At 67.1% G+C, this 115,343-nt stretch carries 91 protein-coding genes and 1 pseudogene (2 of these 92 only partly in view); 53 read left to right on the forward strand and 39 right to left on the reverse strand.

Going from position 1 to position 115,343, the window contains the following annotated elements; genetic code table 11:
- Nucleotides 1-1,433: the 5' portion of a kinesin gene (locus tag KY501_RS11190; protein WP_224362846.1), read on the reverse strand. It extends 844 nt beyond the left edge of the window; 1,433 of the gene's 2,277 nt are visible here — the first part of the coding sequence; the start codon lies at nt 1,431-1,433; its stop codon lies beyond the left edge, outside the window.
- Between the two features lie 172 nt (nt 1,434-1,605).
- Here KY501_RS11190 and KY501_RS11195 point away from each other — a divergent pair, with 172 nt between their 5' ends.
- From KY501_RS11195 to KY501_RS11220, 6 genes are all read left to right on the forward strand, one after another.
- Nucleotides 1,606-2,838, forward strand: a complete 1,233-nt coding sequence (locus tag KY501_RS11195) for an AAA family ATPase (RefSeq protein ID WP_224362847.1) — start codon at nt 1,606-1,608, stop codon at nt 2,836-2,838.
- Complete coding sequence (locus KY501_RS11200; protein WP_224362848.1) at nt 2,835-3,431, forward strand: DUF4276 family protein; 597 nt, start codon at nt 2,835-2,837, stop codon at nt 3,429-3,431. Before KY501_RS11195 ends, KY501_RS11200 begins: the two co-directional genes overlap by 4 nt.
- Before the next feature lie 96 nt (nt 3,432-3,527).
- Nucleotides 3,528-5,636 carry an ATP-binding domain-containing protein gene (locus tag KY501_RS11205; RefSeq protein WP_224362849.1) on the forward strand — a complete coding sequence of 703 codons (2,109 nt, stop codon included), beginning with the start codon at nt 3,528-3,530 and terminating at the stop codon, nt 5,634-5,636.
- 146 nt (nt 5,637-5,782) lie between these two features.
- On the forward strand, nt 5,783-6,196 hold the full coding sequence (locus tag KY501_RS11210) for a hypothetical protein (protein ID WP_224362850.1): 414 nt from the start codon (nt 5,783-5,785) through the stop codon (nt 6,194-6,196).
- Nucleotides 6,197-6,413: 217 nt separating this feature from the next.
- Nucleotides 6,414-7,511: an alpha/beta hydrolase gene (locus KY501_RS11215; protein ID WP_224362851.1), complete on the forward strand. Its 1,098-nt coding sequence runs from the start codon at nt 6,414-6,416 to the stop codon at nt 7,509-7,511.
- Between the two features lie 197 nt (nt 7,512-7,708).
- The gene (locus KY501_RS11220; protein ID WP_224362852.1) at nt 7,709-9,388 is read left to right on the forward strand and encodes an AgmX/PglI C-terminal domain-containing protein; all 1,680 of its coding nucleotides are present in this window, start codon (nt 7,709-7,711) and stop codon (nt 9,386-9,388) included.
- Between the two features lie 43 nt (nt 9,389-9,431).
- On the opposite strand, the gene KY501_RS11225 is transcribed toward KY501_RS11220, so the two are convergent.
- The gene (locus tag KY501_RS11225) at nt 9,432-10,622 is read right to left on the reverse strand and encodes a cytochrome P450 (protein ID WP_224362853.1); all 1,191 of its coding nucleotides are present in this window, start codon (nt 10,620-10,622) and stop codon (nt 9,432-9,434) included.
- A 103-nt stretch (nt 10,623-10,725) separates the two neighbouring features.
- Here KY501_RS11225 and KY501_RS11230 point away from each other — a divergent pair, with 103 nt between their 5' ends.
- On the forward strand, nt 10,726-11,832 hold the full coding sequence (locus KY501_RS11230) for a GNAT family N-acetyltransferase (protein ID WP_224362854.1): 1,107 nt from the start codon (nt 10,726-10,728) through the stop codon (nt 11,830-11,832).
- A gap of 26 nt (nt 11,833-11,858) precedes the next feature.
- On the opposite strand, the gene KY501_RS11235 is transcribed toward KY501_RS11230, so the two are convergent.
- From KY501_RS11235 to KY501_RS11245, 3 genes are read right to left on the reverse strand one after another with little or no spacing between them, the layout of a single operon-like run.
- On the reverse strand, nt 11,859-13,310 hold the full coding sequence (locus KY501_RS11235; protein ID WP_224362855.1) for an MATE family efflux transporter: 1,452 nt from the start codon (nt 13,308-13,310) through the stop codon (nt 11,859-11,861).
- Nucleotides 13,311-13,321: 11 nt separating this feature from the next.
- Complete coding sequence (sitI6, locus tag KY501_RS11240; protein WP_224362856.1) at nt 13,322-13,666, reverse strand: SitI6 family double-CXXCG motif immunity protein; 345 nt, start codon at nt 13,664-13,666, stop codon at nt 13,322-13,324.
- A 27-nt stretch (nt 13,667-13,693) separates the two neighbouring features.
- Nucleotides 13,694-16,408, reverse strand: a complete 2,715-nt coding sequence (locus KY501_RS11245) for a DUF3427 domain-containing protein (RefSeq protein WP_224362857.1) — start codon at nt 16,406-16,408, stop codon at nt 13,694-13,696.
- A gap of 60 nt (nt 16,409-16,468) precedes the next feature.
- Here KY501_RS11245 and KY501_RS11250 point away from each other — a divergent pair, with 60 nt between their 5' ends.
- The 3 genes from KY501_RS11250 (at nt 16,469) to KY501_RS11260 (ending at nt 21,225) form a co-directional block, all read left to right on the forward strand.
- Nucleotides 16,469-16,675 carry a hypothetical protein gene (locus tag KY501_RS11250; RefSeq protein ID WP_224362858.1) on the forward strand — a complete coding sequence of 69 codons (207 nt, stop codon included), beginning with the start codon at nt 16,469-16,471 and terminating at the stop codon, nt 16,673-16,675.
- A gap of 248 nt (nt 16,676-16,923) precedes the next feature.
- Nucleotides 16,924-20,799, forward strand: a complete 3,876-nt coding sequence (locus KY501_RS11255; RefSeq protein ID WP_224362859.1) for a DEAD/DEAH box helicase — start codon at nt 16,924-16,926, stop codon at nt 20,797-20,799.
- 39 nt (nt 20,800-20,838) lie between these two features.
- Nucleotides 20,839-21,225, forward strand: coding sequence for a hypothetical protein (locus tag KY501_RS11260; protein ID WP_224362860.1), 387 nt, complete (start codon nt 20,839-20,841; stop codon nt 21,223-21,225).
- A gap of 69 nt (nt 21,226-21,294) precedes the next feature.
- On the opposite strand, the gene KY501_RS11265 is transcribed toward KY501_RS11260, so the two are convergent.
- Genes KY501_RS11265 through KY501_RS11280 form a run of 4 tightly spaced genes read right to left on the reverse strand, consistent with a single transcriptional unit; the run spans nt 21,295 to nt 24,624 of the window.
- Nucleotides 21,295-21,813, reverse strand: coding sequence for a BTAD domain-containing putative transcriptional regulator (locus KY501_RS11265; protein ID WP_224362861.1), 519 nt, complete (start codon nt 21,811-21,813; stop codon nt 21,295-21,297).
- A 20-nt stretch (nt 21,814-21,833) separates the two neighbouring features.
- Complete coding sequence (locus KY501_RS11270; RefSeq protein WP_224362862.1) at nt 21,834-22,058, reverse strand: hypothetical protein; 225 nt, start codon at nt 22,056-22,058, stop codon at nt 21,834-21,836.
- The gene (locus KY501_RS11275; protein WP_224362863.1) at nt 22,058-22,993 is read right to left on the reverse strand and encodes a DUF1521 domain-containing protein; all 936 of its coding nucleotides are present in this window, start codon (nt 22,991-22,993) and stop codon (nt 22,058-22,060) included. The genes KY501_RS11270 and KY501_RS11275 overlap by 1 nt, the downstream gene beginning before the upstream one ends.
- Nucleotides 22,990-24,624 (reverse strand): hypothetical protein, encoded by a 1,635-nt coding sequence (locus tag KY501_RS11280; protein ID WP_224362864.1) that lies wholly within the window; start codon nt 24,622-24,624, stop codon nt 22,990-22,992. Before KY501_RS11280 ends, KY501_RS11275 begins: the two co-directional genes overlap by 4 nt.
- Before the next feature lie 230 nt (nt 24,625-24,854).
- On the opposite strand from KY501_RS11280, the gene KY501_RS11285 reads away from it, so the two are divergent.
- Nucleotides 24,855-26,978: a serine/threonine protein kinase gene (locus KY501_RS11285; RefSeq protein WP_224362865.1), complete on the forward strand. Its 2,124-nt coding sequence runs from the start codon at nt 24,855-24,857 to the stop codon at nt 26,976-26,978.
- 11 nt (nt 26,979-26,989) lie between these two features.
- On the opposite strand, the gene KY501_RS11290 is transcribed toward KY501_RS11285, so the two are convergent.
- Genes KY501_RS11290 through KY501_RS11305 form a run of 4 tightly spaced genes read right to left on the reverse strand, consistent with a single transcriptional unit; the run spans nt 26,990 to nt 33,521 of the window.
- A complete protein-coding gene (locus tag KY501_RS11290) occupies nt 26,990-28,171 on the reverse strand; it encodes a Rieske 2Fe-2S domain-containing protein (RefSeq protein WP_224362866.1) in 1,182 nt (393 codons plus the stop codon).
- Nucleotides 28,168-29,838 (reverse strand): GH3 family acyl-acid amido synthetase, encoded by a 1,671-nt coding sequence (locus KY501_RS11295; protein ID WP_224362867.1) that lies wholly within the window; start codon nt 29,836-29,838, stop codon nt 28,168-28,170. The genes KY501_RS11290 and KY501_RS11295 overlap by 4 nt, the downstream gene beginning before the upstream one ends.
- Nucleotides 29,835-30,608, reverse strand: coding sequence for a hypothetical protein (locus KY501_RS11300; protein WP_224362868.1), 774 nt, complete (start codon nt 30,606-30,608; stop codon nt 29,835-29,837). Before KY501_RS11300 ends, KY501_RS11295 begins: the two co-directional genes overlap by 4 nt.
- A 3-nt stretch (nt 30,609-30,611) precedes the next feature.
- Nucleotides 30,612-33,521, reverse strand: a complete 2,910-nt coding sequence (locus tag KY501_RS11305; RefSeq protein ID WP_304608607.1) for an FG-GAP-like repeat-containing protein — start codon at nt 33,519-33,521, stop codon at nt 30,612-30,614.
- On the opposite strand from KY501_RS11305, the gene KY501_RS11310 reads away from it, so the two are divergent.
- Nucleotides 33,520-34,455: a fatty acid desaturase family protein gene (locus KY501_RS11310; protein WP_224362869.1), complete on the forward strand. Its 936-nt coding sequence runs from the start codon at nt 33,520-33,522 to the stop codon at nt 34,453-34,455. The two genes, KY501_RS11305 and KY501_RS11310, sit on opposite strands and share 2 nt — an antisense overlap.
- Nucleotides 34,456-35,088 (forward strand): hypothetical protein, encoded by a 633-nt coding sequence (locus tag KY501_RS11315; RefSeq protein ID WP_224362870.1) that lies wholly within the window; start codon nt 34,456-34,458, stop codon nt 35,086-35,088.
- Nucleotides 35,089-35,119: 31 nt separating this feature from the next.
- On the opposite strand, the gene KY501_RS11320 is transcribed toward KY501_RS11315, so the two are convergent.
- The 3 genes from KY501_RS11320 to KY501_RS11330 form a co-directional block, all read right to left on the reverse strand.
- The gene (locus KY501_RS11320; protein WP_224362871.1) at nt 35,120-35,515 is read right to left on the reverse strand and encodes an STAS/SEC14 domain-containing protein; all 396 of its coding nucleotides are present in this window, start codon (nt 35,513-35,515) and stop codon (nt 35,120-35,122) included.
- Between the two features lie 97 nt (nt 35,516-35,612).
- Entirely contained in the window at nt 35,613-36,110 is a 498-nt protein-coding gene (locus tag KY501_RS11325; RefSeq protein WP_224362872.1) for a CinA family protein, read from the reverse strand.
- Entirely contained in the window at nt 36,107-37,207 is a 1,101-nt protein-coding gene (locus KY501_RS11330; protein WP_224362873.1) for a GRAS family protein, read from the reverse strand. Before KY501_RS11330 ends, KY501_RS11325 begins: the two co-directional genes overlap by 4 nt.
- Before the next feature lie 316 nt (nt 37,208-37,523).
- On the opposite strand from KY501_RS11330, the gene KY501_RS11335 reads away from it, so the two are divergent.
- From KY501_RS11335 to KY501_RS11355, 5 genes are all read left to right on the forward strand, one after another.
- Nucleotides 37,524-37,991, forward strand: a complete 468-nt coding sequence (locus tag KY501_RS11335; protein ID WP_224362874.1) for an FKBP-type peptidyl-prolyl cis-trans isomerase — start codon at nt 37,524-37,526, stop codon at nt 37,989-37,991.
- Between the two features lie 108 nt (nt 37,992-38,099).
- Nucleotides 38,100-39,794, forward strand: a complete 1,695-nt coding sequence (locus tag KY501_RS11340; protein ID WP_224362875.1) for a hybrid sensor histidine kinase/response regulator — start codon at nt 38,100-38,102, stop codon at nt 39,792-39,794.
- 287 nt (nt 39,795-40,081) lie between these two features.
- A complete protein-coding gene (locus KY501_RS11345) occupies nt 40,082-40,591 on the forward strand; it encodes a hypothetical protein (RefSeq protein ID WP_224362876.1) in 510 nt (169 codons plus the stop codon).
- Nucleotides 40,592-40,700: 109 nt separating this feature from the next.
- Entirely contained in the window at nt 40,701-41,351 is a 651-nt protein-coding gene (locus tag KY501_RS11350) for a DUF2378 family protein (RefSeq protein WP_224362942.1), read from the forward strand.
- Between the two features lie 52 nt (nt 41,352-41,403).
- Nucleotides 41,404-42,951 (forward strand): class I adenylate-forming enzyme family protein, encoded by a 1,548-nt coding sequence (locus KY501_RS11355; protein WP_224362877.1) that lies wholly within the window; start codon nt 41,404-41,406, stop codon nt 42,949-42,951.
- Nucleotides 42,952-42,975: 24 nt separating this feature from the next.
- Here KY501_RS11355 and orn read toward each other — a convergent pair whose 3' ends face one another.
- A complete protein-coding gene (gene orn / locus KY501_RS11360; RefSeq protein ID WP_224362878.1) occupies nt 42,976-43,524 on the reverse strand; it encodes an oligoribonuclease in 549 nt (182 codons plus the stop codon).
- 39 nt (nt 43,525-43,563) lie between these two features.
- Complete coding sequence (locus KY501_RS11365) at nt 43,564-44,253, reverse strand: phosphoribosyltransferase (RefSeq protein WP_224362879.1); 690 nt, start codon at nt 44,251-44,253, stop codon at nt 43,564-43,566.
- A gap of 251 nt (nt 44,254-44,504) precedes the next feature.
- Here KY501_RS11365 and KY501_RS11370 point away from each other — a divergent pair, with 251 nt between their 5' ends.
- The gene (locus KY501_RS11370; RefSeq protein ID WP_224362880.1) at nt 44,505-45,782 is read left to right on the forward strand and encodes a cupin domain-containing protein; all 1,278 of its coding nucleotides are present in this window, start codon (nt 44,505-44,507) and stop codon (nt 45,780-45,782) included.
- 42 nt (nt 45,783-45,824) lie between these two features.
- Entirely contained in the window at nt 45,825-46,577 is a 753-nt protein-coding gene (locus KY501_RS11375; RefSeq protein ID WP_224362881.1) for an enoyl-CoA hydratase, read from the forward strand.
- 17 nt (nt 46,578-46,594) lie between these two features.
- Here KY501_RS11375 and KY501_RS11380 read toward each other — a convergent pair whose 3' ends face one another.
- Together KY501_RS11380 and KY501_RS11385 are read right to left on the reverse strand one after the other, a co-directional pair.
- Complete coding sequence (locus tag KY501_RS11380) at nt 46,595-46,876, reverse strand: toll/interleukin-1 receptor domain-containing protein (protein ID WP_224362882.1); 282 nt, start codon at nt 46,874-46,876, stop codon at nt 46,595-46,597.
- Nucleotides 46,877-47,032: 156 nt separating this feature from the next.
- Nucleotides 47,033-49,486 carry a WD40 repeat domain-containing protein gene (locus KY501_RS11385; protein WP_224362883.1) on the reverse strand — a complete coding sequence of 818 codons (2,454 nt, stop codon included), beginning with the start codon at nt 49,484-49,486 and terminating at the stop codon, nt 47,033-47,035.
- Nucleotides 49,487-49,500: 14 nt separating this feature from the next.
- On the opposite strand from KY501_RS11385, the gene KY501_RS11390 reads away from it, so the two are divergent.
- The 6 genes from KY501_RS11390 (at nt 49,501) to leuB (ending at nt 55,091) form a co-directional block, all read left to right on the forward strand.
- Nucleotides 49,501-50,079 carry a 2'-5' RNA ligase family protein gene (locus KY501_RS11390; RefSeq protein ID WP_224362884.1) on the forward strand — a complete coding sequence of 193 codons (579 nt, stop codon included), beginning with the start codon at nt 49,501-49,503 and terminating at the stop codon, nt 50,077-50,079.
- A 63-nt stretch (nt 50,080-50,142) separates the two neighbouring features.
- Nucleotides 50,143-50,304 (forward strand): hypothetical protein, encoded by a 162-nt coding sequence (locus KY501_RS11395; protein ID WP_224362885.1) that lies wholly within the window; start codon nt 50,143-50,145, stop codon nt 50,302-50,304.
- Nucleotides 50,305-50,434: 130 nt separating this feature from the next.
- Entirely contained in the window at nt 50,435-52,015 is a 1,581-nt protein-coding gene (locus KY501_RS11400; protein ID WP_224362886.1) for a 2-isopropylmalate synthase, read from the forward strand.
- Nucleotide 52,016: 1 nt separating this feature from the next.
- Nucleotides 52,017-53,447: a 3-isopropylmalate dehydratase large subunit gene (leuC, locus tag KY501_RS11405; protein ID WP_224362887.1), complete on the forward strand. Its 1,431-nt coding sequence runs from the start codon at nt 52,017-52,019 to the stop codon at nt 53,445-53,447.
- Between the two features lie 4 nt (nt 53,448-53,451).
- The gene (gene leuD, locus KY501_RS11410; RefSeq protein WP_224362888.1) at nt 53,452-54,027 is read left to right on the forward strand and encodes a 3-isopropylmalate dehydratase small subunit; all 576 of its coding nucleotides are present in this window, start codon (nt 53,452-53,454) and stop codon (nt 54,025-54,027) included.
- On the forward strand, nt 54,024-55,091 hold the full coding sequence (gene leuB / locus KY501_RS11415) for a 3-isopropylmalate dehydrogenase (protein ID WP_224362889.1): 1,068 nt from the start codon (nt 54,024-54,026) through the stop codon (nt 55,089-55,091). The genes leuD and leuB overlap by 4 nt, the downstream gene beginning before the upstream one ends.
- Before the next feature lie 40 nt (nt 55,092-55,131).
- On the opposite strand, the gene KY501_RS11420 is transcribed toward leuB, so the two are convergent.
- A complete protein-coding gene (locus tag KY501_RS11420; protein WP_224362890.1) occupies nt 55,132-55,926 on the reverse strand; it encodes a hypothetical protein in 795 nt (264 codons plus the stop codon).
- A gap of 108 nt (nt 55,927-56,034) precedes the next feature.
- Here KY501_RS11420 and KY501_RS11425 point away from each other — a divergent pair, with 108 nt between their 5' ends.
- The 3 genes from KY501_RS11425 (at nt 56,035) to KY501_RS11435 (ending at nt 59,261) form a co-directional block, all read left to right on the forward strand.
- A complete protein-coding gene (locus KY501_RS11425) occupies nt 56,035-56,973 on the forward strand; it encodes an aminoglycoside phosphotransferase family protein (protein WP_224362891.1) in 939 nt (312 codons plus the stop codon).
- An 86-nt stretch (nt 56,974-57,059) separates the two neighbouring features.
- Nucleotides 57,060-57,698 (forward strand): glutathione S-transferase family protein, encoded by a 639-nt coding sequence (locus KY501_RS11430; protein WP_224362892.1) that lies wholly within the window; start codon nt 57,060-57,062, stop codon nt 57,696-57,698.
- 105 nt (nt 57,699-57,803) lie between these two features.
- On the forward strand, nt 57,804-59,261 hold the full coding sequence (locus KY501_RS11435) for a serine/threonine-protein kinase (RefSeq protein WP_224362893.1): 1,458 nt from the start codon (nt 57,804-57,806) through the stop codon (nt 59,259-59,261).
- Between the two features lie 129 nt (nt 59,262-59,390).
- Here the strand turns inward: KY501_RS11435 and KY501_RS11440 are convergent, their stop codons facing one another.
- Complete coding sequence (locus KY501_RS11440) at nt 59,391-60,062, reverse strand: hypothetical protein (RefSeq protein WP_224362894.1); 672 nt, start codon at nt 60,060-60,062, stop codon at nt 59,391-59,393.
- Between the two features lie 363 nt (nt 60,063-60,425).
- On the opposite strand from KY501_RS11440, the gene KY501_RS11445 reads away from it, so the two are divergent.
- Nucleotides 60,426-65,018, forward strand: a complete 4,593-nt coding sequence (locus KY501_RS11445; RefSeq protein ID WP_224362895.1) for a phosphorylase family protein — start codon at nt 60,426-60,428, stop codon at nt 65,016-65,018.
- Nucleotides 65,019-65,180: 162 nt separating this feature from the next.
- On the opposite strand, the gene KY501_RS11450 is transcribed toward KY501_RS11445, so the two are convergent.
- The 3 genes from KY501_RS11450 to KY501_RS11460 all read right to left on the reverse strand — a co-directional run bounded on the left by KY501_RS11450 (nt 65,181) and on the right by KY501_RS11460 (nt 67,190).
- The gene (locus tag KY501_RS11450; protein WP_224362896.1) at nt 65,181-65,492 is read right to left on the reverse strand and encodes an immunity 26/phosphotriesterase HocA family protein; all 312 of its coding nucleotides are present in this window, start codon (nt 65,490-65,492) and stop codon (nt 65,181-65,183) included.
- Nucleotides 65,493-65,563: 71 nt separating this feature from the next.
- Nucleotides 65,564-66,040, reverse strand: coding sequence for an acyl-CoA thioesterase (locus KY501_RS11455; protein WP_224362897.1), 477 nt, complete (start codon nt 66,038-66,040; stop codon nt 65,564-65,566).
- 175 nt (nt 66,041-66,215) lie between these two features.
- Nucleotides 66,216-67,190, reverse strand: coding sequence for a LysR family transcriptional regulator (locus KY501_RS11460; protein ID WP_224362898.1), 975 nt, complete (start codon nt 67,188-67,190; stop codon nt 66,216-66,218).
- A 139-nt stretch (nt 67,191-67,329) separates the two neighbouring features.
- Here KY501_RS11460 and KY501_RS11465 point away from each other — a divergent pair, with 139 nt between their 5' ends.
- Nucleotides 67,330-67,986 carry a hydrolase gene (locus tag KY501_RS11465; protein WP_224362899.1) on the forward strand — a complete coding sequence of 219 codons (657 nt, stop codon included), beginning with the start codon at nt 67,330-67,332 and terminating at the stop codon, nt 67,984-67,986.
- A 46-nt stretch (nt 67,987-68,032) separates the two neighbouring features.
- Here the strand turns inward: KY501_RS11465 and KY501_RS11470 are convergent, their stop codons facing one another.
- Both KY501_RS11470 and KY501_RS11475 read right to left on the reverse strand, forming a co-directional pair.
- Nucleotides 68,033-69,028 (reverse strand): carbohydrate binding domain-containing protein, encoded by a 996-nt coding sequence (locus tag KY501_RS11470; RefSeq protein ID WP_224362900.1) that lies wholly within the window; start codon nt 69,026-69,028, stop codon nt 68,033-68,035.
- A 675-nt stretch (nt 69,029-69,703) separates the two neighbouring features.
- The gene (locus tag KY501_RS11475; protein ID WP_224362901.1) at nt 69,704-70,177 is read right to left on the reverse strand and encodes an iron chaperone; all 474 of its coding nucleotides are present in this window, start codon (nt 70,175-70,177) and stop codon (nt 69,704-69,706) included.
- Nucleotides 70,178-70,306: 129 nt separating this feature from the next.
- Here KY501_RS11475 and KY501_RS11480 point away from each other — a divergent pair, with 129 nt between their 5' ends.
- The gene (locus KY501_RS11480) at nt 70,307-70,690 is read left to right on the forward strand and encodes a hypothetical protein (protein WP_224362902.1); all 384 of its coding nucleotides are present in this window, start codon (nt 70,307-70,309) and stop codon (nt 70,688-70,690) included.
- A gap of 15 nt (nt 70,691-70,705) precedes the next feature.
- Here KY501_RS11480 and KY501_RS11485 read toward each other — a convergent pair whose 3' ends face one another.
- On the reverse strand, nt 70,706-71,758 hold the full coding sequence (locus KY501_RS11485) for an NAD(P)-dependent alcohol dehydrogenase (RefSeq protein WP_224362903.1): 1,053 nt from the start codon (nt 71,756-71,758) through the stop codon (nt 70,706-70,708).
- Nucleotides 71,755-72,696 (reverse strand): AraC family transcriptional regulator, encoded by a 942-nt coding sequence (locus KY501_RS11490; protein WP_224362904.1) that lies wholly within the window; start codon nt 72,694-72,696, stop codon nt 71,755-71,757. Before KY501_RS11490 ends, KY501_RS11485 begins: the two co-directional genes overlap by 4 nt.
- Nucleotides 72,697-73,029: 333 nt before the next feature.
- Here KY501_RS11490 and KY501_RS11495 point away from each other — a divergent pair, with 333 nt between their 5' ends.
- The 5 genes from KY501_RS11495 (at nt 73,030) to KY501_RS11515 (ending at nt 81,131) form a co-directional block, all read left to right on the forward strand.
- Entirely contained in the window at nt 73,030-76,824 is a 3,795-nt protein-coding gene (locus KY501_RS11495; RefSeq protein ID WP_224362905.1) for a TIM-barrel domain-containing protein, read from the forward strand.
- Nucleotides 76,825-76,929: 105 nt separating this feature from the next.
- A complete protein-coding gene (locus KY501_RS11500) occupies nt 76,930-78,312 on the forward strand; it encodes a hypothetical protein (RefSeq protein ID WP_224362906.1) in 1,383 nt (460 codons plus the stop codon).
- Nucleotides 78,313-78,324: 12 nt separating this feature from the next.
- Nucleotides 78,325-78,933, forward strand: a complete 609-nt coding sequence (locus tag KY501_RS11505) for a glutathione S-transferase family protein (RefSeq protein ID WP_224362907.1) — start codon at nt 78,325-78,327, stop codon at nt 78,931-78,933.
- 583 nt (nt 78,934-79,516) lie between these two features.
- On the forward strand, nt 79,517-80,536 hold the full coding sequence (locus tag KY501_RS11510) for a methyltransferase (RefSeq protein WP_224362908.1): 1,020 nt from the start codon (nt 79,517-79,519) through the stop codon (nt 80,534-80,536).
- Between the two features lie 64 nt (nt 80,537-80,600).
- The gene (locus KY501_RS11515; protein ID WP_224362909.1) at nt 80,601-81,131 is read left to right on the forward strand and encodes a UCP032817 domain-containing protein; all 531 of its coding nucleotides are present in this window, start codon (nt 80,601-80,603) and stop codon (nt 81,129-81,131) included.
- A 14-nt stretch (nt 81,132-81,145) separates the two neighbouring features.
- Here the strand turns inward: KY501_RS11515 and KY501_RS11520 are convergent, their stop codons facing one another.
- On the reverse strand, nt 81,146-82,363 hold the full coding sequence (locus KY501_RS11520; RefSeq protein ID WP_224362910.1) for a hypothetical protein: 1,218 nt from the start codon (nt 82,361-82,363) through the stop codon (nt 81,146-81,148).
- Nucleotides 82,364-82,417: 54 nt separating this feature from the next.
- Here KY501_RS11520 and KY501_RS11525 point away from each other — a divergent pair, with 54 nt between their 5' ends.
- Nucleotides 82,418-82,921 carry an aldo/keto reductase gene (locus KY501_RS11525; protein ID WP_224362911.1) on the forward strand — a complete coding sequence of 168 codons (504 nt, stop codon included), beginning with the start codon at nt 82,418-82,420 and terminating at the stop codon, nt 82,919-82,921.
- A gap of 365 nt (nt 82,922-83,286) precedes the next feature.
- A complete protein-coding gene (locus KY501_RS11530) occupies nt 83,287-84,180 on the forward strand; it encodes a DUF5011 domain-containing protein (protein ID WP_224362912.1) in 894 nt (297 codons plus the stop codon).
- Nucleotides 84,181-84,346: 166 nt separating this feature from the next.
- Here KY501_RS11530 and KY501_RS11535 read toward each other — a convergent pair whose 3' ends face one another.
- Entirely contained in the window at nt 84,347-85,198 is an 852-nt protein-coding gene (locus KY501_RS11535) for a GTP cyclohydrolase, FolE2/MptA family (RefSeq protein ID WP_224362913.1), read from the reverse strand.
- Nucleotides 85,199-85,390: 192 nt separating this feature from the next.
- Between KY501_RS11535 and KY501_RS11540 the strand changes: the two genes are divergently transcribed.
- Complete coding sequence (locus tag KY501_RS11540) at nt 85,391-86,152, forward strand: SDR family oxidoreductase (RefSeq protein ID WP_224362914.1); 762 nt, start codon at nt 85,391-85,393, stop codon at nt 86,150-86,152.
- A 6-nt stretch (nt 86,153-86,158) separates the two neighbouring features.
- Here the strand turns inward: KY501_RS11540 and KY501_RS11545 are convergent, their stop codons facing one another.
- The 3 genes from KY501_RS11545 to KY501_RS11555 form a co-directional block, all read right to left on the reverse strand.
- Nucleotides 86,159-89,371 (reverse strand): carbohydrate binding domain-containing protein, encoded by a 3,213-nt coding sequence (locus KY501_RS11545; RefSeq protein ID WP_224362915.1) that lies wholly within the window; start codon nt 89,369-89,371, stop codon nt 86,159-86,161.
- Nucleotides 89,372-89,391: 20 nt separating this feature from the next.
- Nucleotides 89,392-89,601, reverse strand: a complete 210-nt coding sequence (locus KY501_RS11550; RefSeq protein WP_224362916.1) for a hypothetical protein — start codon at nt 89,599-89,601, stop codon at nt 89,392-89,394.
- A 169-nt stretch (nt 89,602-89,770) separates the two neighbouring features.
- On the reverse strand, nt 89,771-90,685 hold the full coding sequence (locus tag KY501_RS11555) for a LysR family transcriptional regulator (RefSeq protein ID WP_224362917.1): 915 nt from the start codon (nt 90,683-90,685) through the stop codon (nt 89,771-89,773).
- Nucleotides 90,686-90,784: 99 nt separating this feature from the next.
- Here KY501_RS11555 and KY501_RS11560 point away from each other — a divergent pair, with 99 nt between their 5' ends.
- The 3 genes from KY501_RS11560 (at nt 90,785) to KY501_RS11570 (ending at nt 93,815) form a co-directional block, all read left to right on the forward strand.
- Nucleotides 90,785-91,570: an NAD(P)H-dependent oxidoreductase gene (locus KY501_RS11560; RefSeq protein ID WP_224362918.1), complete on the forward strand. Its 786-nt coding sequence runs from the start codon at nt 90,785-90,787 to the stop codon at nt 91,568-91,570.
- A gap of 87 nt (nt 91,571-91,657) precedes the next feature.
- Nucleotides 91,658-92,491: a hypothetical protein gene (locus KY501_RS11565; protein WP_224362919.1), complete on the forward strand. Its 834-nt coding sequence runs from the start codon at nt 91,658-91,660 to the stop codon at nt 92,489-92,491.
- Between the two features lie 301 nt (nt 92,492-92,792).
- Nucleotides 92,793-93,815 carry a Vgb family protein gene (locus KY501_RS11570; RefSeq protein WP_224362920.1) on the forward strand — a complete coding sequence of 341 codons (1,023 nt, stop codon included), beginning with the start codon at nt 92,793-92,795 and terminating at the stop codon, nt 93,813-93,815.
- Nucleotides 93,816-93,860: 45 nt separating this feature from the next.
- Here KY501_RS11570 and KY501_RS11575 read toward each other — a convergent pair whose 3' ends face one another.
- Nucleotides 93,861-97,016: a discoidin domain-containing protein gene (locus KY501_RS11575; protein ID WP_224362921.1), complete on the reverse strand. Its 3,156-nt coding sequence runs from the start codon at nt 97,014-97,016 to the stop codon at nt 93,861-93,863.
- A 126-nt stretch (nt 97,017-97,142) separates the two neighbouring features.
- Between KY501_RS11575 and KY501_RS11580 the strand changes: the two genes are divergently transcribed.
- Genes KY501_RS11580 through KY501_RS11610 form a run of 7 tightly spaced genes read left to right on the forward strand, consistent with a single transcriptional unit; the run spans nt 97,143 to nt 107,029 of the window.
- Complete coding sequence (locus KY501_RS11580) at nt 97,143-98,225, forward strand: LacI family DNA-binding transcriptional regulator (RefSeq protein ID WP_224362922.1); 1,083 nt, start codon at nt 97,143-97,145, stop codon at nt 98,223-98,225.
- Nucleotides 98,222-101,134, forward strand: a complete 2,913-nt coding sequence (locus KY501_RS11585; protein ID WP_224362923.1) for a TonB-dependent receptor — start codon at nt 98,222-98,224, stop codon at nt 101,132-101,134. Before KY501_RS11580 ends, KY501_RS11585 begins: the two co-directional genes overlap by 4 nt.
- A gap of 14 nt (nt 101,135-101,148) precedes the next feature.
- The gene (locus KY501_RS11590) at nt 101,149-102,621 is read left to right on the forward strand and encodes a glucoamylase family protein (protein WP_224362924.1); all 1,473 of its coding nucleotides are present in this window, start codon (nt 101,149-101,151) and stop codon (nt 102,619-102,621) included.
- Nucleotides 102,618-103,916 (forward strand): sugar ABC transporter substrate-binding protein, encoded by a 1,299-nt coding sequence (locus tag KY501_RS11595; protein ID WP_224362925.1) that lies wholly within the window; start codon nt 102,618-102,620, stop codon nt 103,914-103,916. Before KY501_RS11590 ends, KY501_RS11595 begins: the two co-directional genes overlap by 4 nt.
- The gene (locus KY501_RS11600; protein WP_224362926.1) at nt 103,913-104,791 is read left to right on the forward strand and encodes a carbohydrate ABC transporter permease; all 879 of its coding nucleotides are present in this window, start codon (nt 103,913-103,915) and stop codon (nt 104,789-104,791) included. Before KY501_RS11595 ends, KY501_RS11600 begins: the two co-directional genes overlap by 4 nt.
- Nucleotides 104,788-105,609 carry a carbohydrate ABC transporter permease gene (locus KY501_RS11605; RefSeq protein WP_224362927.1) on the forward strand — a complete coding sequence of 274 codons (822 nt, stop codon included), beginning with the start codon at nt 104,788-104,790 and terminating at the stop codon, nt 105,607-105,609. The genes KY501_RS11600 and KY501_RS11605 overlap by 4 nt, the downstream gene beginning before the upstream one ends.
- A 55-nt stretch (nt 105,610-105,664) precedes the next feature.
- Nucleotides 105,665-107,029 (forward strand): GH1 family beta-glucosidase, encoded by a 1,365-nt coding sequence (locus KY501_RS11610; protein ID WP_224362928.1) that lies wholly within the window; start codon nt 105,665-105,667, stop codon nt 107,027-107,029.
- A 1-nt stretch (nt 107,030) separates the two neighbouring features.
- Here KY501_RS11610 and KY501_RS11615 read toward each other — a convergent pair whose 3' ends face one another.
- Nucleotides 107,031-107,693 (reverse strand): DNA-binding protein, encoded by a 663-nt coding sequence (locus KY501_RS11615; RefSeq protein ID WP_224362929.1) that lies wholly within the window; start codon nt 107,691-107,693, stop codon nt 107,031-107,033.
- A gap of 124 nt (nt 107,694-107,817) precedes the next feature.
- Between KY501_RS11615 and KY501_RS11620 the strand changes: the two genes are divergently transcribed.
- A complete protein-coding gene (locus KY501_RS11620) occupies nt 107,818-108,888 on the forward strand; it encodes a hypothetical protein (RefSeq protein WP_224362930.1) in 1,071 nt (356 codons plus the stop codon).
- A gap of 69 nt (nt 108,889-108,957) precedes the next feature.
- Here KY501_RS11620 and KY501_RS11625 read toward each other — a convergent pair whose 3' ends face one another.
- The gene (locus KY501_RS11625) at nt 108,958-111,543 is read right to left on the reverse strand and encodes a helix-turn-helix domain-containing protein (RefSeq protein WP_224362931.1); all 2,586 of its coding nucleotides are present in this window, start codon (nt 111,541-111,543) and stop codon (nt 108,958-108,960) included.
- Between the two features lie 113 nt (nt 111,544-111,656).
- Here KY501_RS11625 and KY501_RS11630 point away from each other — a divergent pair, with 113 nt between their 5' ends.
- The gene (locus KY501_RS11630; RefSeq protein WP_224362932.1) at nt 111,657-112,256 is read left to right on the forward strand and encodes a 2OG-Fe(II) oxygenase; all 600 of its coding nucleotides are present in this window, start codon (nt 111,657-111,659) and stop codon (nt 112,254-112,256) included.
- A 459-nt stretch (nt 112,257-112,715) separates the two neighbouring features.
- Here the strand turns inward: KY501_RS11630 and KY501_RS11635 are convergent, their stop codons facing one another.
- Together KY501_RS11635 and KY501_RS54265 are read right to left on the reverse strand one after the other, a co-directional pair.
- Complete coding sequence (locus tag KY501_RS11635) at nt 112,716-113,735, reverse strand: hypothetical protein (protein WP_224362945.1); 1,020 nt, start codon at nt 113,733-113,735, stop codon at nt 112,716-112,718.
- Nucleotides 113,736-114,344: 609 nt separating this feature from the next.
- Nucleotides 114,345-114,539: pseudogene (locus tag KY501_RS54265) on the reverse strand (transposase); the annotation flags it as partial.
- Nucleotides 114,540-114,760: 221 nt separating this feature from the next.
- Between KY501_RS54265 and KY501_RS11645 the strand changes: the two are divergent.
- Nucleotides 114,761-115,343 carry the 5' portion of a hypothetical protein gene (locus KY501_RS11645; protein WP_224362933.1) on the forward strand. 305 nt of this gene lie beyond the right edge of the window, so only the first 583 of its 888 coding nucleotides appear in the window; it begins with the start codon at nt 114,761-114,763; the stop codon falls past the right edge of the window.

Raw genomic sequence — 115,343 nt, forward strand, 5'->3', positions numbered from 1 at the left:
ATGCCGCGCTTGCCCACCTCGAGGAGGTTGCTGCGCCCGCGGGTGACGGGGACGGCCACCTCATAGCCGGGGCCTCCATCCCTGGGCGTCACCTGGACATAGAGGATGCAGGTGGTGCCCTTGCTGGTGAGGGCCGAGTGCGCGGCGCGGGGATGGGCCAGCACCGCCAGCGTGTACTTGCGGCCTCCAAGGATGAGCGTTCCCTTCTCGAAGAGGGCGCGCTTCTGGGAGTGGTAGAGGTCCGGCATGCTGATGAAGTTGTTGGCGAACGTCAGCAGCCAGCGCTGATAGAGGATGAGGCGCTCCAACTCGGTGATGGCGTCCAGTTCCTCCTTGAGCGCGAGGTCCGCCTGGCTGGCAGTCTCGATGCGAGCCAGGTCCGCGTCGGCGATGGAGGACAGCTCGGCCACCATGCCGCGCACGGGGTTGGCGTCGAAGGCGGTCTGCCAGGCCAGCACGGCGTCGGCCTTGGCGGACATCTCCTTCCAGGCGGCATCGCTCAGCGTGTTCGCGTCTCCGGTGACGGGCGTGGCCACATCCTTGTGGAAGGCCTCCAGCGCCTCGAAGGCCGGTCCACGATAGAGCCGGGCCCAGGTGAGCACGCCCGAGGGCTCCAGCGGAGCGATGGGGAGCACTGACGCGGCCTTCTCCAACGCGGGGGTGTCTCCGAGCGCGCCCTCGACCCGGCCGGCGGGGAGCTTGAGGCTGGCAGCGGCCTCGGGCTGGGCGGCGACCAGACGGCACTGGAGGAAGTACGCGTCCAGCAGCGGCTTCACGGCGGCAATGCGCCGGGCCCGATCCAGGCTGGCTTCGCCCCAAACATGGGTGGAGGGCTTCTGGGCCATGTGGGTCAGCAGCGAGGCGCGCGCGTCCCGGAAGCGCTGGAGCATGGACGGATCGATGCCGGCCTGCCCCGCGCGGTTCTTCACCTCGGGGAACGCGGCCATGATGCGCGTGGCCAGCGCGCGCACGGGCTCCGGGAGGAACGGGAGCGCGACGATTCCATCGCCATTGAGGCCTGCGTCGCGGAGCACCTTCTCGCTGGCCCGCACCTGCTCCAGCGAGATGCGGGCGGTGTCTGTGGCCTTCAGTGCCTCGAGGATGCGCCGGGCGGCGGCGCGGATCTTCGCGGCCTCGGGCGAGAGCGTGTCGAGTTCGAGCACATCGCTCCGAGCGTCCGCTCCTTTATAGGACTGGAGGCGCTTCGCCGTGTACCTCACGGCATCACGGACCTCGGCGACGCGGATGCGCCCGTTGCTGTCGGCATCCATGAAGGACAGGAAGCGCGGATCGCACTGGAGCCCATCGAGCGGACAGGCGGTAGCGATCCACTGGGTCTCGGGGATGTCGATGGCCTCGACGAGCGCCGCGAAGTGGGGAATGTCGACCTGGAGGGAGCCGCCATAGCGGCGATAGACGAGTGGGGCAGGCATGCGCGCGCGCAAGCAAGCACAACTCTTGCCAATCTTCACGCGTCGTGTGCGCCGTCCCTGGAAGGCGCTCTCCACATGGAGCCTGTGCCGCTGGTCATCTCATGGCACGATGCGCCGCGACGCTGCTTTCGGGCGAATCACGGCTCGGAGCGCCTCCCATGGAGAAGTCCTGATGCCATCGTCTGAGAGCCCCAGACAGACGAACCTCAGCTTGAAGAGCCGCCTTCCCTTTCTGACGCGGGTGGCGCTTCGCAACTACCGCAGCATCGGAGTTTGTGATGTTCAACTGGGGCCACTCACGTTTCTCGTGGGCCCGAATGGCTCGGGAAAGAGCAACTTCCTGGATGCACTGAGGCTCACGACGGATGCGCTGCGAACCACCCTCGATCATGCCCTGAGAGATCGTGGAGGAGTCCACGAGGTACGGCGCAGGTCCAGCGGTCATCCGACGAACTTCGCCATCCGGATCGACTTCCAGTTGCAGGACACCACGCGGGGCTACTTCTCGTTTGAAGTCGGCGCCCGCTCCCATGGGGACTACGCGGTCCAGCGCGAAGAGTGTGCGGTGGGTGACTCTCGCTACCTCGTGAAGGAAGGCGAGGTCGTCATCAAACCTGCGGAGGTCGTGCCCCCTGGCTCAGCGGACCGCCTGTACCTCGTCAACGCCGCGGGCCTGCCCCAGTTCCGCCCCGTGTTCGACGTTCTCTCGAACATGGGGTTCTACAATCTCGCTCCGGACAAGATCAAAGCGCTGCAATCCCCCGACAAGGGAGAGTTGCTCGCACGCGATGGGTCCAACCTGTCGAGCGTGCTCGAGCGTCTCGAGACGCTCGATACAGGTGCCACCAAGCAGCGGATCGAAGAGTACCTCAGCAAGATCGTCCCAGGGCTCAAGGGGGTGGACTCCAAGCGTGTTGGGCACATGGAGACCCTCGAGTTCCGCCAGCAGGTGGAGGGCGCGAAGGATCCCTGGCGCTTCCCCGCCATCAACATGTCCGATGGGACCCTGCGTGCGCTCGGCGTGCTGGTGGCGCTCCTGCAAGCACGGGTCGAAGAGCGGATCCGCGTCGTCGGCATCGAGGAGCCAGAGGTGGCGCTGCACCCGGCAGCAGCGGGCATCCTCCGTGACGCGCTCCGCGATGGCTCTCGGTATGCCCAGGTCATCGTCACGAGCCACAGTCCGGAACTGCTCGATACCTATGACGTCCGCGCGGAGGAGATCGTCTCCGTGGTGGACGATCAAGGCAGGACCCTCATCACCCCACTGGATGAGGCCACTCGTTCCACGCTGAAGGACCGGCTCTACACCGCGGGGGAGTTGCTCAAGGCAAACCAGCTCACCGCCGATCGCGATGCCGCGCCGGACCCCAAGCAACTCCATCTCTTCGGCACGGAGGCCGAATGAAGGTCGGGCTCATCGTCGAAGGGCATGGAGAGGAACGGTCCGTTCCCCTCCTCCTCAGGCGGGTGCTGCAGGAACTGGAGCCCGCTCTGCATCCGGACCTGCTCCCGGCCTACCGGGTGTCCCAAGGGAAGCTCGTCAAGCGGGAGGAGTTCGAGCGCGCCCTTGAACTCATGGCCCGGAGGGTCGGCAGTGACGGGCGCATTCTCGTCCTGCTCGATGCGGACGACGATCTCCCTTGCGTGCTCGGCCCCAGACTCCTCGATTGGGCACGCAGCTACCGGCCTGATCGCGATACCTCCGTCGTCGTCGCGAAGCATGAGTACGAAGCATGGTTTCTGACGGCTGCTGCCTCTCTGCGTGGAAAGCGGGGGCTGCCTGAGGATCTCGATCCTCCCGCTACCCCTGAGAGCATTCGCGACGCCAAGGGTTGGTTGCATCATCGAATGCAGGACGGTTACAGCGAGACGCTGGACCAACCAGCCCTGACCGGTGTCTTCGACCTGAGGGCCGCGCGACTATCGGATTCCTTCGACAAGTTCTTCCGAGAAGTCGGGCGCTTGTTCGGCGTCTCCGTTCCTCCTCGCGGACCCTGAACTCCAGGCATTATCCAAACTAGCAAATCCCCAAGGAAATTCAAGGGGTTGACCAATCCGTCGCCAGAGTTCACCTTGCGCCTCGGCGAGGACTCCATGAGCGAGCCGAAGGAAGAACTCAGCGCACAGGCGCGAGCTGTCATCGCGGAGGAAGAGGCACTGCTGGGGCGCGTGCACTCGGCGCTCCAAGCGGCACGCATCCGGGCCAGCCGAGGCACGGACCGCAGCGCGCTGCTCGCGCGGCTCACCGAATTGCGTGACGAGGCCAGCACTGCCGTCGAGAGCGACCTGCCCTCCCTGTTCCAGCAGTTGGACAACACGCGCACGCTCTTCGAGCGGGACGACGTGGCGAAGCTGCCCGAACCCCACACGCCCTACTTCGCGCACTTGCGTCTGCGGCGGCATGAGGCGGACACCGCGCAGGAGTACCTGCTGGGGCGCACCACCTTCACGGACGCCGAGGCGGGCGTGCGCATCATCGACTGGCGCTTCGCCCCCGTGGCCCGCGTCTTCTATGGCTACGAGGAGGGTGACGACTACGAGGAGTATTTCGGCGATCGGCTCGCCGAGGGCGTCGTCGAGGCCCGGCGGCTGGTAGTCATCGAGCGCGGCGTACTGACCCGCATCCGCGCCGGAGCGCTCCATCTGGAACGGACTCCCGACGGAACCTGGCACGAGGCCGGCAGCATCACCTCCGTGCTCTCGGGCGGAGCGGGGACGGCCGTGCGCGCCGGCAGCCTCGGTGTGGGCATGGGCGAGGCCGGCCGGGCTGCCCGGTTCGATGTCACCGCCCAGCTCGATGCCGAACAGTTCCAGGCCCTCCAGGTCGCGGCGGATCAACCGCTGCTCGTACTGGGCAGCGCCGGCAGCGGAAAGACGACCGTGGCCCTGCACCGGCTGGCGAAGATCACCTTCGATCTGCGTGCGGCCTCGGCGCCCTCGAAGATGAAGGTCATCGTCCCCGAGGAGGGTCTGGCACGGCTGTCCAAGCGGCTGCTCGCACCGCTGGAGCTGCGCAACGTGTCCGTGGAGACGCTCGATGCGTGGGCCTATGCCACGGCGTGCACGGCGTTCGGGGTGAAGTCCATCGCACTGTCCGCGGACAAGCCGGCGCTCACCTCACGGCTCAAGCGGCACCCGGCGCTGCGGCCCGTGCTGGAGCGCCAACTGGGCAAGCGCAAACTGTCGGATCCAACGCTGAAGCGCCTGCGCAAGCGGCTCGCGGAGGTCCTCACCGACCGGACGCTGTTGGCCGAGGTGGTGGCCGCATCGCAGGGAGACCTGCCCACCACGGCCATCGACGACACGGTGCGCCACACCATGCTCCAGCTCGCCACTCCGCTGCCGCAGGAGTTCGAAGGCTACGATCCAGAAGCCCTGGTCACAGTGGATGGGCTCGCCGTGGAGCAGTCCACGCCGGACGAGCTGGCGGGCACCGTGGACGTAGAGGACCTGCCGCTGCTGCTCTTCCTCAAGATGCGGCACGGGCACCTGGGCACGGATCCGCTGGCGCACGCCGTGCTCGACGAAGCGGAGGACTTCTCCCTCTTCGAGCTGGCCGTGGTGAGCCAGCAACTGGGCAAGACGAAGAGCTGTACGCTCGCGGGCGACGAGATGCAGCAGACGACGACGAGCTTCGCCGGCTGGCCCGCGGCCCTGGCGGAGCTGGGCGTCAAGGACGCGGCGACGGTGCGGCTCTCGGTGTCCTACCGCTGCCCCCGGCCCGTCATCGAGCTGGCGCGGCACGTCCTGGGGACCCTGGCACCCGAGTCTCCTCCCAAGAACGCGCGCGACGGCGTGCCGGTGGGCTTCCACCACTTCCCCGAGGAGGCGCAGGCCTGGCTCTTCGTCCGGGACGCACTGAAGGACCTGCTCGACCGCGAGCCGCGCGCCTCGGTGGCCGTCATCGCCAGCAGCCCCGAGGCCGCGCGCGCCTTCCACAAGGTGGTGGACGACATGGGCTCCGTGCGCCTGGTGCTCACGGGAGACTTCTCCTTCGAGCCGGGCGTGGATGTCACGGACGTGGAGAGCATCAAGGGCCTCGAGTTCGACTACGTCATCCTCCCGGATGCCACCGCGCGCGCCTGGCCGCAGAACGACGAGGCTCGCCGCAAGCTGCACGTGGCCATCACCCGCGCCTCGCACCAGCTCTGGGTCATCTCCTCGGGTGTCCGCTCGCGACTGTTGCCTGCGCCCCAGGCCTGATTGCAGCCTCGGAAGCGCCAGGATTCGGACGAATCCCCGGCGTCCTTCGCGAGACATTCGTCGGGTGGAGATCACTCCCACGCCGCGCGGCTTGGGCGTCTCGGGCCTGTGGTTACCCTGAGCACATCCTCAAAGGAGGAACCTGCATGTCGAACGAGGTCCGGACACCTCCCGATGTGAGCGCTGAGACTCCCGAAACTCCCCCCGCAGCGCAGGCCCCCGCGCCACAACCCTCACCGAGCGTCAGTGACACCGGCGCGGTGAGTGCGCGCAAACGAGGCAAGGCAGGCCCGAGTGCTCGGAAGCGCACCACGGCCGCACGCCGCAAGCCGGAGAAGAAGGTGCCTCCGTCCCAGAAGAAGACGGCGAAGAAGGCAGCGGGCACCAAGGGCCGGCTCAAGTCCTCGACCGAGGCCTCGGGGCGCAGGAAATCCCCCGCGAAGCGCACTGCGGGCAGCAAGCCGACCGCCGCACGGAGGAAGACGCCCAAGAAGTCCAACGCCCGGAAGGCGGCTCCGGCTCGGAAGGCGGCTCGGGCAAAGCGAAGCGCAGGGCGCTAGCGGTCCCCCGCTGAACGTGCAGCCCGCGGGCGGCGGACATGAACCGAACTTGTATGCCTAGCATACAGGTTGGCTCGAACCGCGCCCGGAGGGGACCTCCTTCACGCTGGTGGGTGAGCCCTCGAGCCGAGGATGCGGTCAGCAGGCTCCCGGGTGGCGGCTTTCTCCTTCAGGGACTCGCCTGAAGGAGATTAGATGCCTCGCCAGGAGCCATCCGATGACCAGCGCGAACCTCCTGCCGGGAATCTCGTCCTCGAAGCTCACCACCCGCCGCCTCGGGACGCACCTGCTGTCGAGCGGTGCTCCCAATGGCGAGCCCATCATCCTCATCCACGGCAACGTCTCCTCGGCCCGCTTCTATGAGGAGCTCATGCTCGCGATGCCTCCGCGCTACCGGTGCCTCGCTCCGGACCTGCGAGGCTATGGCGACTCGGATCGCGCGCCCATCGACGCGACGCGCGGCATGCGCGACTTCTCCGATGACCTGTTCGAGTTCCTGAGCCATACGCAAGTGCTCGCCTCAGGCCGGAAGGTGCACCTGCTCGGCTGGTCCGCGGGTGGAGGCGTGGCGATGCAGTTCACCATCGACCACCCGGAGCTCGTGGCCTCCTTGGTCCTCATGGCGCCGGTATCTCCCCATGGCTTCGGCGGAACCAAGGGCCTGGACGGAACACCGTGCTGGCCGGACTTCGCCGGGTCCGGAGCCGGCGGAGCCAACCCGGAGTTCGTCAAGCGCATCGCCAGCCAGGACGCCTCCGAAGAGAGCCCCTTCTGCCCGCGCAACGTGATGAACCAGTTCTATTTCAAACCGCCCTTCCGGGTGCCTCGCACGCGAGAGGACGTGCTCGTCGGCGAGATGCTCAAGATGGCCATCGGCGACGGCACCTATCCCGGCAACATGGAGCCCTCGACGCACTGGCCGGGTGTGGCGCCGGGCACGCGAGGCATGAACAACGCCCTGTCCGGCCGCTACTGCAACCTCACCGCGCTGGTGGACGTCTCGCCGCGCCCACCGGTGCTCTGGATCCGAGGGGATTCGGATCAGATCGTCTCGGACAGCTCGCTCTTCGACTTCGGACAGCTCGGCAAGTTAGGCCTGGTGCCCGGCTGGCCGGGTGACTCCGTGTTCCCCGCCCAACCCATGGTGGCCCAGACACGCGCGGTGCTCGACCAGTACCGCGCTCGCGGCGGCACCGTGCGCGAAGAGGTGCTCGCGGGCGTGGGCCACTCGCCGCACCTCGAAGCACCCGACGCGTTTCTCTCGTTGCTCGTGTCCTTCCTGGAAACAGTGCCGCCGCACGAAAACACCATGTGAGGCTTGCCTCCATCCGAGGCATCTATCCGCCGAGGTACGCCAGGGGGAGAGACCCGCGGCAGATCCTGTCGCCGCGCGGCATTTTTCCGCTGCGGATCCGCGAAGAGTGCGGCGCGCGTTCACCTCCGCGCAGACACTCCCCGTTGACGTTTCCGAGCAGCGAGCGCTCCATAGGGAGGATCAGAAAGGGGTGACTCATGGGCTCGAAGGAGGACGGCAGTCACAGCCTGACGCTCTTGCGAGAAGAGGCCTCGAGAGGCCCCGACGGCGCACGCACTCCGGTGCTGGACGGCATGTCGGAAGCAGAGCTCGATGCCATCGTCAGCATGCTGCGCACGGACAAGAACCTCACCGTCGCGCCAGCCCTCACGACTTCCGGGCGCTGGGGCGCGCTGAGCGAGCGGCTGCTGCTGAGCAACCCGGGCGCGCTCGATCCGCGCGAGGCTCGCGACGAGGCCGCGCGACAGGCCTGGTTCATCGGTCTGGACGAGAAAGTCGTGGGGCCGCTCGAGTTCTCGGCGCTGCGGACCTATTGGGAGCGCGGAGAGCTGGGGCCTGATTCGCTGTGCTGGCGCAAGGGCTTCGAGGACTGGCAGCCGGTGTGCCGGGTGCGCGGACTGGCGGAGCTGCTCGCGCCGCGTGCGACGATCGATCCCTCGACGCCCGAGGATCTGGTGCCCAACCGCCGCGCCAGTGCGCTGGACTTCCCCCTGAGGGGCGCCGAGGCCCTGCGCATCCTGGCGACCGAGGACACGCCGCCACCGCTCCCGATCCTGGCCCCTTCGCTTCCGCCTCCCGTGCTGGAGCATGAGCCCGTGACGGCTCCCGCGCTCGAGGCCGAGCCCGACACCGTGCCGGATGCGCCTCGGGCCCAGGACTTCGCCGGAGCCCATGAGATTCTCGCCGCGCGCCCGCCGACCCAGGTGGAAGTGCGTGTGCGCGGAGGCGCCTGGCTCGCGCTGGGTGGAGGCCTCGTGGGCGGCATGCTCGTGAGCTGCGCCGTGTGGCTGCTCGGGCTGTCGGCCGGCTCGGGCGTGTCCCTCCACGCGCGCGATACGCAGGGCCGTGCCTCCACGGCTTCGCCCGCTCCCGTGAATCCGGGCCTGCCTCCGGCCGCTGTGGCTTCCAAGCCTGACGCCACGGCGGCCCCCGTGGCCTCCAAGCCGGATGCCACAGCGGTCCCGGCGGCTTCCAAGCCGGCCACCGCGGGGCTCGTACCCGCCCTCGGCGGGGGCTCGGGTCTCGGCAGTGCCGCCGTCTCCCAGAAGATGCCTCCCCCTGCTCCGACGCCGATCGCCCGGTCGGCTCCAGCGGGGACCGACACCGTGGAGGTGAAGCGCCCCGCCGCTGTCGTGCGCCCGGCACTGCCGGATCCGTCCTTGCGCAAGCCGACGAAGCCAGAGCTGGCGGCACAGCCGGAGTCCTCGGCCCCGGAGCGCGTGGCCGCTCGTGCGACCGAGAAGGAGGACGAGATCGATCCAGACCTCGCCCTGGACGCGGAGTTCGCACGCGAGCTCTTCGATCCCGCGAAGCGGGCCAAGCCCGTGCAGCGCACGGTGTGGATCCCTCCCGAGCCTACCCCGATGCAGCCTCCCGCCTCGCTCTCCGAGTCGGATGTCTTCTCGGTGGTGGTCGCCAACAAAGCGGACGTTGCCTCGTGCGTCAGCGGGCAGAAGCTCGCGTCGGAGGAGGGAAGCCGAAAGGTAGTGCTGCGCTGGACCATCCTGCCGAGCGGCCGTGTCACGGACGTGGAGACCGAGACCACCCGGCTCCGAGGCACGCCGCTGGCCCTCTGCCTCGAGGACAAGATCCAGGCCTGGACCTTCCCGAAGCATCGCGAGCAGGGCGGTCCGGTCCGCTTCCCGTTCGTGTTCTGAGGCTCCCGGCCTCTCGTGCCATGCGAGAGGCCGGCGTCTCCCCTCACCCTGGGAGGAGCTCCACGGGGAGCTCCCGCGGCCCGCGCACCGAGAGCGAGAGGTTCCACGTCACGGGCCCACGCGAGGCGATGGCGCTGAAGCGCGACAGGAGTGACTCGAGGCCCAAGCGGGCCTCCAGCCGAGCCAGCGGTGCCCCCAGACAGAAGTGGATGCCGTGCCCGAAGGGCAGATTCTGCGGGCCGGGACGATCAATCCGGAACTGATCCGCATCGGGGAAGCGAGACTCGTCCCGGTTGGCCGAACCCAGGAGCACCAGCACCCACGCCCCCGCGGGCAACCGCGCTCCACCCAGCTCCGTCTCGGCTGTGGTAACGCGCATGATGGCGTGGACGGGCGGCTCGAAGCGAAGCACCTCCTCCACCAGCTTCGGCACCAGCGAGAGGTCCGCGCGCACGCGCTCCGCTACCTGGGGATGCTCGATCAACATCCGCACGGAATGGTTGAGCAGGTGGGTGGTCGTCTCCAGTCCGGCGATGAGCAACATGAAGAAGAAGCTCAGAAGCTCCGCCTCCGTGAGCGCATCTCCCTCCACGCGCGTGGCGATCAAGTCGCTCACCATGTCATTGCCCGGGCGGCGGCGGCGCTGCGCGAGCACCTCGGACAGGAACCCTCGCGCCTCTCGGACGGTGGTGCGGATCTGCTCCATGCGCCGGGTGTCTCCCGGTTGGACGGAGGAGGTGCTCGTCAGGTCATCGGCCCAGCGCGCGAAGCGGGGCTGGAGCGAGACATCCAATCCCAGCAGCTCGCCCATCACTCCCGCGGGCAGCGGCCGGGAGAAGGCGTCGATGAAATCAATGGGCTGTCCCGCGGGCAGCTGCGCGGCGAAGGACTCGGCGAGGTTGCGCACCCAGGGCTCCATCCGGCTCAGCGCGGTGGGGCCGAAGGCTCGGCCCACGAGCGCCCGGAGCCGCCCGTGCACGGGGGGATCCTGGACGACCATCGAGTGGGCGAACGGCGGATCCTCGAGCCAGGAGGGACAAGTGGCGCGGCGCATTCCCTCGGAGGAGAAGAGCTGGGGGTTCTTCAGGACGGCGGTGACATCATCGAAGCGCGTCACCGCCCAGAGCCCTCCCGGATCCACCTGACACACGGGCGATGAGCGCCGGAGTTCGGCGTAGTGCGGGTACGGGTTGGCGCGCACCCCGGGAGCCAACAGGTTCAACCGTGGGCTCATGGCATCCTTCTTCTTTTGAGAGGGAATCGCAGGCTAACGCACTGGCCGCGAAATGCAGACAAAAGGTGGAGGGAGCAGGCCCCTGTTAGGCTGGAGCGCGCCGATGAGCCCCATGCGCCGTGCCACCTCGGAGGACAACGCCGCCCTGCTGGAGCTGTTCGGAGCGGTGCCCATGCAGGGAGAGCTGGTGCTTTCCACACAGCGAGCCCCGGACTACTTCGCCCTCCTCGCGCTGCAGCGAGGCACGCATGAAGTGTGGGTCCACGACGAGGGCAGGCAGCTGGACGGCATGGGAGCCATCCACGTTCGCGAGGGGTGGTTGGAGGGCCAACCGTGCCGCGTGGGCTACTTGGGAGATCTCCGCGCCCGCTTCTCCGCGCGCCGCAGCCGGGGGCTTTCGCGCTTCTATGGACCCATCCTGGAGGAGGCCGCCGAGCGCCACGGCGTGAGCGCATTCCTCACCGCGGTGATGGCCACCAACGCCGGAGCGCTCCAGGCGTTGGTGAGACGAAAGGCATCACGGCTGGCACAGCCGCACTATGCGCTGCTGCGCCGCTTCTCGGCCGTGTCCGTCCAGTTCGCGCTGCGTCGCAGGCCGCGCTCGAGCACATACACCGTGCGCCGAGCCACGGCTGGAGATGTGCCTGCCATGGCCGCGCTGCTGGATGCGGACCACCGGACGCGCCCTTTCGGTTACCGGTATGACCTGGGCGAGCTGGAGCATCGCTTGGCGCACTGGCCGGGGCTGACGGTGGAGCGCTGCTACCTGGCCTTCAATCGAGACGGACGGCTGGTGGGATGCACATCCGTGTGGGATGCGGCGGCGGTAAAGCGCTACCGGGTGCTGGCGTATCGGGGAGGCATGCGGTGGATCCGGATGGGCTTCAACGCGCTGGCCACGGTGGTGGGTGCGCCGAGGCTGCCCTCACCCGGCGAGGATTTCCGCTACTTCTACCTGTGCAACACGAGCATCGCGAGAGAGGACCCGGCCATCTTCCGCGCATTGCTGGAGCAGGTGTACGCGGATCACCACGGGCAGGGCTTCCACTTCTTCACGCTGTACCTGGGCGAGAGGGATCCTCTCGCACCCGCGCTGAAGGGCTTCCTCCTGCGCAAGTTGGACTTCCACCTCTACGCCGTGACGCCGGCCAGCCGCCCGAGGGATGAGTTCCCTCCAGGGCGCACCGGGTTCGAGATCGCCCTGCCCTGAGCACGGTCCTCGTCGCGCGGGGCGAGTTACAGTTCGCGAAGCTTCCAGCGGCCTCTGCGGAAGAGCCATGCGCTCACCACGGCGAGGAGACAGTAGCTGACGGTGATGGAGAGGAACGCGCCCAGGGGGCCGAGCTGCACCGGGTTCGCGAGCACCCAGGCCAGCGGAAGCTCCAACACCCAGAAGCAGCCGATGTTGATGAGCGTGGGGGTGATGGTGTCTCCCGCGCCGTTGAAGGCCTGCTCGAGCACGATGCCGAAGGCATAGAAGAGGAAGCCGCTGCTGACGATGCGCAGGCACGTCACTCCATATGCCGCAGCGGCGGGGTCGTCCGTGAAGGCGCCGACGATGGGCCCGGCCGCGAGGATGAAGAGGAGCCCCAGGGTGCCCAGGAAGACCATGGCGTAGCGAGCGGCGGTCCACACGGCCTGCTCGCCGCGTTCGGGCTTCCTGGCTCCGAGGCTCTGGCCCACGAGCGTGCCGGCCGCGTTGCCGAGCCCCCACGAGGGCAGCAACGCGAACATGATGATGCGCAGGGCGATGGTGTAGCCCGCGACGGCCGTGCTGCCGAAGGCGGAGACGATGCGAGCCAGAATCAACCAGCTCGACGTGCTCACGAAGGCCTGGAACATGCCGGTGCCGGATAGGAAGAGCAGGGACAGCATGGTCCGTGGCTCCAGCCGCAGGTGGACGAAGCGGATCCGGAAGTGTCCGGTGCCTCGGGCGAGCCAGTAGAGCTGATACATCACCCCCATGCTGCGACCGAGCGTGGTGGCCACGGCGGCACCCACCACTCCCATTTCCGGGAAGGGCCCCCAGCCGAAGATGAAACAGGGAGCCAGGAGGATGTTGAGCGCATTGGCCAGCCACAGCACGCGCATGGCGATGGCGGCATCACCCGCGCCTCGGAAGATGGCATTGATGAGGAACAGGAGGACGACATTGCCCATGCTTCCCAACATGACCTTCGTGTAGCGCACGCCATGTTCGAGCACCCAGGGTGAGCCTCCCATGAGCGCCAGGAGCGGCCGGGCGAACAGGAAGCCCGCGAGACACAGGGGCACGCTGAGCAGCACCCCGAGGCCGATGATCTGGACGGCGCTGCGAGCGGCCTGATCGGCATCCTTCTCACCGATCCGCCGGGAGACGGTGGCGGAGGCACCGATGCTGAGTCCGATGGCCACGGCATAGATGATGGTGAACATGGCCTCGGTGAGGCCGACGGTGGCGACGGCATCGGGCCCGAGCCGGCCAACGAGGAAGACGTCCACCACGGCGAAGACGGACTCGAGGACGGTCTCCAGCACCATGGGGACGGAGAGCAGGAAGATGGCGCGCCGGAGAGAGCCCTCGGTGAAATCGGCGTGAGAACCGCGGAGGGCCTCCTTGAGGGAGGCCCAGAGGCTCTGGGATTCGGGAGGGGGAGGCCCACCTGACTCCGGAGGGGGAGTTGTTTCCGAGCGAGGTGTCTCCGACATGTCCGCGCCTCTTATCGCACGGACACCTCGCGGAAGACGATGTCCTGCTCGGAGCCCAGGCGTCGTGCTGTCTCCACGAAGCGCTCCGAGGCGATGATGGCCGCCAAGAAGTCTTCCAGGCGAAAGGCATCGACCCCCTGGGGCAGGGACGATGCCTTCAAGATGAGTTCCTCCGAACGCGCCCATAGCTTACGGCCACACTTCGTGCAGGGCTCGGGCCGGTACTCTGGCAGGCACTCGGGATGCGCCTGGCTCTGAGGCAGCAACTCCAGTTCGAGCAACTCCAGTGGGCTCTTCTGCCGGAAGCGCAGTTGTGCGCGGCACCCCCTGAGTCCCTGGACTCTCTCCGCCTCCAATCTGCTCGAGGAACTACATCAACCATCTCAGCCAGCTACGAGCTTTGCGCGCTCAAGCAACTCCACAGGAAGTTCGTACTCCAGCTTCCAGACAATCGCCATCGGCCGTGAACCCTCGTGCTTCATATAGTTTGCAGGACCCGCGTAGACATAGGGAGATGCTCCCAGGAGGCCCTCCTTCGCCTCTCGAATGAAGAGGTGCACAGAGGAGCCTCGCGCTACATGCGTGACGTACCGCTGCCCCGTCTCCGAATTCTCACTCGTCAGGTTCTGCGACTCCCAGTGGAACAGGAGTGACGAGATGGCGTAGTCCCGGTAGCGCGTCGTCGGCGAGTAGTGCCGCTCCGTCTTCTGCAGCGTCACGAATAGCAAGTCCGCCCGCTCCGACTCCACCCACTTCACGCCCTGGCGCACCGAGTTCGGCTTCTCCACGCCGAAGGCCGCAAGTGCCTCATCTCTGCTGTACCGCGCATGCACCCTCAGCGGCACCTGTTCCAACAAGTCCAGTGCGGGTGTCACCCGCTCCAGGCGATCGGCCAGCAACGCCAGGACTTCAAGCAACTCCTGCCGACGCGCCGGCTCAGCCCATAACCTCTCGAACCCCTCGTCCAAGCGTTCCAGCGGCTCGTTTGAGCCCCAGAGCGAGAAGTGCAGCATCCAGCGCAGTCTCAACTCGCGGCGGGACACTCCCTCCGTACGCGGAGGCATAGGCCGATCGAGTAACGCGCGGTAGGTCGCCAACCTCTCCGGGTCATCCAGGTGCAGCATCCGACCGATTGCTCCCGCCAGCTTCGCGTCTTCCGGTCCAGCTGGCTCCACCGCGAGGCCCGCCTCACGCCGGAGTTCTGCCCACCCTCGCTTGCTGCCCCTGTACAGCGCCTCTGGCTCGATACCCGTCTCCTCCAAGAAACGGGCGAGCCCCACATCTCCCAAGCTGCGCAATTCCGCCACCAGCCCACGCCAGCCAATGTTCAGCGCTCGGCGCACGTTCTCCAGCACCAGCCCCGTCGCCACCCGATCCAGAGAGAGGTGACAGCCCGCAGGCAGGTACGGGAAGCCCTGCTCCACCTGCCGCTCCAGTTCCCTCCGCGAGGTCCCCGTCAGAGCACGAAGCCGAATGTCAAAGCGAAAGCGTGCGTTCTGCCGTCCGATGAAATCCAGCACGCTCAGGCAAGCCTTGTCGTCGCTGTGACGAAGCCCACGACCGAGTTGCTGGAGAAACACCGTCGCGCTCTCCGTGGGTCGCAAGAAGAGCACTGTGTCCACCTCGGGCACATCCAGGCCCTCATTGAACAGGTCCACGGCGAAGAGCGCGTTTACGCGCCGGTCCTTCAATGCACGAAGCGCTGCGGCTCTCTCCTCCAGCGCCGTCCGCGAAGATACCGCCACTGCGGAGATGCCGTGCTCGCGGAACCTGCGAGCCATGTACTCCGCGTGCTCGATGCTCACGCAGAAGCCCAGTGCGCGCATCCGTCCCACATCCCCTACCCGCCGTCGAACCTCCTCAATGACCTTCTGAGCCCGTGCGTCGTTACCCGTATAGACACGGCTCAGCGCTCCGAGCTCGTATCCGCCCTGCTTCCAGGCGACCCCCGACACGTCCACGTCATCGTGCACACCGAAATACTGGAAAGGCACCAGCAGGCCCCTATCGAGCGCCTCCCACAGCCGCAGTTCCACAGCGATGCGGCCATCGAACCACTGTTTCACGTCCTGCCCGTCCATCCGCTCGGGCGTCGCCGTCAGTCCCACCAGCACGCGAGGAGACAGGTGCTTCAGCAATCGGACATAGGTATCCGCCATGGCATGGTGGAACTCGTCCACCACCACCATGTCGAAATGCTCAGGAGAGAGCCGCGACAGGTCCACCTGTGCCAGGGATTGCACCGAAGCGAACACGTGACGCCAGTCCTCTGGCCGTTCACCGCTGACATAGAGCTCACCGAACGAACCCTCGCGCAGTACGCTCCGGAAGGTGTGGAGACTCTGGCGGAGGATGGTATCTCGGTGCGCCACGAAGAGCATCGAGTCCACGCGTCCCCGCTTGCGCAGCCGCGCGTAGTCCAGTGCCGCGAGCACCGTCTTGCCCGTGCCCGTCGCGGCCACGACCAGATTCTTCCACCGACCGTGAATCGTGCGCTCAGCCTCGAGCCGCTCCAGCATCACACGCTGGTGCTCGAAAGGCCGCACCTCGAGGCCAACAAAGGAAGGCTCGGTTCCTGCTCCCCGCTCGATGGCAATGGCGCTGTCGAAGCGCGCGGCGTCGCGAGCCGGATCATACAGCTCGAAAGCAGTGTCCTCCCAATAGGCCTCGAAGGTAGCGCGGAAGGTGTCCACGATATGGGGCTGCTCGGCCGCAGCAACGCGGACGTTCCACTCCAGCCCATCCAACAGCGCCGAGCGCGACAGATTGGACGAGCCGATGTACGCGGTGGAGAAGCCGGTTTTCCGATGGAAGAGCCAAGCTTTGGCGTGGAGCCGCGTAGTGCGAGTCTCGTAGGAGACACGAATCTCTGCCCCCAAGGCCGCGAGCGCATCGAGGGCACGCCTGTCGGTGGCGCCCATATACGTGGTGGTCAGCACGCGCAGGCGGCAACCTCTCTCACGGAGGACGCGCAATTCCGCCTCCAGCACGCGAAAGCCCTGCCACTTCACGAAAGCGCAGAGCAGATCCACTGCATCGGCGGATTCCAGTTCACGCCGCAGCTCGGTACCAATGCGCGGCTGCGTCGGGCCGTTCACCAGGAGAGCACTTGCGCTGAGAGGGACTTCGGGGCGTGCCAAGAGCCGTGGAGGCCCCGGATGCGAGGGACGCTCCAGAAGCGCGAGAAGCACCTCGTGGGCCTCAGCAACCGGCTCGATAGTCTCCAGGCCAGCCTCTCGGCCCAGCTGAGCGATGAGACCATTCACGAGCGCAACTTGCCGGGCAAGTGCCTCGCTTCCCTCGGCACCTCCTGTCACTACACGGAGAGCATGGCGTACCTGGGACTGAACGTGCCGAGCGAGTAGCACGTCAGCATCCTCCACTTCGAGACTCTCGCGCTGAACAAGCTCAGGAGGAGTCCCCTGGAGCTGCCGGGCCAGAGGAACAGTAACGAGCTGCTCATAGAGCCCGGGGACCAGCTTGACGGACATGGCCGCAGTGTATCTCGGCCCCTGGCTCATCCGGAGAGAAGTCCTCAGCAGGCGAGCAGGCAGCGCCCCAGAGCGCAGAACGGCCTGCCGGGAGCCCGCGACGCGGGTAGAGTCTGCGCCCCATGTCGCTGCCCGCGCTCCTCACCGCCGACAACCTTCGCGCCATCGCGGGAACTGCCTTCGCGCGCGGCGAGGCGTACTGGCGTGAAGGGCGGGTCCTCTCTTGCGCCTTCGAGAATGACTCCCTCGACGGTGTCGTCGTCGGTACGGAGCGGTACCGCGTTCGAATCACGGCTCCCAGGGAAGTGCTCGTCGCCCAATGCACCTGCCCGGTGCGCGACGCGCTCTGCAAACACGCTGTCGCGCTCAGCCTCTCCTTCCTCGCCCAGCGCGGAACTCCTCCCGAAACGCCTGCCCCCCGCGCCACGCCCAGTCCTTCCGAAGGCCCGTTCTCGACTCGAAGCGAACTCGAGCACTGGGCCGAAGACCATCACGTCCGCCACGCACTTACGGTCTCCGCCGAAGTGCTCATCCCCGACCTGCCTCTCAATGAGGCTCAGCGCACCGGGCTCCGGTACGCGCTGAACGGACTCGCCCTCCGGGATGTCGGCTCGCGAGAAGGCGCCCTCCGCCACGGTGGCTCTCGCGGAAGAGGTCTGGAGACCGCTCTCGCCGAAGCAACCTGGGCCTACCTTCAACAAGAAGCTCACTCGGTGCAGCACGCCCTCTCCGAGGAGACCGCGCGCCGGGAGTCACATCCGGACACCACGCTCGCGTCCCTGTGGACACGCCTGCTCGACGTGCGCCGCACATTCCGGCCTCACACCGTTCCCCGCTCTCGCGAACAACGCGCCTTGGCCACCTGGAGCTTCGATGCGGCCACGTGCTCGCTCACGTGGAAGGAGCGCGACCGCGTCGTCCGTGCAGGCCCCGACTATGGCACCGTCGGCGTCCTCGCCCGCCTCACCTTCCCCGGTGGATCCGAGGGCCGCGTCGAGTGCAATTGCGCCACCCGCCAGCGTGCCTGTGTTCATGCTCTCGCGCTGATCGACACCACCCTCGATCTCCTCGATGACAGCAATCGCCTCACCGAGGCCCGACGAATCGCGGAGGAACTCCTCCAGCCAGGTTGGGCCCGCGCGCTGAAGGAGCTCGAGCTGTTCGAAGCGGAGGTGGCGAAGCCCCGTCCCTCCATCGAAGTGTGGTGGTGCATCGAGCACGAACTCGGAACACTCACCGTGTCTCCCCTCGTGAAGAAGCAGAACCGCCGAGGCACCTGGAGCCCTGGTGCTCGCGTGTCCGCCACCCGCCTGCTCGAGGAACACCGCGAACTGCTCTCCGCGGTGGACCTCCAGATTGCCGAGCAGCTCGCCTCGTGGGCTCCCGCCTCCCGCGCCGCAGGCTCATACCCCTCACGGGCCTTCCTCGCGCTCGCTGGACATCCACGGGCCGTGCTCGGTCTTCGTCCCGAAGAGCCGATCCCCGTGAAGCGCGTGCCGCTGGGCTTCACCGCGCTCGCCGCTGACAATCACATCCGCCTGGAGCCCTCCATCGAAGGCGAGCGCTTCAGCCCCAAGCTCCTCGCCCCGCTGCTGCGCTCGTTCGCTCCGGGAGAGCCCCTCTTCACCATCGAGGAGCATCGCAACCGCTGCCTGCTCATCGACGTGAGCGACGAGGCTCGCCGCATCTGGACCGTGCTCGAGAAGCATGGCGACCAGTTCCCTCCCGAGAGCCACGAGCAATTGCTCGAACGGCTGTCTCGCCTTGAAGCCCGCCTCCCGCTCGTCGTCCCGCCCACCCTCAAGGGCCGCGAACTCCAGACGGACATGACGCCCGTCGTTCGCCTGCGTCTGCTCCCCGATGTGTCCCTCGAGCTCGAACTGCTCGTGCGCCCGGGCCCAGGGGCTCCCCTGTTCCTTCCCGGTGTCGGCCCCCGCGACGTGCTCATCTCCCGCAACGGTGAGCGTGGCTACGTGCGCCGCAAGCTGCTCACCGAGGAGGAACGTGCACGCGCGGCGATCGCCTCGCTCCCCCTCGCCTCTGCCGAGGAAGGCCCCACGTTCTGCTTCCGGATCGGCGACACCGATGCGGCGCTGGAGCTCGTCGCCACGCTTCGGAATCCTCCCAACGGACTCGAGGTCGAGTGGCTCGACCAGAAGCCCTTCATCGCCTCCTCCGTCGGCCCCGAGTCCCTGAACGTCCAGATCGAGCGCAAGCGCGACTGGTTCGGCATCGACGGCCAGCTCAAGGTCGAGACAGGAAGGCTCGAACTCGCCCTCCTCCTGGACGCCGCCCGGCGGCAGAAGCGCTTCGTGCGCGTCGATGACAATCGCTGGGTCGAGCTCAGCGACAAGCTGCGGCAGCGCCTGCTCGCGGTGGCCGATCACACCTTCATCGGGAAGAACCGCGTGGAGCTCTCTCCCGGAGCGGTCCCCGCCATCTCCGCGCTCATCGACGCCGGAGCCGAGATCGAAGCAGCACCCGCCTGGCAGCTGCTGACGGAGCGCCTCGCCTCATCGCTCTCGCTCAAACCCAAGCCTCCCGCCGCGCTCGGAACCACGCTCCGCGACTACCAGGTGGAGGGCCACGCCTGGCTCAGCCGTGTCGCCGCCTGGGGCGCCGGCGCCTGCCTCGCGGATGACATGGGGCTCGGCAAGACGGTCCAGGCCATCGCCGTGCTCATGGATCGCTCGCAGCTTGGCCCCGCCCTCGTGCTCGCGCCGACCTCGGTGGCCTTCAACTGGGTCCAGGAACTCCAGCGGTTCGCCCCGAGCCTCCGCCCCGTGCTCTACGCGGAGCAGACCGACCGGGTGAAGTGCCTCGCGAAGCTCAAGAAGAACGATGTGCTCATCGTCAGCTACGGCCTGCTCGTGCGCGATGCGGCCAACCTGGCTACCATCTCGTTCTCCACTCTCGTCATCGACGAGGCGCAGGCGCTCAAGAATCCAAACACCCGGCGCGCACGTGCCGCCCGGCACCTCAACGCAGGCTTCCGCATCGCGCTCTCAGGAACGCCTCTCGAGAACCGCCTCAGCGAGCTGTGGAGCATCTTCACGATCATCTTCCCGGGCCTGCTCGGAAGCTGGGACCAGTTCCGCGAGCGCTTCGCCGCTCCCATCGAGCGCGGCAAGGATCCCGATGCGAACGGCGCTCTCTCCCGAGTCATCCGCCCCTTCCTCCTGCGCCGTACCAAGCAGGAGGTCGCGCGCGAACTGCCTCCTCGAACGGAGATCCAGGTCCCGGTCGCGCTCTCCGAGGAGGAGTGGAACCTGTACGAGGATGCACGGCTCGCGGCCGTCGCGGAGCTCAGCACCCAGGGCAAGAGCGTGCGCAGCGAGCAACAGCGCTTCCAGGTCCTCGCGGCCCTCACACGGCTGCGACTGCTCGCGTCCCACCCTCGGCTCTACGATGGGCAGTCCGCCGTCGCCTCCTCCAAGATGCGGCGTCTCCTCGAACTCCTGGAGGAGCTGCGCAGCGAGGGCCACCGGGCGCTCTTGTTCAGCCAGTTCACCTCGCACCTCGATCTCGTTCGCGAGGAGCTGGATCGCGCCGGCTTCACCTACCAGTACCTCGATGGCTCGACGCCCGCGGCCGTGCGCGCCAAGCGCATCCAGGCCTTCCAGGACGGTGAGAGCGAGCTGTTCCTCATCTCGCTCAAGGCCGGTGGCACGGGCATCAACCTCACCGCCGCCGACTACGTCATCCACTTGGATCCGTGGTGGAACCCCGCCGTCGAGGATCAGGCCACGGACCGGGCCCACCGCATCGGACAAACGCGTCCAGTCACCGTGTACCGGTTGATCGCTCGCGGCACGATCGAGGAGCGGATCCTCTCGCTCCACTCGGACAAACGCGCGCTCGTGGCAGGCGTGCTCGAAGGAACGAACATCGCAGCGCGGCTGACGACGAAGGACCTGCTCGACCTGCTGGCAGGTGGAGACACTCCTCGCGCGCGGCTGGACGATGGAGATGAGCCGCACACCCGCACCGTGCACTGATCCGAGGGTATATGCTCCTGTCCGGAAGGAGCGCCGTGCATGCCTCAAAGTGAAGGACCCTTTCGGCGGCTCCTCACCGCCGCACACCACGCGATGGGTGTGGCCTCGGGGAGCGTCTGGCTGCTGGCCACCCTGCTCCGCTCCACCCGGGCCGGACGCGAGCGGGCCCAGAAGAACGCCGAGCAGATCGTCGCCGCGTGCCGCGCCTTCGAGCGCAAACACGGCCGGCTCCCCACGACGCTGGAGGAGCTCGTCCCGGAGTTCCTCCCTGCGCTCCCCAAGGCCCTGTATGACGGGCCCCACTTCGGCTTCGTCTACGATGTGACGCCCGAGCCACCACGACACGTGCTGGGCTGGACGGACCGGATTCCCTTCGGGCGCCCCTACTACGTCTTCGAGGAAGACCGCTGGGGCTACCTGGATTGAGCTGGACGCGAGCGTCCTCCGCCAGAGCGCAGCCGGCCTCTGGCGGGGACACTCGACAGGCCCTGCGGCTCAGGGCTTGCGTGGCTCGGAGGACCCCACTTCGTCGGCCATCCGCTTGAGCACCAGCAGATTGGTGCGCGCCCGCTGGGTCGTCTCCCGCCGGGCCTCGGGGTCCAGCTTCAGCGCCGCCTGGATGTCGACCAGGGCCTCGGCGACCTTGCCCTCGCGCAGGTACAGCTCACTGCGTCCCGCCAGCGCATCCACGTTCCCGATGTTGAGCTGGAGCGCCTGCGTGTACTCTTGCATCCCCTCGGCGTAGCGTTGGGACGCGACGTACGCGGCGGCCAGGTGGCAGTGGAAGACGCTGTCGTATGGCGACGACGCCACCAACCCCTTGAAGAGGGTCAGCGCCTGCTGCGTGCGCCCATCCACCAGCATCCGGTGGCCCACCGCGGCGATCTCGTACAGCCGCTCCTCGGACAGGCCCAGGAACTGCGCCGGAGTGATGTCTCCGCTGATCAGCCGCTGGGCCAGCTCGGTCTCGCTCGGAGGCGTGGCGGCCTTCGGCGGTTGCGAGGTCTCGGTCATGAGAGGTTCCGTCATTCCCATCAGGCGTAGAAACCGAAGCGGTTCGCCTGGACGTCACGGTTCATCGAGTTCATCTGGAAGAACGAGTTCATCATCATCCCGATGTCGTTGAAGCCATTGCTCAGGTGCTGCTGGCGGCGGTCCATCCAGTTCCCCTGCATACCCGGCGCACTGAACGAATCGTTGCCGAAGTTCCGCTGCGACAGCAGGTTGCCGAACGGCAGCATGTTCTGGAACTGCTGCATCAGGCTCTGGAGGAGCGTCTGCAGCTGATTCTCGAACTGGTTGCCCCGAGCCCCCTGGTTGGGCTGCGCCCCCGGGGCAGGCTCACCGGGCAGGATGCCAGGCAGCGCGCCTCCGGCTCCGCCCTTCTGCGGCCCCCCACGTGGCCAGCTCCGCCGTGCGGCCAGCTCGGCCGCGGAGTCTGCGCTCCCGCGGGCAGCGCATTGCCCACATTGAACGTCTCACCACCGTTGTTGCTGCCGACGATCTCCCGGCCTCCGAGGGACCAGTCGTCCGTCTCACGACCCATGACGAACACGTCGTTGTTGCCGAAGCTGTTCGCGTGAGCGAAGCCATCGTGCGTCACCGGCGACGTCTGGCCCTTCGGCTGGTCGAAGCCCGTCATCTTCACGCGGTCGTTGCCGGAGATGATCTCCAGGTTGTCGGTCATCGTCATGCCATTGCCAGCGGGCTTGGTGCCGACGTTGATGCGCGTACCGTCACCGAGCACGAAGGTGCTGTTGCGCTTGAAGTCCCACTTGCCGCCGTCACCCTCCTCCACGTGCGGGTCACCCCAGACACGCGTGTTCTTGCCGTCCGGGCCGGTGATCGTCCAATCGTGTGCAGCGTTTTGCTTGATCGTGTAGCCGCCGGGCGTGGTGACCGTGCCGTTCGGGTCGGCCTTCAAGCTCCCCTGTGGGTGGCAACTATCCGGGCGCGAAGGGAACTGGGGGAAGCACGGACGCGGGTTGCAACCACAGACGTCGCCGACGTTCCTGGGCGGGTGGAAGCCATCTCCCTGCACGTTGATGTTCACGTTGATGGTGGCCTGAATGACGGCCTGGACCATCTGCGCCTCGAACGAGTTCATGCACCTGTTCGGCCCCGTGGGCGCACCGCCGTGACCCGTGCCAGGAGTTCCATACCTGTTTGCGTTCCAGTTCTGGGTCAGCTTCATGGGACTGTCCTTTCTACTGCGAACTGTGAGTTGCTGATCTCACACAGAGCCCGGGCGTCAGGTCGCTCCAGGCTCTCTGCTTGTTCACAGAGTACGGACCGCTGTAGAGGCGATCTGTACCACTCACGGCGTAACGGATCTCGCAGCCGATCCAGCGTGAAGTACAGCCGGGCCCCTCGTGCTTGCGGCTGGATCAGCGTGCTGATCTCCACGGGGCCGCGCCGCGCTCGGAGCGATATCGTGCCCGCGAACCGCCTGGCTGGCTGCTCGAGGCTCCAGCCATGCGTACGGAACACCTGCTGGTAGAAGTCCACCAGCGCCTCGGCCTGGGTGCGCGGTGCCTCCGCCAGTCCCGAGAGGCGCTCGTGCCCCTCCTCCTGGAAGCGCATCACCACCCGCGGCTGGAGACGCTCCAGCACGGGCAACTCCGGGGGCAACGGGCCTGGCAGAGCTCCCGCGATCGTGTCCGCGGAAGCGTGGGAGACCAGCACCACGGTCTCCGTCCCCTGCGCGAGCACCGAGACAAGGTGCAGTTCCTGCGTCTTCGGATCCCGGTAGCCCACATAGCCCGCGTTCGCGTGGTAGCGGTGGAAGAGCACGGGCAGTCCGGTCCGGCCGAGCACCTCCCGGTAGAAGCCCAGCACCTCCTCGGGTGTATCGCGCGTCATGAGCCAGCCCACCGCGATACTCGAGCCGACCCCCACGTAATCACTCGCGAGAGCACGCGGCATCACGGCCTTGTACGCAGGCATCCCTTGCGTGGCACGCCGCACCACCTCGAACCGAGCCTCCCAACCATCCTCCTCGGAGCGCCCGTGTCTCCACTCCAGGACTTCGAGCATGCGTGAGCCCAGAATGGAGCCCTCCGGAAGTGTGGCCTGCCAGGAGGGCTCGAAAAGGCCATGAGGATCACGCGCATCCTCCGGCGGGAGGTGCCCGACTCGAGCCATGAAGAGCGTGGACTTCTCATCCCTCGCTCCTGTGAGCTGGCTGCCCGCCAGGTAGCTGTAGACGTGTGTCCGACTGGAGCCCGAGTCTGAATCCCGCGCAGTCCGGAACTTCATGAAGCAGCCATCCCGGCTCGCGCACCCCGCCTCCGTGCCCTCGCGCTGCTCGCCCGCCGGGAGCCCAAGGGGGGCTTCCGCCGGCCCGAGCAAGCGATCCAACGTACCGCACGGAGTGCCCTCCACGGCCCGCGCGAACTCCGCGGCGTTGAGCATCCCCACGGTGCGCTCCGTGTCTCGCTCCCCGATCAACCGCACCGCGTCGAGCGTGGCGACAAAGCCGGCACACTGGGAGGAGTGAACCGCACCCATCATCTGACCCAGCAACTCCACGGATTGGCTGGCGTGAAGAGCGGCAGGGCTGGCGGCATGCGCGTGGTTCATCGCCACATAGGCAGCAGCCACCGTCCGGTTCGTCATGGCGAACCCATTGAGCGTGCGAGCCTCCAGCTCCGCGAGCGTCAGGGCTTGGCGCTCGCCCTCCTGCTGGTGGCGGACCATGGCATGCAGCGTGAGCACGATGTCCATGCAGCCAAGCACCACCCCCGTCGCCAGCACTCCCAGACCGGCCAGGGCCATGGGCTGCAACCCCGGTACTCGCCTCCATGACATGAGCAGGGAAACCATGCGCTCTCGTTCCTCGGCCAGCCGCCGCCGTTGCGAGCGCAAAGCCATACGTGGGCGATCCCGTGCCCGGCTGTACCTCTTGCGTCGTACAGAGGCTCAATCCCAGACAACGCGCCCGGCCACACCTCGAGTCCATACGCCTCGGGTGGCAGGGGGCAGACCCGGATCCGACATGAGCGGCTGTGTACGATGCCTCACCAGCCTGCGCTCCTCCTGTCTCGGAGTCCCGTTTGCAGCTCAGTAAATCCTATCAGTTGATCAAGAAGCTGGCTTCGGGCGGCATGGCGGAGGTGTTCCTCGCGCGCACCGAGGGGCCTCTCGGATTCTCCAAGACACTGGTCCTCAAGCGCATCCTTCCCCATCTCGCGGACGACGAGCAGTTCATCCAGATGTTCCTGGAAGAGGCCCGGCTCGTGGCCCAGCTCAGCCACCCCAACGTCGTCCACATCTTCGACTTCGGCGAGTTCGAGGGCTCCTACTGCATCGCGATGGAGTACATCGACGGGCCCAACCTCCGAGTCCTCTCGCGCCAGGCTCGCAACGTGGGCGTGGAGCTATCTCCCGTGCTGTGCGCGAAGATGATCTCCTATGCCTGCGAGGGATTGGCCTATGCGCACGACCTCGCCGATCCGCGCACGGGCAAGCCGCTGGGGCTCGTCCACCGGGATGTCAGCTCCGACAACATCCTCATCTCCCGCACCGGCACCGTGAAGGTCGTGGACTTTGGAGTCGCCAAGGTCATCGGGCAGAACCATCGGACCAAGGCCGGCATCATCAAGGGCAAGCTGCCCTACATGCCGCCCGAGCAGATCCGCGGCAGACCGCTGGATCGCCGGGTGGATGTCTATGCCCTGGGCGTCGTGCTCTACGAACTGCTGGCGCACAAGCGGCCCTACGACGCCACGGGCGAGGTGGCAATCATGAACGCCATCCTCTACGAGCAGATGAAGCCGCTCCAGGAGCGGAGGCCCGACATCCCCGAGGCGCTCGCGCGCATCACCGAACGGTGTCTCGCGAAGGAGCGGGAGGACCGCTACCCCAGCTGCCGTCACCTGCGGATGGATCTCGAGCGCTTCATCCACAGCACCGGAGAGCCCGTGGGCACCGATGAGCTCGCGAGCCTCGTGACACGAGTCTTGGAGCCCGAGAAGGAAGACTCGGCGCGCACGGGCCCGGCGAGCAACAAAACGCCTCCGCCGCCGGTGCGCTCCAGCCCCCCTCCGGCTTCGGGCCCACGCAGGGTGAAGACTCCCACGTCTTCCCCGAACGTGGCAGCGCGCGCGGTCGGCACCGGGGGCGCGGCGTCACCGGAGCTCCGGCCCGAGCCAGCCCTGGAGATGAGCCGGGACATGGAGCTGATCACCACGGCTCCACGACAGCCCACGGGGATTCATCAGGGAAGAGCGGGACTCATCGCTGTGTCACTGGGCTGTCTGACGATCGTCGCCGCCCTGGGTGCCTTCTTCGTGCTCCGGCAGTCCCATGCGTCACCTGCGAATGAGGAGCCCGCTGCCCACGCGGCGGCTCCTCACGCTCCCGAACCAGCCGTCCCTCTGGAGACCGTGACTCCGCAGAAGCCCGCGCCCCGTGAGGAGAAGCCCACTCCCGCTCCCATGCTGGAACCCAGTTCCCAGCCACCCGCTCCACCGGAGCCGTCAGCTGTCATTGCGAAGGCCTCGGTCCCCTCGGATGGAGGCACACCGGATCCTCTCAAGCAGGAAGGTGAGAAGAAGAAGCGGAGCCCACCGACCGACCGGAGTGCCACCCGTCTCGCCCTCGCGATGGACGCGACTGGGAGGGACTTGCCCGAGACGTCCGAAACACCCGAGGCGTTCGAGCAGCCGAAGCCCCCTCCACCGGTGCCGGAGACACCTCCAGCGCCAGAGACACATGAGGCGCCGCCGGTGCCGACACCGTCTGTCCAGCCGCTTCCGCTGGCCTCCGTGGTGCTCGAGAGTTCTCCCCCAGCCCAGATTCGCATCAACGGCCAGTTCGCCGGCTTCGCCTCGGCGACGGTGAGCCGCCTCCCTCCCGGACCCGTGCATGTGGAGGTCTATGACTCGGTGAAGGGCTTGAGGAAGAGGCAGACGATCGTGCTCGAACCGGGGGACAACGGCGTGCAGCGGATATTGGTGGAGCAGGGCACGCTCGAGCTTCGCATCGTGCCCTTCGCCACCGTCTACGTGGACGGGAAGCTCCTGGGAGTGACTCCCCTCGGCCCCATCTCCCTCTATGAGGGAACGCACGACCTGCGGCTGGAGAACACAGAGTTGGGCAAGTCCCTTCACGAGAGCTTCACCATCGAGCCGGGAAAGACGCTCGTGCTCAAGTACAGCCTGGAGGAGAAGCCGTAAGCCGTGGGACTTCAGATCCAGAAGACGATGTCCCGCTCCTCATCGCTCGGCCCCGGCCCCTGGCCTCCCTCCCTCAGCCAGCGGCGATAGGCCTCGATGTCCGCGTGGAGCAGATCCGCCTCCGTGCTCTTGAAGACGCCGCCTCCTGGGCCATTGAGCAGCCCCTCTCGCTGCACGCGCATGATCTCCACGTCCTGCCGGATGACCTGGGTCGTGTACCACTTGATCACCGGCGCCAACGCTCGGCCCACCAGCCTCCCCGGAACCTCGAACGGGAGCCGGAAGCTGATCGCCGTGTACACCAGGCTGTCCGTCGGCCCGATCGGCGTCACCTGGGAGTTGATGGCGAAGCCGTACTCCCCCCACATGTAATCGACGCGGGTGATGTTCGGGACGAAGTAGTGGTCCGTGTGCACCATCGGCAGGCCGCGCGGATTGAAGAGCCGTCCCAAGCCGCTGAGGGCATCCCGGTCCTGCTTGTACGTGACCAGCACGCTGCCTCCCGAGCGTTTCACCGTCGCGGGCACGCGCTTGCGCACCCGGTTGCGGAACCACCCCGAGTGCACGAACACCGTGTGCGGCACGTCCATGAAGTTCTCGACGAGGTTCGTCACCCCGTTCGGGAACCGCGTCACCATGAAGTAGACGGTCCAGTCGCGGTGGCCCCAGTACGGCACGCGGAAGGGCTCGGCACGCGCTCGGGCCGCGTCCCCACCCATGAAGACGTAGACGAGCCCGTCCTGCTCCCGCGCCTCGAAGCGCTGCACGCGCCCCAGCTTGCACGGCTCCACCGTGAGGCCGGACTGCGCATGGCCGCGCTCGTCCAGCACCTCTCCCCGCTGCGATGGTCCGAGCGAAGGCACCTCCACCACGTTGCCCCCCGCGTCGTACACCCAGCCGTGGTACGGACACCCGAGCTTCCCGTCGAAGGTGTCCCCCGCCGACAACCGCGCGTTGCGGTGAAGACAGCGGTCTCGCAGCGCCGCAGGCCAGCCCTGTTCATCGCGGAAGAGCACGATGGGGATGCCGAGGATCGTCCGCGCGAGCGGCTTTTTTCCCGTGAGCTCGGGCGAGCGGCACGCGACGTACCAGTAGTCCTTCAGCGCTCCGCAGCGGCTGAAGTCAGCCTCGGCATCCAGATCCACGGCCAGCTCGGGCTGGCTCGGGGACACGAGGTGCAGCGGGTCCCTCATGGGTGGCCTCCAGAAGCGAAGTGCGCGGTCCAGCCCGGCTGGCGGTGCAGGTCCGCAGGCTTGATGTCTCCGGCACGCTGGCCCAGGGCGATGCAGCGCGCCTCGTAGCGCCGGGCGGCGTCGGTGACTCGCACCGCCTTCACAGGGCCGAGCTGCCCCAACTCCCGTGCATAGCGATAGTGGAAGCCTTCGCGCAGCGCGCGCTCGATGGCCTCCGCAGCCCTGGTGAGCTGGTCATCCGCCGCGTCCGTCTCCAGGAAGAGGCGATAGGCGGGCGGAGCGTCCCACTCGGGGGCGAGCATGGCGAAGCGTGGCCGGGTACCTCCGAACACTGTAGGGAGCACGGCGTCCAGCACTGCGGTGACTCGCGGGGCTGCCAGCTTCTCTCCCACCAGATCGCTCACCGCATCGGCTCTGCCCACGAAGCGCAGGCAAGGGGTCGCGCTGACGACACCTTCCACTCGCACGAGATCTCCCAGCCGGTAGCGCAGCAGTCCTCCCGAGGTCGACAGGAGGAGCACGTACTCACGCCCCTGCTCGAGTTCGTGCGCCAGCCGCGGACGAGCCTCCGGTCGCTCAGGATCGATGAACTCGTAGAAGTGGCTGCGCACGGCGAGCACCGGAGCCGGTGCATCGAACAGGGGCAGAGTGACAACTCCCTCCGTAGCCAGCAGGCCCTTGCCTTGGAGTTCCACGCCCTCGAACCGCCGCCTCGCAGGCCCCACGGCATGGGCCGCCTGGGCATCGGTCCACATGCTGAGCAACGCGAGCCTCGGCCACAGCGCCCTGCCGCTCAGCCCTTCCTTCAGCGCCTGCCGGAGCACCCGGGCCCGCTCGGGCCGAGGCGTGAATCGCATCCGGGAGAGGACGGCTCGAATCTCCTGCTCCGAATCCCGGACCGGAGGGCGGCACGTCCCGCGCTCCAGGTCCTCCGCGAGCCGCTCCCCATGCACCTCCAGCGCATCCATGAGGAGCGTGAGGAAGCTCGGGTTCCACACGCTGATCAGCGCGAGGTCCTCGCTCGCCACGAGGAACCACAGCGTCACGTATCGGCAGCTCTCCACATCCGGCAGCCGCGCCACATCCCCCGGCACCGCGAACACCCGCGCGAGCACCGGCTGGAGGAATCGCGGGAAGTACGCGCTGTCCTCCAGGCTCCCCACGGGGATGCCTCCCGGCGTCCTCCCCTGCTTCCGGCCAACGGGCGAGATGGACCAGTAGCTCGGACCCTCTCGCAGCGCCGGACGCCGGTGCAGCAAATCGAAGAGCATGGGTGCCAACGCGTGGTGGAACTCATCCAGCAAGGCCCGCGTGACGGGCACGAGCTTCGACGCGCCCGATGACCCGCCCGATGGCTCGAACCGCACCACCGGAGCGCTCGTCAGCACCTTCGACTCCCCCGCGGCGATGCGCTCCACCTCTATGGCCACCGAGTCCGGCGTGGACACGGGCACGGCGTCCTGGAACTCGCTCGGCCGGGAGATCCGCTCGAAGCCCGGGATGCGCGCGGCCTGCTGGCTGCCCGCCACGGCTCGCAATACCCGCCGGAGACACTCCTCCTGAGCCTGCTCCGGCCGGCCCAGCGCATGGTGGAAGCGCACCGCCGACGGAGCCATGGCCGCTCGAAGCCCCCCGAGCAGCAGCGCGGATGGAACGACGCCGCTCATGCCCGCGCACGCACTCCGATGAGCCTCAACCCGCGCCGCGTCACTCCCATCACCTGCTTGACGAGGATGAGCCCCACCGACCGAGCCAGATCCCTCAGCCGGATCTCCGTGAGGCACACCAATTCCTCGCCCTCCACGTGCCCCGGATTGCACGCCGCGAAGAACGCGATGTGCGGGTGCAGCGCCGCCGCGCGATCGATGGGCGCCACGCCATCCCGCACGCGGTAGTTCTGTCCCTCGAAGCGCAGCACGCCCCGCTCCGCGTCGAACTGCCGGCCGAACCACCGCGAGGCCAGCTCCCGCAGGAACGTGACGCGCTCGGGGGGCGCGACCCAATCGTGGCGCGGCAGGGTGAGCGGGAAGTTGTTCACGGACAGCAGGTACGTCTTGTACCCGCCGCTCAGCAGCACCCACAGCAGCGGGCGCATCGGCCGGCGCAGCTTGCGCCACGAGGTGAACCGGGCGAACTGGATCTGCAGCTCCTTCTGTCCCCAGTGGTCCGGATGGATGACGGTGTCCCCCGAGTACACCAGCTCCACGGGCCGCCCGCCCATCCGGTCCTCCGCGACGCGCAGGGTGCTGAAACCCACCAGCTCTCCCGTGCGGCGCAGGCACAAGAGGATCACGTACTGCTTGTCCTCGAGATCCTTCGTGAAGCGCTCGGCGGAGACTCCGGCGTAGCAGAGCTGCATCAGGGCGAGCATCTGCGCACGCTGGAGCTCGGAGAGCGCCTCGCGCCGCACGATGGCCCCCTTCAGGGCCGACAACATGCCTTATCTCCTCCCCTGCAGTGCCGTGTTGCCCGGCGGCTGGCGGACCTCATGGTAGCGATCGGCCTCGAGCTGCACTGTCTGCTCCTCCGCGCCGTACCAGTAGACCGTGGCCGTCACGGGCCCCGAGTGCCGCCCCAGCCCGAAGTGCATGCGCGGATCCGCCGAGGCCGAGAAGCCTCCCATCAGCCCCACCTCCTGCACCTGCTCCACGTGCTGGCCCCCCTCCTCGTAGGAGATGACCACGCGCGTGCCCACCGCGGTCCGGTGGGTCCGCACACCGTCTCCCTCCAGCGAGAGCCCCACGAAGTGCGCGCGCTCCGGCACCGGAGCCCCCGCGGAGCGCAGCGTGTTGCGGTACACCGAGGTAGGCCCGTGCTGGTTGGTGATGACCAGATCCAGGTCCCCGTCATTGTCCAGGTCCGCCATCAGCACGCCGCGCGAGTTGTCCGGATCCTCCACTCCCAGCTCGCGCGCCACGTCCACGAAGTGGCCGGGCTGCTCGTCCCCCAGGTTGAGGTACGCGCGCCGGGCCTCGTTCGGGTAGAGCGTGCGCCCGCGAATGTCTCCCCACTGGTCCGCGTAGGTGTGCACCTCCGGCCCGGACTGCATCAGCTTGTGGTTGATGTACCAGTAGTCCTTGCGCGCCCCGTCCGGCAGCAGCTTGTCCAGCCGGTCATCCACCATGCCGTTGGCCTGCACGATGTCCGGCCATCCGTCGTTGTCCAGGTCTCCCGCCGCCGCGCCCCAACCGAAACGCCGCTCATTGAGCGCGCCACGGAAGGTGGCCTCGTCCTTGAACTCGGGGAGGAACGGATCCGCGCCCGGCCCCACCATCCACAGCAGGCTGCCCTCGGCCTGCAGCGAGTGGTGCACGTTGGAGATGTACACATCCAGGTACCCGTTCCGGTCGAAGTCCGCCACCGCGGCGTTCATCCCCTTGTACGTGTCCCTGCCAATCTCCCCGAAGCGCTGGCCAACGATGCGGCGGAAGCGCTGGCCCGCCTCGTTCAGGTACACCTCGTCCGGCCCGAAGTCGTTGGCGATGTAGAGGTCCGTCCACCCATCGTGATTGAGATCCACCGTGCTCGTGGCGAGCGACCAGCGCGTCTCCGTCATCCCCACGGCCTTCATGTCCAGCGGCTCGAAGGTGCCATCGCCCCGCGCGCGGTAGAGGCGGTTGAGGCCTCCGTTATCCGCCTGGTGCCACCCGTCGTGCATGAAGCGGAACATGCGCCGATCCCCGGGGTACTCGGGCGCGGGCAGGTGGAAGAGGTTGAGCGGCGTGGGCTTCGCGTAGTCCGGCAGGTGCGTGGTGAGCGCGTTGGTGACCAGCACGTCCAACCTCCCGTCCCGGTCGTAGTCGAGGAACGCCATCCCCAGGCTCACCGAGTGGTCCGCGAGGCCCGCCGCCTGGGTAACGTCCTCGAAGGTGGGCTTGCCCGTCTCGCGCAGCATGTTGCGCAGCAGCCGCGAGGGCCCGAACGCCACGCCGATGGCCAGGTCCTGATCCCCGTCCCCGTCATAGTCCACGAAGGTGGCCGTGCCGGGCAGCCCGTCCTGGGCATAGTTCGTGGCGAAGCGCTCCAGCGCGGGCACCGCCACCCGCTCGAAGCGGAAGTCCCCTAGGTTGCGGTAGAGCGCCGCGCGGTACGCATCCTTCTTGAGCGTGTGGGACAGGTAGAGGTCCATCAGCCCGTCCCCATCGAAGTCCCCCGTCGCCACCGCATCGCCCACGCTCAGCACCCACTTGGAGATGTGGGCCACGCGCGGATCCACTCGCGTCAGCACGTCCCCCATCTCCGAGCCCAGCCCCGTATACGAAGCCTCCATCCGATCCATGTGGAAGGACAGCGGGTGCGCCTTCACGGAGGGCGCCACGACGCCGAAGTACAGCCCGGCCAGGGCCGCGCCAAGCCCTCCCACCACGCCCACGCGCTTGAGCCGGTCCGCGGAGAAGAAGACCCCCAGGGACTCGCGCAGCCCGCGCCGCCAGAGCGCTCGCGCGTGGAGGAACAGGAAGCGCGCAGTGGCGCACGTGAGCGCGGCGTAGAAGAAGGTGTAGACGCTCTCCTTGAAGTGCAGCAGCAGGTCCACCAGGGTGATGGCCAGCGCGAGCAGCACCTGCCCCCGGCGGTTCGGCGGAGACGTCGCCGGATCCGTGAGCATGTAGAAGACGAAGATGAAGAACGAAGGCGCCCCCAGCGTGCCCAGGAAGAGCACCTCGGGCGGCAGGTGGTGCCGCATGACGTAGGCCCGCAGCGCCGTCTGCGCCGCGTAGAAGAGCAGGAAGCTCACCACCAGCCAGCCCCGCCCCACCCGGAAGATGAAGAGCACCAGCGCGGCCATCAGGATGAAGGCCGACATCGCCACCGAGCCGTTGGCCCACTGGTACGCGGGCGCCGCGGTGATGAGCTCGCGCGACAGCAGCAGCGAGGTGGCCACCGCGAACATCGACGGGTTGAAGAAGTGCCGCCCTTCGAAGGTGAGCACGTACTTCGAGCCGATCGCCAACCACACCGGCAGCAGCAACAACCAACTGTGGTGCGAGTAGTTGAGCAGCAGCGCCAACGAGCAGCACGAGATGTACCCGCTCAGCGGCACCACCTTCTCCCGGCGCAGCAACCAGCCGAGCGCCGCATCCAGCACGCTGCCGGTGATGACGATGGTCGCCATCTGCGAGGGGCTGCGGTTGAAGCCGAAGAACGTGAAGCCCAGCACGCCGTAGAGCGTGAGCAGGCACGCGAAGGGAATGCGCGGGTCGTTCCTGCGGGGCCAGATCCAGCCCCAGCGCTCGACGCGCGTCGGTGTGTGCATGCGCGGAGCGTGCCCCGACACGTGGCGCCCTGTCCAGATACCGGGGGACTTGCCACGAGCCCGCCCGCTGGCTTCACTGGAGGGGCTCGCCGCCATGAGTCTCCCCTCCGCCTCCACGCTCCTGCCGCCCCGCGCCGTGGTGCCCCGCGAGCTGCTGGGTCAGGCCCGCGTGCCCCAGTTGCTGCGGATGGCCCTCACCGAGTGGGCCCTCATCGCCGCGTGCCAGGCGGGCCTGCAGCTGCTCCCCGCCGCGACGCCGCTGTTCCTGCTCCTCATCGCCGGCCGGCTGCATGCCTTCGGCGTCATCCTTCATGACGCGGTACACATGTCCGTGCGCCACAAGGGGCCGGAGCTCTGGCTGCTGGAGTGCCTCGCGGGCTACCCCATCGCCTCGACGTGGAACGCCATGCGCTACCACCACCTGCGCCACCACCAACACGAGGGCACGGCACTGGACGGCTACCACAAGCCGCCGCCCGGGCCCTGGTGGCACGCGGTGCCCATGTGGCTGCTCCTCGTCCCCGTCGTCCCCTTCTGGGTGGTGCGCGGCCCCGTCGGAGTGCTGGCCTGGACTTTTCCCTCACTGCGGACGTTCTATGGACGCCTCTTCCTCCTGGACCGCTCCGGAGAGGACCTCACCCACGAGGAAGAGGTGATCGCCTGTGCCCGCGCGGACCTCGGGCAGGTGCTCTTCCACCTCGGAGTGCTCGCGCTGGCCTGGCGCTGGCCCCGCGCCGTGGGACTCGGGTACCTGCTGCCGCTGATGATGGCCTCGGCGATGTCCGCCTATCGGCTCCTGGCCGAGCACACCCCCGCTCGCCACCAGGGCAACACGCTCCAGGGCATCCTCGCCTCCACCGCGGACCATGGGCTGGGATGGCTGGGCCGGCTGGTGCTGGCGCCTCGCAACGTGGGCTGCCACATCGTCCACCACCTCCACCCCCAGGTGGCCGCCCAGCACCTGCCCCGGCTGCGCGCGTGGTACCTCCAGCACTACCCCGAGCACTACCCTCGCCCCCGTCGCCCCTGAATGCTCTCCCCGCTCACCCGCGCCGCGCTGCTGCTCCTGCTGAGCGCCTTCGCCATCCTCGGCGTCCTCTTCCAGCGGCGCCAGAACAGCCAGGGCACGCGCGGGGGCCGCATCTCTCCACCCAAGGTGGCCTGGCTCTTCTACGCCGTCTACCTCTGGTTCATCGTCTGCCCGGCCGTGGCGCTCGACTCCGCCGTGGCCCCCGAGGCCCGCATGGTGCTCGGCCTCTTTGGCGCCTCCATGTGGATCCGCGGCGCGGCGGAGATGTACATGCTCTACGTCTCCAAGAACTGGCGCCCGCCATACGGCATCGGCCATGACGTGCTGTGCCTCGTCCTGGTGCTGGGCGGGCTGGCCTGGCACTCCGAGCACTGGCTCGGGCCGCTCTCCCGCTCGGAGGTGTGGGCGCTCGCGCTCGTGGGGCTGGTGCTGCTCAGCCTCGTCATCGAGATCGTCTACGCGGCCCTCTTCTTCCACGCGGTGGAGGGGGCCACGACAGGCGAAGAGGGCGTCTGGTTCGCCGACGAGGAACAGGCCCGCTTCCGCCGCATCAACCGGCTCACCCTCGCCCTCAATGTGCCCCTGTACGGCGCGCTGGCGGCACTGCTCGGGTTCGGGGTGTCTTCTTCCTGAGGCGCCCGGCCGGCATGGCGCCTCCGGAAACTCAGGGACTGCTGTCCTGCTCGGCGGCCTCTCCGTGGATCAGCCACTGGCGCGCCGCCGAGTCCTCCCAGAAGCGGCGCAGCACCTTGTCCGTGCCGCTCTCGCGCGCCACCCGGTTGAGCTGCAGCGCGACGATCTGGCTCTCCACCAGCTCGGCCACCCGCTTCACGCCCGAGCGCAGCCCGAACTCCTGGACCTGACGGATCATCTCCGCCGCCTCGGGCGAAGCGGGCTTGAAGGTGCGCACATCCGCCTTGATCTTGATGTCTCGCCCCGAGAGGCTCGCCGTCGCCAACTTCAGCTCGGCGACGAACTTCTGCATCTCGTCCACACGGATGTAGCCATCGAGAATGAAGTCCACGATGGCGTTCGTCTTGTCGATCTGGATCTGGTACACCGCAACTCCTCCCGGCCCGCGACCACTGACTGACTGCGGTGATGTTATATCGCCCCCCGTCAAAACGCCGCCACCAATGTAGGTGTACGGTCGAAGCTCAGGTTTCCCTCCCGAGCTGTTCAAGGATCAACTCCAGGCCGCGCACCGCCGCGCCGTGCCGGACAGCGTCGCGATCTCCCGGGAAAACATGGCGCTCCACCACGGTAGGCGCGTCTTGCCGGGCCACCGCGAGGAAGACGAGCCCCACGGGCTTGCTCGGGGTGCCTCCCGTCGGTCCGGCGATGCCCGTCTCAGCAAGTGTCAGCTGCACGGGGGCTCGGGCCAGCAAGCCCTCGGCCATAGCTCGGACTCCCTCGGGGCTGACGGCGCCATGGGCCACGAACAGCTCCCGCGGCACGCCCAGCAATTCCTCTTTGGACTCGTTCGAGTAGGGCACCAGGCCGCGCTCCAGCACCGCGGAGGAGCCCGGCACTCCCGTGAGGCTGGCGGCGATGAGCCCGCCGGTGCACGCCTCCGCCACCGCGAGCCGCACTCCCGCGGCCCGGCAGCGCTCCACCACCTCACGGGCCCGCTGCTCCAGCGCGGCCCAGCTCATGGCCTCGCGCCGGCCCCGGTGGCGCAGAGGACGGCGACGATGGTCTCGTCCCGGTACTCCAGCCCTACGTAGCCGCGCTGGGGCCTCAGGGTGACGGCCGGATGCGCGGCGGACCACTGGCGCCCCTGCATCTCCTCCGGCTGGAAGCCGCTGCGCACCAGCCGCTCCACCCAGGCGCTCGCGTTCTCATGCCGCTCGCTGCGCTGCTGCTCGTCCAGCGTGGAGACGATGTCCTCCACCTCGCGGGCGAAGAAGACCTTGATGGTGTTCTTCTCTTGCCGGGGGATGTCCAGCTCCTCGAGCAACTGGAAGGTGAAGTAGAAGTGCCGCCAGCAGTTGTGGAAGCGCTCGCGGATGGCCGAGCGGTGGTGGTTGGAGTTGGGCTCGCACAGCACCACGCCCGTGGGCGCCCACTGGCACAGGCGCCGGAAGAAGGCGTCGCGCAAGTCCTCCCCCTCGGGCCGCCAGGCGATGTGGTGCATGGAGAAGGCGGAGTTGACCACGCGCGGACCGGGTAGATCTCCCAGCATCGCCCAGTGCTCCTCGCTCAGCGTCTCGGCCGTCTGCGGCAGACCGATGAAGCGCAGCCCCACCCCCAGGCCTCGTGCCGTCGCCGTGAGGGACTCCTCCGCGGCGCGCAGCGAGCCCTCTCCGGGCTCCACCCCCACGATGGTGACGTGCCGGGGCAGGGAGTTGGAGGCCGCCAGCGCGTTGAGCAGCGCCACCTCCTGCCGCCCCACGCCGATGCCCACGTCCAGCAGCGTGAACGTGTCGTGCCCGCGCACCAGCGCCGCGATGAGCTCGTTGGCGATGGTGCCCGCCATGGGCACCAGCGGCAGCCGCGACGCCAGCAGCGAGAAGAGGTTGATCTGCGGGTGCTCGTAACGCCGCAGGTAGAGGTTGAACTCATCCGCCGCGGTGCCGCTCAGCCGCCGGGACAGCGCCGCCGCGAAGATGAGGTACTGCATGTCCTCGGGAAAGGCGTCCACGTCCAACCGGCCACGGAGGGAAGCGAGTGTCTTCCTCGCATCGTCCGGTCGACCTTCGATGACTTCTTCCAGCCCTTGGGTCAGCAGCTCCAACTTGGGCGAGTCCAAAATCCGGCTCCTTCAGATCCCCCCCGGATGGCGAGACGTTGCGCGCTCCTGGTGCGAGGGCTTCAGTGTAGCCGTGTCGTGGCGAGCGTTTGCAAGGCGGGGGTGAAAGGGACCCCCAGCGTCCGGTCGCCTCACCTGGAAGACCTGACACGTCGGGTATTCGAGCCAGACTTCCACTGTCCGGCACCTGCCCCGCAGGCCCTTCTGCCTACCTCCTGGATTGTCGACTGCCACCCAGGAGATGCGTGCCCCACTCGCCCCGAGGTATGCAGTGCGCCTCTCACCACGCGCCACGTTGCCCCCTGGAGGCTCCCCCATGATCCGCTCCCTGCTGCTGTGCTCACTCCTCTTGCTCGTCGGCTGTGGAGACGACGAGGCGAGCTCCGGAAGTGGAGATCCGACGAAGGTCACCTACGCGCCGAAACTGGGCGTGGACCTGGCCGCCATGGAGCACCGCGAGAGCGGGCTCTACCTGCAGGACCTCCAGGTCGGCACCGGCGACGAGGCCACGAAGGGCCGCCAGGTGACCGTGCACTATACCGGCTGGCTGCCGGACGGGACTCAGTTCGACAGCTCGAAGTCCGCGGGCCGCACCGCCTTCTCGTTCACCCCTGGCAAGACCGCCGTCATCGACGGCTGGACGGAGGGCATCCCCGGCATGAAGGTGGGCGGGGTGCGCAAGCTCGTCATCCCCTCCTCGCTGGGCTACGGAGCCAAGGGCCAGGGTCCCATCCCCCCCAACTCCGTGCTCATCTTCGACGTGGAGCTGCTCTCCATCCCTTGAGAGGAGGAATCTCGGCCCTCCCCTGGAAAGTTGAGTGGGCGCTATGCTGGGGGGGCTCCTCGAATCGGAAAGCCGGGTCGGTTGGTGAATCTCCCTGAGACGACTCGAATGGCCTCCCAAGCGAGCGACGAACCGGGCGTGCTGCTGGTAGACGACAACCCCGCCAACCTCCTGTCGCTCGAGGCCATCCTCGCGCCCCTGGAGGTGCGGTTGACCAAGGCCACCTCCGGCTCACAGGCGCTCCGCAACCTGCTGTCCGAGGACTTCGCCGTCATCCTCCTGGACGTGCAGATGGTGGGGATGGATGGCTACGAGACGGCCGCCCTCATCAAGCAGCGCGAGCGCACGCGCAACATCCCCATCATCTTCCTCACCGCCTATGGCCGGGACGAGGCGGACGTGCGGGAGGGCTACGCGCACGGCGCGGTGGACTACCTGCAGAAGCCCTTCTCGCCGGACGTGCTGCGCTCGAAGGTGGCCGTCTTCATCGAGCTGTTCCGGGCGCAGCAGCAGGTGCGGCGCCAGGCGGACCTGCTGCGCCAGCAGGAGGCCACCGCTCGCGAGGCCGCGCACCGGGCCGCGGATTACATCGCCCGGCTCCAGGCCCTCGCCTCGCGGCTGACGGAGGCCACCTCGCTGGAGCAGGTCATCCGGGCCCTCTTCGAGCAGGGCCTTCCCTCGCTGGGAGCCATCGCGGGCTCCGTGTGCCTGCTGGACTCCACGGGCGAGTCGCTCGAGGTGGTGCAGTCCGTGGGCTACTCCGAGGAGCTGGTGACGCGGTGGAAGCGCGTGCCGGTGCAGAGCTCCACGCCCCTGACGGACGCGTTCCGCGAGGCCCGGCCGTACTGGCTCACCTCGCGCGCGGACTGGCAGACGCACTACCCGCACATGGCCCATGGGACGTTCAGCCTAGCCGCCGCCGCGCTGCCCCTGCTGGTCCGGGGCCGCACGCTGGGGGCGATCGGGCTCTCCTTCTCCCATGAGCGCGGCTTCACCGAGGACGACCGGGCCTTCTTCACCGCCGTGGCCCACGCCTGCGCCCAGGCCATCGACCGGGTCCGGCTCTACGAGGAGGAGCGCTTGGCCCACGAGCAGCAGCGGCGGGACCAGGAGGAGCTGCGCCGCCGGACCGAGTTCGAGCAGCAACTCATCGGCATCGTCTCGCATGATCTGCGCAACCCGCTGGGGGCCATCACCATGGCGGCGGGGCTGCTCCAGGCGACGCCGGGATTGAGCGAGCAGCAGCTCAAGGCGGTCCGCCGCATTGCCTCCTCGTGCGACAGGGCCACGCGCCTGATCCGAGACTTCCTGGACTTCACGCAGGCCCGTCTGGGCAGCGGTATTCCGCTGAACCGGAGGCCCATGGATCTGCACGAGGTGACGCGCCACGTGGTGGACGAGGTGCTGCAGGCCCACCCGGAGCGGCAGGTACAGGTGGAGGCCGACGGGGACGGCCACGGCCAGTGGGATCCGGATCGCATCGCCCAGGTGCTCACCAACCTGGTGGGCAACGCACTGGCCTACAGCCCGCCTGGCAGCCCGGTGCGCGTGCACACGGAGGCGGGCCCGAACTCCGCCCTGCTCGTGGTGAGCAATCAGGGCACGCCCATTCCTCCGGAGATGCTGCCCCGCCTCTTCGAGCCACTCACGCGGGGCGAGCCCACCGTGGGCAAGCAGAGCCGCAGCATCGGCCTGGGCCTCTACATCGTCCAGGAGATCGTCCGCGGCCACGGAGGCACCGTGGAGGTGGCCTCTTCCGTGGAGACGGGGACCACCTTCACCGTGCGCCTGCCTCGGGGCTGAGCGCCACTCCCCACCCACTGGGAGTGAACCTGCTGCCCGCTCCGTCAGGTCGCTCTCCCCGGACAGATGTGTGAGGTGCTGTCGCCGCAGAGGGCAGAAGGCCCCGCCCCTGCCCACCCGCCGGAGGCCCACTTGTTCTGATCGCGAACGCCGTGAGACCGTTCCGGGTGGCGTCCTGGCGCAACCGGTTGTCGGTTGAACAGAAGCGTCAGGGTGGCGACTGAAACTTCAATCCGGTCTCCGCTTACCACGCCATTCCATCAATCCGCCCATCTTGGAGGGGAAGGATGAACACGCTCACCGTGGCCCCGGGACTTCAGGAGAGGTCCTTCTTCACCTATGCGCGTGTCCTGGCCACGCAGATCCTCTACCTCACCCCCATCTTCTGGCTGCTGGAGCTGACGCAGAACCAGCTGTTCCGCATGGTCCAGGGAGATTGGGGTTGGGTCTACCCGAGCTCGCCGTACCACTGGTTCTCGTTCGCCAGCCTGATGATGTGGGCGTTCGGCATCGGGATGATGTGGACACTGCACTACTACTGGTTCTACCCGAAGCGGCTCACGGTATGGCGGCGCGTGGCATATGGCACGGCCATCTCCTGGTGCGTGGAGTGGGCGGGGGGCTTCGTGTCGGCGAAGCTCATGGGCAATCCCCTGCAGGTATGGCCCGGCTCACCGCTGGTGTACGTGAGCTTCGGCGCCATCTTCTTCTGGATGAGCAACATCATCATCTACCACCTGCTCACCGTGAACGCGGTGGACCTGACGCCGGACTACGATGCTCCGGCCGACACCTGAAACTTCCAGTCACTCCCGGACACCAGAGGGTGTCATGGGCCACTCCGCGGCATTCCCGCTTCGCATCCAGTCCGTCCCCTTGCGGTTTCAGGAGCAGTGCGTGAGAGCCATGCCCCTCGAGCAGCCCCTGCGCAAAGAGCCTGTGGCCTTCGATCAGTTGATGGAGGGCCTGCTGATCCACGCCATGAAGGACCGGCTGGATGGCGACGCCCGGCGGAAGCTGATGGCCATGGGCGTGGACGTGGACCGGCCCCTGCTGAGCGCCTACCCGTTGATGACGCTGCTGGGCACGCTCAAGCTGTGCGCGGAGGTCCGCTTCCCGGACCTGCCTCGCGATGAGGCGCGCTACCAGTTGGGCATCAAGGCGCTCGAGGGCTTTGGCGCCACGAGCATGGGCAAGGCGCTGTTTGGCATGGCGCGCATGTGGGGCGCTCGCCGGATGCTCAATCACATGACGCGCGTGCTCCAGACGGGCGTCAACCATGCCAAGGCCCGCTCGCGCGAGCTGCCCGGCGGCGACATGGAAGTCACCGTGGAGGTGATGCCGGAATACCATGCCGCCATCGGCCCCGTGCCCGGGCTGGATGGGCAGTTCGTGCGCGGCATCATCGCGCAGTTGGTGGAGGTGTGCGGCACCCGCGTCCCCGTCATCCTGGTGACGCCGACGGATCCCTCCGGCCACAGCTTCACCTACCGCGTGCCCCTGTCCCAGGCCCCGGCCGGGACGACGGGCCCCGTGGTGCTCGCCCGCGTGAGGTGAGGAGCGGCTTGGAGGCGCCAGCGCGGGGCGGAGCGGGTAGGCTCGCCGCCCCATGCACACCCTCCTCGAAGTCTTCCTGGAGCATGCCCGGAGGACGCCGGACCGGCTGGCGCTGAGCTTCGGCTCCGAGCGCTACTCCTATGGAGAGCTCGCCCGGCGCGTCACCGCCTTCGCCCAGGCGCTCCTGCGCCGGCGCAAGGAGCCCGGTGAGCGCGTGGCCCTGTTCCTGGAGAACAGCCCCGCGTTCGTCATCGCCTATCTCGGCGCGCAGTACGCCCGCTGCATCGTCGTGCTCGTCAACACGCAGTACCGGCAGGTGGAGCTGAGCCACATCCTCTCGGACTCCGAGGCGCGCACCTGCGTCACCGGCGCGGCGGGCGTGGCGGAGCTGGCCCCGCTGCTGCCCTCGCTCCCCTCGCTGGAGTGGCTCATCACCGTGGAGCCGCCTGGCGCTGCGCTCCCGTCATCCGTCACCGTGACGGCCTTCGACTCGCTGCTCGCGGAGCCCGTGGAGGCACAGCTGTCCATGACGGTGCCTGGGAGCACCGAGACGGCGGTGCTCGGCTACACGTCGGGCACCACGGGGCGCTCGAAGGGGGCCATGCTGCGCCAGAGCCACCTGCTCTCCAACATCCGGGCCGTCACCCAGGCCTGGCGGTGGACGGCCGAGGACCGGCTGCTGCTGGCCCTGCCACTGTTCCATACGCACGGGCTCATGGTGGGCCTGCACGGCACGCTCTACACCGGCGCCAGCGTGGACCTGCGCCGCCGCTTCGTGGCCTCGGAGGTGCTGGAGGCGCTGCACTCGGATGATTCGCTCACGTTGTTCTTCGGCGTGCCCACCATGTACAGCCGGCTGCTGGAGGAGTCCCGCCGCACCGGCCTGCGCCCCCGCCCGCTGCGGCTGATGGTCTCCGGCTCCGCACCGCTCAGCGCCCAGCTCTTCCAGGAGATCGAAGCCGAGTTCGGCCAGCGCATCCTCGAGCGCTACGGGATGACCGAGACGATCATGAACACCACCAACCCCTATGACGGCGAGCGCCGTCCGGGCACGGTGGGCATGCCCTTCCCCGGCCAGGAGGCGCGCGTGGTGGACGTGCGCGGCCGCCAGCCGCTCGCGGACGGAGAGACGGGGGAGATCGAAGTGCGCGGCCCGCACGTCTTCGCCGGCTACTGGCGGCGGGAAGACGCCTCGCGCGAGTCGTTCGATGCCGACGGGTGGTTCCGCACCGGCGACCTGGGCCTGCGAGACAAGGACGGCTACTTCCACATCACCGGCCGCGCGCGCGAGCTCATCATCAGCGGGGGCTTCAACATCTACCCGCGCGAGGTGGAGGAGGTGCTCGCCACGCACCCGGGCGTGGGCGAGGTGGCGGTGCTCGGCCTGCCGGACCCGGACTTCGGCGAGCAGGTGGTGGCCGTGGTGGTGCCCGCCGCCGGCCAGCCCGCGCCCGAGCCCCAGACCCTGGTGGACTGGTGCAAGGACCGGCTGGCCAGCTTCAAGAAGCCTCGGCGCGTGGAGCTCGTGGACGCCCTACCCCGCAACGCGCTGGGCAAGGTGCAGAAGCACGTCCTGCGCGAGCGGTTGGGCTCGCGCTGAACCCCGGGCGCCCCGCGAGGGCGCTCAGCCGTGGGCGCGGAAGAAGTTCTCGCGGTAATAGGTGAGCTCGGCGATGCTCGCGCGCAGGTCCGACAGCGCCGTGTGCCCGGAGGGGTTCTTGCGCGGCTCGGCCACATCCGGGAACCAGGCCCGCGTAAGCACCTTCAGGCTCGTCACATCCACCATGCGGTAGTGGAGGAAGCGCTCCAGCATCGGCATGTAGCGGATGAGGAAGCGCCGGTCCGTGTGGATGGAGTTGCCACAGAGCACGCCCTCGCCCAGCGCGCAGTGGTCCGCCACCAGCGAGGTGATGTCCCGCTCCGCCACCCGCAGGGAGATGGGCGAGGCCTTCACCCGCGATATCAGCCCGTTGCGCGTGTGCATGTCCCGCACCACCGGCTCCATCCGCGCCAGCACCTCATCCGGTTGCCAGACGATGCGCTCCATCTCCGCGATGGGCTTGAGGTCCGGCCCGGTGATGATGATGCCAATCTCGATGATGGCGCACGTCTCCGGGTCCAACCCCGTCATCTCGAGGTCCAGCCAGACGAAGCGCGGTTCAGGTGAGTTCATGGGGGACGGACCCTACCAGGATGGGCCCGGCCACGTGGCTCAGATCCACTCACCGCCCTGGGCCGGCACCCAGTTCTCGCGGCCCGGTCCGAACTCCCTTGCCCGCTCCAGGAGCTGGCGGACCTCCAGGTCCGGAAGGCTTCGGAGGTCATCGTACGCATGGTCCACGGAGAGCAGTGCCCAGATGGGCTGGAGGCACACCACCTCATCCGCCTCGAGCCGCAGCCGCTCCAGCTCCTCCGCCGCGGCCACGGGCACCGCCAGCACCAGGCGCCGGGGCTGCTGGTGTCTCAGCCCTCGGAGCGCCGCGTACACCTGCAAGTCCCCGGCGGGGATACCCTCCGCCACCAACACCACCGTGGAGGTCCCCGCCTCCATCCGAACCTGGGCGCCGCGCAGCCGCTGGGCCTCGAGCGCCACCTCGCCGGCCTCCGCATCCATCCACGCCGTCATCTCGGCGGCCGGGGCAGCGACGGAGCGCACCGTGTCCGCGTGCAGGAAGAAGCCATCCCCCTCCGCGACGGCCCCGAGCCTCGTCAGCGGCACCCCGGGGACGTCCACCGTCCGCGCCACCCAGAGCTCCAGCGGCGCTCCCAACGCGTGGGCCACCTCATAAGCCACGCGCACCCCGCCGCTGTTCAGCCCGAACACCCGCGTCCCATGCCCCCGGTGAGACAGCAGCGGCGCCGCCAGTCGGCGGCCCGCATCTGCCCGGTCTCGAAAGCGCATCGGTCCCTCCATAGGGCTGCCCCCCGCCCCGCTCCGCACTGCACAAGGAAAAGCACGGAGCCAGCGCATTGCGTCAAAGGAGGGACCGGTGGCTCACTCGGCGGCACGCCCTGGAGGGGGACGGGCCCGAGGCATGAGTGCACCCTCGACAGTCGTATCGGCCCCAGGGACAAGCACCCACGGGCTTGCCAGCCTTCCAGACGTGCACACCTTCGATTGGCTGCAACTCCCCAGCGCCCCCGGGTCCCGCCATGAGCCCTCCGTCCGCCGGTCCGGCCCTCGCCATTGAGATGGCACCGCAACGCAGCGCATCCGAGCCTCCCAAGGCGCGCCCCCTGCCCGAGCCGCGCCTCCCCAGCCTGGCGCCCCCTCCCGTCCCACCCGAGGCCACGGTCGAGGAGCTGCAGGGGCGGCTCTCCTCGCACCCCTTCTGGAACAACCGCCTGCTCCAGGCCTGCCGGCGCGGCCTGCTCACGCGCGAGGACTACGCGGGCATCTTCTCCCAGTACGCCCTCGTCACCCGCTCGGCGCCGCGCTTCCTCCATGCGCTGCTGGCGCAGTGCGACAGCGAGCCCTGGAGCGCGAAGCTGACCCAGGCGCTCTGGGAGGAGCATGCCGCCCAGCCTCCAGAGCAACAGCCCGCCGCGCTCTTCCGCACCTTCCTGCGCAACGGGCTGGGCGTGGACCTCGAGTCCATCCACTTCCACGACTTCACGCGCTACTTCGTGCGCGAGTGCCTGGACTGGTGCCTGCGCTCGCCGCCCCATGAGGCCTGCGCCTTCCTGGCCTTCGGGATGGAGGCCCTCCTGCCGCGGCTGTACAGCGTCTTCGTGGACGGGTTGCAACAGGCGGGAGTGGCCGAGCGCCACCTGGCCTTCTTCCACCGGAAGATGCAGGGAGACACCCGGCGTGTGAACCTGCTGGCGGAGATGGTGCGCGCCCACACCGGCGAACCGGGCTGGTTCGACGCGTGCACGCGAGCCATGGAGCGGGCGCTGGAGCTGCAGGGCAACTTCCTGAACGGCCTGTTCGAGTCCGCGAGGTACCGGCGGCTCGCCCCGCTGATGGAGCGCATCCAGGCGCGGCTGCCGCTGGTGCCAGAGGAGCCGGATCCCCGCACCCTCCACCTGGGAGACCTGTCCAACGTCGTCCCCTTCTTCCGCCAGACGCACGAGCCGCGGAGCATCGACTTCTCCGTGGACCGGGTGCCCTTTCCTGGCGAGGTGCTGGAGACGAGCGTGGTGCAGGTGGCGCCGGGCCGCCGCAGCGAGCCGCGCGAGCACGCCCACGAGGTGCTCCTGGTGGTCCTCTCGGGAACGGGCCGCGTGCACGTTCGAGGCACGGCGGTGCTCGTGAAGCCGGGGGACGCGGTCTTCATTCCCCGGTGGGCGCTGCACCAGGCCCAGTCCACCGGCCCCGAGCCCCTGGTGTTACTGACAGTGACGGACCACGGACTGACGCGCCATGCCCACGAGGACGAGGTGCTGCGCGCCGCCCACCTCAAGCGCGCCACGGGCGTGGACCTCTGAAGACAGCGCGGGCGCGGCGCCAACAGGGTAGGCTGCGCGGCCATGTCCGAGACCCTGCTGACGCAAGATGCCGAGGGCGTACGCACCCTCACCTTCCACCGTCCCCAGAAGAAGAACGCCTTCACCCACGCCATGTACGAGGCCACCACGGAGGCCCTGCTGGCGGCGGGCATGGATCCGGCGGTGCGCGTGGTGCTGCTCACCGGTGCTGGGGGGACCTTCACGGCGGGCAATGACATTGGCGACTTCCTGGAGCGGCCGCCCGCGGGGGAGGACAGCGCGGTGTTCCGCTTCCTGCGGACGCTGGTGAACTACGAGAAGCCGGTGGTGGCGGCGGTGGACGGGGCGGCGGTGGGCATCGGCACGACGATGCTGCTGCACTGTGACTACGTGGTGGCCAGCGAGCGGGCGCGCTTCGTAATGCCCTTCATCAACCTGGGCGTGTGCCCCGAGGGAGCCTCCAGCCTGCTGCTGCCGCGCAACGCGGGGATGACGTTGGCCTCGGAGCTGCTCATGTTCGGCGATCCGTTCGACGCGGCCACGGCCCAGCGGGCGGGCTTCGTCTCGCGCGTGGTGCCGGACGCCCAGTTGCTGGAGGTGGCCACCGAGCGCGCCAAGACGCTGGCCGCCAAGCCCGCGGAGGCGCTCAAGGTGACCAAGAGGCTGCTGCGCGAGCCGTTGCGTGCCGAGGTGAACGCCACGCTGCGCCGCGAGGGCGCCGAGTTCATCAAGCGCCTCAACTCGGATGAGGCGCGCGAGGCCTTCCTGGCCTTCATGAACCGCAAGAGCAAGTAGGTGCCCCAGCAGTCACCTCACTGGATGGCGCGCAGCAGCTCGGCGACGCCCTTGTTCCAATCCTTGCCCAGGTCCGCATAGCGATAGTCCGCCAGGATGGCGGGAGGTGTTCCCCCAGTCAGGATCACGGGCAACAGCTTGACGCTGTGTCCCGAGAGCTGACGCGCCAGGGTGGAATCACCCACCGTCAGCGTGTTGTGATGAATGACCTCGTAACCCGCCTCCTCGAGAGGTCTGGCCACCTCCTCGGCCAGGGCCTCCTCGCGGGGAGCGTGCGCGATGAAGATCTGCCTCTTCATGGGGGTCTCACGGGAGTGTGCGGTCCTCTTGTGAGGGAGCTGGCTCGGAGGGAAAGCCTCCTTGTCGGCCGCACTTGTTGCGAACGGGTATGACAAGCATACCAGTTGGCAGTGGTCTCGCCCGACAGGGGCACTGCCTCGGGCTCAGGTGCGGCTCTATCCGTGAATCCGCAGGACGTACAGGGCATCCTTCTCGTTCCGCCCGCGCCCCACCACCAGCCCGCCTCGCAGGATGAAGACCTGCTCCATCGCGTCATGGAAGAAGAGGCTCGGGGCAAGCTCCTGCCTCCGGTAGATGGCGAGTTCCTCCTCCCCGAGCACCATCCAGTGCTCCTGGTGCACGACCTCATCCGGATCCACGAAACCCGGCACGTCCGCGAGCAGGGCCCCCGTGGAGCTCGAGAAGAAGCGTCCGTGCCCGTCGTCGGCTTGGGTGATCACCACTCCGTCCCCCACGGCCACATTGAAGGGATTCGCCGGGTGCGGGAGTTCGTGGAGGATCACTCCCGTCCGTGTGTCGATGAGACGAACCCCGCCATCACTCCCGCAGGCGGCGGCGAGCGCGCCATCCTCGGAGAGGCCCACTGCGACCACTTCCGCCTCCGCCACCCGCACGAGCCGCCGTGAGGCCGTCGCCAGCTCGATGAGCTCCAGCTCCCCCGAGTCGCGGCCCACCGCGATGCACGGCGCCCGTGACGCTGCCGCATACGCCACCGTGAGCTCCAACACGGCTGGGGTGTCGACGGCAATCGCTCCGCTCCGCGTGTCATGCAGCAGCAACCGCGAGCTCGAAGCACAGCCGGACACCACGTACGCTCCGTCAGGCGTGAAGCACAGCAGGCTGATGGAGCCTGCATGACCGCGCAGCGTGTGGAGCAACGTGCCGTCCGCGATGCGCCACAACCGCACCACGCCCTCCTCCACGACTGCCGCGACAGACGTCCGATCAGGGGAGAGGGCCACCAGCCGTTCCTGGGGCCCGAAGCGGCTCCCACCCTCGGAAGGGCCTGGCTCCACCGACAGCGTCCGCAGCGAGGAGAGCGTCTCCCCGTCGAGCAGAGCGACGAGCTCCCGGGGACCGTCCTCCTCGTAGGCACGAGCGGGATACGCCAGCAGCTTTCCATCCGGACTCGCCGCCCAAGGCTGTCCAGGCATTGCATGCGGCTCCAGTGTCATCTGCCGCATCTGGCCACTCCTGCCCAGGATGAAGGTGACGCCTGCGGCTGGGATCACTGCAACGCCCGCCTCGGGCGAGGCCCAGAAATCCCTCACCCGGGCCAGCTCGGGGAGTGGCTCGGGTGGGGGCTCGGAGGCGATGTCGATCACACGCACTACGCCGTCGACCGCGGTGAGGGCGAAGCGCTGTCCGTCAGGATGAAAGGCCACGCGGCGCTCGTGACCGTCGGATTCCTGGGGGCGAGAGCGGGAGATCTCCCCGCTCCGCGTGTCCAGCACCACGAGCCGGTCATACGACAACGCGCCAAGCCTCTCGTTGCCCATCCACGCGACCTGCGAGTAGGGCCGCGCACCGCCCAGCGTGCGCACGCGCGTCCACCCCTGCGTCTCGACGAGGGGAATGCCGTCGTAGCCCCCCAGCGCGAGCCACGCACCGTCCGGACTGAAGGCCAGCGACGGCACCTGCGGCCCGGCCTCGATGCGCGCCACCTGCTCGCCGGTCTCCACGTTCCAGATACGGGCCGTGCCATCGGAAGCCCCGGTGGCCAGAAAGTGGCCGGAGGGATGAAAGGCCACGCATAGCACGGACTGCTCATGCCCCGTCAGCTCCCGCAACACCGCGCCCGAGGCCACCTCTATCAGCCGTACCATCCAGCCGAGATTTCCCGCGGCGAGGAGGCGGCCATTCGGGCTGAAGGCCAACGACGTCACGCGGCCTTCCTGGCCCGGAAGCTCGTGCAGGAGCGCCCCCGTCGTCGCATCCCAGAGGCGCACGTCATGGGAGCGCGAGCCCGTGGCCAGAAGCTTCCCATCCGGACTCCAGGCCACGTCGAGGATCTCGCACTCGTGGCCTGGGAGCACCTGGGTGCACGCCCCGGTGGCGACGTCCCAGATGCGCAGGTTGTTGCCGTCATCCCACGAGCCCGAGGCCAGACGCTCGCCCGAAGGACTGAAAGCCACGCACAGGACATGTGCCCGGTGCCCGCGAAAGTGCTGCTCACGGCTCTCCAGGCCGCCGCGCAGGGGATGAAGCGCCTCCAGCCAGGGAGTAGGGTTGTGCGCGTCGCGCTGACGGCGCCAGTGCTCCGCGAGCACATGCAGGTGCGCATCCGGCGCGCTCCAGGGAGCGTGCTCCCTCGGTGTGAAGTAGGCCGCGGCGTCGGGCGCGTCGAACCAGCGCAGGCGGTTGAAGAGGCACTGAAAGAGCGCCTCCGGGTGGGCGCGCAAGAACCCGGCGTCGAGAGAGAGCGCACTCCGGATCATCCGCAGCGTCCTGGGAGAGACGGTGAGTCCTTCCTCCCGTGTCACACGGGCTTGCTCGGGAAGACGTGCAAGCGCCTCGCCCAGCGCGGCATCCAGCGCGTCCACGCCCTGGGTGCGAGCAAGCTGCTCGAGTGTGCGGATATCGGTGAGCGAGAGGAGTTCGTCGGTCATGGAATACTCGGTGGATGGAGGCCCAGTGTAGCGGCTCCCGTGCCGCAACTCCGCCCCGGGGTGCCGTGTCGGTGGCTATAGTCCTCGAGATGCGCGAACTGCGTCAGCAATTGAGCCTGTATGTGCCTCGCGATGCCTCCCAGGACATCGAGGCTGTGCGCACCATCGTCGACCCCGTCCAGCACCGCCTCATCCCAGCGCACGTGACGCTGTGCCGGGAAGATGAGCTCGGCGATGTCTCGGTATGGCAGGCCAGGCTCAAAGCCATTCCCTTCGGGCCGCTCACCTTGAGCTTCGGTGAACCCCAGACCTTCTCGGGTCATGGCTTGCTGCTGAATTGCATCGCAGGCGAGGACTCATTCCGCCAACTGAGAGAGTATCTCCTCGGCTCGAAGGAGATCCGGCGTCAGAGTCCACACCTCACCCTGGCGCACCCGAGGAATCCAAAGGCCGAGGGCAACTCGATCGAGACCGCCTCCCGACTGCCGCCCCGCCTCCAACTCACCTTCCCAACGCTCTACTGGATCGAGCAGGAACGCGGCGAGCCCTGGCGGATCCTCGATAGCTGGAAGCTCTCTCAAGCCTTGTCCTGAGAGATTTTGGTGGATGGGGGCTTGGATCTGCCTCAAGATGGCCGTAGTCTGACGAAACCGACGATGACGAACCCTGCCACCACGTCCGAGCTGGCCCTCTTCCCGGTGATGAACCGGGGCCTGAGCCTATTCGTGCAGGTGCGCGCGTTCACCGTCGGCCTAGTGGCCGTGGTGCTTCCGAGCGCGCTGCTTCTCCTCGTGCACGGGGCCGGGCCACCGTTCTGAGACTGGATGACACCCAGGCTGGAACGACAAGCCCTGCCCCCGGAAACGGCGGCAGGGCTTTTGTTTTTTCCGGCCTCTCCCAATCAACCGCAGACCCGCAGTTCGCAGCACACCGAAACGAGGCGGACGGATGAGCACAGAGAGCACGAAGGATCGCGTCATCATCTTCGACACCACCCTGCGTGATGGAGAGCAATCACCAGGAGCCAGCATGAACACCGCGCAGAAGCTCCAGGTGGCGCTGGCGCTCAGGGATCTCGGAGTGGATGTCATCGAACTCGGATTTCCCGTCGCCTCCCAGGGAGACTTCGAGGCGGTAGCCAGCGTGGCCGAGCGAATCGAAGGCCCCACGCTGTGCGCCCTGGCCCGAGCCAACCGCGAGGACATCGACCGGACCTGGGAGGCTCTTCGGGCGGCGAAGCGGCGGCGGCTCCACTGCTTCCTCGCCACCAGCCCGCTCCACCGCGAGTACAAGCTGAAGATGAGCCAGCAGGAAGTGGTCCGGCGCGCGGTGGAGGCCGTCCGCTACGCCCGCGAGCGCTTCGAGGACGTGCAGTTCTCCGCCGAGGATGCCGCGCGCACCGAGCCCGAGTTCCTCGCCGAGGTGGCCGAGCGGGTGATTGAAGCGGGAGCCACCACCATCAACATCCCCGACACGGTGGGCTACACCGTCCCCTCGCAGTACTCCTCGTTGATCGCGTACCTGCGGAAGCACGTGCGAGGTATCGAGAACGTCGTGCTGAGCGTCCACTGCCACAATGATCTCGGGCTCGCCGTGGCCAACAGCCTGTCTGCGGTGGCCGAGGGCGCGCGGCAGGTCGAGTGCACCATCAACGGCATCGGAGAGCGGGCGGGCAACTGCGCGCTGGAGGAGGTGGTCATGGCCCTGCGCACGCGCCATGACTTCTTCGGAGTCCGCACGCGGATCCGCACCGAGCGCCTCTACCCCACCAGCCGGTTGCTCTCGAACGTGACCGGGCTGCAGGTGCAGCGCAACAAGGCCATCGTGGGCCAGAACGCCTTCGCCCACGAAGCGGGCATCCACCAACACGGGATGCTCATGCACCGAGGCACCTACGAGATCATGCGCCCCGAGGACGTGGGCTTCCCCGGCAGCCAGTTGGTGCTGGGCAAGCACAGCGGCCGGCACGTGCTGCGCCAGCGGATGACGGAACTCGGCTACCAGCTCGAAGCCGAGCAGATCGACAAGCTGTTCGAGGAGTTCAAGCACCTGGCGGATCGCAAGAAGGAGGTCTTCGACGCGGACCTGGAGGCGCTCGTGCAGGGCTACATCGGCCCGACGGAAGTGTCCTCGTGGAAGCTGGAGAGCTTCAGCTGTGTCTCGGGACAGGGGACGGTGCCCACCGCCTCGGTCTGTCTCACGCACACCGATGGGCGCAAGGTACAAGATGCCGCCTGTGGTGATGGGCCGGTGGATGCCGTGTTCAAGGCCATTGAGCGCATCACCGGCCAACAAGTCCGCTTGTGCAGCTATCAAGTCACGAGCGTGACGGACGGCGAAGACGCCCAGGGCCAGGTCTCCCTGGAGGTGGAAGGCGGCACTCGCCGCTTCCAGGGCCGGGCGGTGAACACCGACATCATCGCCGCCAGTGCCCACGCCTTCGTCGAGGCCCTCAACCGGATGACTCGAGCCCCGGCCATCCTCCCCACCTCCAGCCACGCCGTCCCCTCCATGCAAGCGAGCGCGTGACATGAGCCCTTCATCCCCTCAGAACCTGTTCGAGAAGATCTGGCGCTCCCACATCGTCCAGCCGGAGACCGCCGACACACCCGCCGTGCTCTACGTGGATCTCCACCTGGTGCACGAGGTGACGTCACCGCAAGCCTTCAGCCTGCTGCGCCAGCGCGGCCTGCGGGTGCGGCGGACCGACCGGACCGTCGCCACCATGGACCACTCCACCCCGACGCTCCCGCCGGATGCCCAGGGGCGCTACCCCATGGTGGACGCGGAGGCGGCGGCGCAGGTCTCCCAGTTGGAGGCCAACTGCCAGGAGTTCGGCGTGCCGTTGCACAAGCTGGGCTCGGAGCACCAGGGCATCATCCACGTCATCGGGCCGGAGCTCGGCCTGACACTGCCGGGCTCCACCATCGTCTGCGGAGACAGCCACACGAGCACCCACGGGGCCTTTGGCGCGCTGGCCTTCGGCATCGGCACCAGCGAGGTGGGCCACGTGCTGGCCACCCAGTGCCTGCTGCAGCGCAAGCCGAAGACGCTGGAGGTGCGGGTGGAGGGCCAGCTGCGCCCCGGCGTGAGCGCCAAGGACATCATCCTGGGCATCATCGCGAAGATGGGCGTGGGCGGCGGCACGGGCCACGTCATCGAGTACACCGGCAACGCCATCCGTGGCCTCTCCATGGAAGAGCGCATGACGGTGTGCAACATGTCCATCGAGGCCGGCGCCCGCGCGGGCCTCATCGCTCCGGACGAGACGACCTTCGAGTACCTCGCCCGCCGCCCGGGCGCGCCCCAGGGAGAAGCCTGGGACAAGGCGTTGGCTCGCTGGCGGACCCTGGCCTCGGATCCTGGCGCCACCTATGACGCGACGGTGACGGTGGATGCCAGCGCGCTCGAGCCCATGCTCACCTACGGCACGAACCCCGGCATGGGCATCCCCATCACCGGCGCAGTGCCGTCACCCCACGACATGGCGGATGCGAGCGCTCGCGGCTCCCTGGAGCGGGCCCTGAACTACATGGGGCTGAAGCCGGGCCAGCGGCTGCTGGGCCAACCCATCGACGTGGTGTTCATCGGCAGCTGCACCAACTCGCGGCTGTCGGACCTGCGCGCGGCGGCCCAGGTCTTCCGCGGACGGAAGGTGGATCCGCGGGTCCGGGTGCTCGTGGTGCCCGGCTCGCAGGCCGTGAAGCGCGCGGCGGAGGCCGAGGGGCTGCACGACATCTTCCGCGGAGCCGGCGCCGAGTGGCGTGAGCCCGGCTGCTCGATGTGCATCGCCATGAATGGAGACCAGGCCCAGCCCGGCCAGTACGTGGTGAGCACCAGCAACCGCAACTTCGAAGGACGGCAGGGCAAGTCCAGCCGGACCTTCCTGGCCAGTCCGCTGACCGCCGCTGCCGCCGCCGTCACCGGCCAGGTCAGTGATCCCCGCGAACTCTTGAGGTGAGTCCATGGAACCCTTCCGAACGCTGCACTCGCGCACCGTCGTCCTCGCGCAGCAGAACATCGATACCGATCAGATCATCCCCGCCCGGTTCCTCAAGATTACCCACCGCAAGGGGCTGGGCCGCTGGGCTTTCGCGGACTGGCGCTACCACCCGGATGGCACGCCCCGTGCGGACTTCATCCTGGAGAAGCCGGAGGCGCAGGGAGTCCAGGTGCTGGTGGCCGGAGACAACTTCGGCTGTGGCTCCTCGCGCGAGCATGCTCCGTGGGCGCTGACGGACTGGGGCTTCCGCGCGATCATCAGCTCGTCCATCGCGGACATCTTCTCCAACAACTCGATCAAGAACGGCCTGCTGCCGGTGAGGGTGAACGCCGCATTTCACCAGCGCCTGCTGGCCGAGCCGGGCGCCGAGGTGACCATTGATCTGGAGCACCGCACGGTGACGCTCTCGGATGGGACGTCGACGGTGTTCCCGCTGGATGCGTTCGCTCGCTACTGCCTGATGAACGGGGTGGATGAGCTGGAGTTCCTGCTGGGCCAGGAAGAGGCCATCGCCCGCTTCGAGGAGGCACGCACATGAAGGCACTCATCGCATTGCTTCCGGGTGACGGCATCGGGCCCGAAGTCGTCAACCAGGGAGCGCGCCTCCTGCGAGCCGTGGCGGAGCGCTTCGGCCACTCCTTCGAGCTGATCGAGGCCCCCATGGGAGGAGTGGCCATCGATCTCACCGGTTCCCCGCTGCCGCCCGACACGCTGGCCCTCTGCCAGAGAGCGGACGCGGTGCTGCTGGGCGCGGTGGGAGGGCCGAAATGGGATCCGCCCGCGAAGGTACGCCCGGAGCAGGGGCTGCTCGCGCTGCGCAAGGCCATGGGCCTGTACGCCAACCTGCGGCCGGTGGCGCCCTTCCCCGCGCTCTACGACGCCTCCTCGCTCAAGCCCGAGGTGCTGCGCGGGGTGGACCTGCTGGTCGTGCGCGAACTCACCGGAGGCATCTACTTCGGAGAGAAGCGCCGGGAAGAGCATCAGGCCTTCGATGCCTGTGTGTACACGGTGGAGGAGGTGGTGCGGGTGGTCCGTGCCGCGGCCTCCCTGGCACGAGGCCGCCGCAAGCGGCTCACCTCGGTGGACAAGGCCAACGTGCTGGAGACGTCGCGGCTCTGGCGTGAAGTCACCACGCGGGTCATCCGCGACGAGTTCCCGGACATCGAGCTGAAGCACCTGCTGGTGGACGCCTGCGCCATGCACCTCATCAAGCGCCCGGCCGACTTCGACGTCATCGTCACCGAGAACATGTTCGGCGACATCCTCACGGACGAAGCGGCCATGCTCTCGGGCTCGATTGGGATGCTGCCCTCGGCCTCACTGGGAGACAACCGGCGTGGGTTGTACGAGCCCATTCACGGCTCCGCGCCGGACATCGCCGGCAAAGGGGTGGCCAACCCCTACGGGACGCTGCTGAGTGTCGCCATGCTGCTGCGTCACTCGCTCCAGCTCGAACCGGAGGCGCGAGCCGTCGAGGCCGCGGTGGCCTCCGCGATTGACGCGGGCGTGCTCTCCGCCGATCTCCTCCCCTCAGGTCAAAGCGCTGCTGGGACCGAGGAGATGGGCGCGGCCGTGCTGGCCCGGCTCGGCAAGCGCGCCTGAGGCTGGAGCGCCCTCACGGCCACCGTCACGGATGCCACGGCTAGCAGGCGTCGTGGCACCCGGCGGCGTCAGCCGACAGGATGAGGAAGTCCTCGCCCCAGGTGTTGTAGTCGCAGAAGTAGGAGGTGCCCTGGTAGACAAAGTGCGTCCCGTCGAACAGGAAGCCACAGCTGTAATCGACACAGCTCGCCTTCGTGATGCCCGGCCCCAGGTCCGTGTACGGGATGCACCCGATGGGATTGTCGTAGCAGTCCCACCCTCCCGTCAGTCCGTAGGCCGGGACGCTGTAGTAGCGGGAGTTGGCACACTCGAAGTCGCGCGGCAGCGAGGTGTAGTTCGCGACTTTGTAGTTGCTGTTGCTGCTCATCTGCGGACTGTCGCCCGGGGAGCGCCCCGCGACGACCTTGAGCGCTCCGTCCTCCTGGGTCATCCGCAGCCCCTTCGTGAGGCTCCTGCCGTTCAAGCCGAGCGAGGCGGCCATGACCTGCCCGTCAGCGCTGGGCTCCACGGCACTGACCTCGAAGCCGGTGCGCAGGGACTCAGCGCCCCCGAGCGCTTCCACCAGGTTGCGCCGTTCGCGCTCGATGAAGGTGGCCAACGGATCCGGAAGGCCGCGTCGAACCCCCGCCTCGCGAATTCGCTCCAGGCTGGAGCGAGAGAGAATGCTCTCGACAGTGACTGCGTCCCGCGCGAGCAATGCAGTCGCGTAGGCATTCACGAGCGTCCCGGCATCCTGCCTGGAGACTTCCGCGGGAGGCGTCCGCCCAGCGGAGGGAGAAGAACCGTTCTGACCCAGCGACAGTGACAGCATCCCGACAAGAACCGCGACTTTCATGAGCGCCTCGAGAGAGAAGGGGCAGCAGGCGAACACTCGCCGGTATCAAAAACGCACACGGCGCGGTTTGTTACCTGCGCCTGGGAAACGGTGATGGAAACTCGCTCCATGAAACTGTCGGCTCCCACGGAAGCTCGGCTGAGCGAGCTGGGTCCGCGTGGCGAGGCATGGAAGCGCGCCCTGCCAGAGCGTCTGCGAGCACTGGAAGAGACCTTCGGCTGCGAGCTGGGTGAGCCATTGGATGGCGGGAGTGCGGCGTTCGTCGCGCGGGTCCGGAGGAGAGACGGCACGAGGGCGGTGCTCAAGGTCGCCGTCCCCCATGACGGAAGGGGGATGGATGGGTTCGAAAGAGAACTCGCCATCCTGACTTCCACGAGGGGCGGCGCCTACGTCGAGGCTCTCGCCCATGACCGGGAGCATCGGGCCATGTTGCTGGAGGAGCTTGGCCCTCCCCTGGAGCGGCGGGGACTTTCCGTGGAGCGTCAGGTCGACGTGCTCGGCACCACCCTCGCGCGTGCCTGGGGAAACGCCAGCGCGGTGCCAGGACTGCCGGACGGACTTCATCAGGCGGACCTTCTCGAGGAGATCCTCGACGCCCCTCCGGAGACGAACGACCCCTCACCGCACGCGGAGACCCTTGAGCTGGCGCGAACCTTCCTCGACCGGCGCCGACGTGCGTTCGACCCGTCACGCGCCGTGCTGATTCACGGCGACGCGCATCCGAGCAACGTGCTGTCGAACACCGGCGAGGACTTCAAGCTGATCGATCCAGAGGGATTGCTCTCGATGCCCGAGCACGACCTGGGAATTCCCCTTCGTGGCTGGAATGACGAGCTCCTGGCGGCGAACGATCCGGGAGCCGTCGCGATGTCCTGGGTGCAGCGGATGGCGCGCGTCTCGGGACGCAGCGACGTCGCGGCAATCTGGGAGTGGTCCTTCATCGAACGAGTGACGAGTGGGCTCTTTCTGCTGCGACTCGGGCTGGTGTCCGAGGCCCACCCCTATCTTGTGGCCGCGGACCGGCTCAGGCCCCCTCGAACCTCGTGAATGTAGCCCCCTGAGCACAGCACATGCCGGGCGGTTGCAAGGTCTGCCTCCGCAGCCGATGCTGTGCGCCAAGGAGGAGCCCCTCGATGACCATCACCATTACCGCCTTTGAACGCTCACCCGATGGCGGCAAGGGACTGGCGCGGGATACGCGCGTTCGCTGGGCGCTCGAGGAAGTGGGCCAACCCTACGAGGTTCGCCTTGTTTCGTTTCGCGCGATGAAGGAACCCGCGCATCTGGCGCTTCATCCTTTCGGTCAGATTCCGACCTATGAGGAGGGCGATCTCGCGCTGTTCGAGACAGGGGCGATCGTGTTCCACATCGCCGAGCGACATGCGGGCTTGCTGCCGGACAATGCCAATGCTCGGGCGCGAGCGATCACATGGATGTTTGCCGCGCTCAACACGGTAGAGCCACCGATTCTTGAACTCGTCACCGCCAAGATCCTGGAGGGCGACAAGCCGTGGACTGCGGAGCGCATGCCTCTGCTCAAGGATCGCGTCCGCGCTCGGCTCGGCCCACTTTCCGTTCGCCTGGGCGATGCCGAATGGCTCGAGGGTGCGTTCAGCGCTGGCGACTTGATGATGGTGTCGGTGCTGCTCAGGTTGAGAGCATCGGGCATTCTGGACGAATACCCAAACCTGGCCGCTTATGTCGCCCGCGGCGAAGCGCGGCCCGCCTACAAGCGAGCCTTCGACGCTCAATTGGCGGTGAACACCCGCTAGAGACGCCGGGATGGCTCTGGCTCTACAACCCCCGTGAGGTGGCCCGGCTTACTCGGCCCCTCCCTCCCCTTTCGTCGCCGCGAGTCGTGGGGCAGGCTGCCACGTATGTCCAGTGCTCCTCCGTCTTCGCTTCACCCCGCCGCTCTGCCGGTGGGCACGCTCTTGGGCTGCTGGCGAATCGCAGGCTGGGCGGGCCGAGGCTCCCATGGCGTTGTCTACAGGGCCGTCCCCGCTGACAGGGAACATGCCGCTCCCGTGGCGCTCAAGCTGGCCCTGCTTCCTCGCAATCCCCGCTTCGCTCGCGAGGCGGAGCTGCTCTCCCGCCTGCGCAACGGCAGCATCCCCCGCTTCTGGGAGCAAGGTGAGTGGCAGTCTCCCAGCGGCGACTTCTTCCCCTACGTCATCATGGAGTGGGTTGACGGCCTGCCCCTGTATGCCTGGGCTCGCCAGCAGCCTTTCTCCTTGTCCCAAGCCAGCCAGATGCTGGCGCACCTGGCTCGTGCCCTCCAGGGCATCCATGCGCAGGGCGCCGTGCACCGGGACGTAAAGGGCGACAACATCCTGGTTCGCCGCATGGACGGCCGCGCCATGTTGATCGATTTCGGCACCGGCCTGTACCCGGAGGCCGAGACGCTGACGCCTCCGGATGCCTTCCCGGGCACCCCCGCCTACCGCTCGCCCGAGTCCGGACTCTTCGAGCTTCAAAACCTGCGCGCTCGCTCGGCTCGCTACCGCGCGGGGCCAGCCGATGACCTATACGCGCTGGGAGTCACCGCGTGCCGCTGGCTCACCAGCGAGTACCCCCAGTTCTCCGACCCCTTCCAGGACGCGCAGGGACTCTGGCGCATGGAGTCCGTCAAGCTGCCGCAGGCTCTGGCGCAGTTGGAGCCTTCGCTGCGCGCTCCGGTCCAGCGCCTGCTCTCGGTTCGCCCGGAAGAGCGGGGCTCCGTGCAGCAGTTCGCCGAAGAGATGGAGCGGCTCGCGCGTCCCCGCCCCGTCTTGGCCGTGCCAGCCGCCGAACCGTCTCCTCCAGTGCCGAGCCCGGAGGTGAAGCCTCCCCTCTCCGAAGTCCCCGTTGGCCAGAAGCTCCCTGCGGACAGCGTCCATCCACGAAGGACAGCGCGGTGGATGTGGCCGGCTCTGGCTACAGCTGCCGCAAGTCTGGCCGTGGCCCTCTGGGCCAGTTGGGGCGTGCTCGAGCAGCTCTCCCAGCAGTTCTCCGCCCTCTCGTCCACACCAGGAGGCTCCCAGTCAGACGCAGGAACCGCAGGGCTCGGCGACACGGTATCCACTGCGGCCTCCCTGGATGCGCCCGAGCCATCACTGCCTACCGTGGCCGAAGAATCACTCCCCGAACCGATACCCGGCCAGACGCAGCCGGATTCCAAGGGGCGATGCCCTCTCAGGCGACAGGTCGCCCTCAACGGAGCGTGCTGGGTCCCGATCGAGCCAGAGGAGTGCGCGGCTGCTATCGCCAATGGTCAACTGTTCCGCGGCAAGTGCTACGTGCCCGCCCTGCCCCGCGGCCGTCGCTCCACCTCGGAGCCCAATCCCAAGCCGTAGAAACAGGTCACTTTCGCATATGCGAAAGTGGGTCACCGCTGGAGCAGTGAACGGAACCACCCCGCAGGCAGGGGCCTCCAGCCCCGAGGGCCGTGCCTCTGGCTGGAGAGTCCCTGCTCGGGGGCAGCCCTACGCTGCGGGGCGAAGGGCGGTGACAGCCTCCATCAGCGCTTCGAGCAGCACCTGCGCGTCCTCCAGGAGCACGTCCTTGATGGTGAAGTGCGTCTGGTCATCGATGAGGCGCGAGGTGACGCGCGTGTGTGTGGAGTCCTCTGGGAAGCTGGCGAGGATGCTGTCACGCAGGCTCTGGAGACGAGCCAGGACCTCCTCCGGCAGCGGCGGCTGGGCCTTGATTCGCAGATGCCTGGTGGCCTCCTTCAGCTCCTCCACCGTGCACTCGGAGAAGGGCTTCTTTTCGACGGTGCCATCCGCCTTCGGCACCTCGATGGGCGTGGGCCCCGGCTCCTCGTTCGAGAGCGAGAGCCCGGCGGCCTTGCCGTAGGTGATCAGGGCGTACAGGTGGTACACGCTGTGACGCGCCCCCGCCTGCGGGCTGAAGGCCTTGGCTACGGTGCCGCACGTGCTGAGCACCGTCTGGGAGATCTCCTTCACCTCCTTGCTGAAGAACTCTTGGGCGCTCTTGTACCCGCCCATCACCGCCATCTTCTTGTCGATGACGAGGTTGTAGTACTGGCCGATGCGGTAATGGTTCTTGTTCACGTCCACGCCGAGCAGGCGCAGGGCGTCGCGCACCTGGATGAGGGTCTCCTCGAGTGTGGATGAATTGTTGTCCGACTGCATAGCGCTACCTTGCCTCCATGAGAGTGTGATGCCGCAGGCCCTCAGCGGAACCTCCGCTGCAACCCACGGCGGGGGAGCGCGCTGCAGCAACCAGGCCAAGGCCTGCTCTCTCTGAGACGAAGGCTGACACCCGAGAAGAGAGTCTCATTCCGTGGACGGTGGAGTCTCATTCCGTGGACGGTGCCTCATCCTGAGGAGTTACGGATATCCGTAAGTGACCCGCTGGCGGGCCTCCGTAAACGACCCTGTTACGGATATCCGTAAGTGACCTCCGGAGTTTTCCTGCCTGGCTGGTGGGATTGGGCCGAGGGAGGCCCCATCGATCCTTCCCCGTCTCTACCGGCATGATTCAGAATGCCGCGCATGTCCGCCGACCGCCCACCTCCTGCTCGTGAGCCCGTCGATATTGGCATCCTCACGGTGATCGCTCCGGAGTTCGACGCCGCGAAGGAGGCACTCGGGGCCTTGAAGCGGATGCCGAAGGAGCGCTTCAACGACCCCATCTACTACCGCGGCACGGTGCACTCGGAGCTGTGTGGACGCGATTACACCGTCGTGCTCGCGGCAATCGACACGGCAGGGAACTCGGATGCGGCGGCCTTCACCGCGCAGATGATCGAACGCTGCCACCCGCGCGTGGTGTTGCTCATGGGCATCGCGGCGGGGCTCCGGGGCAAGGTGCGCATCGGCGAGGTGGTCTTCTCGGAGCACAGCCAGGATGCATTCCACTACCGCCCCTCTCCCGAGCGCCTGGCGAGGCTGTTCGCGCGCATCATGGGAACCTTTCCTCCACCGCCTGAAGGTCGGGAGAAAGAGTGGAGGAGAGACGTAGCGTCCTCGATCACCTGCAAGACCCAGGTCGCCAGAGGGAACCCACTGCTGCGAGACCCGAGCAAGCTGCTGGAGATCCGCCGCGACCCTCACCGCAAGGTTGAAGTCAGAGAGATGGAGGCCGCCGGGTTCGCCACCGCTTGCAGGAATGCGGACACGCCGTGGCTGGTCATCCGGGGCATCTCGGACTTCGGAGATGAACTGAAGGACGACGCGTTCCACGAGTTCGCCTCGCGAGCCGCTGCGACAGTCATGGCGGACTTCATCGCGCACGGGCTCGACCTTGGACAAGCGGACGCTCCTGCTCCGGGCAAACCCGAGGCCCGCGGCGCCGAGGACATCATCGATCTGATTCCGCTCCCCGAAGAGACCGCTCACTTTCAGCGAAGCCGGGGCACTGGGTTCACGCTGGGGGATCTGACAGTGCCCGACACGGACGGCCTCGAGGCGATGAACAACCGCCAAGACTGCGACGCTCTCGAAGCGCTCGAAGCCTGGGCCACCCACCCCAGAACGCCATCATTCTTCATGCTGCTGGGGGAGTATGGCATCGGCAAGACCACCACACTGAAGCAGTTCACCCGAGACCTGCGAGCAAAACGTCAGTCCCGACCCGAGTTGCCGTTTCCCATCTACGTGGATCTCCGGGACTGCGTGGGTGCGAGCCGGGACAGCGTCCCCACCATCGAGCAACTCCTCGCCGAGGTCATCCAGCGGCGCTGGAAGCCACCGCACGGCACGCTCACTCCTCGAGACATCCTGCGCCTCGTCCAAGAAGAGGGAGCGATCATCCTCTTTGATGGCCTGGACGAGAAGACCGTCCACCTCGATCGGACTCGTGCCGTCACCTTCATCCGTACACTCTGGGATGCGCTACCCGTGGTTCCCTGGAAGGAGAGATCCCGGCCTTCTCGGAAGCGCCAGGGCAAGGTCCTCATCTCTTGCCTCTCGTATCACTTTTGGGAAGCATTCGACCCGAGAGCGCTGGTTGCTCATGAGCGCCGATCCAGCCGGCCTGGCCATGGGTTTTCCGCCCTCTGCCTCCATCCGTTCACCCAAGAGCAGATCCAAGGTTATCTGGCTTCATTCCTGGGGGATTCGAAGAGAGGGATTGAGGCATTCGACGTCATGAGCTCCATCCCTGAGCTTCAGGACCTAGCGCAGCGTCCTTACCTGCTCTTCCTCATCAGCAGTCAGCTCGGACAGTGGGAGGCGCTCCAGGCTCGAGGCGAAAAGGTGAACGCCGCGCGGCTGTATGAGCTCTTCATCCAATCCTGGCTCCGTCAGGAGACCACGCGACACCTGCTTGACCCTGTCCACAAACGCCGCCTCATGGAAGACCTTGCCGCCGCGCTCTGGAAGGAGGGCAGCAAACAGTGGGAGCCAGAGCGGCTCGAAGTCTGGCTCGATGACTACATCGCCGCGAACCCGGCCCTCGTGTCGGCATACGCGAACATGGATCGCGCTGTGCTCGAAGAGGCTCTCCACACCGCCAGGTCCTTGCGCTTCACCCATACTCCTCTGCAGGAGTACTTCCTCGCCGCCTATCTGGAGCGCGCGCTCCGTGAGGGCAGGCTGGATCGATGGGACCTGCCGAGGGTCTCCCAGGAGACGCTGGACTTCCTCGGCCAGCTCCTGGCCCTTCAGGCGCCATCCACGGTGGCCCTGCGCTCCATGGAGACCCTTCTCGGCGGCGAGAACCTCCAGGCCACACTGCTCGCGTTCGAATACTGGCTGCTCGCGCTTGAACGGGAGTACCCGGTGCCGACGCCCGCTCGGGCGAAGCTCGCCGGAGCCAACCTGGAGGAACGGACCCTCCGAGGCCAGAGCCCCACCCAACCGCTGGACCTGCGCGGGGCTGATCTCTCCCACGTGCGGCTCAACCGTGCGCGGCTCGAGCACGTGGAGCTCGCGGACGCGGACCTCACGGCCATGCAGGCGCGGCAGGCGCTGTTCTTGAACGTAAGCGCTCCCCGTGCGCGTGCTCCGGGGGTTGATTTCCGTGGACTCCGGTGGCGGAGAGGCTCGCTGGAAGGCACTCAGCTCCAGGGAGCGCAGCTCGACGACTGCCAGTGGATCCAGGTGGGGCTGACGGCAACCTCCCTGCCAGAAGACTGGGAGCGCCACGCCAGCACCGTCAATAACCGGCAGAGCCGTCCCCTTCTCGAAACAGCCACTGCAGTCCTGACGACCCTCTCAGGACATTCCTCCGGCGTGACCGCGTGCGCGTGGAGTCCCGACGGACGGCGCCTGCTTTCGGCCTCTGATGACCAGTCGCTCAAGGCCTGGGACGCAGACAGCGGGCAGTGCCTCCTCACCCTCTCAGGACATTCCTCCGAAGTGACCGCGTGCGCATGGAGTCCCCACGGACGGCGCCTGCTGTCGGCCTCCGTGGACGCTTCGCTCAAGGTGTGGGACGCAGCCAACGGGGAGTGCCTGCTCACCCTCTCGGGACATTGCTCCGTCGTGTACGCGTGCGCGTGGAGTCCGGACGGACAACGCCTGCTGTCGGCCTCCCATGACGAGTCGCTCAAGGTCTGGGACGCAGGCAGCGGGAAGTGCCTCCTCACCCTCTCGGGACATTCCTCCTGGACGAGCGCGTGCGCGTGGAGTCCGGACGGACGGCGCCTGCTTTCGGCCTCCCATGACAAGTCGCTCAAGGTCTGGGACGCAGACAGCGGGCAGTGCCTCCTCACCCTCTCGGGACATCTCTCGATGGTGAGCGCGTGCGCGTGGAGTCCGGACGGACAACGGTTGCTGTCGGCCTCTCACGATACTTCGCTCAAGGTCTGGGACGCAGACAGCGGGCAGTGCCTCCTCACCCTCTCGGGACACTCCTCCGTCGTGTACGGGTGCGCGTGGAGCCCGGACGGACGGCGCCTGCTTTCGGCCTCCAGGGACTCTTCTCTCAAGGTCTGGGACGCGGACAGCGGGCAGTGCCTGCTCACCCTCTCGGGACGTTCCTCCTGGATGAGCGCGTGCGCGTGGAGCCCAGACGGACGGCGCCTGCTTTCGGCCTCCGTGGACTCTTCGCTCAAGGTCTGGGACGCAGACAGCGGGCAGTGCCTGCTCACCCTCGCAGGACTTTCCCGCTCGGTGAGCGCGTGCGCGTGGAGTCCGGACGGGCGGCGCCTGCTTTCGGCCTCCCATGACGCTTCGCTCAAGGTCTGGGACGCAGCCAACGGTGAGTGCCTACTCACCTTCTCTGGACATTCCCGCTCGGTGAGCGCGTGCGCGTGGAGTCCGGACGGACGGCGCCTGCTTTCGGCCTCCGTGGACTCTTCGCTCAAGGTCTGGGACGCAGACAGCGGGCAGTGCCTGCTCACCCTCTCTGGACATTCCTTCGGAGTGACCGCGTGCGCCTGGAGTCCGGACGGACGGCGCCTGCTTTCGGCCTCCGATGACAAGTCGCTCAAGCTCTGGAACGCAGACAGCGGCGAATGCCTGCTCACCCTCTCGGGACATTCCCGCTTGATGAGCGCGTGCGCGTGGAGTCCAGACGGACGGCGCCTGCTTTCGGCCTCCGGTGACAAGTCGCTCAAGCTCTGGGACGCAGACAGCGGGCAGTGCCTGCTCACCCTCTCGGGACACCATGGCCCTGTGGCCGCATGCGCGTGGAGTCCAGACGGACAGCGCCTGCTGTCGGCCTCCTATGACCAGTCGCTCAAGCTCTGGGACGCTGGCAGCGGGCAGTGCCTGCTCACCCTCTCGGGACACTCCTCCGTCGTGTACGGGTGCGCGTGGAGCCCGGACGGACGGCGCCTGCTTTCGGCCTCCAGGGACTCTTCTCTCAAGGTCTGGGACGCAGACAGCGGTCAGTGCCTGCTCACTCTCTCTGGACACTCCTCTGAAGTGAAAGCGTGCGCCTGGAGTCCGGACGGACGGCGCCTGCTGTCGGGCTCCAATGACAAGTCGCTCAAGGTGTGGGATGCCACCTCGGGCCAATGCCTCTGGTCTGGTCATCTCCTCCCGGAGGGGCAGATCGCATCATTGGACGAAGTCCATGGACGCATCCTCCACGCATCCTCCGAGGCCTGGCGCTGGGTGGGCTGGCGCTGGACCGATCCAGTCACAGGTCAGCTCCGCATCCTCCCCGCCGAAGCCTTCGGTCCCCTTGCTGACTGACGCCTGGTACCTCCATCGCCAACGCGGGGTTCACGAGCCGCCCTCACCCGCCGCTCCCCATCTCAGCGCCTCGCGAGCTGCAACCAGGGATGTGCGAAGAGAGGGTGTCTCGTTTCTCGGACGAGGCGGTTCATTCCGCAGACGGAGTCTTATCTTGAGGAGTTACGGATATCCGTAAGTGACCCGGTGACGGATTGAAATGGACTCCGTTTTCGGACGCCCCCTTCTGGCGTTGGGCCGTCCCATGAAGGTATCGAGCAGGCGCTCCTCGACGTTCTCCTCCTCCCAAACGGCCAAGCGCTCCAGCCCGACACACTCTTGCGGCTCCGCGCTTCTCTCATTGCCGGCGGTGTCGAAGCTCGGGCAGTAATCGTAATAGGCATCATGCGGCGGCTTCAGCACTCGGCCATAGCCAAAGGAGCCGTCGACGAGGGGGACTCTCAAGAACGAGCCTGGCCTGTAGAGTCGTGGCATTCGAGTATCCCCCGTGGCAGCAGTCCCTTCAACACTGCCCCTCTCCGGCGGCAACCTACGGCCTTGCCTATTCAGCCCTGGGGCTTCGTGCCGCTCCGAAGCGAGCTGAGAAGCTCTTCTGGAGGCGCGTAGGAGGTGATCAGCGTGCGGACTCGCGTCGCCAGCTCCTCGGGGAGCGGGCAGCCTTTGCGAGCATCCGTGTCCATGTGGATGCCCGTCACCACGGTGATGGCGGACACCTCGTCGGTCACCGCGTTGCGCATCTCATGGCAGAAACGGATGAGCTTCTCCCGAACCTCCAGCACTCCCGAGCGGATGACCAGCACGTCCCCCGCCTTGAGCTCCCGCTTGTAGGCGATGTTCTGCTGCACGGCAGCCATGCCGCGATGCTGCTCGCGCAGATACGCCGGAGTGATTCCTCCCATCGCGAAGAGATTCCACGTGGCCTCATCGAACTTGCCCACGTACCACATGACGTTCATGTGCCCGACGTGGTCGCAGTGCCAGGGGTAGACCGCCCCTCGGTACGTGAGCAGCAGCTCGGACATGGTGGCCTTCCTCGGAGAGAGTCCCAGAGAGGACGTGCGCTCGCAGCCCGTCCCACAGTTCCCTCACTGTACGCCGAGCCGCAAGAGGAGCCCACCGCCCCCGTGGGTGGGGCTTCGCATCAGAGAGCGCGTTCAGCACCACATTCAAACGCGTGGTGGGTGAGGCGCCGAGTCACTACAGCGCCCGTCTGTTTCCGGCGGCCTTGCGCCCCCGGCCACCGGCGGCGCGGGTTGCGTCGAACATGCCGGCCAGGTCCTGGCGCTTGAACTCGCGCACGACGTAATCCACGAACACACGCGTTTTCGCGGGGAGCTGCCGGTGCCCCGGGTAGTAGAGCGAGATCGGGCCGACATCGGCGTACCAATCCGGAAGGAGCCGCACCAACGTTCCCTCGCGCAGGTGGGGCAGCGCACTGAGCGTCGAGACAAGGGTGATGCCCAGGCCCATCAGGGCGCAGTGACAGAGGGAGCCGGGGTCATTGAGGATCATGCGTGGGCGCATCTCGACGGCGACCTGCTCTCCCTCGCGGTTGCGCAGCGTCCTGGAATGGAGGCGTCCCGTCAGCGGAGAGCGCAGCAGGATGCCCTCGAGGCGCTGGAGGTCAGCGGGCTCCTGAGGTGGAGTGATTCGCGCCAGATAGGAAGGCGAGGCCACGGCAATGATGTGCACCCGCGCGAGCTCGCGCGCTGCGACTCCCGAGGCAAGGTCGAAGCCACCGCCAATCGCCGCATCGAAGCCTCCCTTGATGAGATCCACCGGCTGGTTGGTGAAGTCCCAGTCTGGGACGATGCCGGGATAGCGGGCGAGGAAGTCGTGGAGCAGAGGCAGGAGGTAGCCGCTCCCGAGGGCGGGGGCCATGCTGACCTTCAGCACTCCAGCCGGTTGCTCGGCAGCCTGTGAGACGTTGGCAATGGCGGCTTGGAGGGTGTCGAGACTGCCGCTGACCTCACGCAGGAAGCGCTCGCCGGGCTCGGTGAGGGTGAGGGCGCGGGTGCTGCGCTGGAACAGACGCACGCCCAGCCGGGCCTCGAGCCGCGCGACGTTCTGGCTCACGGCGGCGGGCGTCAGACCGAGCTTGCGAGCGGCAGCGGAGAAGCTCGAGGACTGAGCGCTGCGGACAAAGGACTCCAGGGTGACGAGGGTCTCCATGCTTTAAACGTCCTGTTGAAAGTGATGCTGGAGACGGCCCTCTACTGCGAGAAGCACCGGCCATCCATCATCGTCTCCAACAGCCCACCGGCGCGGACCGCGGCGTCCGTGCCTTTTCCTGCTGCCCCTGGAGAACACCTTGAACCCTCCCCGTAACCCGAAGACCGGCCTGGATGCGCTGCTGACGCCGGACAACTGCGTGTTGATCCTGATCGACCATCAGCCGTTTCAGTTTGCCGGTCTGCGCAGCCACGACACACAGACCATCGTCAACAACGTGGTGGCGCTGGCCCGTGCCGCGAAGCTGTTCAAGGTGCCGACGTTGCTGACCACGGTGTTGGAGGAGCGCGGCGGTTACATCATCAAGCAGTTGCAGGACGTGTTTCCTGAGCAGAAGCCCCTCAACCGCACGTTCATCAACACGTGGGAAGACGCGCGGGCGGTGGAGTGGGTGAAGAAGACGGGGAAGAAGAAGATCGTGATGGCGGCGCTGTGGACGGAGATCTGCCTGGCGTTCCCGACGATTCACGCGCTGGGCGACGGCTACGAGGTCTACATCGTCACCGACTCCTCGGGAGGAGTGTCGGTGGAAGCGCACGAGGTGGCGATTCAGCGGATGGTGCAGGCGGGGGCGGTGCCGCTCACGACGGGGGTTTTCGCCTCGGAGCTGCAGCGCGACTGGGCTCGGACGGCGACGGTGGAGGGCCTGGCCGAACTGATCATCGACCACATGGGCTCGGTGGGCACCAGCTACGTGTGGGAGCAGCAGCTCCTCAACACGCCCCCGCCGAAGTGAGACCACCGCGGCGGGAATCGAACCCGCCGCAGGAACTTCGGTCTTCTTAGCGGCGCCGGGTGCGGACCACGGTCACGTCATCCACGTAGACCGTCCCCTCGCTGCCCAGGGACAGCACCACGCTCAAGTCTTCATCGCTCAACCCTTCGTCGATGGTCACCGTCTGGGAGAGCCGCTGCCACTCACCCGCCGCCGTCGCGGAGGTGCACGGTCCTTCCCACGGCTCGTGCTCCATCTGCAGGCAGATGCTGACATTCTCTCCGCCGTTGGCGCCCCGGACAAAAGCCTCGATGCGGTACTGCTCCCGCACGAGTACCGGATCCGGCAGGGGCTGCTTGAGCACGCTGAAGTTTCCCGTCGCGCCTCGCCTCAGCTCGAGCCCCGAGTACCCGGAGTTCCGCTCGTCCGGTGTCGTGGAGGCCCTTCCCTCCGGGGAGTCCGTCCAGAAGGTCCACAGGCCCAGCTCGCTCTCGAAGGAGCCGTTGTGCAGCAGGTTGTCCTTCACCTTGTCGGCGTCGCCTCGCTCCACCTCCGCCAGCGAGAAGGAGACGTTGTCCACATAGACGGTGGCGTCCTCCGTGGAGACGCTGATGCGCGCGTTCAGGTCGTCATCCGGCTCGGGCATGAGCACCATCCGAGACACCGTCCGCCAGCGGGTCTCGGCCACCACCTCGACGCCTTGACCGTGGAAGCTGAAGGTGAGGTGCTCCCCCCCTTTCGTCCCCTTGAAGCGGGCGTGAATCTCATACGTCTGCCACGCCTCGTGGGCTTCCGTGGGCTGGCCCACCATGGAGTTGAAGCCATCCTTGCCCTTGTAGAGCACCAGGCCCGCGCGGCCGTCGTCCGCGGCCTCAGCGCTGGTGCTGGCCGTGCCTCCCTCCGAGTCCGTCCAGCTCCACCATCCGCTCAGCTCGGACTCGAAGGTGCCATTGCTCACCATGTTGGGCCCGATGACGGGCGGTTGGGGCTCTCCTTCACAGCCTTGCCCCAGGCACAGCACCAGCAAGCCCACGCCGCAGGACTCTCGAAGACTGCATCGCATGTGTACTCCTCTCCCCACCGTGGCTTGAGACAATTCCCGGAGGGGCAAGGAGTGCGCCAGCGCGGCAGTCGAGGGAAAACGGGCCCTTGAGAAGGAGCCAACGTCCCAGGCCGGCAAGAAGTTGCCGGGACAACTTGCCGAGCCGGAAAGAAGTTGCCGAAGAACAGAGATCCTATGGGAAGGAGACTCCGGATCACCTGCGTAGGAGCGGCGGAGATGCTCTTCCGGAGGGTTCTCGATTCCGTAGGTGTGCAAAAGCAGAGGTCCGCTGTAAGCGGCGCGGATCAGCGGAAGCAGGTAGGCGTTCTGCACATCGAGATCGCCCCGATCGAGGGGCTGGATCGTTTCCGACCAGCCTGGAGCGTCCGCATTCCTCGAGGCCCCATGGATGCTCGCGAGCACGAGCTGGGGCGCCGCAGCGGCGATCACCTCGGCCAGCCGGTCGCGGTTGCCCGCCTTGAGCTCGTGACAGAGATGAAGTGAGGCCTTGAGCTCCGGACGACCGACTGTCTCGATGAGCGCCAGGGCTTCCTCGACGTTCTCGATGGCCAGCGCGTCATACGGCTCACTTTCGCATATGCGAAAGTGGGTCACTTTGGGATGACCCCTGGGCTCCTGTGGAGAAGCCGCAAGGGTCCCGCCATGGCTTTGCTCCTTGGGCGGATTGGGAGTCTCCTATCGCCTTGCTTTGGAGGCGGCTCCCTTCGTCTTCCTGGCGGACTTCGGCGCCTGGGTCTTGCTCATCGCGAGCTGCTCGTTCTCCGCGATGCGCGCCTTGACAAGCTTCTTCACCAGGGCCGCCGGCAGGGGCGCGTCGACAGGGAAGCGAATGGTCCCCTTGGAGGTGTCGTAAGCACTCAGCTCGTCCTTGAAGGGCTCCAGCACGGTACCGCTCATGACATAGAGGGCGCAGAACTTGGGGGTCGCCCGGAAGCCCACGAGCGGTCCGAGATAGGAGAAGGCCGGGAGCTGATAGCTGAGGGTCTCCGTGGCCTTCGGGGCGGCGGCCTGGACGGTCCGGCGCAGCTTCTCGAGCGTCGTCCGCGCCGGCTCGGGGACCTGGGCCAGGTAGTCGTCGATGACGCTTCCCGACGCCTTCTTTGCGGCCTTGGAGACGGGAGCGCGGCGCTTCGTGGGGGTGCGTTTCATGGGGCGCGGTCCTCGGGATTCACATGAGAGATGGCGGGACGCGAGGGTACGCCATCCGGCAGCCATGTACAGTGGAGCGCCGAGCACCCCGCCAACCCTTCGATGCCCGAGTGGTCTGAAAGGAGAGCCATGGAGAACAGCAGGTCACTCGCCGGATTGCTTGGCCCCACACTGCTCGCCCTGGGCCTGACCGAAGCCTTCAACATGGACATCTACGCAGCACAGACAGCACCGGTCGTCTACTTGAATGGCACGCTGCTCTTCGTTGCTGGCCTTGCCATCGTGCGAGCTCACAACGTGTGGAGCTTCAACTGGCGCTGCCTCGTGACGGTACTCGGGTGGCTCGCACTGGCCTTGGGGCTCTATCGCATGGTGGCTCCAGCAGCGCCTCAAGCCGGGAAGGAGCTGTTCACGTATGGGTTGCTCGCTATCCTCACAGGCCTTGGTGGTCTGCTGACCTATATGGCTTATCGCCCAGAGCGACCCGCGACAGAGCCACAAGCGCGCCATTGACCCGTGTCGCGCGCCTCACTCACTTCTGAATGAGGCCATATCGATAACGAAGCGGTAGCGAACATCGGAGCGTTCCAGCCGAGCGAAGGCCTCGTTGACCTGCTCCATGCGAACCAGCTCGCAGTCCGGGTGGATGTTTTTTCGCGCGCAGAAGTCGAGCAGCTCTTGCGTCTCGCGGATCCCTCCGGAGGGAGAGCCCGCGATGCGTCGCCGCGCGGCCACGAGCGGATAGGTGTTCGTCTCCTCGACGGGCCCGAGCTGGCCGACGATGACCAATGTCCCGTCGACGTCGAGCAGCGGCACGTAGGGCGTGAGGTCGTGTTTCACCGGCACGGTGTCGATGATGAGGTCGAAGCTTGACGCGGCTCGGGCCATGGCCGCGGCATCCGAGGAGGCCAGCAGCCGGTCGGCGCCGAGAGCCAACGCGTCGGCCTCCTTGCCTCTGCCGCGACTCAGCACCGTCACCGAGGCCCCCAACCCGGCCGCGAGCTTCACGGCCATGTGCCCCAGGCCGCCGAGTCCCAGCACGGCGACACGGCTGCCGGGGCCCACGTTCCAAGTGCGCAGCGGCGAGTACGCGGTGATGCCCGCGCACAGCAACGGTGCCGCGCGTGAGAGGTCGAGCCCCTTCGGCACGCGAAGCACGAAGTCTTCGCGCACCACGAGGTGCTTCGCATAGCCCCCCCTCGTCGTCTCGCCAGTGACGCGGTCCGGGCTGCCGAAGGTCCACGTCGTGCCGTTGGCTCGACAGAGCTGCTCCTCGCCCTTCTTGCACAGATCGCACGTCATGCACGCATCGACCATGGTGCCGACGGCGACCGCGTCGCCCGCCTTGTACCGCGTCACCTCGCGACCCACCTCGAGTACCCGCCCGACAATCTCGTGGCCTGGCACGAGTGGGTATGACGTGCCGCCCCAGTCATTGCGCGCCGAGTGGAGGTCGGTGTGACAGATGCCGCAGTACAGAACCTCGATGGCGACATCGTTGGGCCGCAGCTCGCGGCGCTCGAATGCAAAGGGAGTAAGAGGCTTGTCGTGGGCTGTCGCGGCGTATCCAAGTGTCTTCATGTCCTTCTCCTCGATGCCGGGCGTTCGCCAGCGGCGGTGGTCCTCATGCGCTTCACGTCCCGTCGCGGCGGCAGCCCGAAGAGGCGCCGGTACTCGCGGATGAACTGCGACGGGCTCCCGTAGCCGACATCGAAGGCCGCGCTCGTCGCGTCGGTGAGGCCGCTCAAGAGCAACCGCCGAGCCTCTTCGAGCCGAAGCCGCTTCTGGTACTGCAACGGCGCCATCATCACCGTCGCCTTGAACTTGTGCTGGAGACTCGAGGTGCTCATGTTGGACAGCTTCGCGAGCTCTTGAATCCGCAGCGGCTCCTTGAAGTGACTCTTGAGCCAGTCGACCGCACGCCCGACTCCCTCATCGGGCCGGGCCAGGAGCGCGCTGTGACACACCGCGGACGCGCTGGGGCCCGTGACGAGGCGGTAGATGAGCTCCCTGCGAAGCAGCGGCGCGAGGAACACCGCCTCGCGCGTGTCATCGAGCGACGACACGGCACGCAGGACGACATCGAGCAGTCGCACGTCGCACGTCCCCACGAACGCAGCCGGCACGCTGGAGGCCGAGGTGTCCACCTCGAGCTTCGCGTCCGCCAGCACGGACAGCACGTCGTGTGGCGTCAGCTCGAAGGCGATGGCGAGGTAAGGCTTCGAGGCCGACGCCTCCACGACCTGCCCCACGATGGGCATGGCGATGGACGATGCGATGAAGTGACCCGACCCGTAGCGGAGCTCCGTGTGGGTACCCGCCTGAACCAGCTTCTGGCCCTGCGCGACCACACAGCAGGACGGGCGCAGGATTCCGCGCTGTACCAGCGCGGTGGTGGAGACCCGGATCAGCTTCAGGCCCGGCACCACGGTGGCGGTCTCGCCATCGCTCGGCGCATGGCGGCGAATCCGCGCGGCGATTGCCGCCAACAGCTCCCGTGCGTCAATCTCGAGCTTCATCACGAGAACAACCTAAGGGCTCTGCCGCGCGAACGCCTGCCGGATCGTGCAAGTTTCCTGCACAATCCCGCATGCGCCACTCGCAGATGTCCGCATTTGTGTCTGTGTGTTGTGCCTCCCCGCGAACTACTTCGAACGGTGTCGGAGCAGCGAGCCGGCACGTGCCACTCCATCGCCTGCTCTGACCGGAATCATGCGATCACTGGCTCTCTTGCTGAGCCATGGGCCCGCATTCCCATTCTCATGAATGATCAGATCCGGGTTGGCATCTTCTTGGATTTCTTGATTTGTCGGTTTTTGCCGAATATATGGGCGCCACGCATGGAGGGGACAATGCCTGAGCTGCCCAGGAAGATGAGGGAAACCCAGTCACCACTCGCCACACTGCTTGCATCCCTCTTGGTGTTCGGATGTGGCGGCGCAGGCGATGCGGAGCATGTCCAGGACAGCGACTCAGCCGCCACCGCGCAATCCCGAGCGGGCATAGTCCTCCCTGGCGGTGCCGGCCCCTATACCTTCGGTGCGAACGTCGGCTCCAGCATGTGCCTGGACGTGGACAAGGGCAGCCCCGACCCCAAGACCAACGTCCAGGTCTGGAACTGTACCGGCGGCGAACCCCAGAAGTTCTGGGTGGAGAATCAGGGCGACGGCCTGGTGCGCCTCGTCAACACCGGGACCGACCGGTGCGTGGACATCGACAACGCCGGGACCGCTGACAGGACCAACGTCCAGCTCTTCCCCTGCAATACATCCAACGCCCAGAAGTTCCGGATCGACGACGGCGGAAACGGCAAGGTCCGGTTCGTCAACCCGCAGAGCAACAAGTGCCTGGATGCCGCGGGGGGCGTGGCCCCGAGGGACACGGTTACCAACGTCCAGATCTTCACCTGCAATGGCACCGACGCGCAGCTCTGGACGCCGACCTCGCTCGCGTCCGCCGCGAGGAACGTCACCGGGGTCTCCGCCAGCGGGGACGGCGTCCAGCTCACCCTGGGCAACGGCGACCAGCTCAAGCTCCGGATGGTCAAGCCGGAGATCGCTTGGATCGACTTCCTGCCGGGCGGCGCGTCCAGCCCCAAGACCCTGGTCGTGGATCCGGCCAAGACGTGGCCCGTCGGGACCGGCGTCTCCGTGAACACGGCCTCCGATCCCATCACCCTCACCACGAGCAAGATGGTGGTGAAGATCGCGAGGACCCCGGCCCGGGTCTCCATCTCCGACACAGCCGGAAACGTGCTGGTCAGCGAGCAGGCCCCCGAGGGCTTCTACGGTGATGGCGTGAACCTCAACCACGCCGCCGGAGAACCCTTCTACGGCATCGGCGGCTACAACGTCTGGGCCAGCACGGCCGCGGGCCTGCGGCGCGACTCCGGGGGCCACGTGACGGCCGACCAGCAAGGGCATGCGGGCGCGCCGTTCGCCTTCACCCTGAAGTACGGCCTGTTGTTCGACTCGGCGTCCGGCGACTTCCTCATCGACTCCAGCCGCCTCGAGTTCAGCAACGTGTCCAAGAAAGACGTCGACCTGTACTTCATCGTCGGCGAGCCCAAGGTCTTCATGCAGACCGTGGCCGAGATCAGCGGCAAGCCCCCCATGTTCCCCAAGTGGGCGATGGGCTTCATCAACACCGAGTGGGGGGCGGACCAGGCCGAGGTCACCAGCCTCGTCAACACCTACCGCAGCAAGGCCATCCCCCTCGACGCGTTCATCTTCGACTTCGACTGGAAGGCCTGGGGCGAGGACAACTACGGCGAGTGGCGCTGGAACAGCGTCAACGGACCCGGCAACTACAGTCAGGTGGCCAAGTTCCCGGACGGAGGCTCCGGGCTCTTCGCAGCCAACATGGCCGCGCAGGGCGTCAAGCTGGGAGGAATCACCAAGCCCCGCATCCTCATGAAGAACGCCAGCGGAGGGACGATGACGGCGGCCCAGTGGGCCCTCGATCACGGCTGCTTCTTCAAGTTCCAGGGCGATGACTACGTCGACTACTTCTCAGGCCGCCAGTGCAAGGACGTGAACTTCGCGCTCACGGAGTGCCGCACCTGGTTCTGGAGCCACTTCAAGGAGGCGCACGACGCCGGCATCGTGGCCTGGTGGAACGACGAGGCCGACAACCTCGGCGCCTGGGACGACAACCTCCAGTTCCTGAACATGCAGCGGGGCGCCTACGAGTGGCAGCGGGGCTACAGCGGCAAGCGCGTCTGGTCCATCAACCGCAACCAGTTCCTGGGCGCGCAGCGCTACGGCTACGCGCTCTGGTCCGGGGATACCTGGAACTTCGACGGCGACAAGTATGTCGGTTGGCAGACCCTGGCCACGCAGCGCGAGCGGCTGCTGGCCTCGGTCAACGCCGGCGCCGTGAAGTGGGGCATGGACACCGGCGGCCACAACGGAACACCGACCAACGAGACCTACGCGCGCTACATGCAGTTCTCCGCCGTGGCGCCGGTGCACCGGGTTCACGGCTACCTCAACCAGCAGCGGCAGCCGTGGGTGTACGGTCCGCTCGCCGAGGCCGCCGCCAAGAACTCCCTGTACCTGCGCTACCGGCTCCTGCCCTACCTCTACGCGTACGAGCGGACCACCTACGAGACCGGCCTCGGCCTCGTGCGGCCGCTCTTCTACGAGTTCGTGAACGACACCAACGTCCGGAACACCTTCGAATCGTGGATGCTCGGTGACTTCCTGCTGACTTCGCCGATCGTCGAGCAGGGGCAGACCACGAAGACCCTCTACCTGCCGACCGGCATCTGGTACGACTTCGCGCGTGGCACGGCCTACGTCGGGCCGCAGTGGATCCGTTACCCCGTGAACGCCAGCACGTGGGAAGACCTGCCCCTGTTCATCCGCAAGGGCGCCATCATCCCCATGCAGGAGAGCCAGAACTGGATTGGCGAGCGGGCCATCAGCAGGGTCTACCTCGAGGTCTTCCCTGACACAGCCCTGACGCGGTTCACCTACTACGACGACGATGGGCAGACGTTCCAATACGAGGGCACCGGCTTCTTCAAGCAGGCCATGGCCGCCCAGGACAATGGGGCGAGCGGCGTCCGCTTCGACCTCGAGGCCAGGACTGGGAGCTACACGCCCCCTTCGCTCCAGCACTACGTCCTCAAGCTCCATGGGAAGTCCGCCGCTTCGGTCACCGTGAACGGCGTGGCGCTCACCCGCTACACGGGCAAGGCCGCGCTCGAGAGCGCCTCGAGTGAGGGCTGGGCGACCGGCACGGACGTCTACGGCGACGTCACCTACGTCAAGGTGGCCGTGGGCCTGGCCAAGAGCATCATCGCCACGGGCACCGCAGCCCCGGACCGGACCGTCTACGAGGCCGAGGAGGCCCTCCTCCAGGGGGGCAGCTCGATCGCCAAGAACCACGCCGGCTACTCCGGCTCCGGGTTCGTGGACGCGAACTGGATCCAGGGCGCCAGCACCCGGTTCCACGTTCGCGTGCCGGCCGCCGGCAGCTACGCCGTCTCGCTGCGATACGCCAACGCGATGGGGAGCGCGAAGACTCTGAGCGTCTACGTCAACGGCAGCAAGGCCGTGCAGACCTCGCTCGCCAACCTGGCGAACTGGGACACCTGGGCGGAGCGGTCCGAGACGCTCGAGCTCGCTGCCGGCGACAACATCATCAGCTACCAGTACGACCCGAGCGACTCGGGGAATGTAAACCTCGACTCCATCTCCCTGGCGGTCGCGAACTCGAACCCGGCGCCGGTCTCGCGCACCTACTACCGCCTCAAGAACCGCTGGACCGGCGACTACCTGCACATCGAGAACCTGGACAAGGACGGAAAGGTCCAGTCCGGCGCCAGTCCCGTGGGGAACTGGAGCAGCCACTGGTACCTGGCCACGGACGGCGGATACACGCGGTTGATCAACCGCTGGACCGGCGACGTGATGCACATCGAGGGGTTGAAGGGCTGGGTCCAGTACGGACGCATCCCCGACCAGAACACCAGCGGCCAGTGGACCCTGGAAGACGTCCAGGGCTACAAGCGGCTCCGCAACCGCTGGCAGCCGAACGCCTACGTCCACATCGAGGGCAAGCTTGGCTACGCGGAGTATCAGGACAACTTCCCTGCCACCTCCATCAGCAGCCAGTGGTCATTCGAGCAGGTGCAGTGAGCATTGACCGTTTCGAGCTGATCAACAGCCGCTGAGCCCTCTACACTGCTCACCATGTTACGATTGCTGATCGCGCTGCTAGCGCTCTCGGGTTGTGCGGGTTCCGTGGCGTCGTCCGATGCCGGGGCTCCCATCGACGCGGGTGACGACGCGGGCACACGCGACGCAGGCCAGTCCTCCGATGCAGGCGTGCGTGACGCGGGCGTCTCCCCAGGCTGGGGTCACGGCGCCAATGCCGGCACGTTCGTCAACGACGTGTGGACGCCCGGGCGCGACAGCGACGGCCGCGTGAACGAGTCGAGCTGGGCGCTGGTGCCGCACGACCGGTGGGTGAGCGTCGTGGACACGAAGCTCGAAGCCCTCGGTGCGCAGGTGCAGGCCGCCATGCCCGGGTGGACGGACTACGGCAGCATGGACTGGGGCGGCGTCACCGAGGCGTGGAACGCGCCGGCCTTCGACCTCGCCGGCCGTCGGCTGTGGCGTCACGGCGGAGGCCACAGCGACTCGAGCAACAACGGCATCTACCGCTTCGATCTCGACTCGATGCGCTGGTCGATCGAGCACATGCCGAGCGACTCCCGGCTCTGGAGCCAGGCGTACCGCGAGTCAGGCGGCTTCGCGGGCTGCCCCGAGTCGCGCGCGGCCTACAACGCCGAAGTCGACGCGGGCACCTGGGCGCAGCGCGACCACTGGTACTACGACGAGATCTTCTGGGATCGCACAGCGAGCAACCCCATGGGCAACCCCACGGCGCGGCATGTGTACGACGGCTTCATCTACGTGCCCGAGAGCAACGAGCTGATCGTCGCCTGCCGCCGGCTGTGGAGGTACTCACTCGCGAGCCACAAGTGGACGATCAAGACGCACCCGCGCGCCAACGGTGATGAATACGCCCTCGCGGAGGAGGTGATCGCGGTGCTCGATCACGAATCGAAGCTGGTGATCGGCTCCTGCGGCTCCACGGGCCCCTTTGCGGCCGACTACGATCTGCACACCGACACCTGGCTCGCCCCGCGCGCGAGCTGGGGCAGCTGGGACTGGAGCGGCGCCGCCTACACGCAGGAAGGTGACATCGTGACGATCTTCATGCCGCCTCACAGCTCCGGGGACTACGCCTCACCCGGCCGCTGGCAGCGCTACGACGTGTCCACCCACTCCGTGCTCGCATCGGGCGCGACGTGGAACTACGAGGGCGGCCTGTCGCTGGCCTCGTTCCCCGACACCCAACATGCCACCGACGGTCACGGCATGGTCTACATGCCGACCGAGGACGTCTACTGGGTGTACACGAAGCTCAACAGCGGCATGACCTGGCTGGAGCTCGACCTCAAGACCACGCCCGCGACGCTACGGCCGAAGACCTTCGCCAACGCCGCTCCCGCCCTGCAGAGCGGCATCGCGAGGCGCCGGGCGATCTACTTCCCCGGTCTCGACGCCATCGTGTGGATGAGCCCCGCGAATGAGGACGTTCTCGTCTTCCGCCTGTGAGGAGATCTCCGAATGAAGCTCTACTTCAACCCGTTGACTCGTTCGACCCGCCCCCGCTGGATGCTCGAGGAGCTGGGGGTACCCTACGAGACAGCGTCAGTGGACGTGATGAAGGGCGAGCAAAAGCACCCTGCGTACATGGCGAGGGTGCACCCGCTGGGCAAGGTGCCAGCGCTCGAGGACAACGGCTTCATGCTGATCGAGTCCGCGGCCATCGTGATGCACCTGGCCGACAAGTACCCGGAGAAGGGTCTGGCTCCGGCGGCGGGGAGCAATGAGCGTGGCGAGTACTACCAGTGGATCTTCTTCGTCATGACCGAGGCGGAACCGTCCCTCGTCACCATCTTCCTGAACACCCAGATCCTGCCCGAGGACCAGCGCGATCCGGCCGCCGTTGCGCAGGCCACCGAGCGTTTCAAGCCGGCGGCCACCGTCCTCCAGGAGCGCCTGAAGGGGCGCGAGTACATCGTTGGCAACACGTTCACCGCGGCGGATGTAGTGGTGGGCGGCGTGCTGACTTTGGCCCACAGAGTCAGTCGGCTCGGCGATTTCCCCGGGCTCCAGGCGTACATGGGCCGAATGATGGAGCGCCCGGCCGCGAAGAAGGCCTTCGGCGGCTGACGCGCGACCCTCGCGAGCAAGATCCCGAGTGCTGCGAGAACGGCAGCGCGACTGCGGACTCCGCACTTCCGTGGCGTCATCCGCAGCCGTGACGGAAGGTCCAGCCTCTGGGTGAGGCTCGGCCCGAGCCGTGCACTGCCTGTTCGCGCAGTCCACCCACTCGGAGCCATTATGAGAATCCTTCGCCCATTGATCGCTGTCCTGTTCTTCGTGTCGTCGTCCGCCCTGGCCCAGGAGGGCGGAGAAGAGAGAGGGGGATGCCCCCGGCGTCCGCCTCCCGAGGCCCTTGCCGCCTGTGAGGGCAAGAGCGCGGCGTCGAGCTGCCAGTTCAGCCACGAAGGACGGGACCTGAGTGGCACCTGCTTCACTCCCGCCAGTGACAAGCCCTTGGCTTGCCGGCCGGAGGGCGGCCCTCCCGGACCCCAACAAGGCCGCTAAGTTCTCTCGGAGTGCTCTCCTGCTCGGTTTCCGGACTGACAGGCAGCTGGCGAGTCCCACGGGGAAGCTGCCCGATCGGTTACCGCGTCCCTATCACATCGGGTGCGGGGGTCCTCCCCCAGGAGTGAAAGGGGAGCGGGACGACATGGACTCGAACATCACCTCCGATCGGATCCTTCAGTTGGGACTGGGGTTCTGGGGCGCAAAGACGTTGTTGAGCGCGGTGGAGCTGGGCCTCTTCACCCAGTTGGCCCAGGGGCCACTCCGGGGAGAGGCGCTGGCCGCGAGCCTGGGGCTGCACCCGCGCGGTTGGCGCGACTTCTTCGATGCACTGGTGGCCCTGGGCATGCTGCGACGCGAGGAGGACGGCCGGTACGCCAACACGCCCGAGACGGGAACGTTCCTGGTGCGCACCCGGCCCGGCTACATCGGCGGCATGCTCGAGATGGCCAACGCCCGGCTTTTTGGCTTCTGGGGCTCGCTCACCGAGGCGCTGCGCACAGGCCGGCCGCAGAACGAGCAGAAGACCGGAGGCGAGCTGTTCCAAACCGTCTACGCCGACCCCGAGCGCCTGCGTGGCTTCCTCCAGGGCATGAGCGGGGTGAGCCTGATTCCCGCGCGCGCCATCGCCACGAAGTTTCCGTGGAAGCGCTACCAGAGCTTCGCCGACATTGGCACGGCCCAGGGCTGCCTGCCCGTGCAGGTCGCGCTGGAGCATGAGCACCTCAAGGGGATCGGCTTCGATCTGCCACAGGTCCGTCCTGTCTTCGAACAGTACGTGGGCCAGCATGGCCTGTCCGGACGGCTGAGCTTCCAGGACGGCGACTTCTTCCGCGTCCCCCTGCCCAAGGCCGATGTGCTCGTGATGGGCCACATCCTGCATGACTGGGATCTCGAACAGAAGAAGGCCCTGCTCGCGGCAGCCCTGCGCGCGCTGCCCAAGGGAGGCGCCCTGGTGGTCTACGACGCCATCATCGACGACGCGCGGCGCAGCAACGCCTTCGGTCTGTTGATGAGCCTGAACATGCTCATCGAGACGCTCGGTGGCTTCGACTACACGGGGGCGGACTGCGCTGGGTGGATGCGAGAGGTGGGCTTCGGCGATGTCCGCATCGAGCACCTCGCCGGGCCCGATTCGATGGTGATTGGCATAAAGACGGCGTGAGTCGCATCGATGGGATGAAGCGTGCTTTCAGTCCTCGGCTGGAGATAGGCTCAGCCTCCCCCCTGTGTGTTCCCTGGCAGAGGCGCTCTCCTACAAGAACGAGAAAGTTCTGAGGCGTTTTCTCGATACCTACGCCCTCCCCGAGGCGGAGGCGCGAGAACTCTTTCACGAGACCAAGAAGTGGTTATGGCTCTGCGCGCGCAGCCTTGAGCTGAAGGGCCCCCGGCTGTCCGTCCAGCCCCCGCTGCTGATGCTGGATGAGATGTGGCACACCTTCATGCAGTACACGCTGGACTACCAGCGCTACTGCCTGGACCGGCTCGGCACCTTCATCCACCACCTGCCTTCGAACTCGGACGACAAGCAGCGCGACCGCAAGCGATACCAGGCCCACCCCGAGCGCTTCATGAAGCGATACCAGGCCGCGTTGAAGCGGCAGTACCGCTTTGTCTATGACGAGCTCGGAGAGGAAACCCTGCTCAAGTGGTACCAAGAGTATCCCAAGCGCTACTCCCCGGAGTTTCTCGAGCGCCACCGCATCCCGTATACCCAGGCACATCCCACGCCATCTCCCGAGGCGCTTCCAGCGCGCTGAGTGCGTCTCCCAGCCTACAGCCCAACCTGGAGCAGGAGGGCAAGCCGCGAGAAGGAGTCCGAGCCTTCCCGCAGCCGGGGATAGTGGTCCCAACTGAGCGCGGCTCCCACCGGGCCAAAGTGCAGGTCTACCAGTAACCTCAAGCCCGGCCTGGCTTCGGGAAGCACCTGCACAGGCACTCCCACCCCAAGGCCGAGACTCGGGATGATGAGGATCTGCGGCGTTGCGTACTGTGTGAGCGGCGTGAAGACGAGCTGCTCGCGAAAGTCCGTCTCCACCGAGAGCGAGTGCAGGAAGGACTCGGGCGCGGCGAGCTGGTAGCCGAGCCGCGCCATGAAGCGGGAACCGTCCCCGAGCCGAGCGCCCACGCCCAGCTGTACGCCGCCTGGAATCCACCACGGCTTGCGCCGCGTGAGCGCGATGTTGAGCCACTCCGGCGCGCTCGCCGCCTCGATGCGCCGCTCCGCCACCGTGTGCGCGCCCTCGCGCCGGACCTGCCACCCCGTAGCCTCCGGCAGCGTGCGCGGGGATGCGTCCGGGCTGCTACCCACCTCCCACGCCGACGGGATGCGCACCGTGACGTGGAGCTCGGGGTTGCCCGCCCACGTGCGGATGGGCCCCAGCAGGTAGTCGATGTCCCAGTGCGTGGCCTGCCGCGCATCTGAGGACAGCAGCACGTGGCGCACCTGCACCGCGGGCCACTCATACCCCGAGGGCAGGAAGCGCCGTTCGAGCCGCACCACGCCGCGCACCACCAGCTCCCCTCCCCTCTCCGGCGGCAGCGTGAGGGTGAAACCGAAACGCTCCACCGAGGTGCGCGCGAGCCGCCCGAGCGCCTCCTCGGATGAGGATGGAGCCTGTGCGGCATCGCTGGTGTCCGGGGCGGACTCGGATGGGTCCACCTGTCCCTCCGCCACCGGGAGCGTCTCCGCGTCGAACTCCACGCTCACTTCTCCCACACGGATCCCCAGGAAGGCTGCGTCAATAACCTCCGTCTCGGAGGTACCGTTGCGCAGCCGGTAGCGCGCCTCGAAGCGGCAGGCCTCCTCGCGCTCTGCCCCCGAGCAGTCGAAGGACAGCTCCTCGCCGAGTACCTCTGAACGCGTGTGCGCGCCCCCCGAAGACAGGGTGAAGGCCGCTGGCGAGCGAGAGGATGCGGCCACGTTGGCGGTAGCGGGCACGGCGACGAGGAGGCAGAAGAAGGAAGCGAGGCGAGCCGTCATGTCCGCCATTGTCACTCTCCAGCGGCCGACGATGGACGACTTCGTGCAGTTCCGCATGCGCAGGTGCGCTCAGCGCTCGAGGCCGCGCAGCAGGGTCTGCAGGTCGAGTACTCGCTGATGAACCGCAAGCCCGAGCAGACCCTCTTTCCGGTGCTCGATGAGCTCGGCATCGGCGTGACCGCGTACGGCGTGCTCGTGCACGGGTTGTTGAGTGGCAAGGCGAAGCCGGCGGGCCCGCTCGGACCGAGATCGCACCTCCCGTGGTTTCACCCGGGAAACTTCGAGCAGAACATGAAGCTCGTCGACGCCCTCGCGCACATCGCGGCCGAGAAGAACGTCACGCCGTCGCAGCTGGCGCTCGCCTGGGCACTGACGCGTCGGGCCAATCTCGTACCGGTGGTCGGCACGCGCACGATGCAGCATCTCGAAGAGACGCTCGCCGCGCTGCGCATCAAACTCACCACCGACGATGCCGCGCGTATCGAGGCGGCGATTCCTCCGAGCGCGGTGGCCGGCACGCGTTACCTGCCGGTGCTGATGAAGCTGCTCGACAGCGAACGACCGTGACCGTGGCGCCCACATCGGTGTGCATTCTCGAGGAAGCGGATTTTTCCGGGATGTGGCATAACACGGGTTTTGAAGCCCGACCCGTCACCGTGAGAGGTAGAACAATGCAAATGCTTGGAAGAATGGTCCTTGGGATGGTCTCTCTGCTGGGAAGCTCGGCTCTGGCCAGCCTCCCGGTCGTCAGCGCCGCTCAGACAGCGCGGGGAGGCTGTGCTTATTCGATCAAGGTCCTCGAAGACGTAGACCCGATCCCATACCCCCGGCCCTTCTACAGAATCACTCTCGAGAGCTCCGTCCTCACGCCCGCAACCTGCACCCTGCAGCCTCAGTCCTTCGAGATTCAGACCTCGAGAGTCCTGCCGCAGGTGGCGATCCAATCCAGCGCGGAAGGCATCGTGGTGGCGTATTCCTATGGAGAGCCCATCCGGACCCTGGGGGACTTCACGCACATCAGCGTCCGGAGCCTCGACCCGAGCACCCTGGGAACCTTGAGGGGAGCAGGGTTGGGGTCCGCGTGGGTCCCAGAGAACGGTGGGGCCGGGGGTCCCGGCGGCGTCTCCCTGAGCGCGCTCTCCATCCAGGGTCCTTACGTCGAGGTGTCGGGCACCTTCACCGGCAACTCGCTCACGGAGGAGCCCGCGGGCATCCCCTGGCCCTACCCCATCTGGCAGGGGCATGAGTTCGTCGCCTCCTATGCCAACTTCTTCACCTCGACGACGGCGCCCATCCTCGGCACGCAGGCCTGCGCGTCGCTGCCTCCGGTGCTCACGGTCAACGGCGGCTCGCCGCTGGCACTCGAGTGCGTCAAGGGAGGCACGTACAGCGATCCGGGCGCTCAGGCCGTGGACGGGTGCGGCAACCCGCTGGTGGTGCATGCGTACAACACGGGCGCGGACTCCTCCGGGCCGGGCCCTCTGCTGAGCTACGAGGGCGAGTACCCGGTCTCGTACGCCACGTGGAACCATGCGGGGTCTGTCAACGTCACCCGTACGGTGGTCGTGGATGACACGACGGCGCCTTCCCTGTCGCTGCTGGGTCCCTCGTCCATGGTGCACACGTGCAACACCCCGTGGAAGGATCCAGGCGTGACGGCGACCGATGCGTGCTACGGCAACCTCACTCCGCAGGTGTCGCGCACGGGCGAAGTGAATGCCTGGGCCGTCGGGGTGTACACGCTGACCTACAGCGTGACCGATGCTGGCGGCAACAGCGCCGCGCCCGTGACGCGCACGGTCCAGGTCGTCAACTGCCCCTGGTAAGGCTCAGCGCTCGCGCTCAGTTCACCCGGAGCCTCTGACCTGGCTGCTCCCACGTGTAGCCAGGCCAGGGCGCTTCGCTGTCTCCAGTCACATCTCTCTGGAAGCTCTTTGCAGGCACTTGCCGTCTGCGCTCAGTCGGAGATTCCGGGAGCCCGTCCCTGAGATGCTACCGGTCTCGGTATGGGTGGCCGTGTCGATAATCCGCACCGAGGCCCAACGCCTTACGCGCTGCGGCCAGGGAGGTGACGAGCTCTCCGCAGAGATCGAACTCGTGAATGGACTCCAGCGAGCGCGAGCGGATGCGCAGCTTCGCCTCGTCCGGAAGCTCCCGGCTGAGCTGGCACACCCGGCGCGTCAAATCCCTCATCACATCCTCCAGGAACTGGGGCTTCTGGTGGGCCCGCAGCACCAGCAACAGCTCCTGCGGACGCGGCAGCGTCGACTGTGAGCGGAAGAGCACCTCATCCACGGCCTGGAGCAACTCGGCGATGGGCGGCCCGGAAGCACTGCCCACCTCCACCGAGGTGCGGCTGCGCTGTGAGTGGGTCAGCGGTGGAGCCTCCGGGGTGTGGCTCACCGGCTCCGGCTTGCGCTGCCCCAGCGAGTGCTTCAGCGTCTGCTGGACACAGGGGCAGGCGGTGATGTGGTCCACCTCGATGCCGCGCAGATGCTCGATGTGGCCACTGGCGTCACTCGTCACCTGGGACATGAGCCCGACGGACTCCAGGGACTGCTTGTCCGCCTTGGTGCCAAACCCGGAGACGGCCTCGCGATACCAGAAGCGCGAGCGCACCGAGACGGTGGTGGCACCCCCATACTGCGTCTGCTGCACGCGGCGGCACAGCCGCTCGGCGAACGCGGCGAGCGTCTCGTAGGACTCCTGGGTCACCTCGGTCAACACGTTGCCCATGCGCGAGACATGGATGCCGCGGTGAGCCGCATCGAGCGTCGTGCGGATATCGATGTTGCAGGCGACGAGCGTCTCGTTGCCCGGCTCCAGGGGATGATGGATGCGCACGGGCACCCCCCTCGCGGCCGATGCCTACGAAGGGGATATGTCAACTGACGTGTCGGGGCGTCCGAGAGCCTGCGCAGCCTCCAGGGGCGTCTGGGCGGAGGATTCCGGGGTTGAGCACCCGTCCGCGCTTCCCACCGAGGCGCGCCTGAAGAATAGACTGCGCGCCCACCCATCCGCTCGAGGAGTCCCCCCATGAGTGCTTCACTGTCCGGCCAGGTCGCCCTGGTCACGGGCGCCGCCACTGGAATCGGCCGCGCCATTGCGCTGGCCTTCGCACGCGAGGGCCGCAAGGTCGTGGTCTCCGACGTGGACACCGCCGGAGGCGAGGGCACCGTCGAGCAGATCCGCGCCACGGGCGGTGAGGCCCGCTTCATCCGCTGCGACGTCACCAAGGATGCCGAGGTCCGCGCGCTCATCGAGGGATGCAAGGAGGCCTACGGGCGGCTCGACTATGCGGTGAACAACGCCGGCATCGACATCGAGAAGGGCAAGCTGGCCGATGGCAGCGAGAGCGAGTTCGACGCCATCATGGCCGTGAACGTCAAGGGCGTCTGGCTGTGCATGAAGCACGAAATTCCGCTGATGCTCGCGCAAGGGGGCGGCGCCATCGTCAACACCTCCTCCGTGGCGGGCCTGGGCGCGGCACCGAAGATGAGCATCTACGCGGCCTCCAAGCACGCGGTGATTGGCCTGACGCGCTCGGCGGCCGTGGAGTACGGGAAGAAGAACGTGCGCATCAACGCCGTCTGCCCGGCGGTCATCGACACGGACATGTTCCGCCGCGCCGTGGAGGCCGACCCGCGCAAGGGCCAGCTCGCGCTCGCTGTCCACCCGGTGGGCCGGATTGGCAAGGTGGAGGAGGTCGCCGCGGCGGTGCTCTACCTGTGCAGCGATGCCGCCGGCTTCACCACCGGCATTGCCCTGCCGGTGGACGGTGGCCAGAGAGCGCTCTGAGCCCGCTCAAGGCTTCAGGAAGGGCCCGTCACTTCCAATCTTCCCCGGCGCGGGGTTGCCCGGCAGCTCGAGCACATAGACGCGCATGTTGCCCTTGCCCGAGACGGTGGCCGTCAACGTGCCGCCCGTCACCGTCTGCACGGTGCCCGTGACGGCATCCTTGTAGGTGCCATTCGGGATGCCGGTGAAGGTGGCACCGCTCGTGAGGGTGACCAGCGCGAAGCTGTCCACCCCTGTGGCCGTGTCCGTGAAGCGGCGCTTGAAGGCCATGGCTGACCCCGTAATGCCTTCGGTCGAGTACTGGCCCTTCTGGAGAGCGGGAATCTTCCGGCGGATCTGATTCAGCCGCTGCAGGTGTTTGACCAGCGGCTTGCTGAGTGTCTCCGCCACCTTGCCCGAGGCGCTGGACACCACGCCGTAGTCCGAGGCCGTCACGCTGCCCTCGAGGTTGTCTCCGTAGTAGGCGCGTCCGGTGGTGGCCAGCGGGCAGGTGGGGCCGCAGTCAATCTGCTTGCCCGCCTGGAACTCGATCTCCGAGCCATAATACAGCGTGGGAATGCCCCGGAAGGTCCACATCAGGCTCATGTTCTCGGCCCAGGCCTCGGTGCCACCCGCGTAGCGCGTGGAGGACTTGTTGGGCCCGTAGTCATGCGAGTCCACGTACACCACGTTGTAGGTGGCGTCGTTGTAGCTGTCGTCCGAGTCCTTGCCGTTCCAGAAGGCATTGCTCGCCTCGCCGAAGTTCATGTGCATGCGCATGTCGATGACGTTCATGCCCGAGAACTGGCTGTGGTCCGGTGCGTGGTAGGCGTTGCCCTGGAGGAAGGCATTGGTGGACGTCGGCTGAGCGGCCGTGCCCAGGCCCTGTTCGTAGTTGTACTGCTCGAGCGCGGCCGTCACGTCATTGGCGCTGTACTCCTTGCGCTCCTTCCACGTGAAGAACTGCGCGGAGTGGTTGACCGAGCCCCGGTTCCACTTGTCATTCACGAACGCGCCCACCTCGCCGAACATGTAGAAGTCCTTGCCCTTCGCGCCGAACTTCTGCTCGGCATGCTGGAGGGCCGCGGGCAGGAAACGCCGGTTCCACGTCACTCGGGGGATGTGGACCGCCGTGTCGATGCGGAAGCCATCCACGCCCATGTCGATGTACTTGTTGTACACGCCGATGAGGAAGCTCTGGACGGGGGTGCTCTCGGTGTTGAAGTCCGCCAGGTCCTCGTGAATCCAGCAACTGCGCGAGTCTTCGCCCTCCCAGTTGCCAATCCAGCACTGGTGGAAGTACTGCGCCGGGAACATGCCCGAGGTGGGGTTGGGCCACTGGCAGTTGTAGATGTGGTAGCCCTCCTGGCTGTAGTACTGCGTCACCGTTCCCCAGTTGGCGCACGTGTTACCGGCGGGCTCCGCCGTCGACCACAGGTCCCCGTTGTAATAGGACTTGCCGGTGTTCGGATCGAGGGTCAGCCCGTCGTACTCGAAGCCGGAGACGGGCGAGTCGTAATACCAGGTCCATTGGCTGTCTCGCAGGCCGAAGACCTTCGCGGTCCACAGCCCCTTGGCGCCCCAGCGACTGGAGTGATTGTAGACGACGTCCTGGATGATCTTCAGGCCCTTGGCATGGGCAGCGTTGATCAGATCCTGATACGTGGCGCCCGAGGACTCCAGGCGCGGATCCACCCGGTTGAAGTCCCAGGCGTGATAGCCGTGGTAGTCGTAGTCCGAGCGGTTCAGCACCACTGGGGTGATCCAGATGGCGGAGAAGCCCAGGGCCTTGATGTAGTCCAGCTTCTGGATGAGCCCCTTGAAATCTCCTCGGAACATGGGGTCGTTGTTGGCGGCGTTGCCCGACTTCACGTGCATGCTGCCGCCGCGGTTATTGGACGAATCGCCATCGTAGAAACGCGCCGTCATGGCGAAGTAGATGGAGTCCTCGCGGATGTCTCCGCCGAGCGGCTGCCCGGGAGACGCCGGGGGAGGCGCGGAGCCTGTCGTGGCCGAGGCGGCGGCGCTGGAGGCGGACTTGTTGTTGGCCGCGTCGAACGCCTTCACGGTGTAGCTGTACGTCGTCAGCGCCTCCAGGCCCGTGTCGCTGTAGCCCGTCGAAGTGGTGGTCACCGTCTTCGTGCCCTGGGTGCCGCCCGTCCGGGTGAGCTCATAGCCGGTAACGCCGCGATCATCGGTCGAGGCGGACCAGTTCACATCCACGCGGGTTCCACTCGCGGAGGCCGTGACGCCCGAGGGCGTCGAGGGAGGCGTGGTGTCCGGCGGGAGGACCACGCATGGCGAGGCGGCATTGGCGGTGACAACTCCATCCTTCACGGTGATGCGGCCCGTTCCGAGGGAGTAGTCCGCTCCTGAGTTGTTGTCCCAGGTGCCGCTGTTGTTGTTGAAGGCGGCCTTCATTCCCGTGGCCGAGCCCAGGCTCACGGTCTTCTTCACCCAATCCGTGCAGGCCGCCTCGTCCATGGCGACGCCGGGCACCGGGGTCCAGGTGCCGCCAGTGGGCGCATAGTGGATGTTGACCGTGCTCCAGCCACGCGTGCGCGTGTAGTAGTAGACCTCGGCCTGGCTGGCGGCGGGCGTGGTCGCGGACAGCTCGCTGCTCGCGGCGGACACGTTGCCCGCGGCGTCCACGGCCTTCACGGTGTAGCGGTAGGTGGTGCCCACCGTGAGGCCGGTGTCCGTATAGCTCGTGCCCGTGGCCGTCCCCACGGAGCTGCCATTGCGGAACAGCTGGTATCCCGTGACGCCAACGTTGTCGCTCGAAGCGGTCCACGAGAACGTGACCGAGCTGGCCGTGACGGCGCCCAGGGTCAACCCCGTGGGCGCGGTGGGCGCCTGGGTATCCGCCACGCAGGGAGACCCCGCGTTGGCGAGCAGCTGACCGTTCTTGATCTGGTGGGTCCCCTGGGTGGACAGGACGTAATTGGCGCCCGACTGGTTGTTGAGGTTGTCCCAATGGTTCTGACCATCGGTGAAGACAGCCTGGAAGGTGCTGGCCGTTCCCGTGGTGATGACCTTGACCATCCAGTTCGTGCACCCGGCGCTCATCTGCGCTCCGGGCACCGTCGTCCAGCTCCCGCTGGCGTCATGGTGGATGTAGACCGTGCTCCAGGCTTTGTAGGGCGTGTAGTAGTAGATCGTCGCGGTACCGGCGACGGCGGGCAGGCTCCACGCAGCCAGTGCTACCGCGAACAGGACACGGATTCTCCAACGTTGCATGACGTCTCCCCCAAAGGTTGTCAGCGCTCGAACGGCTCTTTCTGGTACTTCTCGCAGTGATGGCAATAGAGCGCCGTCTCGAGGAGCCCCGTCTTGCAATGCACGCACGACGTCCAGCCGCCGGCCTTGGCGACAGGCATCTCGAGAGGGGCGTCCCGGCAGGTGTCCATCCTGCACGCCGCGCACGGAACCGGCTCGCGAACGCGCGCACTCCGCTTGAACTGGACCATGCGGCGCTCTTCCACCGATTCGGTCAACGGTGTCTTGCACGAAGGACAGAGTACGTAACATCCATCTTTCGTGATGAACGGACTTTCCATGAAAACACCATCCCACGCAGCTTCATGGAGAGCCAGCGCCCTGTCTGGGATGACGTGGTGCACTATTTGGGGAAAACCATCACCCGCCGCGCGCGAGCCCTGGAATCGTCGCGGCGGCACTGACGAGATGATCGACGAGCAGACGCAACCGGGTGGTCGCCCGCGCGCCGCGCACGGTGAGCAGGTGGATGGGCAGGGTCGCGAGCGGGTGGTCCGCCAGCACGACGGACAGCTCGCCGCGCTCGACGAGATCGGCGACGAGCCACCAATGCGCCACTGCCAATCCGCGCCCAGCGAGCAGCGCCTCGCGGATCGCCAACCCATGGTTGACCTCGAAGTCGCCTTGCACCCGGACATTCACGGTGCCGCCATCCGGAGCGGTGAACGCCAGCCGGGCGATGTCGGGCCGGCCTGCGAAGCGGATCGCGTTATGGCTGGCAAGGTCCTCGGGGCGGCGGGGCGTGCCATGGCGCGCCAGATAGGCGGGTGTGGCGACGACGACACGACGCGCATCCCCGAGCTTGCGTGCCACCAGGGAGCTGTCGTGCAGGGTGCCGATGCGGATCGCCAGATCGAAGCCGTCTCGCACGAGGTCGGCGCGCTCATCGGTGAGGCTGAGGTCGATGCTCACACCCGGATGCTTCGCCTGGAACGCCAGCAGCCATCGGGTGACGTGCAGGATGCCGAACGCGGATGAGCACGTGACGCGCAGCCGTCCCGCCGCGGTGGCGACGGCGGCACGTGCGGCCTCACCGGCGCGGTCGACGAGCTCCAGGATGCGCAGGGCTTCCTCGTAGTAGCGGGTGCCCGCCTCGGTGAGCGCGCTGTGGCGTGTCGTGCGATGGAGCAGCCGAGTCCCCACGCTGGCCTCGAGTGCACGGAGGTGGCGGCTGATCGTCGATTGGCCGACGCCAAGCTCGCGCGCTACCGCGCTGAGGCTGCCGCGCTCGACGACGCGGACGAAGGTCTGCAGGTGCTGGAGCGCGGCGGTCATCTATCCCTTTTCCGGCAGACCCTCATGCATTCCATGCGAGTAGCGGCAAAATGGTCTCCGGTCTACCTCAAGGCGGTCCCCCATCGAAAGAGGCCGCCCATGAACACGCTCATCGTCCTTGCACACCCCGATCCCCGCTCGCTCAACGCCGCGCTGGCACGCCATGCTGCGGCGATGCTGGAGCGGGCCGGACACTCGGTACAACTCACGGATCTCTATCGCTCCGGCTGGCCGGCGCTGCTCGACCGAGGCGACTTCCTGCAACTCGCCGAGGGTGAACGGCTGCGCCCTGTCGAGGCGTCGAGCGTGGCCTATGCGACGGGTCGCCAGGCCCCCGAGCTTGCCGAGGAACAGGCGCGGCTGCGCTGGGCGGACCTGCTCATCCTGCAGTTCCCGCTGTGGTGGTTCTCCATGCCGGCGATCCTCAAGGGCTGGTTCGAGCGCGTGTATGCCTATGGCTTTGGCTATGGCGTCGGCGAGCACTCCGAGACCCACTGGGGCGATCGCTATGGGGAGGGCATGCTGACCGGCAAGCGGGCGATGCTGAGCGTGACGGCGGGCGGTTGGGCCTCGCACTACGGTCCGCGCGGGGTCAACGGGCCGATCGAGGATCTGCTGTTCCCCATCAACCACGGGACGCTGTTCTACCCCGGCTTCGACGTGCTGCGGCCCTTCGTCGTCTACCGGGCCGACAAGCTCGATGCGGCGGGGTTCGAGGCGGCCGCCTCGGCGCTGGAGCAAAGGCTGGGGACGATCATGAACGAGCCGCCCATTCCCTATCGGCGCCAGAACCATGGCGATTACCACATCCCCTCGTGCGAGCTTCGTACGGACCTTGGGAAGGAACGCTCGGGGTTCGCGCTGCACGTCGACGACGCGACCTGAGACCGACCGCTCCTCTCCTGGGACTCCAGTCCGCCACATCGAAGCTGGCCAGGAGGGGACGGCTTGGGCTGAACTGAGCCGATGTGGATGTTCCGCCTCGCGCTTCCCCTGCTGTTGGGCATCGGGCTTCTGGTGCCCTCCCCCTCCCACGCGTGCAGCTGTGCCGATGGGCAGGTGGTCTTCCCAAAGGAGGGCACCGTTCCGCCAAACGTCGTCTTCCACATCCGATGGTGGCGCCCGATTCCCCTGCGGCTCGTCGATGAGCATGGAGAGAAGATCCCGCTGAGCACCGAGCAGATCGGCGATCGGCTGCTGAGGCTCACCCCGAACAATCTGCTCGAGGGCGGGAAGCGCTACACGCTGGAGCCGGAGGGCAAGCCCCAGGATTCGAAGTGGCCTCCGATCGCGAGCTATAGGGTGGAAGGGGAGCCCGATACAACGCCTCCGAGCCCTCCCGCGGCGGCCCAATTCCACTATGAGCACACGCTCGTCAACTTCGGGAACAGCTGCAAGACCGAGCATGAGGGGTACACCGTGCTCACCGAGGGCGCCGCGGACGACCACACGGGCCGTGCGCAGTTGGCGACGCTGGTGGTATCCGCGAGCAACCCCGAGGAGGTGCTGGCACTGCTCCGGCCAGACGATGACTTCATCGGGCAGTCGACATGCTTCTACAACTTCGACGTCCAGAGCTTCGCGGGCGCCCAGGTGGCGCTGCGCAGCGTGGATCTCGCTGGCAACCGCTCGGCGCCAGGACAGGTCTTCGGCCTGCAGCAACACATGCCGCTGTGGATCTCACTGGTGCTGCTGACCACGCGCGGCCGTGTCCTGCTCATCATGTTCGTGTCGATCTTGATCGGGCTCGTGTTGCTCGTGGCCCGGGGTACTGGAAGACCATCGGCGACTCCCACTCGGGAGTGATGCCACAACCGTTACACGCGTTGAGGGTGGTGAGGAGAAGGACAGCAGGGAACGCCAGGTGAGCGAACAGCAGGCGGTGCAACGGAACCTTCTGGGACACAGGCCCCCCGGGCTGTAGCCCTCTGTGGGACTTCAAGGGAGAGCGCCGCAATCTTGCGAGGTGGGATGCGGAAACTTCTACCAGACAAAAGATCAGTCCAACCCCCGCGAGCTGCGCGACAGGGGATTGTTCCCATGCTCTCTCGGATATGCTCGTGGCGCGGCTCGCGGGACGGAACGAGTCCGGGCAAGGAGCGGAAGCATGAGGCCACGTCTCATCAAGGGATTCGTTGAGGGACTCGCTGTCCTCGCACTGCTGGGAGCCGCAGGGTGTGGCGAACCGCTGAACTCCTCTGATGGCCCGCCCTCAGACACCACCACCGGTGGCAACGTGGATGCCGTAACCCCGGGCACGGGCGATGACGTGAATGGCCGCGGTCCGCTCGAGTTCGTGGTGAGCAGCCACGACACCAGTGCGGTGACGGAGTACATCCTCCAGCCCGATGGAGAGGTGGCGAGCTGGCGCTACATCATCCCTCCGCAGGCCCCGATGCTGCTGTGGCCTCACGGGCTCGCGTTCCTCCCTGACGGACAGCTCATCGTCGCGGCCCGCGGTCTCCACCGGGTGCGGCGCTATGATCTCTCGACGGGCGCGCTGCAGGGAGAATTCGGCGCCTCCACGCCCATCGATACTCCCATCTCGACCATTGTCGGCACCCGAGGCCAGCTCTTCGTCACGAGCCTGGAGACCCACGCCGTGCTCGAGTTCAACCCGGCCACGGGCCGCTACCTGGGGTCGCCCGCTGCCCCCAACACGCCCGAGCTCAACCGTCCGGGAGGCGCCACGCTGGGCCCGGATGGCCTGCTCTACATCGCCAACGATGTGGCGAACACCATCGCCCGGCTGGATCCTGAGACTCGGCGGGTGGAGCTCTTTGCCCAGCCCCCGCAGGGGACCACTCCAGGAGGACTCACGTTCGGTCCGGACGGGAACCTCTACGTTTCGGATCAGTCCAGCTCGCGGGTCCTGCGCTTCGATGGGAGGACGGGTACCTACCAGGGAGTGTTCGTGACCCCAGGCAGTGGAGGCATGCGCCACCCTCTGACGCTGGCCTTCGGTCCGGATGGCGCCCTGTATGTCTGCAGCTACGAATCCAACGCCATCCTTCGCTTCGATGGTGAGACGGGCGCCTTCCTCTCCAGCGTCATTCCTCCCGGGCACCCGAGCGCCCTGGGCGGCCCCACGTGGCTGCTCATCCGCCGGGCCACGGGCGCTCCCAGGTAAGCACCCGAGCGGATCCCGTGGGACCTGCGCACGGGCTCCGTCGGCTCAACGCCCTGCTTCGCGGCGAATGAGGACGATCGTCGCTGGAGCGCGAGCGATCTGGAGCTCAGCACCGGTCCACTTCACACGGCGGCCGTCCACGAGCGCTTCGGACGGGCCGAAGAGATCGGCCGGGAGGATGAAACCGCCCGGCGGACGGGCCATCCCCTGAAGCCTGAGAGTCAGCCGGTCGCCCTCCGCCTTCATGGAGAGGCTCAGCGTCCCCCAAGGCGTGCGCTGATTCTCGATACGAACTCCGTCTCCGCGCAACCAGCTCTCCGGAACGCCTGCGGCGATGACGAGCGCATCGTCGTCTCGCCGCTCGTATACGAAGAGATCCAGGGCCGAGCGGATGAAATCGGAGGCAACCCAGCCATGCGGCATGTCGCCGATGAAGCGCGGCTCGCGCGGCTCACGGCCCACGACCTCTGCCCACTGGTTCCAGGCAAGGGGGCGGCGATCGCCCATGAAGAAATCGAGGGCCTGTCTGGCGCGCTCGCGGTTCCCGAGGCGGACGAACGCGCCGACAACGCGCCATTCATAGGGCGTGTAGTCCTTCCAGGAGGCAGTGCCATCGCGCCGCGCCGTGAAGTTCTGCCAATAGCGCTCGAATGTTCCTTCGAGGAGCTCCACGGGCAACTGGCGCCTCAACCCTCCGGGTGAGAGCGCGATCGTCGTCGAGGTGGCGTCGAAGTCTCCCAGGTCGGCGGCGCCGGCAAGATAGGGGATATCGAATCGGAGCGATGTCATCCTCAGGGAGGCCAGCAGATCGCCACGGAACTCATCCCGCTGCGCGGCGAGCCGCTCCCTCGTCTGGGCATCGCCGAACGTCGTCGCCAGCATGACGGCATCCTCGAAGCCGCGCAGCGTCCAGAAATCATCCCAGTAGGAGTAGGCGGGCTTCGCTGAATAGCCCTCATGCGAGATGGAAGGCGGCATGAGCCCGAAGAGGTTGCGCCGCTCCGGAGTTTCGAGGTGGGACGGTACGCGCTCGGAGAGGCGTTGCTGGTTCATGTACCGCGCCGCGGCCTCCACCTTTGGCCAGACAGCCTGGAGTAGCGCTCGATCGCCGGTATAGCGCCAGACCTCCGCCGCGAGGTGGATGAACTCGCCATGGCTGTCGTTCTCCGGCACGGGATCGGCTCCGCGCGCATCGACGCAGCAGGGGACCTTTCCGTTGGCGAAGAGATGCGTCGCGTACCAGCGCAGGTAACCCTTGGCCTCCTCCGAATGCCCCAGACGCAGGAGCGCCTCTGCGATCATCGCGCCGTCGCGGATCCAGGAACGCGCATAGGAGCGCGCACCGGGACGCAGAATCGGTCCATCCTGCATGATGAGGATGTGCGCGAGCGCGGTACGGAGAGCGTTCGTCACTTCACGTCCTCCACCGGCCGCATCCACCCTGCTGAGGGAGAGTTCCTTCCGCCAGAACGCCGCGACACGCGCCTCCTCTTCATCGAGCCAGCGTTCAGGCGCTCTGGGCGGCAGGGCAGGCGCGTCACCCGTCAGCGGCACGACGATGCCGAAGTGCTTCTCGCCGAGCGGAGGCAGAGCAACAGCGTAGGCCAGCACTCCCGAGGCGAGGCCTGTCTCATCTTCGACCGCGCGCTCGCCCGCAGCATCGGTCCGCATGAGGCGTTGCGGATAGGAGCCGCCGTCAAACGTTGAAGTGCCCGCCATGTCCGGGCGCTGGAGCGGGATGATGCGACGCCCATCCGCACTCATCACCGCGCCATCCCACGTCATCCGATGGATCGGGCTCACGCCGCCCTGCGTTGAGAGAAACTGTGTTGGCGGATTGACCTGCAGCGGGCGCACAGCCAGGGCCAGACGCAGCGAGAGCGGCTCGCGGGTGAGGTTCTTCAGTGTGTAACGGACCACGAGGCGATCCTTCCCGCGCTCGCCAGCCACGAAGGCGCGGGCCGTCAACTGCCAGGAGGGCCGCGTCCATTGCACGGACGGCATCGGCAGAGAGTCATCCGCGAGATGGTGTTTGATCTCGGCGTCCGCCCAGCTCGTAATGCCTTTCTCGTCGATGACGAAGGGCTCGATGGAGGGACCACCGCGACCGAGTTCGACCGCTCCGTCCTCCGACATGAGCGCGCCATCGCCGCCGCCCTTGACGCCCATCAACGTCCAGTAGCTCTGCTCGCCAGCGAATCCGCGCGGGTGGAGTCCTCGAGGCGCTTGGCGTGACAGCGCCATGAGAAAGGAGTTCGCATCGGCGCCGAACGAAAGTGGCTCGACACGAAGGTCCGCGAGTCCGAACTCCTGTCCGCTGGGATTCCGCATCCGGATGCGGATGAACCGGGCTTCCGACTCCGTTGCCATGATCGGATCTTCGCCACCATCTCCACCGCGGACGCGGCGAAGGAAACGCCAGCGGCTCCCTTCGTCGGAGAGCTCGAGTTCATAGTCGCGCGCATGCATGCCGGAAACCCACGTGAGTGTGAGCCCACCGAACTCGCGCATGCGGCCGAGATCCAGCGTCAACTCCTGCGTCTCCCGAGCAGAGGCGGGGCTGCGCCAGGCCGTCACCGGATCGCCGTCGACAACGAGCGGCGCAAGCTCATCCGCTGACGTTGCATGCGCGATGATCGGCGGTGGCTCTCCACCCTCAGCCGGAAGACTCCGGATCCGCAGTTGGTCGATCTCGATCCACCCCGCGCCACCGCCGCTGCCCGCGCTGACCACGAACTCGATCGCCGCGGCGCGGCGCAACGTCTTGTCCGCGAGGGGCCCCCAAGCAAAGGAGATCTGGCGCCGCTTGATGCGCACCTCGCTCCATTCGCGACCGACACGGAAGTCGCGCCGGACATGCCACCAGACATTTTCACCCGTGGCGTCCGTCAGCTTGAACTCGAGGTTGTTGGGCGCTGCCTCGCCACGCACGGCAAAGGCGAGCTCGAAGTTCTCCGGAAGCTCGAGCGGCAGGTCGCGACGCACGAAGGCGTATCCAGCGGACGGACCGAGATCAAAGGACATCCGGAGCGCACCGCCCTCCGCACCCGGCACCGGCGCTTTCGACACAGAGACACCATCCGATGCCGCGGTTCGCCAAGGGCTGATGTCATCAAAGGCGTCGAGCACCCTCGGCGCGAGAGGATCCGGCGCGGCCGCGGTGAGGAGGAGTGCCGCAGTGGCTGCGACGCTGCGCGCCATCACGGTACCCCCTGCGTTGAGAGCTTTCGTCATGAGCGGTCGCGGAGTCTCGCTCACACCGCGAGGCCTCATCACGCCGCGCAGCGTCATCGAGAAAACGTTTACGCCGAGGGAGAAAACGTTTACATGACTGATCAGCTCATGGCCCGGCTCGAGCGCAACAGCTCACAACCCAGCATCAGGGACGTGGCTCGCAAGGCCCGCGTCTCCATCGCGTCGGTGTCACGCGTCATGAATGGCCATGACACCGTGGGCGCGGAGACGCGCGAGCGCGTGCTGGCGGCGGTGCGTTCCCTCCACTACGTGCCGCACAGCGGGGCGCGCAGCCTGGCCACCCAGCGGACGAATGTCATCGGAGTCCTGCTGCCGGATCTGCACGGAGAGTTCTTCTCGGAGCTCATCCGAGGCATCGACGCTGTGGCACGCCAGCAGCGCCTGCAGCTCCTGCTGTCGAGCACGCACGGGGACGCGGCGGAGCTCGCAGTAGCCATCCGTACCATGCGCGGCCGGGTGGATGGCCTCCTCGTCATGTCTCCGCATGTCGATGCCACGCTCCTGGACAAGAACCTGCCGGGCGGCCTGCCCATCGTGCTCCTCAACAGCCCGCTGGAGGACACCCGGCATTCGACGCTGACCATCGACAGCTACCGCGGTGCACGTGCCATGGTCAGACATCTGATCAAGTGCGGTCACCGGCGCATCGCTCACGTGGCGGGGCCGGAGCTCAACCTCGACGCCCAGGAGCGCCTGCGCGGTTATCGCGACGAGATGTCCTCCGCGCAGGCACGGGTCGCGCCGCAGGTACTGCCGGGAGATTTCAGCGAGAAATCGGGCTACCTCGCCGGGCGGCGCCTCTCGGCCCAGCCCGAGCGCCCGGATGCAGTCTTCGCCGCCAACGATGTGATCGCCGTGGGGTGCATGGTCGCCTTCCGGGAGGCTGGTCTGCGCGTCCCCGACGACATCGCCGTGGCGGGGTTCGACGACATTCCACTCGCCTCGCTGGTCAGCCCCGCGCTGACCACGGTGCGCGTCCAGATCGCGGATCTCGGCCGGTCCTCGTTGGAGCAGCTCCTGCTCAGCATCGAGAGCCCGGAGAAGTCCCGACCCGTGTCGCGCACGTTGGTGCCCGAGGTGATGGTTCGCGAGTCTTGCGGCGCCGAGAAGCCGCTCAAACGACGCTCCCGGCGTCAAGCAGTGGAGTTGCCATGAACAGGAAGCAAGGCAGCAGAGTCGAGCGGATGTGGAGCGTGCTGGGGGTGGCCGTGTTGCTGGCGGCGATGCCGGCGCTCGCGCAGAAGACGACTGCGACCATCCGGGTGGAGCTCAGCTCGAGCAGCGGGACGACCACTGGTACGACAGTGGCCGCAGTGAATACGGACAACGGCGCCTCGGCCAAGGGCACCCTGCGCGCGGATGGTTCCTATCTGCTGACGGGCCTGGCGCCTGGTGAGTACGTGATCACCGCGACTGTGCCTGGCGGCAAGGAGGTGGACCGCTCGGTGACTTTGCAGGTCGGCCAGACGGTGGACCTGAAGATCAACCTCGAGGAGGAGGTCGCGCTCGATCTCGGCCAGGGCGAGACGCTCGTCGTGCAGGGCAAGACGACGGAGAGCTCGACGGCCGAGGTCGCCACCAACGTCAGCCGCGAGGAGATCGAGAATCTTCCCCAGGGCAACCGCAACTTCCTCAACTTCGCGGCGCTGGCGCCGGGCGTCCGACTCTCCAACGACGAGTTCAAGAAGAACTACTCCTCCGGCGCGCTCGACGCCAGCAACACCAACGTCTTCGTGGATGGAGTGAGCCTCAAGAACAACGTCATCGAGGGCGGAGTGGTGGGGCAGGACTCGAGCCGCGGCAACCCCTTCCCCCAGCTCGCGGTGAGCGGCTTCCGGGTGATCAGCCAGAACTACAAGGCAGAGTACGAGCAGGCCAGCGGCGCCATCATCTCGGCCATCACGCGCTCGGGAGGAAACGAGTTCCACGGCGACCTCTTCCTCTCCTACCAGAACAAGAACCTGGCGGCCCGGAACTACTTCGACGTGCAGCGGGGCTCCCTGGAGCGGCCGGATCTGCTGCGCTCCCAGTTCGGGGCCGCGATCGGCGGGCCCATCGTGAAGGACAAGCTGCAGTTCTTCGCGAGCTACGAGGGCAACATCCAGGATCGCTCGAACCTGGTGTCCATGGGCAACCCCACGGAGGAGAACCGGAGCCGGTTCGGCGAGTTCGAGGGCCGGTTCACGAGCCCCTTCCGCGAGCACCTCGGCTTCGGGAAGCTGACCTGGCGACCGGCCGGCAACCAGACCGTGGATCTCAGCGCCAGCCTCCGCAGGGAGACGGACATCCGCAGCTTCGGGAACCTGGTGGCGTTCGAAGGCGCGGAGAACGTGCGGAACAACGTGCTCACCGCCTCGGCCCGGCACCAACTGCGGCTGGACTCGCTGACGAATGAAGCCACCTTGCAGTACCTGGACTCGCAGTTCAACCCGACCTCCTCCAACCCCGGATTGATCGGACGGGACTACACGGGCGTCATCCGGCTGGGAGGCCGCGACACCACCCAGGACATCCGCCAGAGGGCGTTCACGCTTCGCAATGACCTGACGTTCGCGAACTTCGAGTGGGCTGGCCAGCATGTGGTGAAGACCGGCGCCAAGGTCTCCTTCCAGAAGTATCAGATTGAGCGCTCGCTCTTCGGCAACCCGGTCTTCCGCTACCGAGAGGACTCCGCCAACAACCTCAGCTACGACTTCCCGTTCGAGGCCTCCTATGGCGTGGGCGACCCGCTGATGGCGGCCAACAACACGCAGTTCGGCGTGTACGCCCAGGATGACTGGGAGATCGCCCGGCGACTCACCGTGAACGTGGGCCTGCGGTGGGATGTGGAGACCCATCCCCTGAACAACGACTATGTGACGCCCGACGATGTCCGCGCGGCGGTGGAGGAGCTCGCGCGCCTGGTCGAGCCCACGAACGGCCCCGACTTCTTCCGGGTCGACAACTACATCACCGACGGCCACCAGCGCCCCATCTTCCTGGGAGCGGTGCAGCCACGGCTCGGCGTGGCGTTTGACGTGCAGGACAACGGACGCACGGTCCTCTTCGCGGGCGCTGGGCGCTACTACGACCGGACGCTGTTCAACACGGCGGTGGATGAGCAACTCCGCCTGCGGTACCAGGTCCGCAGCTTCCAGTTCTCGCAGGATGGCACGCCTCGCAACGGGCAGCCGACCATCGCCTGGCGGCCCGAGTACCTGAGCAAGGAAGGCCTCGACACGCTGATCAACCAGGGCGTGGCACCGGCTCCGGAGATCTACCTGCTCGAGAACGACACCAAGCCTCAGTTCAGCGATCAGTTCAGCGCGGGTGTCCGGCAGCAGGTCGGCCCCATCAACACCTCGGTGACGCTCACGTACATCCACAGCCAGAACGGCGTCGGCTTCTATCCCGCGAACCGCCGGTCGACCGGTACCCGTGACTTCATCCCGACGCCGGGCGGCTTCGGCAACGTCATCATCTCCGTGGATGACCGGACCTCGAGCTACAAGGGCCTGCAGGTGTCCGCGGAGAAGCGCTACTCGAACGAGCTCTCGAAGTGGGGCATCCAGTGGGGCGCGTCCGTGGCGTACACGCTGGGCTACGCCCGGGAGCGCGGGTCGACCTTCAACTTCGACTACCCCACCGTCAAGGACAGCCCGTGGGCGCCCACCGCGACCGATGAGCGTCACCGGCTGGTGCTCTCCGGCATCGTAGGGCTGCCGCTGGAGTTCAAGCTGTCCACGTTGATCACGCTCGGCTCCGGCCTGCCCTACAACATCTCCGATGCCTCCAACGGCTTCGGGTCTCCCGATTTCGTGTTCCGCCCCAACGGCGGCCGTGCGGATGGCTTCATCCAGTTCAGCCAGGTGGATCTCCGGCTGGCGAAGGACTTCACGATCTCCGAGGGGCAGAAGATCAGCGCCTTCGCCGAGTGCTTCAACCTCTTCAACGCGAAGAACTTTGGCGGATATGACGGCTTCATCCCGCCGTCGGCCGAGCCGGCGAACCCGAAGTTTGGTGAGCCCTCGAGCCTGGTGGGCCCGCCGCGCAACTTCCAATTCGGCATGGGCTACAGCTTCTGACGAGGAGCCTCCCAATGATGGCATACCCCGGCCGTCACCCGCTCCTCTCCGCCATGGCCGCCGCACTGCTCCTGCCGAGCGCGATGGCGGGCTGCACCTGCAACAGCCCGAGTCCAGGCTCGAGCCCGAGCCCGAGCTCAAGCCCGGTCTCGAGCACCCCGCGTGTCTCCTCGCAGGAGCTGTTGGATGATCTGGAGGCGCGGACCTTCCGCTTCTTCTGGGAGACAGCGAACACAGAGAACGGCCTGATCCCTGATCGCTATCCGAGCCCGTCCTTCAGCAGCATCGCTGCGGTGGGTTTCGGGCTGACGGCGTACGGCATTGGAGTGGAGCGAGGCTACGTGAGCCGCGAGGCCGCTCGCGACCGGGTGCTCACGACGCTGCGCTTCCTGCGCTCCGCGCCACAGGGGCCCGCGGCCCGAGGCGTGAGCGGCCACCAGGGATTCTTCTACCACTTCCTGGACATGAAGTCGGGGCACCGCTTCGAGCAGACGGAGCTCTCCACCATCGACACCTCCTTGCTCATGGCGGGAGTGCTGTTCGTGCAGTCCTACTTCGATGGCGACTCGCCGCAGGAGGCAGAGCTCCGGAAGCTCGCCGATGAGCTCTATCGGAGGGTCGATTGGCACTGGGCGCAAGCGCGCCCTCCCTCCATCACGCACGGCTGGTTACCTGAAGCCGGCTTCATGGCCTACGACTGGAGGGGCTACAACGAGGCGATGTTGCTGGTCATCCTGGCCCTGGGCTCGCCCACGTATCCCGTCGAGCCGGATGCCTGGCAGGAGTGGGTCTCCGGCTACGAGAAGGCGTGGGGCACCTCCTTCGGCCAGGAGCATCTGCGCTTCCCTCCCCTCTTCGGTCATCAGTACACGCATGTCTGGGTGGACTTCCGGGGCATCCAGGACGACTACATGCGCGGCCGCGGAATCGACTACTTCGAGAACAGCCGCCGCGCCACGTATGCCCAGCGCGCGTATGCGATGGCGAATCCCGAAGGCTGGAAGGGATACGGCCAGGACATCTGGGGATTGACGGCCTGCGATGGGCCCGCCGATGTCGTGGTCGACAACCAAGGCCAACGTCGCTTGTTTCGCAGCTACGCGGCCCGCGGTCCGGAGCTCCATGACGACGGCACGCTGGCACCCACCGCGGCCGCCGCGTCCATCCCCTTCGCACCCGAGATCGCGATCCCAGCGGTGGTGGAGATGCATCGCCAGTATGGCGGGCACATCTACTCCACCTACGGCTTTCTGGACTCCTTCAATCCCAGCTTCTCCTACGAAGTTCCGCTCAAGCATGGCCGCCGGGTACCGGATTTCGGCTGGGTGGCTGGCGACTACCTCGGTATCGACCAGGGGCCGATCATCGCGATGATCGAGAACCACCGCAGCCAGCTCGTGTGGCGGGTGATGCGCAAGAACCCCTATCTCCGCGCGGGCCTCGAACGCGCGGGGTTCAAGGGCGGCTGGCTGGAGGAGAAGCGGTGACGGAGGCTGGCACAGGATCAACAGGGCCGAGCGCTCGCTGGCTCTCCGTCGCCGCGCTCGTGTGCGGCGTGGCCGCCTGTGCCAGAGGGGACTCGAACGAGATCGTGCTCGAGTTCTGGGCCATGGGCCGGGAAGGCGAAGTGGTGGCCGAGCTGACGCGTGGCTTCGAGGCCAGCCATCCAGGGATCCGCGTCAACGTGCAGCAACTGCCCTGGCAGGGGGCGCACGAAAAGCTCCTGACCGCCTTCGTAGGAGACGCGACGCCCGACCTGGCGCAGATGGGCAACACCTGGGTCCCCGAGTTCGCCACGCTCGGAGCGCTCGCCGCCCTGGATCCACCCGTCGCGGCGTCGGCCGTCGTCGAACAGGCGGATTACTTCCCTGGCATCTGGGACACGAACGTCATCGATGGACGGCTCTTCGGCGTCCCCTGGTATGTCGACACCCGGCTGCTGTTCTATCGGCGCGACCTGCTGGCCCAGGCCGGCTTCGACCACCCGCCCCGGAGCTGGGATGAGTGGCGGGAGATGCTCATCGCCATCAAGCGGCTGCCCGGCGCGGAGCACTATTCGATCCTGGTGCCGCTCAACGAGTTCGAGCCACTGCTGCTGCTCGGCCTCCAGCAGGACGAGCCCCTCCTGCGCGAGGACGGCCGCTGGGGCAACTTCCGCAGCCCGGGCTTCCGGCGGGCCCTGGGCTTCTACCTGGAGCTGTTCGAGAAGGAGCTGGCTCCGCGCGCGACCAACACGCAGATCTCGAACGTCTGGAACGAGTTTGCCCGGGGCTATTTCGCCTTCTACATCACGGGTCCCTGGAACATCGGCGAGTTCAAGCGACGGCTGCCCCAGGAGCTCGCGGGAAGCTGGATGACGGCACCGCTGCCCGGTCCCAGAGGCGCGGGCCTGTCGAATGCAGGTGGCTCGAGTCTGGTGGTGTTCGCGAACTCCCGGCGCCAGGAGGCAGCCTGGAAGCTCATCGAGTACCTGTCGCAGCCTGAGGTTCAGCGTCGCTTCTACGCGCTGTCCGGCGACCTGCCGCCCCGACGGTCGAGCTGGGAAGGCTCGGCGCTCAGCGGGGATGTCTACTCCGCCGCGTTCCGGGAACAGCTCGAGCGCGTGGAGCCCACCCCCAAGGTACCGGAGTGGGAGCGTATCGCCACCGAGCTGAGAATCGTCGCCGAGCAGGCGGCGCACGGAGCCTTGACGGTCGACGCTGCGGTCTCGGAACTGGATGCGCGCGCCGATCGCATCCTGGAGAAGCGGCGCTGGATCCTGTCACGGGAGGCCGGCCCGTGAAGACCGCGCACGCCGGGTGGGCGTTCGTGTCGCCCGCCCTGTTCATGATCGCCGTCTTCTTCCTCCTGCCGGTCCTCGCCGCGCTGGGCCTCAGCCTGACGGACTTCGACATCTACGCCCTGGCACGGCTCGACAACCTTCGCTTCGTCGGGGGAGACAACTACCTGCGCCTGCTCCAGACGCCGCTCTTCTGGAAGGCACTCGGGAACACGCTCTACTTCGTCGTCGCGGGCGTTCCGCTCTCGATCGGAGCTTCACTGGCCGCGGCGTTGCTCCTGCACTCGGCGGTGGCGCGCGGCAAGGCGTTCTTCCGAACGGCCCTCTTCGCACCGGTCGTGACCACGCTGGTCGCGGTCGCGGTGATCTGGAACTACCTGCTGCACACCCGCTATGGCCTCATCAATGATCTGCTCGGGCGGATCGGCATCCATCCGATCGACTGGCTTGGAGATCCCCGCTGGTCCATGCCAGCGATCATCCTGTTCGCGGTGTGGAAGAACTTCGGCTTCAACATGGTGATCTTCCTGGCTGCGCTGCAGAGCATCCCGGAAGAGCTGTACGAGGCCGCGCGGATCGAGGGCGCCACGGGGCTCCAGCAACTGCGCTTCGTCACCCTGCCCTCACTGGCTCCCACGCTGGTGTTGGTGAGCATCCTGACCATGGCGGGGTACTTCCAGCTCTTCGCGGAGCCCTACGTCATGACGCAGGGAGGTCCGCTGCAGAGCACGACCAGCGTCCTGTATTTCATGTACGAAGAAGGCTTCAAGTGGTGGAACCTGGGCTCTGCCTCGGCGGTGGCCTTCCTCCTCTTCCTCCTGATGTTTGGCGTAACGGCAGTGCAGTCCTTCGCCCTTCGCCGCTGGAGCGAGCCATGAGGACACGCTCGCGGACCCTGCTGGTGAATGCAGCGTTGCTCGCGGCCGCAGCGGTCAGCCTGGGCCCACTGGTGTGGATGGTGTCGGTGTCCTTCATGGCCCCGGGAGAGGCGAGCAGCACTCCCACACCACTGCTCCCTCGCGCCGCCACGCTCGAGAACTACCACCAGCTCTTCGCCCAAACGGGGATGGGCCGCAGCTTCGCCAACAGTCTGTTCCTGGCCACGATGGCGACGCTGCTGGCGCTCGCCTTCAACGTCAGCGCGGGCTATGCGTTCGCCAAGCTGCGCTTCGCGGGCCGCGAGCGGATCTTCCGGCTCCTGCTGGGGGCGCTCATCATCCCCGGACAGGTCGCCATGATTCCGTTGTTCCTGCTGCTCAAGCAGCTGGGGCTCGTGAACACGTACCTGGGCGTGTTGCTGCCGTCGGTGGCGAACATCTTCGGCATCTTCCTTGTGCGCCAGTACGCGCACTCCATTCCAGACGAGCTGCTCGAAGCGGCTCGCATCGACGGAGCGGGCGAGTTCCGCCTCTTCTGGTCGATCGTGCTCCCATCGCTCGGCCCCATCCTGGTGACCCTGGCGATCTTCACCTTCCTCGGCTCATGGAATGACTTCCTCTGGCCGCTCATCGTGCTCACCGATGACGACCGTCACACGCTCCCCGTCGCGCTGGCTTCACTGACGCGGGAGCACGTCCAGGACAGCGAGCTGATGATGGCCGGCGGTGTCATCACGGTGCTGCCTGTCCTGGTGTTGTTCCTGGTGCTGCAGCGCTACTACATCCAGGGACTTCTGGCCGGGAGCATCAAGGGATGAAGCCGCGCCCAAGCAACCGCCACTTTCGAGATCACCCACCCACCTTGAACCGGACATGACCACCACCATCGAGTTTCCACGCGGATTCCTCTGGGGCAGTGCCACCTCGGCCTATCAGATCGAAGGCTCGCCGCTCGCCGACGGAGCGGGCCCCAGCATCTGGCAACGCTTCATGCACACGCCTGGCCTGACGCCCAGCGGCGACACGGGCGATGTGGCTTGCGATCACTACCGTCGCTACAAGAGCGACGTGGCGCTCATGCGCGATTTGGGGATGCAGGCGTATCGCTTCAGCGTCTCCTGGAGCCGCATCCTGCCCCTCGGCAAGGGCGCGGTGAACCCGGCGGGACTCGACTTCTACGAGCGGCTCGTGGACGCGCTGCTGGAGAACGGTATCGAGCCCATCATCACCCTCTTCCACTGGGACCTGCCCGCCGCCCTCGATGATCGCGGTGGCTGGCTCAACCCCGACATCGCGAACTGGTTCGCTGACTACGGGACCACGCTGTTCCGCCGGCTCGACGACCGGGTGAAGAAGTGGGCGACGCTCAATGAGCCGTGGGTCGTGTCCGACGGCGGTTATCTGCACGGCCCCCTCGCTCCGGGCCACAAGAACCTCTACGAGGCGCCCATCGCCTCGCGGAACCTCATGCGGGCGCATGGCGCGGCGGTGCAGGCGTATCGCGCCACGGGCAAGCACCAGATTGGCCTCGTGGTGAACCTCGAGCCCAAGTACCCCGCCTCGGACAGCCCCGCGGACCTGGCGGCTACGGCTCGGGCAGACGCGTACATGAACCGGCAGTACCTGGATCCAGCGCTGCTGGGGACATGCCCGGACAAGGAGCTGACCGAAGTCTTTGGCGACGCGTGGGAGCCGTGGTCACCGGAGGCGCTGAAGCTGACGCACCAGCCCATCGACTTCCTGGGCATCAACTACTACACGCGCAACGTGACGCGCGCGGATGAGCGATCCTGGCCACAGCGGGCCGCGCCGGTGCGGCAGAAGCAGGCCACGTACACCGAGACGACCTGGGAAGTGTTCCCGCAGGGGCTCGTCGACACGCTCGAGATGGTGAAGAAGCGCTACGGCCCGATTCCCCTCTACATCACCGAAAACGGGGCGGCCTTCTTCGACCCACCGGTGGCCGAGGGCAACCGCGTCCGAGATCCGCTGCGCATCGACTACCTGCGCAAGCACCTGACGGCCGTGCACACCGCCATCCAGCGGGGAGTGGACGTGCGCGGCTACATGGTCTGGTCCCTGTTCGACAACCTCGAGTGGTCGCTCGGCTTCTCCAAGCGGTTCGGCATCGTCCACGTGGACTTCGAGAGCCTGAAGCGGACGCCCAAGGACAGCGCGCGTTTCTACTCGCGGGTGGTCGCCACGAACGGCGCTGCCCTGAGCGAAGCGGCGGACTGACTCAGGGCACCGTGAGATCCGAGGGCTGCCGCGGCGCCACCTCATAGGTGGTCTCGTACTGCGCCGCCAGCCCCACGACGGCGATGCGCTGACCCACCGTCAGCGCCTGCAACGTGGCCTTGTCGAGCCCCGCCGAAACGTGGACGAAGATCTGAACCTCCCCCGAGCCGTCGTTGATGTAGAGCTTGTAGCCGTAGGGGGAGTCGTCCTGGAAGGTCTGGGTCACGTTGCCGCTGACCTTCACGAGCAGGCCCTCGTTGGACTCGGTGACTTCGCCGGTGCTCACCTGCTTGGAAGTGACGTTCTGCGTGCCCTCGAGCTGTTTGACGTTGGCGGGCTCGGCCTCGAGGATGCGCAGCTTGTTCTGCTCGGCCAGCGTGCCGGTGACGCGCACCTTGGCGCCCAGACCAAAGCCCTGCTTCTCGGCGAGCTTCACGTAGATGCCGCCCGAGGAGTCCTGTAAGGCGAAGCCCTCATCGCCCATGGCGGAGACGAAGGTCCCAGGTGCAACGGAGACCGCGCCTTCGATGGTGACCGTGCTGCCATCGGCCTTGCCACGCGCCTCCTGGATGGGAGTGACTTTGGGCTGTTGCTCGTCATCGCCACAGCCAGACAACGCCAGGATGACTACCAGTACCAGTCGAGACATCGTGCGAAGTGTCATGGGACCGATCTCCTACGAGGTCCCCACCCAACACAACTCCAGATCAGTGCTACTGTTCTCTGGTGGCGACAGGAGCCTGTTGCCTTCCAGGGCATGACCCCAGCGCTCCCCTCTGTTCTCTCCCATGGCACGAACCAAAAGCCCGCTCTTCTGGATCCTCATCACTGTTGGAGGTGCCTCCGCGCTGTGCTGCACCGGCACACTGGGACTGCTGGCGCTGGGACTGATCAGTGGGCCCTCTGAGACGGGCGCTCCCACCGCCACGGCGGCAGGATCCGCCAGCCATGAGACTCGGGGCACCGGCAACCGTGGCGAGCCAGGAGGCTTCGCCTTCGACGCGCCTCAGGGATGGAAGACGCTTCCGGATGGACGGTTCATCCTCGAATGGCTGGACCGAGGTGACACCCTGGGCGTGGAAGCGCTTCGGCTGCAGAGCGTGCCCGGACTCGACGACGGCGAGGGCAAGGTCGCGCGCATGTGGGTTGAGCGCATCGGTGCGGACTGGAACGACGTGAAGCCGAACCCGCCTGTGATGCGGCGCTTCATGTCCAACGGTGCGCGAGCCTTCTTCACAGGGGGCACGGTGCACCACAAGGGCAACGGCCGGTCCTTCCGAGTGACGCTCTACCTGGTGGAGGCGGATGACCGCTTCGAGCCCCTGGTCTTCATCCAGAGTTACTCCACCCCCGGCGGCATCGGAGAGGCCATGTCCGCCTCGTTCTCGTGGAACACGACACACGCGAAGTTGGAGGAGGCACTGAAGGGCGTGCGAGGAAGCCCCGTGGGCCTGCCCCTGGTGGACGATGCCGAGATCGTAGGCAGCTTCGCTCACGGCTCCAACAGCGTGGCCCAGTGGGTCAACACCTATACTGGTGGCACCTCCATGACAGCTGTCACCTCCCACGCTGACTACACCTTCGGCGCGGACCACGCGTTCCAGTACAAGTTCGTCGGGGGCTCGGGACAGGTGGGGGCGATGACGTTTGGCCAGGAGAGCGACCAGGGCACGTGGAGCGTGAAACACGACGTGCTGACGCTCGCCGGAGCACAGCGGACACGCCGCTACCTGCTGTTGGGGGCTGCTCGCACGCCAGAGGGCAAGCGCACCCTCTTCCTCGTGCCCGAGCACCCATCCTGGTCCCTCAGCCCTGGCGCCATCGCCCAGAACGCCGAGCTGTACGTGGCGAAGGATTGAACCCCAGCTTGTTCACCAGATTTGAGTGGAGCTGTCAGTGACGTGCTCATGAGGTTGGCTCCCTCGAAATTACCGCTCTACCGAGCCACATCGGGACGCACGCAGCTCGCGCGCACGCGCCTTCTGTCCAGCGGCCTCCAGTGCCTTCTCCGCCAGCGCCAGTGCCTCCGCCTTCCCCCACGCATCTTCGCTGACGGTCGCCTCCAGCGCGGCCAACGCTGCGTCCACTCCGCTCTTCGGTTCGCGGGCCAGCACACTCCGCGCCGCCAGACACGCCAGCCGGCTGCGGAACAGGCCGAACCCGCAGCTTGTCGCTAGCGACAGGCCCTGCTCCGCTTCGCGCAGCGCCTGCTCCGGTTGCTCCTCCTTGAGGGCAAGCCGCGCCGCCAGCTCGTGGCAGCGCAGCAGCATCTCCACCTCATTGGAGGCGCGAGCCCAGGCACGGGCCAGGAGGAGGTGCTCGCCCGCGGACGCCACGTCATCCTCCACCGCCACCAGCCCCAGCACGGTGTGGCAGTGCGCGACATGGCCATGCCACCCCAGGTGCTCACAGGCCTCCAGGTTGCGCTGCGTCGCCTCGCGCGCGAGCTCACGGCGGCCCAGAGCCAGATCGTGCTCCGCCTGCCACAGCGCGCGGCGGGCCATCGGCGCACTGTCCAGCTCACGCGCCCGATCGAAGTGTGCATCCGCCGCGGAGTCCTCGCCCAGATCGTGCAGGACCAGCCCCAGCAGGGCGGTGGTCCGCGCGATGTGGCCCCAGGCCTCGTGCTCCCGGGCCACGGACAAGGAGCGCTCGAGCAACAACCGCGCGCTCGTGAGCCGGCCCCGCAACCGCTCGGTGTAGCCCAGCGTCCGCAGTCCTGTGACGAGCCCCCCCACGAACTCCATGCGCTCGGCGAGCCCCGCGGCCGTCTCATAGCAGCGCACCGCGAAGTCCAACTGCCCCAGCGCCCCCGCGTAGAGGCCTCCCTCATAGGCGAGCGTGTAGCGAACGCGCTCGGGCAGAGACTCGGGCAGCCGCCGAGGATCTCCCTCCGGCGCGAAGGTCGCCGTCAGTCGCGCGCCCCGGCTCATGTCGCCCAGCCGCAGGCCCAGGTGCGGAAAGCCGCCCAGGCTTCGTTCGTAGAGCTCGTAGGCCTCGACAGGATGGCCCGAGCGCAACGTGTGCAGCATCAGCGCCTCGTAGGCATCCAACATCGCGCCTTCCTCGGGCGGCGGGTGCGGGCGCATGTCGAGCCGGGCAGCCAGGCGATCGCGCTCCAGCGCGTGGATGTGCTCGGGTGCAACTCCCAGCAGCGACTGGAAGTAGTCCCTCAGGAAGGGGTGGGTGGAATAGAGCGCCTGCCCCTGTCGCGCCGCGAAAACGAGCCCCAGCCGCTCCAGCCTCGCCAGCGTGCGCCGCAGTTCGGCCTGTCCCATCCCCGAGAGGCTGCCGGCCAGAGCCCCTCCTGCCTGCGCGATGGCCTCCAAGGATTCTTCACCCACGCCTCCGCCGAGCACGCAGAGACGGGCGAGCAGGTCCCGCTCACGCTCGGGGAGCGCCCGCGCGTAGGCTGACAGCACCGTCTGGAGCCGACGCGCCAACGCATCGTCGCGCGCGGCCTCGGCCAGCGGCACCTCCTCGAAGCGCCTCACGTCCCCACCGAGGAAGCCTCCCACGTAGGAGCCAATCATCGACACGGAGAGCGCGTGCCCTCCTGCGCTCGCGGAGAGCTCTCGGAGGGCGCCGCCACCACCTCGCAGGCCCCAGAGGCGCAGCAGGTCCACTCCCTCGTCCTCGGAGAGCGGCGCGAGCGACAGCGTCCGCAGGCCGTTGCCTTCCCAGGCCTGGAGATCCACGAGTGGGAAACGTGAAGTCATCAGCACCCGCGCGCCTCCCAGCCCACGAGCGAGCACCGTGAACAATCGCCGCAGGGACGGGTCCTGCAACTCCCCTCGCGAGCGCCCATCTCCGCCGTCGGACTGCACCCGCTCCAGCCCGTCCAGCACGAGCAGGTGCGGCGGCCCTTCGCCGAGCACTTCCTGGAGCCGCTCGAGGCGCTCGCCCGGCGCGGCCTCCTCCCCTCGCGCGAAGTAGCGCAACGCCCGGGCGAGGAAGCCCTCGATGCGAGGGTCCTCATAGAAGCTCCAGACGAAGACTCCCCCAGGCCTCGGCTCCTCTCCCAGCCCCGCCACGAGCCGCTCCGCCACCGCTGTCTTCCCCGTGCCTCCGAGCGCCACGAGTACCACCCCGCGCGCTGGTGGCTGATCCGCCGTGGCCCACGCCGAGAGCCATGCGAGCACATCTCCGCGGCCGACGAAGTGGCGTGCCCGCTGAAGGGCATGCGCGAAATGGGGACTCAGCTTCTCCTCGAGAGAGGACACTTCCCTGGGCGCGGGCTCGGAGGTGGCAGGCGCTGGAGGAGCGGCGGCCGAGGGTGACTCGACGAGCAGATCCTCCTCGGAGAGGCCCAGCTCCGCGGCAAGCCGTTCGAGCATGCGCCGGCGCGTGGGGTGGCGCACCGAGAAGCCCCCGCGCGCATCGTTGACGGCGCCCGACTCGTAGCGGCGGTAGGTGCGCACATCCACCCCTACAGCTGCGGCGGCCTGCTCCTGGGTCAGGTTCAGGTCCAAGCGGGCCTGGAGCAGCAGGGCATGGTGGAAGAAGCGGGGCACGGAAGGCCATGGTGCAGGAGGCAGCCCCTGCCTGTCACGAGGCCCGGGGGTTCTGCCCGGTTCTGCCCGGTCCTGCCCTGGAGGGGAAAAGCCTCCCGGCGCATCTTGAGGGCATGAACCTCACCGACACGATGCAGCCCCATCCTTCCCTGCTCCAGCGGACGGTGCTGGAGGAGGAGGAGTCCATTGTCACCGTCTCGAACTTCCTATCCCCGCAGGAGTGCAAGGAGTTCATCCGGCAGACCCTGGAAGAGGGGTACGAGGAGGCGCCCATCACCACATCCCGGGGCTTCCTGATGCGGCCGGACATCCGCAACAACACCCGGGTGATGAAGGACGATCCGGTGCTGTCTGGACGGCTCTGGGAGCGGATGAAAGAGCTGGTGCCCACCACGCACCGGCGCATCGGCTCGTGGCATCCACACGGCCTCAACGAGCGCTTCCGCTTCTACCGCTACACGCAGGGCCAGTACTTCAAGTGGCACAGCGACGGCCCCTTCATCCGCTCGTCGCAGGAACTCAGCCTGTTCACGGCAATGGTGTACCTCAACGAGGATTTCGAGGGCGGGGCGACAGACTTCCAGTTCGGGCCCAGCATCACCCCTCGCCGGGGCATGTTGCTGCTGTTCGAGCACTCCCTGGTCCACCAGGGCGCGCCCGTGCGCAGCGGCTGCAAGTACGTGCTGCGCACGGACGTCATGTTCCGGCCTTGAGGGACACCCAGAAAGGGAGCACCCCACTGTTGGATATGACTCCTTACCAACCGCTGCGAATCCTCTTCCTGAGCACGGGTAATGCCGCTCGGACCATTCTCGCTGGCACCTCCTGCAGGGTGAAGATGACGATGCGCTGGGCCTAACCGAACTGGATCAGCCGGATGCTGCGATCCTCGGGAGTCTCTCCTCTGGGTCACTGCGGCTAGTACGAAGAGCCTACGAGCTCGCCCCGTAGATGGCAGCGCCCAAACGGTTCGGGCCTCAATGTGCACAGGGCTGCAACGGCAGCCCCCCAGAAGGCGGATGGAAGCGGAGCGGAGCGATAGCTCGTCACGATCTCAGCTCAGAGCGCAGTGCCGAGTATTGACACCGAGCTACCTCCTCATGGAAGTACCAGGCGCCGGAGTGCTTCTCGCCTTGCGTCCCAACGGGAACACCGAGGGCGGGCGGCGAGCGTCAGTCCGCGAACTCCTGGTGCAGGAAGGCGCTCGCGGCGTCCACCTGGAGGCCCAGTCCTGTCAGCATCTTGCTGAGCTCCGCGTTCACCTCCTCGGTGTCTTCCACCTCATTGGTGTCTTCCACCTCATTGGTGTCTTCCACCCCATTGGTGTCTTCCACCTCATTGGTGCCTCCCACGTCGACATCGACCACATCCCCCTCGGTGTCCACACTGGTGCCATCTTCCGCCTCGGGGGCGAGGCCGCGGAGATCGAACTCCTCCATGAGAATGGCAAGCTTCGCCTTGGCGTCGCGCGCCACCTTCGGGTCGCGGAAGTCCCCGGAGGAGGCCTCCTCGAAACGCTCCTGCTGGCGCGCGTACTCACGCTGCAGCCCGGCGTCCGGCGCGCGATGCTGCTTGAGCGCGTAGCTGGCATCGGGGCCCTTCTTCAACCCCTCACGCACTTTCATCTCCTTCGCGATCACATTCAGCTTCGCCTTCGCGCGCTCAGCGACAATGGGATCCTTGTGGGCTCCATGGGTGGCGTCCTTCAGCGTCGCCTCGTTGTGCTTCTTGCGCGCCGCCAGATCCTTGTCCGACAAGCCGCGGATGTCCTTCGCGTACTTCTGCTTCTGCTCGGGGCTGAGCGGCTTCGCGGGCTGGGCCACCGGAAGGTTGCCGCGCCGGACCTCGGCGGCGCGAGCCCTCTCCTCCTTCTGGATCAGGGAGAGCTTCTGGCGTGCGTCCTTGGCCACCTTGGGATCCGTGGCCACGCCGGTGGTGGCCTCCTGGAGACGCTCCTGCTGACGGGCCTTCTCACCCTGCAGCCCGGCCGCGCCCAGTTTGTGCGTGTGCCGCGCGTACTCGGGGTTGGGAGCGTGGGTGGCGTTCTTGCGCGCGCTCTTCTCGGAGTTCACCACGCCCAATTGGGCCTTCAGCTCCGCAGCCTTGCCCAGATCCTTGTGCGGGCCGGTGGTGGCATCCTTGAACTGCGCGCGCAAGTTCTTCTCGCGCGCCGCCAAGTCTCCCTGGGACATGCCCCGCACCTGCTCACCCAGTTGGGCGAAGGTGGTCGGCTTGGGGAGTCTGGCCTTCGAAGGCGCCAGGTGCGAGGCATGCGCGCCCCCGGTGAGGAGGTTGGGCCCCTGGCGCGTTCCGTGGGCCGGCTGGAAGCTGCTGTGGCCGGAGTAACCTGGCTGCCTAGCCGGTGCATGGGCCGCGGACCGCGAGGGTGTCTGAAGGGCGTTGCTGCGAGCCGAGTGGGCCGGTACAGACGCGCGGGGCGCCAGGCGACTGGCTGCCGGGTGATGCCCAACCTTGTGGTGTCCCATGTGCTCTCCTGTGAAAGGACGCTCGAGACCCTGATCAATGAGACTGACACCCAATCCGGATGGAATTGGAATGTCCCATGCCCTCTGATCTGTGATTGAAAGGGGGAGGCCCTGCGTCGAGCTTCCAAGCTGTTCATCACCCCTGAAGAGGCCACTGTACTCGTGGGCAGTTTGATGCCTGCCAAGCAACGGATAGCCACACCGCGGCTGGCTCGGAGTACTAGGTTCACTCGCCTTCGCCGCTGGGCGCGTCACCACCCCAGCTTCCCCACCGATCGGATCCGCTGACGGAACCATGCGGCAAACTTCTCGAAGATTGAAGTCGGGGCTGTAAGCCGCCAGGTACACCTCGCAGGCTCCGACCGTCTCGATGGCCTGGCGCGCACCTGAGACTGTGTGAGCGCCCAGGTTGTCCATCAACACCACGTCTCTGGGCCATAGCCAAGGGCACAGTCGCTCTCGCACGAAGCGCAGGAAGACACGAGCGTTGACTGCTCCTCTGTGCACCATCAGCTCTGAAGCACCTGGGCCTACCCACAGCAGGTGCGAGGCTGGCCCTGGCGCAAGGGCCACCCCATAGGGCTCTGGCTCACCGCGGCCGCGCGAGACCGGTGGCTGATGAAAACCGATCGGCCCCAGCGCATACTCTGGGTTCCGCTGAGAGTGTCCCAAGAAGAGGTGTACACTGCGGCGCGAGCTGGCCGCGGGCTCTCACTCCAGAGGACTTCTCCATGCCCCCGGTGCATCGCCTCCTGCTGAGCGCCTCGCTGGTGCTCGCCTCCCTCCTCACGGCATGCGACGGTGACCCGCCAGCCCAGGAGCTGACGTGCGAGCAGGTGGACTGCGGCCCCGGCACCTGCGAGCAGGCCGAAGCAGCGGCCGTGTGCATCTGCCCCACTGAATACGTCTCGACCGGGCACAACTGCCGCTCGACCGACCCTGGAGCGACCCACGAGGAGGCAACCTTCCTGGAGCCCAGCAGCGGGAATGAAGTGCTCAGCGACAAAGCGGATGTGGACGTCTTCGCCATCCACGTCCTGGCAGGCCGCATGTACCGCTTCCGCTGCTTGGTTCGAGCCCCGTCCGTGTACGAGCCTATCTGCCCCGTACGGCTGACGTCCGAGTCCGGTGAGGTGCTCCCCATCAGCTACTGGCGCGGCGTGGTGGGGTACGAGGCCACTACGACCGGAACGGTCTACGCGGAGGTTCGGAACATCCCCTACTTCGACCACACCCCTTTTCCCATCCCCTATGACTACACACTGGAGGACGTCGGTCCGGACCAGCACGGCGACACGCCCGAGACCGCCACCT

The sequence above is a fragment of the Hyalangium versicolor genome (assembly GCF_020103695.1).
In the GTDB taxonomy this organism is placed as follows: Bacteria; Myxococcota; Myxococcia; order Myxococcales; family Myxococcaceae; genus Hyalangium; species Hyalangium versicolor.

Bases quoted from the DNA above. Each gene is read 5' to 3' on its own strand.
- KY501_RS11195 (WP_224362847.1), top strand. From the start codon at position 1,606: ATGCCATCGTCTGAGAGCCCCAGACAGACGAACCTCAGCTTGAAGAGC.
- KY501_RS11200 (WP_224362848.1), top strand. From the start codon at position 2,835: ATGAAGGTCGGGCTCATCGTCGAAGGGCATGGAGAGGAACGGTCCGTT.
- KY501_RS11205 (WP_224362849.1), top strand. From the start codon at position 3,528: ATGAGCGAGCCGAAGGAAGAACTCAGCGCACAGGCGCGAGCTGTCATC.
- KY501_RS11210 (WP_224362850.1), top strand. From the start codon at position 5,783: ATGTCGAACGAGGTCCGGACACCTCCCGATGTGAGCGCTGAGACTCCC.
- KY501_RS11215 (WP_224362851.1), top strand. From the start codon at position 6,414: ATGACCAGCGCGAACCTCCTGCCGGGAATCTCGTCCTCGAAGCTCACC.
- KY501_RS11220 (WP_224362852.1), top strand. From the start codon at position 7,709: ATGGGCTCGAAGGAGGACGGCAGTCACAGCCTGACGCTCTTGCGAGAA.
- KY501_RS11225 (WP_224362853.1), bottom strand. From the start codon at position 10,622: ATGAGCCCACGGTTGAACCTGTTGGCTCCCGGGGTGCGCGCCAACCCG.
- KY501_RS11230 (WP_224362854.1), top strand. From the start codon at position 10,726: ATGAGCCCCATGCGCCGTGCCACCTCGGAGGACAACGCCGCCCTGCTG.
- KY501_RS11235 (WP_224362855.1), bottom strand. From the start codon at position 13,310: ATGTCGGAGACACCTCGCTCGGAAACAACTCCCCCTCCGGAGTCAGGT.
- KY501_RS11250 (WP_224362858.1), top strand. From the start codon at position 16,469: ATGCGAGGGACGCTCCAGAAGCGCGAGAAGCACCTCGTGGGCCTCAGC.
- KY501_RS11255 (WP_224362859.1), top strand. From the start codon at position 16,924: ATGTCGCTGCCCGCGCTCCTCACCGCCGACAACCTTCGCGCCATCGCG.
- KY501_RS11260 (WP_224362860.1), top strand. From the start codon at position 20,839: ATGCCTCAAAGTGAAGGACCCTTTCGGCGGCTCCTCACCGCCGCACAC.
- KY501_RS11265 (WP_224362861.1), bottom strand. From the start codon at position 21,813: ATGACCGAGACCTCGCAACCGCCGAAGGCCGCCACGCCTCCGAGCGAG.
- KY501_RS11270 (WP_224362862.1), bottom strand. From the start codon at position 22,058: ATGCAGCAGTTCCAGAACATGCTGCCGTTCGGCAACCTGCTGTCGCAG.
- KY501_RS11275 (WP_224362863.1), bottom strand. From the start codon at position 22,993: ATGAAGCTGACCCAGAACTGGAACGCAAACAGGTATGGAACTCCTGGC.
- KY501_RS11280 (WP_224362864.1), bottom strand. From the start codon at position 24,624: ATGGTTTCCCTGCTCATGTCATGGAGGCGAGTACCGGGGTTGCAGCCC.
- KY501_RS11290 (WP_224362866.1), bottom strand. From the start codon at position 28,171: ATGAGGGACCCGCTGCACCTCGTGTCCCCGAGCCAGCCCGAGCTGGCC.
- KY501_RS11295 (WP_224362867.1), bottom strand. From the start codon at position 29,838: ATGAGCGGCGTCGTTCCATCCGCGCTGCTGCTCGGGGGGCTTCGAGCG.
- KY501_RS11300 (WP_224362868.1), bottom strand. From the start codon at position 30,608: ATGTTGTCGGCCCTGAAGGGGGCCATCGTGCGGCGCGAGGCGCTCTCC.
- KY501_RS11310 (WP_224362869.1), top strand. From the start codon at position 33,520: ATGAGTCTCCCCTCCGCCTCCACGCTCCTGCCGCCCCGCGCCGTGGTG.
- KY501_RS11305 (WP_304608607.1), bottom strand. From the start codon at position 33,521: ATGGCGGCGAGCCCCTCCAGTGAAGCCAGCGGGCGGGCTCGTGGCAAG.
- KY501_RS11315 (WP_224362870.1), top strand. From the start codon at position 34,456: ATGCTCTCCCCGCTCACCCGCGCCGCGCTGCTGCTCCTGCTGAGCGCC.
- KY501_RS11325 (WP_224362872.1), bottom strand. From the start codon at position 36,110: ATGAGCTGGGCCGCGCTGGAGCAGCGGGCCCGTGAGGTGGTGGAGCGC.
- KY501_RS11335 (WP_224362874.1), top strand. From the start codon at position 37,524: ATGATCCGCTCCCTGCTGCTGTGCTCACTCCTCTTGCTCGTCGGCTGT.
- KY501_RS11340 (WP_224362875.1), top strand. From the start codon at position 38,100: ATGGCCTCCCAAGCGAGCGACGAACCGGGCGTGCTGCTGGTAGACGAC.
- KY501_RS11345 (WP_224362876.1), top strand. From the start codon at position 40,082: ATGAACACGCTCACCGTGGCCCCGGGACTTCAGGAGAGGTCCTTCTTC.
- KY501_RS11350 (WP_224362942.1), top strand. From the start codon at position 40,701: ATGCCCCTCGAGCAGCCCCTGCGCAAAGAGCCTGTGGCCTTCGATCAG.
- KY501_RS11355 (WP_224362877.1), top strand. From the start codon at position 41,404: ATGCACACCCTCCTCGAAGTCTTCCTGGAGCATGCCCGGAGGACGCCG.
- orn (WP_224362878.1), bottom strand. From the start codon at position 43,524: ATGAACTCACCTGAACCGCGCTTCGTCTGGCTGGACCTCGAGATGACG.
- KY501_RS11365 (WP_224362879.1), bottom strand. From the start codon at position 44,253: ATGCGCTTTCGAGACCGGGCAGATGCGGGCCGCCGACTGGCGGCGCCG.
- KY501_RS11370 (WP_224362880.1), top strand. From the start codon at position 44,505: ATGAGCCCTCCGTCCGCCGGTCCGGCCCTCGCCATTGAGATGGCACCG.
- KY501_RS11375 (WP_224362881.1), top strand. From the start codon at position 45,825: ATGTCCGAGACCCTGCTGACGCAAGATGCCGAGGGCGTACGCACCCTC.
- KY501_RS11380 (WP_224362882.1), bottom strand. From the start codon at position 46,876: ATGAAGAGGCAGATCTTCATCGCGCACGCTCCCCGCGAGGAGGCCCTG.
- KY501_RS11385 (WP_224362883.1), bottom strand. From the start codon at position 49,486: ATGACCGACGAACTCCTCTCGCTCACCGATATCCGCACACTCGAGCAG.
- KY501_RS11390 (WP_224362884.1), top strand. From the start codon at position 49,501: ATGGAGGCCCAGTGTAGCGGCTCCCGTGCCGCAACTCCGCCCCGGGGT.
- KY501_RS11395 (WP_224362885.1), top strand. From the start codon at position 50,143: ATGACGAACCCTGCCACCACGTCCGAGCTGGCCCTCTTCCCGGTGATG.
- KY501_RS11400 (WP_224362886.1), top strand. From the start codon at position 50,435: ATGAGCACAGAGAGCACGAAGGATCGCGTCATCATCTTCGACACCACC.
- leuC (WP_224362887.1), top strand. From the start codon at position 52,017: ATGAGCCCTTCATCCCCTCAGAACCTGTTCGAGAAGATCTGGCGCTCC.
- leuD (WP_224362888.1), top strand. From the start codon at position 53,452: ATGGAACCCTTCCGAACGCTGCACTCGCGCACCGTCGTCCTCGCGCAG.
- leuB (WP_224362889.1), top strand. From the start codon at position 54,024: ATGAAGGCACTCATCGCATTGCTTCCGGGTGACGGCATCGGGCCCGAA.
- KY501_RS11420 (WP_224362890.1), bottom strand. From the start codon at position 55,926: ATGAAAGTCGCGGTTCTTGTCGGGATGCTGTCACTGTCGCTGGGTCAG.
- KY501_RS11425 (WP_224362891.1), top strand. From the start codon at position 56,035: ATGAAACTGTCGGCTCCCACGGAAGCTCGGCTGAGCGAGCTGGGTCCG.
- KY501_RS11430 (WP_224362892.1), top strand. From the start codon at position 57,060: ATGACCATCACCATTACCGCCTTTGAACGCTCACCCGATGGCGGCAAG.
- KY501_RS11435 (WP_224362893.1), top strand. From the start codon at position 57,804: ATGTCCAGTGCTCCTCCGTCTTCGCTTCACCCCGCCGCTCTGCCGGTG.
- KY501_RS11440 (WP_224362894.1), bottom strand. From the start codon at position 60,062: ATGCAGTCGGACAACAATTCATCCACACTCGAGGAGACCCTCATCCAG.
- KY501_RS11445 (WP_224362895.1), top strand. From the start codon at position 60,426: ATGTCCGCCGACCGCCCACCTCCTGCTCGTGAGCCCGTCGATATTGGC.
- KY501_RS11450 (WP_224362896.1), bottom strand. From the start codon at position 65,492: ATGCCACGACTCTACAGGCCAGGCTCGTTCTTGAGAGTCCCCCTCGTC.
- KY501_RS11455 (WP_224362897.1), bottom strand. From the start codon at position 66,040: ATGTCCGAGCTGCTGCTCACGTACCGAGGGGCGGTCTACCCCTGGCAC.
- KY501_RS11460 (WP_224362898.1), bottom strand. From the start codon at position 67,190: ATGGAGACCCTCGTCACCCTGGAGTCCTTTGTCCGCAGCGCTCAGTCC.
- KY501_RS11470 (WP_224362900.1), bottom strand. From the start codon at position 69,028: ATGCGATGCAGTCTTCGAGAGTCCTGCGGCGTGGGCTTGCTGGTGCTG.
- KY501_RS11475 (WP_224362901.1), bottom strand. From the start codon at position 70,177: ATGAAACGCACCCCCACGAAGCGCCGCGCTCCCGTCTCCAAGGCCGCA.
- KY501_RS11480 (WP_224362902.1), top strand. From the start codon at position 70,307: ATGGAGAACAGCAGGTCACTCGCCGGATTGCTTGGCCCCACACTGCTC.
- KY501_RS11485 (WP_224362903.1), bottom strand. From the start codon at position 71,758: ATGAAGACACTTGGATACGCCGCGACAGCCCACGACAAGCCTCTTACT.
- KY501_RS11490 (WP_224362904.1), bottom strand. From the start codon at position 72,696: ATGAAGCTCGAGATTGACGCACGGGAGCTGTTGGCGGCAATCGCCGCG.
- KY501_RS11495 (WP_224362905.1), top strand. From the start codon at position 73,030: ATGCCTGAGCTGCCCAGGAAGATGAGGGAAACCCAGTCACCACTCGCC.
- KY501_RS11505 (WP_224362907.1), top strand. From the start codon at position 78,325: ATGAAGCTCTACTTCAACCCGTTGACTCGTTCGACCCGCCCCCGCTGG.
- KY501_RS11510 (WP_224362908.1), top strand. From the start codon at position 79,517: ATGGACTCGAACATCACCTCCGATCGGATCCTTCAGTTGGGACTGGGG.
- KY501_RS11520 (WP_224362910.1), bottom strand. From the start codon at position 82,363: ATGGCGGACATGACGGCTCGCCTCGCTTCCTTCTTCTGCCTCCTCGTC.
- KY501_RS11540 (WP_224362914.1), top strand. From the start codon at position 85,391: ATGAGTGCTTCACTGTCCGGCCAGGTCGCCCTGGTCACGGGCGCCGCC.
- KY501_RS11545 (WP_224362915.1), bottom strand. From the start codon at position 89,371: ATGCAACGTTGGAGAATCCGTGTCCTGTTCGCGGTAGCACTGGCTGCG.
- KY501_RS11550 (WP_224362916.1), bottom strand. From the start codon at position 89,601: ATGGTCCAGTTCAAGCGGAGTGCGCGCGTTCGCGAGCCGGTTCCGTGC.
- KY501_RS11555 (WP_224362917.1), bottom strand. From the start codon at position 90,685: ATGACCGCCGCGCTCCAGCACCTGCAGACCTTCGTCCGCGTCGTCGAG.
- KY501_RS11560 (WP_224362918.1), top strand. From the start codon at position 90,785: ATGAACACGCTCATCGTCCTTGCACACCCCGATCCCCGCTCGCTCAAC.
- KY501_RS11565 (WP_224362919.1), top strand. From the start codon at position 91,658: ATGTTCCGCCTCGCGCTTCCCCTGCTGTTGGGCATCGGGCTTCTGGTG.
- KY501_RS11570 (WP_224362920.1), top strand. From the start codon at position 92,793: ATGAGGCCACGTCTCATCAAGGGATTCGTTGAGGGACTCGCTGTCCTC.
- KY501_RS11575 (WP_224362921.1), bottom strand. From the start codon at position 97,016: ATGGCGCGCAGCGTCGCAGCCACTGCGGCACTCCTCCTCACCGCGGCC.
- KY501_RS11580 (WP_224362922.1), top strand. From the start codon at position 97,143: ATGACTGATCAGCTCATGGCCCGGCTCGAGCGCAACAGCTCACAACCC.
- KY501_RS11585 (WP_224362923.1), top strand. From the start codon at position 98,222: ATGAACAGGAAGCAAGGCAGCAGAGTCGAGCGGATGTGGAGCGTGCTG.
- KY501_RS11590 (WP_224362924.1), top strand. From the start codon at position 101,149: ATGATGGCATACCCCGGCCGTCACCCGCTCCTCTCCGCCATGGCCGCC.
- KY501_RS11605 (WP_224362927.1), top strand. From the start codon at position 104,788: ATGAGGACACGCTCGCGGACCCTGCTGGTGAATGCAGCGTTGCTCGCG.
- KY501_RS11610 (WP_224362928.1), top strand. From the start codon at position 105,665: ATGACCACCACCATCGAGTTTCCACGCGGATTCCTCTGGGGCAGTGCC.
- KY501_RS11615 (WP_224362929.1), bottom strand. From the start codon at position 107,693: ATGACACTTCGCACGATGTCTCGACTGGTACTGGTAGTCATCCTGGCG.
- KY501_RS11620 (WP_224362930.1), top strand. From the start codon at position 107,818: ATGGCACGAACCAAAAGCCCGCTCTTCTGGATCCTCATCACTGTTGGA.
- KY501_RS11630 (WP_224362932.1), top strand. From the start codon at position 111,657: ATGAACCTCACCGACACGATGCAGCCCCATCCTTCCCTGCTCCAGCGG.
- KY501_RS11635 (WP_224362945.1), bottom strand. From the start codon at position 113,735: ATGTCCCAGGGAGACTTGGCGGCGCGCGAGAAGAACTTGCGCGCGCAG.